110 protein-coding genes and 1 riboswitch (2 of these 111 only partly in view) are annotated in these 114,874 nt (G+C 46.3%); of the genes, 53 read left to right on the plus strand and 57 right to left on the minus strand.

Going from position 1 to position 114,874, the window contains the following annotated elements; genetic code table 11:
- The 6 genes from prpC to ACXAD4_RS26515 form a co-directional block, all read left to right on the plus strand.
- Nucleotides 1–382 carry the 3' end of a bifunctional 2-methylcitrate synthase/citrate synthase gene (prpC, locus tag ACXAD4_RS26490; protein ID WP_475244995.1) on the plus strand. The gene continues 794 nt to the left of window position 1, outside the view, so 382 of the gene's 1,176 nt are visible here — the last part of the coding sequence; its start codon lies off the left edge, out of view; its stop codon occupies nt 380–382.
- 24 nt (nt 383–406) lie between these two features.
- The gene (gene acnD, locus ACXAD4_RS26495) at nt 407–2,992 is read left to right on the plus strand and encodes a Fe/S-dependent 2-methylisocitrate dehydratase AcnD (protein WP_475244996.1); all 2,586 of its coding nucleotides are present in this window, start codon (nt 407–409) and stop codon (nt 2,990–2,992) included.
- 12 nt (nt 2,993–3,004) lie between these two features.
- On the plus strand, nt 3,005–4,213 hold the full coding sequence (gene prpF, locus ACXAD4_RS26500; protein WP_475244997.1) for a 2-methylaconitate cis-trans isomerase PrpF: 1,209 nt from the start codon (nt 3,005–3,007) through the stop codon (nt 4,211–4,213).
- Between the two features lie 85 nt (nt 4,214–4,298).
- On the plus strand, nt 4,299–6,173 hold the full coding sequence (locus ACXAD4_RS26505; RefSeq protein WP_475244998.1) for a propionyl-CoA synthetase: 1,875 nt from the start codon (nt 4,299–4,301) through the stop codon (nt 6,171–6,173).
- Between the two features lie 187 nt (nt 6,174–6,360).
- A complete protein-coding gene (locus ACXAD4_RS26510) occupies nt 6,361–6,675 on the plus strand; it encodes a hypothetical protein (protein ID WP_475244999.1) in 315 nt (104 codons plus the stop codon).
- A gap of 453 nt (nt 6,676–7,128) precedes the next feature.
- Nucleotides 7,129–7,971 (plus strand): IucA/IucC family C-terminal-domain containing protein, encoded by an 843-nt coding sequence (locus ACXAD4_RS26515; protein ID WP_475245000.1) that lies wholly within the window; start codon nt 7,129–7,131, stop codon nt 7,969–7,971.
- Between the two features lie 6 nt (nt 7,972–7,977).
- On the opposite strand, the gene ACXAD4_RS26520 is transcribed toward ACXAD4_RS26515, so the two are convergent.
- A complete protein-coding gene (locus ACXAD4_RS26520; RefSeq protein ID WP_475245001.1) occupies nt 7,978–8,799 on the minus strand; it encodes a bestrophin-like domain in 822 nt (273 codons plus the stop codon).
- A gap of 21 nt (nt 8,800–8,820) precedes the next feature.
- Nucleotides 8,821–8,958 carry a hypothetical protein gene (locus ACXAD4_RS26525; RefSeq protein ID WP_475245002.1) on the minus strand — a complete coding sequence of 46 codons (138 nt, stop codon included), beginning with the start codon at nt 8,956–8,958 and terminating at the stop codon, nt 8,821–8,823.
- 26 nt (nt 8,959–8,984) lie between these two features.
- Between ACXAD4_RS26525 and ACXAD4_RS26530 the strand changes: the two genes are divergently transcribed.
- Nucleotides 8,985–9,416, plus strand: a complete 432-nt coding sequence (locus ACXAD4_RS26530; RefSeq protein ID WP_475245003.1) for a universal stress protein — start codon at nt 8,985–8,987, stop codon at nt 9,414–9,416.
- Nucleotides 9,417–9,446: 30 nt separating this feature from the next.
- On the opposite strand, the gene ACXAD4_RS26535 is transcribed toward ACXAD4_RS26530, so the two are convergent.
- Together ACXAD4_RS26535 and ACXAD4_RS26540 are read right to left on the minus strand one after the other, a co-directional pair.
- Nucleotides 9,447–9,974: an N-acetyltransferase family protein gene (locus tag ACXAD4_RS26535; protein ID WP_475245004.1), complete on the minus strand. Its 528-nt coding sequence runs from the start codon at nt 9,972–9,974 to the stop codon at nt 9,447–9,449.
- Nucleotides 9,975–10,024: 50 nt separating this feature from the next.
- On the minus strand, nt 10,025–10,213 hold the full coding sequence (locus ACXAD4_RS26540; RefSeq protein WP_475245005.1) for a hypothetical protein: 189 nt from the start codon (nt 10,211–10,213) through the stop codon (nt 10,025–10,027).
- Nucleotides 10,214–10,248: 35 nt separating this feature from the next.
- Here ACXAD4_RS26540 and ACXAD4_RS26545 point away from each other — a divergent pair, with 35 nt between their 5' ends.
- The 4 genes from ACXAD4_RS26545 (at nt 10,249) to ACXAD4_RS26560 (ending at nt 14,650) form a co-directional block, all read left to right on the plus strand.
- Nucleotides 10,249–12,516, plus strand: coding sequence for a glycoside hydrolase family 3 protein (locus ACXAD4_RS26545; RefSeq protein WP_475245006.1), 2,268 nt, complete (start codon nt 10,249–10,251; stop codon nt 12,514–12,516).
- Nucleotides 12,517–12,779: 263 nt separating this feature from the next.
- Nucleotides 12,780–13,667 carry a LysR family transcriptional regulator gene (locus tag ACXAD4_RS26550; RefSeq protein ID WP_475245008.1) on the plus strand — a complete coding sequence of 296 codons (888 nt, stop codon included), beginning with the start codon at nt 12,780–12,782 and terminating at the stop codon, nt 13,665–13,667.
- A 108-nt stretch (nt 13,668–13,775) separates the two neighbouring features.
- Complete coding sequence (locus ACXAD4_RS26555; RefSeq protein WP_475245009.1) at nt 13,776–14,261, plus strand: NanQ anomerase/TabA/YiaL family protein; 486 nt, start codon at nt 13,776–13,778, stop codon at nt 14,259–14,261.
- Nucleotides 14,258–14,650 carry a hypothetical protein gene (locus tag ACXAD4_RS26560; protein ID WP_475245010.1) on the plus strand — a complete coding sequence of 131 codons (393 nt, stop codon included), beginning with the start codon at nt 14,258–14,260 and terminating at the stop codon, nt 14,648–14,650. The genes ACXAD4_RS26555 and ACXAD4_RS26560 overlap by 4 nt, the downstream gene beginning before the upstream one ends.
- Nucleotides 14,651–14,803: 153 nt before the next feature.
- Here the strand turns inward: ACXAD4_RS26560 and ACXAD4_RS26565 are convergent, their stop codons facing one another.
- The 8 genes from ACXAD4_RS26565 to ACXAD4_RS26600 form a co-directional block, all read right to left on the minus strand.
- A complete protein-coding gene (locus tag ACXAD4_RS26565) occupies nt 14,804–15,304 on the minus strand; it encodes a YgjV family protein (protein WP_475245011.1) in 501 nt (166 codons plus the stop codon).
- A gap of 28 nt (nt 15,305–15,332) precedes the next feature.
- Nucleotides 15,333–15,986, minus strand: a complete 654-nt coding sequence (locus tag ACXAD4_RS26570; protein WP_475245012.1) for a hypothetical protein — start codon at nt 15,984–15,986, stop codon at nt 15,333–15,335.
- A gap of 86 nt (nt 15,987–16,072) precedes the next feature.
- Nucleotides 16,073–16,699 carry a bifunctional 4-hydroxy-2-oxoglutarate aldolase/2-dehydro-3-deoxy-phosphogluconate aldolase gene (locus ACXAD4_RS26575; protein ID WP_475245013.1) on the minus strand — a complete coding sequence of 209 codons (627 nt, stop codon included), beginning with the start codon at nt 16,697–16,699 and terminating at the stop codon, nt 16,073–16,075.
- Nucleotides 16,700–16,727: 28 nt separating this feature from the next.
- Nucleotides 16,728–17,696, minus strand: a complete 969-nt coding sequence (locus ACXAD4_RS26580) for a sugar kinase (RefSeq protein WP_475245014.1) — start codon at nt 17,694–17,696, stop codon at nt 16,728–16,730.
- A complete protein-coding gene (uxaC, locus tag ACXAD4_RS26585) occupies nt 17,693–19,117 on the minus strand; it encodes a glucuronate isomerase (RefSeq protein ID WP_475245015.1) in 1,425 nt (474 codons plus the stop codon). Before uxaC ends, ACXAD4_RS26580 begins: the two co-directional genes overlap by 4 nt.
- A gap of 54 nt (nt 19,118–19,171) precedes the next feature.
- Nucleotides 19,172–20,635 carry a fructuronate reductase gene (locus tag ACXAD4_RS26590; protein WP_475245016.1) on the minus strand — a complete coding sequence of 488 codons (1,464 nt, stop codon included), beginning with the start codon at nt 20,633–20,635 and terminating at the stop codon, nt 19,172–19,174.
- A 93-nt stretch (nt 20,636–20,728) separates the two neighbouring features.
- Complete coding sequence (locus ACXAD4_RS26595) at nt 20,729–22,030, minus strand: TRAP transporter large permease (protein ID WP_475245017.1); 1,302 nt, start codon at nt 22,028–22,030, stop codon at nt 20,729–20,731.
- 70 nt (nt 22,031–22,100) lie between these two features.
- Nucleotides 22,101–22,613: a TRAP transporter small permease gene (locus ACXAD4_RS26600; protein WP_475245018.1), complete on the minus strand. Its 513-nt coding sequence runs from the start codon at nt 22,611–22,613 to the stop codon at nt 22,101–22,103.
- 306 nt (nt 22,614–22,919) lie between these two features.
- Here ACXAD4_RS26600 and ACXAD4_RS26605 point away from each other — a divergent pair, with 306 nt between their 5' ends.
- From ACXAD4_RS26605 to ACXAD4_RS26650, 10 genes are all read left to right on the plus strand, one after another.
- Nucleotides 22,920–23,903 carry a TRAP transporter substrate-binding protein gene (locus ACXAD4_RS26605; protein WP_222550763.1) on the plus strand — a complete coding sequence of 328 codons (984 nt, stop codon included), beginning with the start codon at nt 22,920–22,922 and terminating at the stop codon, nt 23,901–23,903.
- Nucleotides 23,904–24,009: 106 nt separating this feature from the next.
- Nucleotides 24,010–24,798, plus strand: a complete 789-nt coding sequence (locus ACXAD4_RS26610; RefSeq protein WP_317520429.1) for an FCD domain-containing protein — start codon at nt 24,010–24,012, stop codon at nt 24,796–24,798.
- A 146-nt stretch (nt 24,799–24,944) separates the two neighbouring features.
- Nucleotides 24,945–26,129, plus strand: a complete 1,185-nt coding sequence (uxuA, locus tag ACXAD4_RS26615) for a mannonate dehydratase (protein WP_475245020.1) — start codon at nt 24,945–24,947, stop codon at nt 26,127–26,129.
- A gap of 284 nt (nt 26,130–26,413) precedes the next feature.
- On the plus strand, nt 26,414–28,054 hold the full coding sequence (locus tag ACXAD4_RS26620) for a methyl-accepting chemotaxis protein (protein WP_475245021.1): 1,641 nt from the start codon (nt 26,414–26,416) through the stop codon (nt 28,052–28,054).
- Nucleotides 28,055–28,133: 79 nt separating this feature from the next.
- A complete protein-coding gene (locus ACXAD4_RS26625; RefSeq protein WP_475245023.1) occupies nt 28,134–28,946 on the plus strand; it encodes a siderophore-interacting protein in 813 nt (270 codons plus the stop codon).
- Nucleotides 28,947–29,486: 540 nt separating this feature from the next.
- Nucleotides 29,487–31,916, plus strand: a complete 2,430-nt coding sequence (locus tag ACXAD4_RS26630) for a DMSO/selenate family reductase complex A subunit (protein WP_475245024.1) — start codon at nt 29,487–29,489, stop codon at nt 31,914–31,916.
- Between the two features lie 12 nt (nt 31,917–31,928).
- On the plus strand, nt 31,929–32,555 hold the full coding sequence (locus tag ACXAD4_RS26635; protein WP_475245026.1) for a DMSO/selenate family reductase complex B subunit: 627 nt from the start codon (nt 31,929–31,931) through the stop codon (nt 32,553–32,555).
- Complete coding sequence (locus tag ACXAD4_RS26640; RefSeq protein WP_475245027.1) at nt 32,552–33,409, plus strand: dimethyl sulfoxide reductase anchor subunit family protein; 858 nt, start codon at nt 32,552–32,554, stop codon at nt 33,407–33,409. The genes ACXAD4_RS26635 and ACXAD4_RS26640 overlap by 4 nt, the downstream gene beginning before the upstream one ends.
- An 84-nt stretch (nt 33,410–33,493) precedes the next feature.
- Entirely contained in the window at nt 33,494–34,147 is a 654-nt protein-coding gene (locus tag ACXAD4_RS26645; protein WP_475245028.1) for a TorD/DmsD family molecular chaperone, read from the plus strand.
- Between the two features lie 24 nt (nt 34,148–34,171).
- Entirely contained in the window at nt 34,172–34,735 is a 564-nt protein-coding gene (locus tag ACXAD4_RS26650) for a 4Fe-4S binding protein (RefSeq protein WP_475245029.1), read from the plus strand.
- 127 nt (nt 34,736–34,862) lie between these two features.
- Here the strand turns inward: ACXAD4_RS26650 and ACXAD4_RS26655 are convergent, their stop codons facing one another.
- Genes ACXAD4_RS26655 through ACXAD4_RS26670 form a run of 4 tightly spaced genes read right to left on the minus strand, consistent with a single transcriptional unit; the run spans nt 34,863 to nt 38,491 of the window.
- Nucleotides 34,863–35,624 carry an iron ABC transporter ATP-binding protein gene (locus ACXAD4_RS26655; protein ID WP_475245031.1) on the minus strand — a complete coding sequence of 254 codons (762 nt, stop codon included), beginning with the start codon at nt 35,622–35,624 and terminating at the stop codon, nt 34,863–34,865.
- A gap of 6 nt (nt 35,625–35,630) precedes the next feature.
- Nucleotides 35,631–36,578 carry an iron chelate uptake ABC transporter family permease subunit gene (locus tag ACXAD4_RS26660; protein ID WP_475245032.1) on the minus strand — a complete coding sequence of 316 codons (948 nt, stop codon included), beginning with the start codon at nt 36,576–36,578 and terminating at the stop codon, nt 35,631–35,633.
- A complete protein-coding gene (locus tag ACXAD4_RS26665; protein WP_317520420.1) occupies nt 36,571–37,530 on the minus strand; it encodes an ABC transporter permease in 960 nt (319 codons plus the stop codon). The genes ACXAD4_RS26660 and ACXAD4_RS26665 overlap by 8 nt, the downstream gene beginning before the upstream one ends.
- A gap of 37 nt (nt 37,531–37,567) precedes the next feature.
- The gene (locus ACXAD4_RS26670) at nt 37,568–38,491 is read right to left on the minus strand and encodes a siderophore ABC transporter substrate-binding protein (RefSeq protein WP_475245033.1); all 924 of its coding nucleotides are present in this window, start codon (nt 38,489–38,491) and stop codon (nt 37,568–37,570) included.
- A 312-nt stretch (nt 38,492–38,803) separates the two neighbouring features.
- On the opposite strand from ACXAD4_RS26670, the gene ACXAD4_RS26675 reads away from it, so the two are divergent.
- Nucleotides 38,804–39,727 carry a LysR family transcriptional regulator gene (locus ACXAD4_RS26675; RefSeq protein WP_475245034.1) on the plus strand — a complete coding sequence of 308 codons (924 nt, stop codon included), beginning with the start codon at nt 38,804–38,806 and terminating at the stop codon, nt 39,725–39,727.
- 151 nt (nt 39,728–39,878) lie between these two features.
- Nucleotides 39,879–41,873: a TonB-dependent receptor domain-containing protein gene (locus ACXAD4_RS26680; protein ID WP_475245035.1), complete on the plus strand. Its 1,995-nt coding sequence runs from the start codon at nt 39,879–39,881 to the stop codon at nt 41,871–41,873.
- A 77-nt stretch (nt 41,874–41,950) separates the two neighbouring features.
- On the opposite strand, the gene ACXAD4_RS26685 is transcribed toward ACXAD4_RS26680, so the two are convergent.
- The 6 genes from ACXAD4_RS26685 to ACXAD4_RS26710 form a co-directional block, all read right to left on the minus strand.
- Nucleotides 41,951–42,796, minus strand: a complete 846-nt coding sequence (locus tag ACXAD4_RS26685; protein ID WP_475245036.1) for a DmsC/YnfH family molybdoenzyme membrane anchor subunit — start codon at nt 42,794–42,796, stop codon at nt 41,951–41,953.
- Between the two features lies 1 nt (nt 42,797).
- Nucleotides 42,798–43,415, minus strand: coding sequence for a DMSO/selenate family reductase complex B subunit (locus ACXAD4_RS26690; RefSeq protein ID WP_475245037.1), 618 nt, complete (start codon nt 43,413–43,415; stop codon nt 42,798–42,800).
- 10 nt (nt 43,416–43,425) lie between these two features.
- Nucleotides 43,426–45,858, minus strand: coding sequence for a DmsA/YnfE/YnfF family dimethyl sulfoxide reductase (locus tag ACXAD4_RS26695; RefSeq protein ID WP_475245038.1), 2,433 nt, complete (start codon nt 45,856–45,858; stop codon nt 43,426–43,428).
- 587 nt (nt 45,859–46,445) lie between these two features.
- Nucleotides 46,446–47,291: a DmsC/YnfH family molybdoenzyme membrane anchor subunit gene (locus ACXAD4_RS26700; protein ID WP_475245039.1), complete on the minus strand. Its 846-nt coding sequence runs from the start codon at nt 47,289–47,291 to the stop codon at nt 46,446–46,448.
- Between the two features lies 1 nt (nt 47,292).
- A complete protein-coding gene (locus tag ACXAD4_RS26705) occupies nt 47,293–47,910 on the minus strand; it encodes a DMSO/selenate family reductase complex B subunit (RefSeq protein ID WP_475245041.1) in 618 nt (205 codons plus the stop codon).
- A 10-nt stretch (nt 47,911–47,920) separates the two neighbouring features.
- Nucleotides 47,921–50,350: a DmsA/YnfE/YnfF family dimethyl sulfoxide reductase gene (locus ACXAD4_RS26710; protein WP_475245042.1), complete on the minus strand. Its 2,430-nt coding sequence runs from the start codon at nt 50,348–50,350 to the stop codon at nt 47,921–47,923.
- A gap of 387 nt (nt 50,351–50,737) precedes the next feature.
- Here ACXAD4_RS26710 and ACXAD4_RS26715 point away from each other — a divergent pair, with 387 nt between their 5' ends.
- The 3 genes from ACXAD4_RS26715 (at nt 50,738) to modF (ending at nt 53,473) form a co-directional block, all read left to right on the plus strand.
- Nucleotides 50,738–51,319 (plus strand): molecular chaperone TorD family protein, encoded by a 582-nt coding sequence (locus ACXAD4_RS26715; RefSeq protein WP_475245671.1) that lies wholly within the window; start codon nt 50,738–50,740, stop codon nt 51,317–51,319.
- Nucleotides 51,319–51,870 carry a ferredoxin-type protein NapF gene (locus ACXAD4_RS26720; RefSeq protein ID WP_475245043.1) on the plus strand — a complete coding sequence of 184 codons (552 nt, stop codon included), beginning with the start codon at nt 51,319–51,321 and terminating at the stop codon, nt 51,868–51,870. The genes ACXAD4_RS26715 and ACXAD4_RS26720 overlap by 1 nt, the downstream gene beginning before the upstream one ends.
- A gap of 94 nt (nt 51,871–51,964) precedes the next feature.
- On the plus strand, nt 51,965–53,473 hold the full coding sequence (gene modF, locus ACXAD4_RS26725) for a molybdate ABC transporter ATP-binding protein ModF (protein ID WP_475245044.1): 1,509 nt from the start codon (nt 51,965–51,967) through the stop codon (nt 53,471–53,473).
- Nucleotides 53,474–53,502: 29 nt separating this feature from the next.
- Here modF and ACXAD4_RS26730 read toward each other — a convergent pair whose 3' ends face one another.
- Nucleotides 53,503–54,399 carry an AraC family transcriptional regulator gene (locus ACXAD4_RS26730; RefSeq protein WP_475245045.1) on the minus strand — a complete coding sequence of 299 codons (897 nt, stop codon included), beginning with the start codon at nt 54,397–54,399 and terminating at the stop codon, nt 53,503–53,505.
- A gap of 171 nt (nt 54,400–54,570) precedes the next feature.
- Between ACXAD4_RS26730 and ACXAD4_RS26735 the strand changes: the two genes are divergently transcribed.
- Nucleotides 54,571–54,762 carry a hypothetical protein gene (locus ACXAD4_RS26735; protein ID WP_475245047.1) on the plus strand — a complete coding sequence of 64 codons (192 nt, stop codon included), beginning with the start codon at nt 54,571–54,573 and terminating at the stop codon, nt 54,760–54,762.
- On the opposite strand, the gene lhgO is transcribed toward ACXAD4_RS26735, so the two are convergent.
- The 4 genes from lhgO to ACXAD4_RS26755 form a co-directional block, all read right to left on the minus strand.
- On the minus strand, nt 54,757–55,965 hold the full coding sequence (gene lhgO, locus ACXAD4_RS26740) for an L-2-hydroxyglutarate oxidase (protein WP_475245048.1): 1,209 nt from the start codon (nt 55,963–55,965) through the stop codon (nt 54,757–54,759). The genes ACXAD4_RS26735 and lhgO overlap by 6 nt on opposite strands.
- A 602-nt stretch (nt 55,966–56,567) precedes the next feature.
- Entirely contained in the window at nt 56,568–57,509 is a 942-nt protein-coding gene (locus ACXAD4_RS26745; RefSeq protein ID WP_475245049.1) for a hypothetical protein, read from the minus strand.
- A 350-nt stretch (nt 57,510–57,859) separates the two neighbouring features.
- Nucleotides 57,860–58,282, minus strand: a complete 423-nt coding sequence (locus ACXAD4_RS26750) for a DUF3010 family protein (protein ID WP_475245051.1) — start codon at nt 58,280–58,282, stop codon at nt 57,860–57,862.
- A 79-nt stretch (nt 58,283–58,361) separates the two neighbouring features.
- Nucleotides 58,362–58,868: a M48 metallopeptidase family protein gene (locus ACXAD4_RS26755; protein ID WP_475245052.1), complete on the minus strand. Its 507-nt coding sequence runs from the start codon at nt 58,866–58,868 to the stop codon at nt 58,362–58,364.
- 129 nt (nt 58,869–58,997) lie between these two features.
- On the opposite strand from ACXAD4_RS26755, the gene ACXAD4_RS26760 reads away from it, so the two are divergent.
- Together ACXAD4_RS26760 and ACXAD4_RS26765 are read left to right on the plus strand one after the other, a co-directional pair.
- The gene (locus ACXAD4_RS26760) at nt 58,998–59,450 is read left to right on the plus strand and encodes a methyltransferase family protein (RefSeq protein WP_475245053.1); all 453 of its coding nucleotides are present in this window, start codon (nt 58,998–59,000) and stop codon (nt 59,448–59,450) included.
- A 91-nt stretch (nt 59,451–59,541) separates the two neighbouring features.
- Entirely contained in the window at nt 59,542–59,949 is a 408-nt protein-coding gene (locus ACXAD4_RS26765) for a hypothetical protein (protein WP_317520400.1), read from the plus strand.
- Here ACXAD4_RS26765 and ACXAD4_RS26770 read toward each other — a convergent pair.
- Nucleotides 59,943–60,722: an AraC family transcriptional regulator gene (locus ACXAD4_RS26770; RefSeq protein WP_475245055.1), complete on the minus strand. Its 780-nt coding sequence runs from the start codon at nt 60,720–60,722 to the stop codon at nt 59,943–59,945. The genes ACXAD4_RS26765 and ACXAD4_RS26770 overlap by 7 nt on opposite strands.
- 148 nt (nt 60,723–60,870) lie before the next feature.
- Here ACXAD4_RS26770 and ACXAD4_RS26775 point away from each other — a divergent pair, with 148 nt between their 5' ends.
- The 3 genes from ACXAD4_RS26775 (at nt 60,871) to ACXAD4_RS26785 (ending at nt 63,096) form a co-directional block, all read left to right on the plus strand.
- Nucleotides 60,871–61,251 (plus strand): SpoIIAA family protein, encoded by a 381-nt coding sequence (locus tag ACXAD4_RS26775; protein ID WP_475245057.1) that lies wholly within the window; start codon nt 60,871–60,873, stop codon nt 61,249–61,251.
- Between the two features lie 126 nt (nt 61,252–61,377).
- On the plus strand, nt 61,378–62,112 hold the full coding sequence (locus ACXAD4_RS26780) for an acyloxyacyl hydrolase (protein WP_475245058.1): 735 nt from the start codon (nt 61,378–61,380) through the stop codon (nt 62,110–62,112).
- Between the two features lie 87 nt (nt 62,113–62,199).
- Nucleotides 62,200–63,096 carry a 6-pyruvoyl trahydropterin synthase family protein gene (locus ACXAD4_RS26785; protein ID WP_475245059.1) on the plus strand — a complete coding sequence of 299 codons (897 nt, stop codon included), beginning with the start codon at nt 62,200–62,202 and terminating at the stop codon, nt 63,094–63,096.
- A gap of 77 nt (nt 63,097–63,173) precedes the next feature.
- Here the strand turns inward: ACXAD4_RS26785 and ACXAD4_RS26790 are convergent, their stop codons facing one another.
- Both ACXAD4_RS26790 and ACXAD4_RS26795 read right to left on the minus strand, forming a co-directional pair.
- Nucleotides 63,174–64,691: a phospholipase D family protein gene (locus ACXAD4_RS26790; RefSeq protein WP_475245060.1), complete on the minus strand. Its 1,518-nt coding sequence runs from the start codon at nt 64,689–64,691 to the stop codon at nt 63,174–63,176.
- A 624-nt stretch (nt 64,692–65,315) separates the two neighbouring features.
- Nucleotides 65,316–65,903, minus strand: a complete 588-nt coding sequence (locus ACXAD4_RS26795) for a LysE family translocator (RefSeq protein WP_475245062.1) — start codon at nt 65,901–65,903, stop codon at nt 65,316–65,318.
- Nucleotides 65,904–66,014: 111 nt separating this feature from the next.
- Here ACXAD4_RS26795 and ACXAD4_RS26800 point away from each other — a divergent pair, with 111 nt between their 5' ends.
- Nucleotides 66,015–66,458 (plus strand): Lrp/AsnC family transcriptional regulator, encoded by a 444-nt coding sequence (locus tag ACXAD4_RS26800; RefSeq protein ID WP_475245064.1) that lies wholly within the window; start codon nt 66,015–66,017, stop codon nt 66,456–66,458.
- 43 nt (nt 66,459–66,501) lie between these two features.
- Here ACXAD4_RS26800 and ACXAD4_RS26805 read toward each other — a convergent pair whose 3' ends face one another.
- From ACXAD4_RS26805 to ACXAD4_RS26825, 5 genes are all read right to left on the minus strand, one after another.
- Nucleotides 66,502–67,287: a DUF2076 domain-containing protein gene (locus ACXAD4_RS26805; protein WP_475245065.1), complete on the minus strand. Its 786-nt coding sequence runs from the start codon at nt 67,285–67,287 to the stop codon at nt 66,502–66,504.
- A 185-nt stretch (nt 67,288–67,472) separates the two neighbouring features.
- Complete coding sequence (locus ACXAD4_RS26810) at nt 67,473–68,042, minus strand: YceI family protein (protein WP_475245067.1); 570 nt, start codon at nt 68,040–68,042, stop codon at nt 67,473–67,475.
- Nucleotides 68,043–68,579: a cytochrome b gene (locus ACXAD4_RS26815; protein ID WP_475245068.1), complete on the minus strand. Its 537-nt coding sequence runs from the start codon at nt 68,577–68,579 to the stop codon at nt 68,043–68,045.
- 208 nt (nt 68,580–68,787) lie between these two features.
- Nucleotides 68,788–69,507, minus strand: a complete 720-nt coding sequence (locus ACXAD4_RS26820) for an HAD family hydrolase (protein WP_475245070.1) — start codon at nt 69,505–69,507, stop codon at nt 68,788–68,790.
- 160 nt (nt 69,508–69,667) lie between these two features.
- The gene (locus tag ACXAD4_RS26825) at nt 69,668–70,213 is read right to left on the minus strand and encodes a helix-turn-helix domain-containing protein (protein ID WP_475245071.1); all 546 of its coding nucleotides are present in this window, start codon (nt 70,211–70,213) and stop codon (nt 69,668–69,670) included.
- A 425-nt stretch (nt 70,214–70,638) separates the two neighbouring features.
- On the opposite strand from ACXAD4_RS26825, the gene ACXAD4_RS26830 reads away from it, so the two are divergent.
- The 3 genes from ACXAD4_RS26830 to ACXAD4_RS26840 are packed head-to-tail and all read left to right on the plus strand — an operon-like array spanning nt 70,639 to nt 74,529.
- Complete coding sequence (locus ACXAD4_RS26830; RefSeq protein WP_475245073.1) at nt 70,639–73,047, plus strand: DMSO/selenate family reductase complex A subunit; 2,409 nt, start codon at nt 70,639–70,641, stop codon at nt 73,045–73,047.
- A gap of 13 nt (nt 73,048–73,060) precedes the next feature.
- Entirely contained in the window at nt 73,061–73,687 is a 627-nt protein-coding gene (locus ACXAD4_RS26835; RefSeq protein WP_039469785.1) for a DMSO/selenate family reductase complex B subunit, read from the plus strand.
- A complete protein-coding gene (locus ACXAD4_RS26840; protein ID WP_039469787.1) occupies nt 73,684–74,529 on the plus strand; it encodes a dimethyl sulfoxide reductase anchor subunit family protein in 846 nt (281 codons plus the stop codon). Before ACXAD4_RS26835 ends, ACXAD4_RS26840 begins: the two co-directional genes overlap by 4 nt.
- Before the next feature lie 83 nt (nt 74,530–74,612).
- On the opposite strand, the gene ACXAD4_RS26845 is transcribed toward ACXAD4_RS26840, so the two are convergent.
- Together ACXAD4_RS26845 and ACXAD4_RS26850 are read right to left on the minus strand one after the other, a co-directional pair.
- Nucleotides 74,613–75,152 carry a redoxin domain-containing protein gene (locus tag ACXAD4_RS26845; RefSeq protein WP_475245074.1) on the minus strand — a complete coding sequence of 180 codons (540 nt, stop codon included), beginning with the start codon at nt 75,150–75,152 and terminating at the stop codon, nt 74,613–74,615.
- 165 nt (nt 75,153–75,317) lie between these two features.
- A complete protein-coding gene (locus ACXAD4_RS26850) occupies nt 75,318–75,608 on the minus strand; it encodes a putative quinol monooxygenase (protein WP_475245075.1) in 291 nt (96 codons plus the stop codon).
- Between the two features lie 311 nt (nt 75,609–75,919).
- Between ACXAD4_RS26850 and ACXAD4_RS26855 the strand changes: the two genes are divergently transcribed.
- Nucleotides 75,920–76,771 carry a GNAT family N-acetyltransferase gene (locus ACXAD4_RS26855; protein WP_475245077.1) on the plus strand — a complete coding sequence of 284 codons (852 nt, stop codon included), beginning with the start codon at nt 75,920–75,922 and terminating at the stop codon, nt 76,769–76,771.
- A gap of 108 nt (nt 76,772–76,879) precedes the next feature.
- Here ACXAD4_RS26855 and ACXAD4_RS26860 read toward each other — a convergent pair whose 3' ends face one another.
- A complete protein-coding gene (locus ACXAD4_RS26860; protein ID WP_475245079.1) occupies nt 76,880–77,884 on the minus strand; it encodes a GGGtGRT protein in 1,005 nt (334 codons plus the stop codon).
- A gap of 67 nt (nt 77,885–77,951) precedes the next feature.
- Nucleotides 77,952–78,644, minus strand: coding sequence for an iron-sulfur cluster assembly scaffold protein (locus ACXAD4_RS26865; RefSeq protein WP_475245080.1), 693 nt, complete (start codon nt 78,642–78,644; stop codon nt 77,952–77,954).
- A 128-nt stretch (nt 78,645–78,772) separates the two neighbouring features.
- Nucleotides 78,773–78,836: riboswitch (Fluoride riboswitch) on the minus strand.
- Nucleotides 78,837–79,107: 271 nt separating this feature from the next.
- Here ACXAD4_RS26865 and ACXAD4_RS26870 point away from each other — a divergent pair.
- Nucleotides 79,108–79,527, plus strand: coding sequence for a hypothetical protein (locus tag ACXAD4_RS26870; protein ID WP_475245082.1), 420 nt, complete (start codon nt 79,108–79,110; stop codon nt 79,525–79,527).
- A 265-nt stretch (nt 79,528–79,792) separates the two neighbouring features.
- The gene (locus tag ACXAD4_RS26875; protein ID WP_475245083.1) at nt 79,793–80,473 is read left to right on the plus strand and encodes a hypothetical protein; all 681 of its coding nucleotides are present in this window, start codon (nt 79,793–79,795) and stop codon (nt 80,471–80,473) included.
- Nucleotides 80,474–80,574: 101 nt separating this feature from the next.
- Here ACXAD4_RS26875 and ACXAD4_RS26880 read toward each other — a convergent pair whose 3' ends face one another.
- A complete protein-coding gene (locus ACXAD4_RS26880) occupies nt 80,575–80,997 on the minus strand; it encodes a hypothetical protein (RefSeq protein ID WP_475245085.1) in 423 nt (140 codons plus the stop codon).
- Nucleotides 80,998–81,161: 164 nt separating this feature from the next.
- Between ACXAD4_RS26880 and ACXAD4_RS26885 the strand changes: the two genes are divergently transcribed.
- Both ACXAD4_RS26885 and ACXAD4_RS26890 read left to right on the plus strand, forming a co-directional pair.
- Nucleotides 81,162–83,159 carry a metallophosphoesterase family protein gene (locus ACXAD4_RS26885; RefSeq protein ID WP_475245087.1) on the plus strand — a complete coding sequence of 666 codons (1,998 nt, stop codon included), beginning with the start codon at nt 81,162–81,164 and terminating at the stop codon, nt 83,157–83,159.
- A 298-nt stretch (nt 83,160–83,457) separates the two neighbouring features.
- Entirely contained in the window at nt 83,458–84,180 is a 723-nt protein-coding gene (locus tag ACXAD4_RS26890) for a hypothetical protein (protein ID WP_475245089.1), read from the plus strand.
- 7 nt (nt 84,181–84,187) lie between these two features.
- Here the strand turns inward: ACXAD4_RS26890 and ACXAD4_RS26895 are convergent, their stop codons facing one another.
- Nucleotides 84,188–84,697: an RNA methyltransferase gene (locus tag ACXAD4_RS26895; protein WP_475245091.1), complete on the minus strand. Its 510-nt coding sequence runs from the start codon at nt 84,695–84,697 to the stop codon at nt 84,188–84,190.
- Nucleotides 84,698–84,947: 250 nt separating this feature from the next.
- Between ACXAD4_RS26895 and ACXAD4_RS26900 the strand changes: the two genes are divergently transcribed.
- Entirely contained in the window at nt 84,948–87,317 is a 2,370-nt protein-coding gene (locus ACXAD4_RS26900; RefSeq protein ID WP_475245093.1) for a Lon protease family protein, read from the plus strand.
- Nucleotides 87,318–87,398: 81 nt separating this feature from the next.
- On the opposite strand, the gene ACXAD4_RS26905 is transcribed toward ACXAD4_RS26900, so the two are convergent.
- Complete coding sequence (locus ACXAD4_RS26905) at nt 87,399–88,319, minus strand: DMT family transporter (RefSeq protein WP_475245094.1); 921 nt, start codon at nt 88,317–88,319, stop codon at nt 87,399–87,401.
- 249 nt (nt 88,320–88,568) lie between these two features.
- Between ACXAD4_RS26905 and ACXAD4_RS26910 the strand changes: the two genes are divergently transcribed.
- Nucleotides 88,569–88,712, plus strand: a complete 144-nt coding sequence (locus ACXAD4_RS26910) for a DUF2256 domain-containing protein (protein ID WP_475245096.1) — start codon at nt 88,569–88,571, stop codon at nt 88,710–88,712.
- On the plus strand, nt 88,705–90,276 hold the full coding sequence (locus tag ACXAD4_RS26915; RefSeq protein WP_475245098.1) for a cryptochrome/photolyase family protein: 1,572 nt from the start codon (nt 88,705–88,707) through the stop codon (nt 90,274–90,276). The genes ACXAD4_RS26910 and ACXAD4_RS26915 overlap by 8 nt, the downstream gene beginning before the upstream one ends.
- A gap of 90 nt (nt 90,277–90,366) precedes the next feature.
- On the opposite strand, the gene ACXAD4_RS26920 is transcribed toward ACXAD4_RS26915, so the two are convergent.
- Nucleotides 90,367–91,626, minus strand: a complete 1,260-nt coding sequence (locus ACXAD4_RS26920; RefSeq protein WP_475245099.1) for a hydroxymethylglutaryl-CoA reductase — start codon at nt 91,624–91,626, stop codon at nt 90,367–90,369.
- A gap of 95 nt (nt 91,627–91,721) precedes the next feature.
- Nucleotides 91,722–92,129: an XRE family transcriptional regulator gene (locus ACXAD4_RS26925; RefSeq protein ID WP_475245101.1), complete on the minus strand. Its 408-nt coding sequence runs from the start codon at nt 92,127–92,129 to the stop codon at nt 91,722–91,724.
- Nucleotides 92,130–92,231: 102 nt separating this feature from the next.
- On the opposite strand from ACXAD4_RS26925, the gene ACXAD4_RS26930 reads away from it, so the two are divergent.
- Entirely contained in the window at nt 92,232–93,140 is a 909-nt protein-coding gene (locus ACXAD4_RS26930; RefSeq protein WP_475245103.1) for an aldo/keto reductase, read from the plus strand.
- 100 nt (nt 93,141–93,240) lie between these two features.
- Here the strand turns inward: ACXAD4_RS26930 and ACXAD4_RS26935 are convergent, their stop codons facing one another.
- The 7 genes from ACXAD4_RS26935 to ACXAD4_RS26965 form a co-directional block, all read right to left on the minus strand.
- On the minus strand, nt 93,241–94,692 hold the full coding sequence (locus ACXAD4_RS26935) for a hypothetical protein (RefSeq protein WP_475245105.1): 1,452 nt from the start codon (nt 94,690–94,692) through the stop codon (nt 93,241–93,243).
- Nucleotides 94,689–95,714, minus strand: coding sequence for a family 8 glycosyl hydrolase (locus ACXAD4_RS26940; RefSeq protein WP_475245107.1), 1,026 nt, complete (start codon nt 95,712–95,714; stop codon nt 94,689–94,691). The genes ACXAD4_RS26935 and ACXAD4_RS26940 overlap by 4 nt, the downstream gene beginning before the upstream one ends.
- Nucleotides 95,711–97,792: a cellulose biosynthesis cyclic di-GMP-binding regulatory protein BcsB gene (locus ACXAD4_RS26945; protein ID WP_475245109.1), complete on the minus strand. Its 2,082-nt coding sequence runs from the start codon at nt 97,790–97,792 to the stop codon at nt 95,711–95,713. Before ACXAD4_RS26945 ends, ACXAD4_RS26940 begins: the two co-directional genes overlap by 4 nt.
- On the minus strand, nt 97,789–100,023 hold the full coding sequence (gene bcsA / locus ACXAD4_RS26950) for a UDP-forming cellulose synthase catalytic subunit (protein WP_475245111.1): 2,235 nt from the start codon (nt 100,021–100,023) through the stop codon (nt 97,789–97,791). Before bcsA ends, ACXAD4_RS26945 begins: the two co-directional genes overlap by 4 nt.
- Nucleotides 100,024–100,025: 2 nt before the next feature.
- Nucleotides 100,026–100,547, minus strand: a complete 522-nt coding sequence (locus tag ACXAD4_RS26955; protein ID WP_475245113.1) for a hypothetical protein — start codon at nt 100,545–100,547, stop codon at nt 100,026–100,028.
- A gap of 349 nt (nt 100,548–100,896) precedes the next feature.
- On the minus strand, nt 100,897–101,337 hold the full coding sequence (locus ACXAD4_RS26960; protein ID WP_475245115.1) for a VOC family protein: 441 nt from the start codon (nt 101,335–101,337) through the stop codon (nt 100,897–100,899).
- Nucleotides 101,338–101,379: 42 nt separating this feature from the next.
- A complete protein-coding gene (locus ACXAD4_RS26965) occupies nt 101,380–102,057 on the minus strand; it encodes a type 1 glutamine amidotransferase domain-containing protein (RefSeq protein ID WP_475245116.1) in 678 nt (225 codons plus the stop codon).
- Nucleotides 102,058–102,236: 179 nt separating this feature from the next.
- Here ACXAD4_RS26965 and ACXAD4_RS26970 point away from each other — a divergent pair, with 179 nt between their 5' ends.
- Nucleotides 102,237–102,611 (plus strand): DCC1-like thiol-disulfide oxidoreductase family protein, encoded by a 375-nt coding sequence (locus ACXAD4_RS26970; RefSeq protein WP_475245118.1) that lies wholly within the window; start codon nt 102,237–102,239, stop codon nt 102,609–102,611.
- A 53-nt stretch (nt 102,612–102,664) separates the two neighbouring features.
- Here ACXAD4_RS26970 and ACXAD4_RS26975 read toward each other — a convergent pair whose 3' ends face one another.
- Entirely contained in the window at nt 102,665–103,093 is a 429-nt protein-coding gene (locus ACXAD4_RS26975; protein WP_475245119.1) for a MarR family winged helix-turn-helix transcriptional regulator, read from the minus strand.
- Between the two features lie 23 nt (nt 103,094–103,116).
- The gene (locus tag ACXAD4_RS26980) at nt 103,117–103,746 is read right to left on the minus strand and encodes a cytochrome b/b6 domain-containing protein (protein WP_475245121.1); all 630 of its coding nucleotides are present in this window, start codon (nt 103,744–103,746) and stop codon (nt 103,117–103,119) included.
- 141 nt (nt 103,747–103,887) lie between these two features.
- Between ACXAD4_RS26980 and ACXAD4_RS26985 the strand changes: the two genes are divergently transcribed.
- The 3 genes from ACXAD4_RS26985 to ACXAD4_RS26995 all read left to right on the plus strand — a co-directional run bounded on the left by ACXAD4_RS26985 (nt 103,888) and on the right by ACXAD4_RS26995 (nt 106,253).
- A complete protein-coding gene (locus ACXAD4_RS26985; RefSeq protein ID WP_475245122.1) occupies nt 103,888–104,388 on the plus strand; it encodes a c-type cytochrome in 501 nt (166 codons plus the stop codon).
- A gap of 81 nt (nt 104,389–104,469) precedes the next feature.
- On the plus strand, nt 104,470–105,657 hold the full coding sequence (locus ACXAD4_RS26990; protein ID WP_475245123.1) for an MFS transporter: 1,188 nt from the start codon (nt 104,470–104,472) through the stop codon (nt 105,655–105,657).
- A gap of 140 nt (nt 105,658–105,797) precedes the next feature.
- A complete protein-coding gene (locus tag ACXAD4_RS26995; protein WP_475245125.1) occupies nt 105,798–106,253 on the plus strand; it encodes a dCMP deaminase family protein in 456 nt (151 codons plus the stop codon).
- 75 nt (nt 106,254–106,328) lie between these two features.
- Here the strand turns inward: ACXAD4_RS26995 and ACXAD4_RS27000 are convergent, their stop codons facing one another.
- On the minus strand, nt 106,329–107,210 hold the full coding sequence (locus ACXAD4_RS27000; RefSeq protein WP_475245126.1) for a patatin-like phospholipase family protein: 882 nt from the start codon (nt 107,208–107,210) through the stop codon (nt 106,329–106,331).
- A gap of 114 nt (nt 107,211–107,324) precedes the next feature.
- Between ACXAD4_RS27000 and ACXAD4_RS27005 the strand changes: the two genes are divergently transcribed.
- Together ACXAD4_RS27005 and ACXAD4_RS27010 are read left to right on the plus strand one after the other, a co-directional pair.
- Complete coding sequence (locus ACXAD4_RS27005) at nt 107,325–107,840, plus strand: O-acetyl-ADP-ribose deacetylase (RefSeq protein WP_475245127.1); 516 nt, start codon at nt 107,325–107,327, stop codon at nt 107,838–107,840.
- Nucleotides 107,841–108,139: 299 nt separating this feature from the next.
- The gene (locus tag ACXAD4_RS27010) at nt 108,140–108,685 is read left to right on the plus strand and encodes a hypothetical protein (RefSeq protein WP_475245128.1); all 546 of its coding nucleotides are present in this window, start codon (nt 108,140–108,142) and stop codon (nt 108,683–108,685) included.
- Nucleotides 108,686–108,752: 67 nt separating this feature from the next.
- Here the strand turns inward: ACXAD4_RS27010 and ACXAD4_RS27015 are convergent, their stop codons facing one another.
- Nucleotides 108,753–110,432 carry an RluA family pseudouridine synthase gene (locus ACXAD4_RS27015; RefSeq protein ID WP_475245130.1) on the minus strand — a complete coding sequence of 560 codons (1,680 nt, stop codon included), beginning with the start codon at nt 110,430–110,432 and terminating at the stop codon, nt 108,753–108,755.
- A gap of 395 nt (nt 110,433–110,827) precedes the next feature.
- Here ACXAD4_RS27015 and ACXAD4_RS27020 point away from each other — a divergent pair, with 395 nt between their 5' ends.
- Complete coding sequence (locus ACXAD4_RS27020; protein ID WP_475245131.1) at nt 110,828–111,667, plus strand: EAL domain-containing protein; 840 nt, start codon at nt 110,828–110,830, stop codon at nt 111,665–111,667.
- Between the two features lie 42 nt (nt 111,668–111,709).
- Here the strand turns inward: ACXAD4_RS27020 and ACXAD4_RS27025 are convergent, their stop codons facing one another.
- On the minus strand, nt 111,710–113,101 hold the full coding sequence (locus ACXAD4_RS27025) for a class II fumarate hydratase (RefSeq protein ID WP_475245133.1): 1,392 nt from the start codon (nt 113,099–113,101) through the stop codon (nt 111,710–111,712).
- Between the two features lie 270 nt (nt 113,102–113,371).
- Between ACXAD4_RS27025 and ACXAD4_RS27030 the strand changes: the two genes are divergently transcribed.
- On the plus strand, nt 113,372–113,650 hold the full coding sequence (locus ACXAD4_RS27030; RefSeq protein ID WP_475245134.1) for a PepSY domain-containing protein: 279 nt from the start codon (nt 113,372–113,374) through the stop codon (nt 113,648–113,650).
- A 75-nt stretch (nt 113,651–113,725) separates the two neighbouring features.
- Here ACXAD4_RS27030 and ACXAD4_RS27035 read toward each other — a convergent pair whose 3' ends face one another.
- On the minus strand, nt 113,726–114,874 hold the 3' portion of the coding sequence (locus ACXAD4_RS27035; RefSeq protein WP_475245136.1) for an alpha-amylase family protein. 243 nt of this gene lie beyond the right edge of the window; the window shows 1,149 of its 1,392 coding nt (coding positions 244–1,392); its start codon lies off the right edge, out of view; its stop codon occupies nt 113,726–113,728.

Consider the following 114,874-nt stretch of genomic DNA (forward strand, 5'->3'; position numbering starts at 1 on the left):
GGCAAACAAAGACAAAATCATGGGCTTTGGCCATGCGATTTACCGTGAATCTGACCCGCGCAATGCTTTAATTAAAGCATGGTCGGAAAAACTGTCTGCCGACGTTGGCGATACTCACTTGTATGCGGTATCCGAGCGTGTGGAGCAGGTGATGAAGCGGGAGAAAGGACTGTTCTGTAACGCGGACTTTTTCCATGCCTCGGCCTATCACTTCATGGGGATCCCAACCAAACTGTTTACCCCAATCTTTGTGATGAGCCGTGTTACAGGTTGGGCGGCCCATGTGTTCGAGCAACGTGCCAACAACCGGATCATACGTCCGAGTGCTGATTATGAAGGACCTGAGCATCAGGACTGGCTGCCAATAGAAGAGCGCAGTTAATACCTCAAATCACGGATGTCTATTATGAATATGAATACTCAATACCGTAAGCCCCTTGCAGGTAGCGGCCTTGATTTCTTCGATACCCGAGCGGCCGTCAATGAGATATCACCGGGTGCTTACGAAACCCTGCCTTACACTTCTCGTGTATTGGCCGAACAATTGGTCAGGCGCTGCGATCCAGCGACACTTACCGACTGCCTGAAGCAGATCATCGAACGCAAACGCGATCTTGATTTCCCTTGGTACCCGGCCCGTGTGGTTTGTCACGATATCTTGGGTCAAACCGCCTTGGTTGACCTAGCTGGATTGCGCGATGCTATTGCAGATCAAGGCGGCGACCCGGCGAAAGTTAATCCGGTGGTGGAAACTCAGCTTATTGTCGACCACTCTCTCGCGGTTGAGCATGCTGGTTTCGATCCGGAAGCCTTCGATAAAAACCGCGCAATTGAAGAGCGCCGTAATGAAGATCGTTTTCATTTTATCGAGTGGTGTAAAACCGCGTTTGAAAATGTCAGTGTGATCCCGGCGGGTAACGGGATCATGCACCAGATTAACCTCGAGAAAATGTCGCCGGTGGTTCAGGCCAAGAATGGGGTCGCTTTCCCCGATACCTGTGTTGGTACCGACAGCCACACGCCACACGTTGATGCTCTGGGCGTAATTGCTATCGGGGTAGGGGGACTGGAAGCAGAAACCGTCATGCTTGGCCGTCCTTCTATGATGCGCCTGCCAGATATTGTTGGGGTTAACCTGACGGGCAAACGCCAGCCGGGTATAACCGCGACGGATATCGTTCTGGCGATTACCGAATTCTTACGCAACGAGCGGGTTGTCTCTTCGTATTTGGAGTTCTTCGGTGAAGGGGCACGGGATCTTACCATTGGTGATCGTGCCACCATCTCCAACATGACACCGGAATACGGTGCAACCGCTGGGATGTTCTATATCGATGAGCAGACCATTAACTACCTCAAGCTGACTGGGCGCGATGAGCAGCAAGTTGAACTGGTTGAGAACTATGCCAAGCAGACCGGCTTGTGGGCCGATGATTTAGTTTCAGCCCAATATGAACGTGTGCTTGAGTTCGACCTGTCGAGCGTATCACGCAACATGGCAGGACCTTCGAATCCTCATCGCCGGTTACCCACCTCAGAGCTGGCTTCTCGTGGGATATCTGGTGACTGGCAGGAAAAAGAAGGCGAGCTGCCTGATGGTGCTGTCATCATTGCCGCTATTACTTCATGCACTAATACCAGTAACCCGCGCAATGTGGTGGCAGCGGGCTTGCTTGCCAAGAAAGCCAATGAGTTAGGTTTAGTTCGCAAGCCTTGGGTGAAATCTTCATTTGCGCCGGGCTCGAAAGTGGCCAAGCTGTATTTGGAAGAGGCGGGACTGTTGCCTGAGATGGAAAAGCTCGGCTTCGGAATTGTCGCCTACGCTTGTACCACCTGTAACGGTATGAGTGGCGCGCTAGATCCAGATATTCAGCAGGAGATCATCGACCGAGATCTTTACTCTACCGCTGTGTTATCGGGCAACCGTAACTTCGACGGCCGTATTCACCCTTATGCCAAACAGGCATTTTTGGCCTCACCACCATTGGTAGTGGCTTATGCACTCGCCGGTTCAATTCGTTTTGATATTGAGCGAGATGCCCTGGGTACCGATAAACAAGGCAATCCGGTTTATCTCAATGATTTGTGGCCTTCAGACGAAGAGATTGATGCGGTTGTTGGCAAGCATGTTAAACCCGAACAGTTTAATCAGGTTTATATTCAGATGTTCAAGCTCGATGACGGCCAGCGTAATAGTAATCCGCTTTACGACTGGCGCCCGAAGAGTACCTATATCCGCAGACCGCCATATTGGGAAGGCGCGCTGGCCGGTGAAAGAACACTATCTGGAATGCGACCTCTAGCGGTTCTTGGGGATAACATCACCACCGATCACTTATCTCCATCCAATGCCATTCTTGCCTCCAGCGCGGCGGGTGAGTATTTGGCCAAAATGGGTGTACCGGAAGAAGACTTCAACTCGTATGCCACACACCGTGGTGATCACCTTACTGCCCAGCGGGCGACGTTTGCCAACCCGAAACTGTTTAATGAAATGGTGAAGGATAATGGCGAGGTGGTACAAGGTTCGCTGGCGCGAGTTGAGCCTGAAGGCCAGGTGGTACGTATGTGGGAAGCCATTGAAACCTATATGGCTCGTAAGCAGCCGCTTATTGTTGTTGCAGGTGCCGATTATGGCCAGGGTTCATCTCGGGACTGGGCAGCAAAAGGGGTTCGCCTTGCGGGTGTTGAAGCCATTGTCGCTGAAGGGTTTGAACGCATCCACCGTACCAATCTTGTCGGGATGGGGATATTGCCCTTGCAGTTTAAGCCAGGCACAGACCGCCACACATTAGAGCTAGATGGGACCGAAACGTACGACGTTGTTGGGGATATCCAAGCAGGTACGGATTTGGCGTTGGTGGTGACACACGCCAACGGTGAAAAAGTCGATGTTCCGGTGACTTGCCGTCTTGATACTGCTGATGAAGTTGCAGTGTACAAAGCGGGCGGTGTTCTGCAGCGCTTTGCTCAAGATTTCTTGGCGCAGTAAGAGGAGATGAACATGACAAACTTATCTTCTCAGCCTGCGCAAGAGGCCCAGTCACAAATGAAAGTGCCCGCTACTTATATGCGTGGCGGCACCAGTAAAGGGGTGTTTTTCAGCCTGTCTGATTTGCCACTGGAAGCACAAGTCGCCGGTGAGGCCCGCGATAAATTTCTGATGCGGGTTATTGGCAGTCCGGATCCTTACGCTAAGCAAATAGACGGCATGGGCGGGGCAACCTCCAGTACCAGCAAAACAGTCATTGTGTCCAAAAGCAGCAAAGATGATCACGATGTGGATTACTTGTTTGGCCAGGTCTCGATTGATAAGCCCTTTGTTGATTGGAGTGGTAATTGCGGAAACTTGTCGGCTGCAGTGGGGCCTTTTGCGATTCATGCAGGATTGATCCCAAATGAACGCGTTCCAGAAAACGGTATCGTGAAAGTACGTGTTTGGCAGGCCAATATTAAGAAAACGATAGAAATCCATGTGCCTATCGTGAATGGCTTTGTCCAGGAAACCGGTGAGTTTGAGCTCGACGGCGTCACTTTCCCCGCGGCTGAAATTCAAGTGGATTTTCTAGATCCTGCGGATGGCGAGGGATCGATGTTTCCAACTGGCAATCTTGTCGATGATCTGGAAGTCCCGGAAGTCGGCACGTTCAATGCCACCATGATCAATGCAGGGATCCCTACCATCTTTATCGATGCCGAAGCACTGGGTTATATCGGTACTGAACTTCAGGACGACATCAACAACGATGAGCATGCATTGGCTAGGTTCGAGCGGATTCGAGCTTACGGAGCACTGAAAATGGGCTTGATTACCCGTTTGGAGGAAGCCGAAACTCGCCAGCATACTCCTAAAGTCGCCTTTGTTTCGAAACCCAAAGCGTACCTGACATCGAGCGGGAAAACCGTCGCAGAGAGCGATGTAGATGTATTGGTTAGGGCATTGTCTATGGGCAAATTGCACCATGCCATGATGGGAACCGCAGCAGTTGCCATTGCTTCAGCGGCTTGTGTCCACGGCACCTTGGTTAACCTCGCCGCGGGTGGTGGAAATAAAGAGTCGGTGACTTTCGGGCACCCTTCAGGAACGTTGAAGGTAGGTGCAAAGGCAACAGAAGCTGAGCAGGGCTGGGTGGTTGAGAAAGTCATGATGAGCCGTAGTGCGCGGATTTTGATGGAAGGCTTTGTTCGTGTTCCATCTGATGTTTTTGAATGACGGTATTCAGCTAGACGCCTTTTAGAAACTATTTAAATGATTGCTCTTTGATGTAGCAATGTCAGGACATACTGGAGGAAGCATTATGTCTGCCTATCAGAAAGAATATCAACTTGCGCAAACTGCGCCGCAAGATTTTTGGCAACAGCAAGCACAAAAACTCCCGTGGTATCAGTTTCCACAAAACATATTAAGCAAGGACGAAAATGGCATAGAGCGTTGGTTTGCTGATGGCGAATTGAATACATGCTATTTGGCATTGGATCAGCATGTCGAGGCAGGAAGAGGGAACCAGACTGCCCTAATCTATGATTCACCGGTAACAGGTACCAAAGTGCAATACAGCTACCAGGTATTAAGGGATCAGGTCGCAAAGACAGCGGGTATGTTAGCTGAGCTTGGGGTGTCAAAAGGTGATCGTGTGGTGATCTATATGCCGATGATCCCTGAAGCGGCAATGGCGATGCTGGCATGTGCACGTATCGGTGCGATTCACTCTGTGGTGTTTGGAGGGTTCGCCCCTAATGAACTGGCTGTCCGAATTGAGGACGCCGAGCCAAAGCTAGTGCTGACAGCCAGTTGTGGTATCGAGGTCAACAAGGTGATTCCGTATAAGCCTTTGGTTGATCAAGCCATCATGGATAGTCGTTGGAAGCCTGAGCATGTGGTTGTTTTTCAACGTAATGCCTGCCGAGCTGAGTTAACAGAAGAAAGGGATCGTGACTGGCAGGCTTTGAAGCAAAAAGCCGAGATGCATCCTTGTGTACCAGTGAAAGCCACTGACCCTCTCTACATCTTATATACCTCCGGCACAACGGGTAAGCCTAAAGGCGTGGTTAGGGATAACGGCGGCCATGCTGTAGCAATGAAATACAGTATGGAGACCATCTATAACATCAAACCGGGTGAGGTGTTCTGGGCTGCTTCTGATGTAGGTTGGGTGGTTGGTCATTCATATATTGTTTATGGTCCGCTTATTCATGGCTGTACAACCATAATGTTCGAAGGCAAACCGGTTAAAACACCTGATCCTGCGGCTTTTTGGCGAGTCTGTAATGAATATGGCGTAAAGGTGCTGTTTTCGGCGCCAACGGCATTCCGAGCTATTAAGAAGGAAGATCCCAACGGGATATTACTGGCTGATTATCCAATGAGTGATCTCAAAGCGATATATATGGCTGGAGAAAGGTTAGATCCCCCAACGCTGGATTGGGTGCAGGAAAAAACCGGACGTCCTGTGATTGACCATTGGTGGCAGACCGAAACAGGGTGGGCGATTGCTGGAAATCCCGTAGGGCTTGAGAGCTTCGAGATCAAGCCTGGCTCAGCCACTATGCCGATACCGGGGTATGGAGTTGTGGTACTGGATGAAACCGGTGAAGAAAAAGCAGCCAACCAGCAAGGTTATATAGCCATCAAGCGCCCATTGCCGCCTGGTTGTTTGCCGACCGTATGGCGTAATCACGACAGATTCCAATCCGGTTACCTCAGTCAGTTCCCCGGCTATTACGTTTCAGGTGACGGCGGATATATTGATGAAGATGGTTATCTATTTATCATGGGACGAATAGATGATGTCATCAATGTCGCTGGTCACCGTCTATCAACGGGCGAGATGGAAGAAGTCGTCGGCGGGCACGAAGCTATCGCTGAGTGCGCGATTATTGGTGTCCATGATGATTTGAAAGGCCAGTTACCCTTGGGCTTAGTGGTCTTGAAAGATGGTTACTATTCGGTTGATGGTTCTATAGAAAAAGAACTGCTTCAGAAAGTGAGAAGTGAGATAGGTGCGGTGGCTTGTTTTAACCGTGCGCTGGTGGTTGATAGGCTGCCGAAAACACGTTCTGGCAAGATTCTTCGCCGTGTTATTAGACAAATCGCAGACGGTGAGCAGTATGTGGTGCCCTCGACCATTGATGACCCTTCTAGCTTAAGTGAAATAGAAAAAGCGCTGGGATAGTGTGTTCGAAAGACGGATGAAGACATAAATCGCGATTATCTAGAGTCATCATAGATAAAGCCCCTTTATATTGTTGAGGGGCTTTTTTATGCGCATGGATTAATACATCAAGTTCACACTGTGATCTTGATCATATTTGTATTGTGGACTATCAATAGAAACAGTGCATTGCGAAAAGGAGAATGCTATGCCTTTCAATTACATCATTATCGGGTTCGCGCTTGCTGCCCTTGCGCTCGACAAACTGTCTATCTTCGACGACGACACTGCTGACTACGTCAATGTACCTACCTATCAGCCTGAACCAGAGTTTGGCAAATTGTCAGCGCCAAACTCTCCGGCAGAAGCGAAAAGAACCGTTTCATATCCGGTTGATCCTCTTTCACCTCGTCAAAGCATCGATGAATACGATGCCATGATGACGCCGAGTGCGACGCCACATGCATCACTCAACGCCAAACAGGTTGTACTGGGTGGTATGGTGGTACCTGCCGATTACTAAAAAAGCCACTTACGTGGCTTTTTGGTAGTCCTTTAGAAACGCAGTCCTTGCTTTACTGAGAGCTGATTGTGTTTCTGACTTTAGTTTTTGCCTAACCAGTTTGGCATCCTTACTCATAAATATTAATCCTATGCAATCCATGCACGTTTTACCAACGTTGCTAATCTTTGATTTTTTGGCTAAAGAGTGTGACTTTAGTCCCAACTCCATGCATCTTTTGCAGGGAAATATATACAATAGTGTTGGTTAATTAAAGCTTTATAGTATTGCAATACGGTTAAAATCCATTATTCCGTGATCTTCATCAACTTTATGCGCCGATGTTCGTATGCGTGTGTGGAGTATTTGCTCTATTGAGAGGTTGTTTTTGCTTCATGCAAGCAGGTGTTGAACAAACACTTCGTTCAGATAAAATCAACGCTTAAACGCGTATCACTCTAAGTAGACTACAAGATGACTTTATCAGCGGCATTGGCTCCTATTTGGCTCGGGGAGCCAGCTCAGCACACACTTGAATCTCAATTGGATTGGCTCTATCAGCGAGAACCCTTTTTCCGCCTGCAATATGGTCAAGTTGGAGTTCGACTAACAGAGTGGGCAGAGGATGGCATTGAGACAACAATCAATGCTTTTGCTCAAGATGTTGATACTCGACAAGCCGTTGGCGCATCTTTGTGGCTGAAAAGTTTCACCGCTCATTTATTTTCGGGTTTGGCAGCGTTGAGGCTGAAGTTTAACCGTGTACTCATGCCGACGCTTGAGCAAATTAGTCTTGATGTGGCTGGTAATGGAAAGCTTAAGCGAGTAGGTATCGCTGAGAATTGCTCATTTTATTGCCTGGCTGGTGATCCTTTGGCACACCTGCCCCAGGCGCATGTTGTTGGATCAGAGCAAGCGCTGGATCAAGCGTTATCTGATTTTGCGACTGAGGCCGGACAATATCTTGCCCCTAAGTTTAAACAGCAAAAAGTGAATACGCCTCAGTACTGGGGTGCCATTGGCTATGCGCTAGGCTTGGTGTTCCAGAAACTTACCCAGCATGGTTGTGATAAAGCATTAATTGAGCGCTTAGAATCCCAAGTAGACGCTTGGCTAGCAAATTTATTACCTGAATTTGCAGAGCTGAACAGTGTTAAGGTTGCGACCCATGGGAACATGAGTATCTATTATATTCGCCGGGAAACTTGCTGTTTGAAATACAAGCTAGATGGCAAGAAACACTGTGCGACTTGTCAGCAACGAGATCCACAGGATCAACTTGCTCTGTATCAATCCAAAGTGCCAGGCTCAAATTAAAGAGAACTATTCAGTCAGTTTCAACTTTCCTGCATCATCGGGGTACAGCACTTTGTCCAAGCTGTCGCGTAGGTCTACTAGGGGCTGCTGGCTGATTTCGATGATACTTCTTGCTGGTCTGTCGAGCTCGACAATCAAGGTCAGCACCAAAGAAAAAGCCAGTGCGAAGGGCAGAGCAGCAACTAGCGCTCTGCCTTTATTTTGTGCGCCAACCTGTAACCCATTTAATCCAACGGTGAGGAATGTCAGCAACCCTAAGGTGAACCATATACTAACGGGAATACGCCCTCTAATTCCCTTGTTGAGGCGTTTTGTGTGAATATCGATGACTTCATTTAGGGAGTCAATATATAGCAACAGTAGTTCTGGTGATGTTGTTCCATGAGAGTCAACCGCTTGACTCCAGAGTTGAAGCTGGAGGATTTCACTTTCCTTGATAACAGTATTCACCTTTTGTTCTTGTTCATTTTTCTTTTCAATTACCCTAAGGGTGACATAGTCACGTAGTAATTCACGGCTGCGAGAACGGTACGGCTCAGCTAACAACCCTGTACGTAGTATTGTTGTACCAACCGCATTGGCTTCGGCTAGTACCAACTCTTTTCTGTCAGCAGATTTCGCAGCTGCCATGCTAAAAGTGATGGCGAGAATGAAGGCTAGCAGGCTTGCAAGCCCTGTTGCCATCGGGCTGATAGATTGACTGTATTCGTTGGATGGAAAGCGAAGCGCCAAGCGATATCCGAACTCGAACATCAGAGCGATAGCCCCGAAAATCAGTCCTAGCATGACAAAAATTGAGAGAGAATCGATGAAGGATTCTTGATACATACATCGCCCTTGAAAAGAAACTCAACCATACAAACTCATCCAGCGCTCAGCCTGGAGGGATGAAACCAATGACACTTCAGGCATCTGGCTAACAGTATAGCGGGTAGTTGCTGTCACGATTCTTAGACGCGCACGGTAAGCTACACTGAAAGTGTTCAAAAATCATGCCCCTTGAGGAATAAGAGATGAAATACAAACATGTCTTGTTGGCTGTGAACTTCGATGCGAATGCTGAGTACTTGGTGATGAAAGCAGCTCAGCAAGCGAGATCTCATGATGCACTACTTAGTGTGATTCACATCGATCCAGATTTTACGGAACTCTATGAAGGGGTGAGGGAGTTTAACCCGTCAGCATTTGATGATTCAGTACACAGTGAGTCAGTAAGGGAAATGACTGTCTTGTTGAAAGGGGCTGATTACCCCATTTTCAAACACATTTTTTATGCGGGTTATGTAGAAGATCAAATCATCAAAGCCATTGATGAATATGATGTTGATCTTCTTGTATTTGGTCATCATGAATCAAGTTGGTTCCATCAGCTGACCATGTCCAGCAGCGAACCTTTGCTGCGAAAAATGCCTTGTGACTTGCTGTTTATTAGAGTCGAGAATTAGATTTCTCGCTCTCTGACCTAGGTTTCTGATTTAGCTCTTTAATATAGGCGTTACAGAATCCCAAGCATATACCAGCTCATCTACCAAGCTGCCTTCTGGCGCTTGCCATTGCTGTTGGATAACTGGCTGACCACCTAGATAGTCATAAAACTTCTGGGCACTGAGGTTTTGGCACAGTACTTCCAGGTAAGCGCCATTGTGTGAAGCTTCTTCTTGGATCAGGCTCGCTGCGTGTTGCAGAAGAGCTTTTCCGATCCCTTTGCCTGTCGTACTAGCGTCAACGTGAAGGTTTTCGATCAAGGTGCCATATTCTTGGTTTTGATCGAGATAGATGCAGATAAAACCGAGTAGCTTTTCGTTTTCTGTAGCGATAAAGATTCGCTGATTAGCAACAGGCTGGCTAAAACGCTTTTGCCAAACAGCACCTCGCTCGCTGAAGACATCTTCTGAAAGGTATTTTTTAGTAAGCAAACCGGCATAAACAATTTGCCAGCTTCTCGCGTGCAATTGGCTGATAGCGTTTCGGTCTTCCAAAATTGCTGGCTTGATTGTAATCACAAAACCTCCTTTCTTTGATTACATAATTTCCTTATACCTTTGATGTTACTTCAAATATTTTCTTCTGCAATACCAGCTTTATATTTCAAAAACTGTGAGCGCGTAGCAAAGAAATCGAATATTTCCTTTTGGATGTGTTGTAGCGTGATCAAGGTAAACCAAATTTCAAAACTGGTTGATCCTGATCGCCATATCAAAACAAATTGGTTAACCAAATGTTTGTGGCGAGTAATATTCATCGTGTTTCCAATGATGAATAATTAAAAGGCGAACCATGAGCAAAAAACTCTTTACCCTAGCGCCTATAGCGGTGGCGCTCATTCTTGCAGGTTGTAACTCATCATCAAGTGACTCAGATGATAAAGATAAAATTGTACAACCAGTTGTTCAATCTCGTGTGCATGACATTCTAGAAGTCGATGGTTACCAGTTCCGAGATGCCAATGGCGATGGCGAACTTACGCCATATGAAGATTGGCGTTTATCTTCAGAGGAGCGTGCAGCTGACTTGGTTAGCCGAATGACCCTTGAAGAGAAAGTCGGCATGATGCTAATTGACACGCTAAATGCAGAGGCCTATGGCTATATTGGCATGAAGCACCAGGACTTTGTCAGTCGCCAGAAAATGAATCGTTTTATCTTCCGAAATAATATCCTGACGCAGGAAGAAATCGATGCGATGACAGACGAAGAGCGTCAAGATGGTGGTTCTGCGGGAGGTCCAGGTGGTCCTAGCTATGTAATTAGTCCAAAGGAAGCTGCTCAGTATATGAATACGGTGCAGGAACTTACAGAACGCACGCGACTTGGTATTCCAGCACTGTTCAAATCGAACGCGCGTAACCACATCGATCCGAATGCCAAGGCGGGTATCAATGTCGACTCCGGAGCCTTTACTGGTTGGCCTAAAGAAGGCGGCCTGGCTGCAACGGGCGATATGGAGCTGATAGCAGAGTTTGGTGAAGTCATGCGCGCTGAATGGAATGCGATTGGTTTACGCGGTATGTATGGCTATATGGCAGACTTGGCGACAGAGCCACGCTGGTACCGTGTCCACGAGACCTTTAGCTCGGATGCCGACCTTACTTCAGACATTATTCAAACCCTTGTGACAAAATTGCAGGGGGAGGAAGTTAATGCCGATAGTATCGTCCTTACCATGAAGCACTTCCCTGGTGGTGGCCCTCAGTTCCTAGGGGCAGATCCCCATTACATGGCCGGTCAACATCAAAGCTATCCTGCCGGTAAGTTTGACTATCACCTCAAGCCTTTCATTACTGCTATTGAGGCTGGGGTGGCTGCTATCATGCCATATTATGGTGTTGTTGGTGGCGGCGATTGGTCAATGCTAGAACCTGATGAAACGGATCATTATGTAGGGGGAGGCAAGGAATTATTTGATTTATTGCATGTAAGAGATCACGAAACGGTACGAGTTGCTAACAATGATTACTCGACAGAGGTAGGCGAACCGGCTGGTAACGTGGGCGTAGCTTTCTCTAAAGGTATATTGGATGACTTACTTCGCCAGAAATTAGGTTACACAGGGGTCATTAACTCAGATACTGGCATCATTAACGATCAAAATAACGATCACACTGATTATCAGATGATGCACAACAACCGTGCTTGGGGCTTGCAGGATAAGACGAAAACAGAACAGTTCGTCATTGCAATCGATGCAGGTACTGATGTGTTCTCTGGCTTTAACCGCAACGATGAGATCCGGGCTGTTGTTGAGCAAGGCCTAGTCTCAGAGGCGCGTATTGATGAGTCGGTGAAACGCTTGCTGAAAGTACAATTCGATTTGGGGCTATTTGAAAATGCCTATGTCGATGCTAGCAAAGCCAATGACATCGTAGGTAACGCTGAATTCCAAGAGAAAGCCCAGCTAGCTCAACGTAAAGCGGTTGTGTTGCTTGATAACCAAGATCAAACCTTGCCACTTCGTACAAACTCGAGCTTGTTCACTATGGGGATGGACGGAGAGATTGCTGAAGAGTACGGTTTTGAAGTCACTGTGGGTGATGATGAAGATGGTAATAAGGTCGCTGATGCAAAAGGTCATGATCACGCCTTGATCCGTGTCCGAGTCGACAATATCCCAGCGGTCATGGGAAGCGACCCATCAACTAACCGTGCCTTAGTCTTCGGCGGTGCAGATTTTGACGAGTTATCAGTACTTGATTTCACTGGAATGGCAGATTCGAACTCCTGGGTTATTACACCATCGCTTGAAGATATCCAGGCTGTAATGAGCGAGGTTGGTGCAGATAATACAGTACTATCTGTTTACTTCCGTCAGCCATATGTACTTGATGAAGCAAGTCGCCTGAATGATGCGGGTGCTATTCTTGCCACATTCGGCTCTGATGACCGTGCAGTCATGGACGTAGTCAGCGGTGAATTCAACCCGCAAGGCAAGCTTCCATTTGCACTTGCAAACAGTGCTGAGGCGATCATAAGGCAAGACTCTGATGACCCGTCATATAAAGCCGGGGATACGCTTTACCCAGTCGGACATGGTTTAAGCTACAAGTAAACAATAATGCTATGTAATTAGAGAGTCTGGTAGTCGCTACCAGGCTCTTTTGCGTTAGTTCGACCGTAATCTGCTTACCAGCTAATACAATCCATGTTTTCCAATGGAATATCAGTGCTGTTAAGTAGCGGCATAATTTCATTGAACTTCCTTTTTTAAAATAGAGGCTTAGGTCATTATTTCCTGTTAAGAACACTATAAGCCAACCGCAATTGAATGATAATATAGTTTTATTGATTTTCACTGTTCGGATTATTTGAATAATGTTGGATGAATTACGCCAAATTGCTATTTTTGCCAAAGCCGTTGACCACGGCTCATTTCGTGCGGCAGCGAAGGCATTGCGCCTGTCTCCCTCAGTAGTAAGCCACCATATTGGTCAACTCGAGGAGCGGCTTGGAACCGCGCTGCTTTACCGTTCCACCCGTAAGTTGTCTCTTACATCAGATGGTAAGCGGCTCTTGGCGGCTGCTCACGTCATGCTGGAAGCGGCTGAAGCGGGCATACAAGATATCTCAAACCAGAGTAACCAGCCTTCTGGAGCATTGAAGCTGACAATTCCAGCCGTTTTGGCACAATCAGATCTGACAAGCCAAGTTGCAGAATACGCCTTGGCCTACCCGCAAGTACAACTTGAGATTAATTACTCGGATAGCAAGCAAGATTTGATTAACGATGGCATTGATGTGGCGATCAGAATGACAACCTCACTCGAAGATAGCTCTTTTAAAGCGAAAAAGCTCTATGAGATTAATCGGTGCTTAGTCGCGTCCCCGAAGTATCTGGAATCTTGCCAAGCCGTTTCTTCACCGGATGAATTGGGTAACTTAGATTGGCTTGAGTTGGCGCCGGTATGGCACAAGAAATTAGAATTCCGTTCAGTCGGGCAATGTGTGCAGATACAGAAGCCAAAATCACAAATTAGTGTTAACAATGCCCATGCATTAGCTCGTTTAGCTTGCTCTGGAGCAGGGGTGGCTATTATTCCTGAGTTTCTTATCGAAGCAGATATTGATGCAGGTAGGCTTTGTCAATTACTTCCAGATTGGAAGATCTCCCCTGTAAGTGTCTTTGCTGTTTGGCCATCCAATGCGCCTAAAGATGGCCTAGTTAAACATTTCTTGGATTTCTTGAAACCATCAGTTAATTGAGGGAGATATAATTTGATCTCGGTCTACTAATTAAATCAAATTGGTCAACCACTTTGAGTGGTTGGTATATAATGTAATCAAATTCTAATTTAGCCGCTCGAGGTATACGTGTACAGAGGTAATTTATGCTCTCTGGAAAGCTATCGTCATATTCCATATCCGTTGATTGAACTCATCCAAGTGGTAAAGCGAAAAATTCAATCTAATAGCAAAATTGGTACCTTCCCATTGATTGGAGATGATGTTTTTTATTTTATTGTCGACGACAAGACAAAGCTTTTTTCAGAGACAAAGTCAGAAATCCATGAGAGTTATATTGATGTCCAAATTGTATTAGAAGGAAAAGAAAGATATGGCTATAGCCTAAGCCCTTTTAATTCAATCTCTGAGGATTTGATTAAAGAGAAAGATATTGCTTTTAGTCAAGACATCAAAGATGAGCAGTTTGTGACCTTATATAAAGATGATTTTATTATCTTCGATACAAACCAACCTCATCGTCCTTTGGTTGCAACGTCCGAACCTGAAAATGTGAAAAAAGCAGTAATTAAAATCAATAAGCAATACTTAATTGAAAAGTCGAGGTTTGAATGAATACGTACATGAATGTTCTGGAATGGGAAGATACAGCTATTCCTCATCGATTATGGATTGAGAAACTCGATAGCAATATGACCCGCCTTTGTATGAAAGTGGTGAAAGATGTTGAGCCTGAAATGCTCTATCTCGAACTTCCGGTATCGCAAGAAAAGGTACTGGGGGCATGGCAGGGAAGGGCTGCAGCAGTATCCGATGCCTACGATGATGGTTGTTTGTACTCTCAAGTACGTAGTTTATTTAACTTGGAGAATGGTTGTGTTGTTTGGACAGTAAACCATATACAACTCGCGGATAGTAAAAAAATGTCGGCGGACAAATTAGCCTTTATTCCGGGCATGACTCATGATCAAGGTTTGTTGAAGGCCATTTTAGAAACGGCTTAGCTGAAATCTTTCTACTTTTTAGGGTTTTATCTTTGTGTTTTACTCAAGGCAAAACTGTTTAAATGGATAAAATTAAAAGCACATCATAATTGTAATGATGTGCTTTTTTATATGAGGTGTGGTTTATATCTTATTATGGTGGAAATTAAATGACTACATAGCACGTCTTGATATGAACATTTTAGATATCGTATACAAGTTGACAATAATAAATGTCGTCTCCATCAATGTCCCGCCAATAGAACCTAACAGCAAATTATTTGTCAGCCAACAGAATGAATTAAACAAGACAAGTAGACGCAATTTTATTCCATCAACCTGAAATAATCCCCAGGTTACTACTGATGCACCAAAAATGGTTAGCAATTCATAGCTATGTTGCAAACTGGGTAAACCCATTAGCCATAATAACGAAATAAAGAACCACATGACTTTATTTGACTTTGTTCTGGTTGAAGCATAACTTCTTGCCGCACTTATTCCACAGCCAAATGCAGCCGTGAATGCACCCATCAATATAAAGTGAATACATAACAGGATTTGAAATACGGTCAGGTGTAGTCGAAAACGTTGGCCGTTTTGATGAAGGAATGCACTGGCTCCGACAACAAAGGCAAACAGCCCGACACCCTGTGCAATATTGATTTCTAACATGGCAAGTCTCTACGGTGATTTCTTAGGGCTAATCGTGTGACGGAACCAACTTGGATAGATACTGACAGCACAATGTTGGACTTGATAAAACTGGTGTTGGCCAATGTTGGATATATTCAACTGCCGTGGCCATTGAGGCTTGAGCAAGGACGATGGTATCGTCGGAAATCTCATTGCGCTCGATGTATTTTGCAATGGCTTTGGCATAGGAAACCGTATCACTGTCAGCATAGTACTGCCAGGCGCCGGGAATCACTGTGTAGGTAATCTCAGGGGACTGCTTAAGCTGCTTCGCACATTGCTGTAGTAGTTCGAGGGTAGGTTCTATTGTGCTCTCAAGGGCTGCAAGGACATAAACCTTGCTGTCCAGTACCGCTTGCTCTGCCATCGGCCGATCAACACGAATTACCCGGGCAGTTATATTCGCTGTCTGTTCTGCCGCATCACCAATGGTTGAGCAGGTGCAGATAATGATATCAGCACCGGTCTTGGCAATGCTCTGTATTTCCTGCTGGACTTGATTGATAACGCTTGGTGTCAGGCCATCAGCCATGGCTCGCTTGAGAAGCTGCTCATTCACACGGTGGCTAATCGTCACGTTCTTTTCGGCTAGGTATTGGTCGATATAGGGACTAAACAGTTCTTTGTTGGCTTCTAGCGTGTAGAGAAATGCAATTTTCATTGGTGCAATCCTTAGCCGAGATAAAAATTGATTGGAAAATAAAGGCTTCCCATGGGAAGCCTTGAAATTAAGCGTGGTATTTAAGATCAGCTTACCAAGTCAGCGGCTTCACGGGCAAGTCGACCAATTTCGTCCCAACGGCCTTCGTTGATCAGCTTCTTATCAACCATCCAGGTGCCACCGCAGGCAAATACACGGTCAACGGCGAGGTAGTCATTAACGTTCTTGGCATTAATACCGCCAGTCGGCATAAATTGGATCTGGGTGTAAGGTGCCAACAGGGATTTCACCATGTTGATACCGCCAGATGCTTCAGCAGGGAAGAACTTAAGCGTTGTCACGCCCATCTCGATAGCCGCTTCTACCGCACTTGGGTTGTTTACTCCTGGAACAATTTCAATTCCCAGTTCTTGGCACGCTTTTACGGTATTAGGGTTAAAGCCAGGCGAGACCACGAAGGTTGCTCCAGCTTCCTTGGCAGCAATGGCTTGCTCACGGTTTAGTACCGTACCTGCACCAATCAGCATGTCTGGTTGTGCTTCGCGAAGTAGTCGAATAGCTTCAGCAGCTGCATCTGAGCGGAAGGTGATTTCTGCGGCTGGCAGGCCGTTTTCAGCCAGTGCTTTGCCTAGCGGGATAATATCTTCAGCGCGATCAATCGCGATCACTGGAATGACTTTAATTTGTGCAAGTTGCTGTGCTGTAGTGCTCATTGTTGAGTCTTCCTTAGTTAAGTATCTGCTAGAATAAGTGCTCAGATAGAGCAGGTTCTTGTTCGTTAAATTTGATGTGTGCCATTGCTTGGTTAGGGATAATCGCACCTTTGTGTTGGATCACCGTTCCAGCTAGCTGATGCCCTTGCTCCGAGCATTTCACCGGAGATTTCCCATATATCAGGCCTGCCATAAAACCAGCATTGAATGAGTCGCCCGCCGAGGTGGTGTCGACCACCTGTTTAACCGGTTTGGTAGCCACAAAGGTGCGGGTTTGGGTAGTGAAGTCCTCGAAGTAGTTACCCTTCGCTCCCATTTTGACAACCGCTTGGCGTACGCCTGCGGCCTTTAGTCTTTCCAAGGTCGCTTCTTCGCTGCTATCGCCCCACAGATTGGCTTCGTCATCATTGGTAACAAGTGCCAAAGCCGTGAATGCGAAGACCTGCTGGTAACACTCTTGCGCCTTTTCGGCTGATTCCCACAGGGCAGGGCGGTAATTGGTATCAAATAAAATATCGACACCGGATTCAGCTAGCTGCCCAAGTAGATCAACAAGTTTTTGGCGGTCTTGCTGCGGCAAGATAGCCAGGCTGATCCCACTGAGGTAGATCATATTCATCTGTCCCAGCTCTGTTGCAACATGCTCAAAATCAGCATGCTGCAGCATGTAACGGGCTGCAGATTGGTTACGCCAGTACAGGAATGTCCGCTCGCCTTTGTCATCCAATTGAATCAAGTACAGGCCAGGCTGACGGGAGCTATCACGAAGCACCAAGTCGGTGCTGACACCCTCCTCCTGCCAGCGGCTGATCATGCCTTCGCTGATAGCATCTTGGCCGAGTGCCGACACGTAATTGATCTCGGCAGACTTGCCGGCTGTACGTGCTAGGTAGATGGCAGTATTGAGTGAATCACCGCCGTACGTCTGGTGCATGTCACCGAACGGTGCGCCATTTAGCTCAATCATGCACTCGCCGATGAGGGCAATGCGTTTCATGCTTGCTCTCCCGGTAGGGTGAAGTAGCGTTTAGCGTTGCTGAAACATATGTCCTGTACCATCTTACCTAGCATGTTGATATCGTTAGGTACTTCACCGTTTTCTACCCACTGACCAATCATGTTGCACAGAATGCGGCGGAAATACTCGTGGCGGGTATAGGACAAGAAACTGCGAGAATCGGTCAGCATGCCGACAAACTGGCTAAGTAAGCCAAGCTGCGATAACTGCTCCATCTGGCGCTGCATGCCGTCTTTCTGGTCGTTGAACCACCAACCGGAGCCAAACTGCACTTTGCCCGCGATGCCGCCACCTTGGAAGTTGCCAATCATGGTGGCCATCATCTCGTTGTCACGAGGGTTTAGACAATACAGGATGGTTTTTGGAAGCTCGTTGGTCAGATCCATGTCATCCAGCAGCGAAGCAAGCTGGAAGGCAAACGGGCGATCGCCAATAGAGTCAAATCCGGCGTCTGCACCGAGCAGCTTGAACATACGGGTGCTGTTGTTGCGCTGGGCGCCAATATGTAGCTGCATTACCCAGCCGCGTTTGGCGTATTGCTTGCCAAGCCATACCTGTACTGCGGTGCTGAATTGGTCAACTTCTTCTTCAGTCAGCACTTCACCCGCTAGACGACGAGTAAGCATGCTATTGAGAGTTTGCTCTGACGGTACTTTGCCGTAGCGTACAATTTCGATACCGTGGTCGGCCGCTCGGCAGCCGTGCGCGGCGAAATGATCAAGGCGGCGGTCTAATGCGGTAAGTAGATCGTCGAACGAAGCAATCTCGATATCTGCAACCTCACCCAATAACTGCATGTACTCAGCAAAGCCATCTAGTTCAATTTTGAAGGCTCGGTCAGGACGCCAGCTTGGGGCTACCTCGACATCGAAACTGTCGTCTTCGGCAATCGCTTTGTGGTATTCCAATGAATGGATAGGATCATCGGTCGTGCCTGCCATCACCACATTCATCTGCTTCATAATGCCACGGGCAGAGAACTCAGGGCTTGCAAGCATCTCGTTGCACTCGTGCCAGATCCCTTCAGCGGTCTCCGGGCCAAACAGTTTGCCGGTAATGCCGAATGGACGGCGAAGCTCTAGGTGAGTCCAGTGGTAAAGCGGGTTACCCAGAGTTTGTGGAACCGTTTTGGCCCACGCCATGTATTTGTCGTAGTCGCTGGTCTCTTTGCCAGTGATCAATGACTCTGGAACACCTGCCGAGCGCATGCCGCGCCATTTGTAGTGGTCACCTTCCAGCCACATTTGACCGATGTTATCGAAACGGCGGTTTTCAGCGACTTCCTGCGGGTTCAAATGGCAGTGGTAATCATAGATTGGCATGTCTTTGGCGTAATCATGGTAAAGCACACGCGCAATTTCATTGGATAGTAGGAAGTCGTCACAAAGAAAGTCTTTCATCATAAGCTCCAAAATGACACCGGGCGATAGCCATCGCCCGGTGTCTAATATCGGTTAAAGAGAGGCAACGGCTGCGCGTGCGCCTTTGCTGATAATAAGCTGGTAAGCTTTAGTCACTGCTTCTACGAAGCCTTCGTTTTGGATCAGATCGGTACCGAAAATGGCTTCAATACCCAAGATAGCTTTAACAACCGCAGGCTCTTTTCCGTATTGCTGGTAGATTTCACGGAATTGCTCAACCATTGGATCACGGACGTCAATTTCTTGATTTTCTTCGTCAACACCACTGATATAAGTCATCCAGCCAGCAATACCCATGGCAAGCCACTTGTATTCAGTACCTGCCGCCAAGTGATGGCGAAGTGAGCCGCCCATGCGTTGAGGGATCTTCTGGCTGCCATCCATCGCAATCTGCCAGGTTTGGTGTTTTAGGCTAGGGTTGGTAAAGCGCTCGATAAGCAACTTTGCGTAAGCTTCAAGATCCGTACCTTCCGGCATGGTCAGGGTCGTGGCCTGCGCCTGCATCATCATGTCAAACGCGGCTTTGCGGTAGCTGTCGTTGGTCATGGTGTCTGAGATGTGCTTGTAGCCACCAAGGTAACCAAGGTAAGCCAGGAACGAATGGCTGCCGTTAAGCATGCGCAGCTTCATTTCTTCGAACGGTACAACATCGGTAACGAATTCAGCACCGGCAACATCCCATTCAGGGCGGCCGTTAACGAAGTTATCTTCAATCACCCACTGGCGGAAAGGTTCACAGGCAATACCACATGGGTCTGCGACACCAACCAGCTCGGTGATTTCTGCCAGCGTCTCAGGGGTTGCCGCAGGGACAATACGGTCAACCATAGTACATGGGAAGGTCACATTGGCTTCGATCCAGCCAGCGAGTTCTTGGTCAACCAAATTGGCAAAATCCAGTACCGCAGCACGGGCGACATGGCCATTTTCCTGCACGTTATCACAAGACATCACGGTAAATGGCTTTAGGCCAAGCTCACGGCGGATACGCAGGGCTTCAACGATGTAACCGATAGCAGAGCTAGGCTCACGAGGGTTGTCCAGATCAGCTTTAACTAAGGCGTTGTTTTTGTCCAAGCGGCCTGTCGCCGGGTCAGCGCAGTAGCCTTTTTCAGTAATCGTCATGGAGACAATAGCGACTTGCTCTTCAGACATTTTCTCTAGGACTGCACGCTTGCCTTCAAAGCTAGGGTGTAGCGACTCAGTAACAGAAGCAATGAGTTTAACGTCAGTTGCCTTGGCACCTTTTTCAGCCACGGTGTACATATGATCCTGGGCGCGAAGCTGGGTGATAAGATCTTCACCGCCAAATAAATTGATTTCGCAAATCCCCCAGTCGCTGCCTGTTTTTTCTAGCATCTCGTTGGTAAACAAGGCTTGGTGCGCACGGTGGAAAGCGCCAAAACCTAAGTGCACGATGCGGCTTTTTAGTACGGAACGATCAAAGGTTGGGCGGATAACGTTTGTGTTGAGTGGCGTATTTGAAATTGTGTCCATTTTCTTTTTCCTTTGGCCCACCAACATCTGCTGGTGGGCGGGTTCTCAGGGAAGTCTTCAGCGTGTTATTGATTGAGGGACAAGTCCCTAGAATTAGTAGCCCAGTACCAAGTTAGGTAGGAACAGGCTTAGCTGAGGAATAAAAGTGACGGCCAGTAGCGCAGCTATCAGTGCGGCATAGAATGGCAGCAGTGGCTTGATGATTTTATCGATGGAGACTTTAGCCACGGAACAACCGATAAACAGAGCACTACCTACAGGTGGTGTACAGATACCAATCGCTAAGTTGAAGGTCATCATGATACCGAAGTGAACCGGGTCGATACCTAGGTCTAGAGCAATAGGTAAGAAGATTGGTGTAAAGATCAGTACCGCTGGTGTCATATCCATGAAGATACCGACAATCAACAGGATAAGGTTGATGATCAACAAGATTACCAGTGGGTTTTCAGATACAGCCAATAGGGCATCGGCAATCATGTATGGGATGTCTGCGTTAGCCATCGCCCATGACATACCCATTGAAGCACCAACCAGCAGCAGTACGATAGAAGTCGTCACCGCTGACTCAAGGATGATTTTAGGTAAGTCACGTATTTTCACTTCACGGTAGAAAATAACCGCCAATACGAAGGTGTAGACAACCGCAATCGCCGAGGCTTCTGTCGCTGTGAAGATACCACCGATGATGCCGCCCATGATGATCACAATCAGCAGCAGCGAAGGCATGGCTTTGATGAAAGTATCCCATACCACAGCCAGTGATGGTTTTTCGGCAACTGGGTAGCCACGGCGCTTAGCAATGATACCAGCTACAACCATCAGGCTTAGACCCATTAGGATGCCCGGGATGTAGCCACCTAGGAACAGGGCCGCAATAGAAGTACCGCCAGATACCAGTGAGAACACGATGAGGGTGTTACTTGGCGGGATCAACAAACCAGTAGGGCACGAAGTAATGTTAACCGCAGCCGAGAAGTGCTCGTCGTAACCGTCCTTTTTTTGTAGAGGAGACATTGTGCCACCGACAGCTGCCGCAGACGCTACCGCAGAGCCAGAGATAGAACCGAACATCATGTTTGCCATCACGTTTACGTGAGCAAGCGAGCCTGGTAGGCGACCACCTAATACTTTGGCGAAGTTGATCAAGCGGATGGCGATACCGCCCTGGTTCATGATGTTACCCGCAAGGATGAAGAACGGGATAGCCAGTAGGGCAAAGTTATCAAGGCCTGCCGCCATACGTTGGGCGACAACGGCTATAGCCGGTTCTAGCGGCAGACTCATCATAATTGTTGCTAGCGATGAAAGGCCGATGGCGAATGATACAGGGATCCCCAGCGCGAGTAATACGCCGAAGCTACCGAACAGAGTGAGAATGACTTGCCATTCCATTGTGGAATCCTTCTTATAAAGTCTTGTTCAATGGTGAAGAGTTTTTCTATTCACCGTTGGATATGTTTAATTAGCTTTCTTGGGGATCAGCAATGCAAATATTGCCGGAAATCAGCTGCTTAACTTTTTCCCAGGCGAATAGTGCCGAGTAGAAAATCATTAGAGCGCCACTTATCGGTAGGCAGAAGTAGATGTAGCCCATCTCCCAGCCGAGTGCTGGTGTTACCTGACCGGTTGCTAGCGTCTTCATTGCTAAATTAGAGCCGCCGTATACAAGGACAATAAAGGCAAAGACAGCGATGGCTAACTGGATAAAGATTTCATTGAACAGCTTTCTTTTGCCGCTGAGCTTCATGGTTAGGAGGTCAATTGCAAGGTGGCGCTTGAGGCCTGTGGTGTAAGCCGCGCCAATCAGGGCTACCCACATAAATAGATATCTCGCTAGCTCATCAGTAATAGTGCTTGGTTTACCAATGATATAGCGGGAGATCACCTGCCAGATCACACAGAACACCAGGAAGGTAGAGAGAGACACGGTAAACATCGCCAACCCTCTATTTATGTAACCAACCAATTTATTCATCTTTAGTTCCTTTCAAATAAATAAGCATGCTCAGATTTGTCTATTGGTGAACCAATGTAAGCAGATATGTTATCTAGCTATGTTTAAGCACGCGCTTTTTCTGTGGGGATTATAAGATGGTGTGATTTTTAGTCACGTGAGCCAAGTCACAATTGAATTGGTTGACCAATTTTAGGGTTTTTATTGTGATATTGGTCAATCAATTTGCTTTTTTGTTTTGACGGTTTTCTGATTTAGACGCAATATTGGCCCCGTACTTAAGAAACACCCTACACAATGGACAACCAATTCCACGGAGATATAACAATGATGACGCGTAAAAGTGTACTTACTGCAGTGATCGGTGCTGCCCTTACTTTTGGTGCTACAGCTTCTGCTTACGCAGCAACGACCTTCAAGCTAAGTCATAACCACCCGCGTGACCATGCTGTACACAAAGCGATGGACCACATGGCTAAAGAAGTTCGCGCTCTTACTGATGGCGAAGTTCGCATTCGTATCTATCCTGATGCGCAGCTAGGTACCCAACGTGAATCAATGGAGCTAATGCAGAACGGCGCATTGGAAATGGTAAAAACCAACGCTGCTGAGCTTGAAGCCTTTGCTCCAGCTTACTCGGCATTCAACCTGCCATACCTATTCCGTGATAAGACTCACTACTACAACGTGAAAGAAGGAGAAGTGGGTGAGGAAATCCTAGCGTCTTCTCGCGACAGTGGTTTCATCGGTGTGACTTACTATGATGCTGGTGCTCGTAGCTTCTATACATCTAAGCCAATTGAAACACCTGAAGATCTGAAAGGTATGAAGATCCGTGTTCAGCCTAGCCCGTCAGCGATTGCGATGGTAAATGCACTGGGTGGTAGCCCAACGCCGCTAGCATACGGTGAGCTTTACACAGCACTGCAGCAAGGTGTTGTTGATGCTGCAGAAAACAATATTCCATCATTCAGCCTGAGCCGTCACAGTGAAGTATCTAAGTACTTCAGCCTAGATGAGCACACCATGGTTCCTGATGTACTGGTTATCTCGACCAAAGCCTACGATGGTCTATCAGAAGAACACCAGGAAGCATTGAAAAAGGCAGCGATGAGCTCAATGGAAGTGATGAAAGAGCTATGGGCTGAGTCTGAAGCGAAAGAGCGTGCTAAAGCAGAGAAAATGGGCGTAACTTTTGTTAAGCCAAATAAAACTGCATTCGTTGAAGCAGTACAGCCGATGTACGACGAGCTTGAGAAGTCTAACCCTGAGCTGAACGAAATCGTAGAGCGCATTAAAGCGGTTCAATAAGCGGTAAAAACAGACTGTTGTAATCATTAAAATCAAAGTGTTGCCACACTTTTACATTAAGAGGTTGACCAATTTATATTGGTCATTATGATGGCGAATAAGTGCAATGGAAAAAAGTGACAATATCATCATGATGCCCTTCGAACCGAAACGCCCATACCAAGAGCTTGGTTTGGTGTTGAGACAAGAACTTATCGATGGCCGCTATAAAGTGGGCGATCGGCTACCGCCAGAGCGGGATATCGCCGAGCGACTGGATGTCAGTCGAACGGTGGTCCGTGAAGCGATAATTATGCTGGAACTTGAAAATCTTGTTGAGGTGAAGAAGGGGTCTGGGGTTTATGTCCTCAATATTCCAAGCCACTCCAATAGCCGGGAGAATGTGATCAGTGATGATGCTGGTCCATTCGAAATGCTGCAGGCAAGGCAGTTGCTCGAAAGTAATATTGCCGAGTTTGCAGCTATCCAGGTGACACCGAGTGATATTGTGAAGATGCGTGCGGCGCTGGATCTTGAGCGCAGTGAAATTGCCTCTGGGGCAGATGAGTGTTTTGGTGATGAGCAGTTCCATATGTGTATTGCCGAAGCGACGCAGAACTCAGTGTTGGTCGATATGCTAAAACAATCGTGGGAGCGGCGTGAGCAAAGCCCGATGTGGAAGAAGCTACACTCGCACATTATTGACATGGCATATCGTGAGGAATGGTTGGAAGATCACGCGCGTATATTGGCAGCGATGCAGCGCAAGGATCCGATTGCAGCTAAAAATGCCATGTGGCAACACCTTGAGAATGTGAAACAACGCCTGTTAGAACTTTCTGATATTGATGATCCGAATTTTGATGGCTACTTATTTAGCTCGAATCCGGTAGTTCTCCTTGGCGGTGAGAAATAAACCGCCGAATAAATTCAATTAGGCCAATTACTCTTTATTGGCCTCTTTAAAAGCAGTTATTTTAACGTAATTGTGCATTCTAAATTGTAAAGTACTTAACTCAGAATTATTGAGCGGGTTAAGTGTGTCTATAAAAGGTGATTGTCATGGAACAAACCTGGCGCTGGTATGGCCCTAATGACCCAGTATCGCTTGATGATATTCGTCAAGCAGGTGCAACGGGAATTGTAAACGCACTACACCATATTCCAAACGGTGAAGTTTGGACGGTAGAAGAAATCCAAAAGCGCAAAGCAATTATTGAAGACAAAGGATTAACTTGGTCTGTTGTTGAAAGTGTGCCTGTTCATGAAGAAATAAAAACACAAACAGGTAATTACCAACAGTGGATTGATAATTATAAGCAGACCCTTCGTAATCTGGCCGAATGTGGTATTGATACGGTTTGTTATAACTTTATGCCGGTATTAGATTGGACACGTACCGATCTGGAATTTGAAATGCCTGATGGCTCAAAAGCACTTCGTTTTGATCAAATTGCTTTTGCTGCATTCGAGTTATTTATTCTTAAACGCCCGGGCGCTGAAGATGAATACTCAGCACAAGAACAAGCCGAAGCGCTGGAATATTTTAATGCGATGTCTGAAGAGGCGGTTGCTCAGCTAACAAGCAACATTATTGCTGGGCTTCCTGGGGCTGAGGAAGGTTACACCCTTGAAGAGTTTCAGGCGCAACTTGATCGCTACGCAGGCATTGATAAAGATAAACTGCGTCAGCATATGAAGCACTTCTTGAGTGAGTTGATGCCAGTGTGTGATGCGACTGGACTGAAAATGGCAGTTCACCCAGATGATCCACCGCGTCCAATCCTTGGCCTGCCACGTATTGTCTCGACGATTGAAGATATTGATTGGTTGACGACAGAAGTACCAAGTAAGAACAATGGTATTACCATGTGTACTGGCTCTTACGGTGTCCGTGGTGACAATGACTTGGTCAACATGATTAAACAACATGGTGATCGTGTTTACTTTACGCACCTGCGCTCAACACAGCGCGAAGAGAACCAGTTGAGCTTCCATGAAGCCGCACACTTAGATGGCGATGTTGATATGTACAATGTCGTCATGGCTATCTTGGAAGAAGAGCAGCGCCGTGAAGAGTCAGGAGAAACCCGCCTGATCCCAATGCGACCTGATCACGGCCACCAAATGCTGGATGACCTGAAGAAGAAAACCAATCCAGGCTACTCGGCTATTGGCCGATTGAAAGGGCTTGCGGAAGTACGTGGTTTGGAAATGGCTCTTAAGCGCGCTTTCTTTAAAAAATAAAAAGTCCTTATACACGTAAAATAAATGTGTATATACCTACCAACGTTTGGCCCGATTATCGGGCCTTTTTTTTATTTCTCGATCAAACCGACATTTATTTTGTGGCACTACATGTAAGGTGTTTCTTTCCCATTCTTCTATGGGCTATTTCTCGTATCCGACACTTGCCACAACAGGGATAACATATGGCAAATAAACTATCATTCAAAGTTAAAATAATTACCACTTTGATAGCTATATTAATAGCTACCGTAATTACGTCATTCTTTAGCGTCAATTATTATTTGAGTCGTTATATTTTTGACAGTGATGCTGAAAGTATCAATGCACAAATTAGCTTAGTGAAAGATAAGCTGTATGATGATATACGTAATAAGGTATTGATTTCTGAAAATATTAGCTTAGATATTACTAGCATTCAGGAAGTTACCGAACGTGCTGGTTTTCATGCTGCAGCAAAAGTGATTGCTGATTTTGTCATTACCGATAAAGGGCGAATTGATGATAAATCCGTAGCGAATCATTACATTGAGCTGGTCAATAGTGCCAACGGAACAACAGTAAGTGATATTTTCTATCAAAATGATATCCCATTAATATCAATTACTGTGCCTAGTGGAAATGGTGGTGATATCTTTTATCTCGATATGAGAAATACGCAGCAATTGCTTTCTCAGTCTTCTGTAGAAGGGAGTTACTTCGATCTGAAAGACAGCAAAGGAGCACTCCTTTTTAGCAATCGCATAGAGGGTGATCTAATCCCTTATACCAACCAGTTTGCCGTAGGTGATAGCCAATGGACGCTGACAGGTTACATTGACCGCGGTTACATTCAGCAAAATACCAATGCCTTGAGTGGCAGTATCACCATGGCGTTGGTGCTGGTGGCATTGATTTCTATTCCTTTGAGCATTCTTTTTATCAATACCATCTTCAAACACCTCAGTACGCTCAGGAACATCATTGTTGGCCTTTCAAGGGGGGATGCGGATCTCACCCGTCGCTTAGATGTCTACAGCAACGATGACTTGGGCAAAATCGCCAATGGTATTAACCACTTTATTGAAAACCTACAAAGGATGATGTTGGAGGTCTCGCAGTCTAGCCAGGCGATTCAACATGAGGTGGTGGCGCTGAAAGACAAAGCGGATTCCAATAAGTCTTTGCTCATTCGCCATACTCAAGAAACGGAAAAAGTAGTTACTGCGATAAATGAAATGAGCGCAACGGCGGAATCTGTGGCGCACAGCGGCAAGAGTGCTGCAGACTTTACTCAAGCCACAAATGTCGAGGCAGAGAAGTCGAAAGATGTGGTCAAGGTCGCTTCAGGTAGTGTGAACCAGCTATCGACGGAAGTGGAAAGCATGTCGGCTTCAATCCAAACCATGAGCAAGGACTTCGAGAAGATCGATGCGGTATTGCATGTGATTGGCGAAATCGCTGAACAGACGAACCTGCTGGCTTTGAATGCGGCTATTGAAGCTGCCCGTGCTGGCGAGCAGGGCAGGGGCTTCGCTGTAGTTGCTGATGAGGTGAGGGCGCTGGCTGCGAGGACGCAGCAGAGCACGTCTGAAATCGATACCATGCTGTCTGATCTTCGCAAGGCGACGTCGGTCGTGGTGCAGTCGATGGACACGACAAAGGGAAGTTGCGCCCAGACGGTCGAGCATACAGCCAACGTCATGGCTTCTTTGGAATCGATGACTAACTCGATTAGCCAGATCAACGATCTCACGACCCAGATTGCCACTTCAGCCAATGAACAGAGTGTGGTTACGGAAGAAGTGAACAAAAATATGATTGCGATTCACGACATGATCAACGAGCTGAATCGCAACGCTGATGATTCTGTCGCCAGTACCGAGCAACTTGCTGTTACCAATAGCCAATTAAATGCCATGGTAGCGAATTTTAAGTTGAAGTAAGCTGATTTTATCAGTGATAATCAATCTTATTATCACTTTTATTGTGGAGTATTACATGGCCCAGGCGATGAGTCCAAAGATGAGCCCCAAACAGCTTTCAGTAGTGGGAAATGAGCTGATCACCCCAAACATGATCCGTTTGACGCTTGGCGGTGAAGGGAGCCACCACTTTTCTCACGAGAGTGTCGGGCAGTATGTGAAGTTCCTATTTGCTGCTGATGGCAGTACGGATATCAGTGCGCTGCCTGAGGGGCAAAGACCTATGATGCGTACCTTTACAGTTTCAGGTTATCAAGCTGGATCTGAGGGTGGAGATGGCACGATAACCATAGATATTGCTAAGCATGAGCTAGCAGAAGTAGATGGTGAAATGACGCCAGATATCGGTGGCTATGCCTCTCGCTGGGCGCTTAAAGCGCAAGTCGGTGATCCTATTTCTTTGGTTGGCCCTCGTCCGATTCAGGCGATGCCTGTTGAAGCAGAGCGTTTCTTGTTGGTGGCAGATATGACAGCGCAAACTGCATTGCAGGGTAAATTGGCGTTATTGCCCGAGAGCGCGAAAGGTTATGTTGTGCTTGATGTACCGACTGAAGCTGATGTACAGCCACTTACATTGCCAGAAGGCGTGGAGTTGGTTGTCAACATCAGCGCTGAAAGCGCGCTGTCTGATTGCGTCAAAGTACTTGATATCGATACTGACAGTTTATCTGTGTGGTGTGCCTGTGAGTTCAGTGAAATGCGTGCTATCCGCAGCTATATTACCTCGGATAAAGCGGTCGATCGTAAAATGTGTTACTTCAGCAGTTACTGGAAGCAAGGCGTAACCGAAGATGGCCACAAAGTGTTGAAGCGTGAAGATAGTATGGCGTTAGAAGCACAAGTTTCTAAATAATACATATTAAATACAAGAATAAAGTAAAAAGCCCTGCAAAGATGTTTTGCAGGGCTTTTTTATTAATTTCATATGTTGGAAGTTATTTTATTTGATTATCAAAAATGAATTTAAGCATGCGTGCAAGTTTATTTTTACTTTTAATTTTGGTTATTTAAAAGTGGCTTTATTAAGAAAAAAGACAGTTTATGAAAATTAATTAATAGCATATATATCGCGAGTTCATTTCTCATTTGCGGATGGTTATCAATTGCTAAAGTCTTGCTGCATGGGGTGTTAGGGCAGGTTTTACTGCGAGATTGCATTTCAAAAAATAAAGAAGCTGTACATATTTACGGTTTGTTGCTCAAAAAATACGTGCTTGCGTTAATTTATTATCACATAGTGTCTTAAATTGATGAGGATCATTAATTTGTGACTACTACTACTTTAGTATCAGCATCATAATAAATAAGTAAAACAACCTGTGATATTTGTATTGTTTTTATATGACAAATTACCTTTGGTTATGTTTTTCTCCTCATTCATAATGGTCGCAATATGAAAAACTGGATAAACGAAGCAATTCTTTCGCCAATGAAGCGCCGTAGCTTTATTAAGTGGAGTGCCGCTGTTGGGGGCGCTGCCGCTTCTGTCGGTACTGGCCTTCCGTTAAAAGCGGTTGCAAAAACAGAAGAAGAGGTTGCTGGCGAGACAAATACTGTCTGGTCTGCATGTATGGTTAACTGTGGTAGCCGTTGTGCACTTCGTGTACACACTAAAGATGGCGTAATCACTCAGATCGAAACGGATAACCGTGGTGACGATAGCGAGTTTGGTAAACACCAAATCCGCGCTTGTCTGCGTGGCCGTTCTATCAAGCACCGTGTGTACAACCCAGACCGATTGAAATACCCAATGAAGCGCGTTGGTGAGCGTGGAGAAGGGCGTTTCGAGCGTATCAGCTGGGACGAAGCCTTGGATCTGATGGCAGACAAACTGAAGTACACCATCAAAGAGTACGGTAATGACTCGATTTTCATTACTTACGGCTCGGGTACTCAGGGTTATCGTACTGACGGTAAGGATTGCTTCAAGCGACTATTCAACATGATGGGTGGTTTCCTGGATTACTATGGAAACTACAGCTGGGGTCAGATCATGTTCGCACTGCCGTTCACCTACGGTGACAAGAAGGCAGCGGCTTACGGCTCTTACACCACAGAAATCGAAAACGCAGAGCTGCTAGTCATGTTTGGCTACAACCCTGCAGAAACGCGCATGAGTGGCGGCGGTGAAATCCACGAGCATATCGCAGCCCAGCGCAAGAAAAATGTCCGCACTATCATCATCGACCCACGCTACACAGATACCATGCTGGGTAAAGAAGATGAGTGGTTGGCGATTCGCCCAGGTACTGATGCGGCTTTGGTTGAGGCTATCGCTCACGTGCTGATCACTGAGAACCTAGTGGATCAAGCATTCCTCGACAAATACTGCCAGGGCTACGACGAGAAGACGTTGCCAGCTAGTGCACCTGCCAACGGACACTACAAGGCTCATATCTTGGGCCAAGGCCCTGATGGCATTGAAAAGACGCCAAAATGGGCGGCAGGCATCACGGGTATTCCAGAGAAGAAGATCATCCAGCTAGCTCGTGAAATCGGTACAGCTAAGCCGTGCTTCATTACACAAGGTACCGGTATCCAGCGTCAGGCGAACGGCGAGCAGACTTCTCGCTCTATCGTTATGCTGCCAATCCTAACCGGTAACATTGGTCTACCAGGTACCAATACCGGTGATATGCCTGCGAACTACGGTTACCCAGCACCGCGTATCCCTGTGGGTACTAACCCTGTGAAAGTCAAAGTCCCGTTCTTCAAGTGGAGCGATGCGATTTGGCGTCACGAGGAAATGACCGACAAGACCGACGGTATCCAAGGTGACGAGCGTATGCGTGCGCCAATCAAGTTTATCCTTGCGTACTCAGGTAACGTATTGATGAACCAGCATGCGGATCTAAACCGTAACGCAGAAATCATCAAAGATGAGTCTCTAGCTGAGTTTATCGTGGTATGTGATAACCACATGACGGCATCAGCCCGCCATGCTGATCTATTGCTGCCAGATGTAACGACTATCGAGAATAACGAAGTGAGCTCTGACGGTTACTCGTCAGGTTCGATGGCGGGCCTATGGCCGCTAGTACGTGCCATTGAGCCACTTTACGAAACACGCAGTGCGTACCAGATGTGTGCGGAGCTGTCTAAACGCTTTGGCCTATACGACCAGTTCACTGAAGGCCGTAGTCGTGATGAGTGGTTGGAGCACCTGTACGCCGAGCGTATGAAGCAAGATCCAAACATTCCTTCTCTTGAGCAGCTGCGAAAAGATGGCCCTTACACAGTGGTTGCGCCGAAAGAAGGCCGTATCGCCCTGGAAGACTTCCGTAAGGATCCAGAAGCGAACCCAGTTGGCACCCCATCTGGCCGTATCGAGATCTACTCGACCAAGCTAGAGACGATTGCCAAAGAGTGGGAGCTAAAAGAAGGCGATGTGATCACGCCACTTCCGCAATACGTGACAACGTGGGAAAGCCACTTGGATCCTAAGACCAAGGAATTCCCGCTGCAGCTATTTGGCTACCATACCAAAGGCCGTACCCACTCGACGTACCACAATATTCCGTGGCTGCGCGAAGCGGTATTTGACGGTATTTGGATGAACCCTGTCGATGCTGCTAAACGCAACCTGAAGAGCGGTGACTTCGTGAAGGTATGGAACGACCGTGGTGAAATCCGCGTTGCGATCAAAGTGACTCCTCGTATCATGCCGGGCGTGACAGCCCTAGGCCAAGGTGCTTGGTATAGCCCTGACAAGAAAGGTGTCGACCAAGGCGGTTGTATCAACTCGCTAACGTCACAGCGTGCAACCCCGTTGTCGAAAGGTAACCCACAGCACACCATTCTAGTTGAAGTAGCCAAGGCCTAAGGAGAAGCGTAAATGACTCAATATGGTTTCCACGTAGACACCAGCAAGTGTACTGGCTGCAAAACGTGTCAAGTATCTTGTAAAGACAGAAGTGACCTACCAGTAGGTGTTAACTGGCGTCGTGTATATGAATACGCGGGTGGTGACTGGGTACAGCACGAAGATGGTACGTTTACCAACGATGTGTTTGCATACTACATGTCTATCAGTTGTAACCACTGTAGCAATCCGGCTTGTACTAAAGCATGTCCAACCGGCGCAATGCACAAGCGTGAAGAAGATGGCTTGGTTGTGGTTGATGGCGATGTGTGTGTAGGTTGTCGTTACTGTGAAATGGCTTGTCCTTACGGCGCGCCTCAGTACGACCATGAGAAGAAGCACATGACCAAGTGCGACGGCTGTTACGAGCGTATCGGTACAGGCCAGAAGCCGGTTTGTGTTGAATCTTGCCCGTTACGTGCGATCGACTTCGGTCCTATCCATGAGCTACGCCAGAAGTACGGTGCTCGCGCGGATATCGCGCCACTGCCAGATCCGCGTTTGACTAGCCCGAACCTTATTGTCAGCACTTGTTCAAACAGCAAGCTGAGCGGCGATACCAAGGGTAGTATCCAGAACCCAACGGAGGTGGGCGCATGAGCCAGTTATCTCTAGTTTTCTTTACTGTATTGGCACAAAGTGCGGTTGGTATGTTCATTGCGCTTGGCTTGGTTGAAATGCTGTTCAAGCCAAACGAAAAAAACATGTCCCAAAGCATGACCCGTAGCTTTATCGCGGTATTTGTTTTGCTAGGCATCGGTGCAGTGGCTTCTGTGACTCACCTGGGCCAACCGCTGCGTATGTTCAACGTGATGTTTGGTTTGGCACACGGAAGTGCGCTAAGCCTGGAAATTGTCGGCTTGAGCCTATTCGGTGGTGCAGGTGCGGCTTACACAGGTATGCGTTTGTTTAACCTTATGCCTGCAATCCGCAAACTGCTGCTGCCGGTTGCCATGGTTTTGGGTGTGGTATTCATCCTGGCAATTGCTAATGTCTATACGTTGGCGACAGTACCGACGTGGAATACACCATTTACGTCGTTCCAGTTCCTGATGACCGCTGCTGTACTGGGGCCAATTGCTGCTGCAGTCATGTTGCGCGCTCAGTCAGCAAGTATGGGTGAACTTGGTGCAAAGGCAGACCGTACTTTGGCAGTTTCAGCTGCTGGCTTTGGCCTTATTGCCCTGATGGGTTACGCCGCTTACCTTGTATGGCTAGGCCAGCTTAACGTTCATGTTAACCCGTTTGAAGTGGTGGATTATTCTTTCCGCTTGGCGCTAGTGCGTGTTGGTTTACTGCTTGCTGGTGTATTATTCTGGCTGGTAAGTGCTGTGAAGGGTAACTGCAATGCTAGGCATGTTGCGATTTCCAGCTTTGTGCTTGTATTGGTATCAGAGTTTATGGGCCGCGCCTTCTTCTATGATGTTTACATCAGCGCAAGTGCAGGCATGTAATTGTTCGCATTAGAGCGACGAAGCTACTTACTCATTGATTAAGCAAGGAAGGCTGATTATTCAGCCTTCTTTTTTGGAAAAAATATGACCGAACAACAATTTCAAACTGTCGCAGGCTTATCGCTAGTTAGCCGCTTCTTCTACCAAGCTTTTCACCAGGCTCCTACTGCTGAGTTTGTTGATGCCATCTATCAAAATGACCTGATTGGTCAATGGCCGTTGGATGCTGATAATGACTCTGTTGAGCAGGGGCTTGAATTACTGAAAAACAAACCTGAAATCAAATCACTGGCAGATGATTACCAAGCCTTGTTCATCGGGCCTGATGCTTTGAAAGCCGCTCCTTGGGCCTCGGTTTACTTGACGGAAGATCAAACCCTGTTTGGTCCGCCTACCTTGGCGATTAAAGCCTTTTACGCCCAGTTCGGCATCGAGATTGATACCGGAGAGCGCGAGCCAGAAGACCACATCGGTTTGATCTTTACCTTCCTTGCCCATTTGACTGAAATTGCTTTGCAGCACGAAGTTGATGAAGACAAGCCATCACCTGTTTTATGTGCCTTGGAAAAGTTCCTGAGTGAGCATGTACTGACTTGGGCACCTCGCATGCTACATATCATGCGCGAGCAGGCCGAGACAGATTTTTACCGCGGCATCAGCTTCGCTGCCGAGGGCACGCTGCGCCAGTTTGCCCAGTTGGTGAAAGCTGACTACCGAATTGTGCGCTTATACCGCTAATTGAATGAAACGGTAGGCTAGGTGATGGAAGAGAAAAGCGAGAAGTATTACAAAGCGGTGCTGGAGCATAAGCAAGTCAGCCGTAGAGGGCTGTTTCGTGGTTTGCTGGGCGGGGTGAAGAAAACCCACCAGGCCGCAGTGCTGGAACCTTTCACACGTAAAGCCGCCCGCCCGCCGCAAGCTGTTGATGAAACGCTGCTGGATAAGCTATGTGATGGTTGCGGAGAGTGTGAGAAAGCCTGCCCTCAGCAAGTGATTGCGATGATAGATGGCAAGCCAGAACTGCACCTAGACTGCAACTACTGTACGGATTGCGGTGAGTGTCAGAAAGCTTGCCCAACTAAAGCTTTATCTAACAACGTGGCTTCAACGGGGATGATCCCTGTGTTTAGCGGTGCCTGCCGCCGTGTTTTGCACGGCTATTGCGATATGTGTGCCGAGGAGTGCCCTAAGCAAGCCATTGACCTTAGTGACAAGCGTCCTGCTGTGATAAAAGAAAGTTGTACCGGCTGTGGCCAATGCCGGTCTTCTTGCCCGATGGGGGCTATCAGCTTTGAATTAACGGCAATTCAGCCTGTCTCTGTTTAGGAATCGTTCACGATAGCTCAGGGATAGTGCGGTTAACTTGAAAACAGAAAAAGCGGCGAGTACCTATGCTTTCATAGTTATGTAAGCATGTACTCGCCGCATTTTTATCTGTTAGAAACCGCCGGAATTAGCTGCCGTAATACATACAGATACGGCTGCCATCGACTTCTTGGATCTTGAATGGGATATTGTAGATATCTTCCATGATTGACTGTTGGATGACCTCATCAACCTTGCCGCTTTTGATCACTTCGCCTTTGCGCATCGCAACGATGTTGTCTGAATAACAAGAAGCAAAATTGATATCGTGGATTACGATAACAACGGCCTTGTTCATTTTGTGGGCAAGACGGCGGATAGTCTGCATGATTTCCACCGAGTGCTTGATATCCAGGTTATTCAGCGGCTCATCGAGGAAGATGTAGTCGGTATCTTGTGCAACCACCATGGCAATGAATGCCATTTGGCGCTGGCCACCACTGAGTTGATCAAGAAACTTATCTTGAATATCGGTGATATCCAGGTGCTCAAGAGCCTCATCGATAATACGGTTATCTTCGTCGGTTAGGCGGCCTTTGCTATGCGGGAAACGGCCAAAGGCAACCAATTCACGAATGGTAAAACGCATATTGATATTGTTCGACTGGCGCAATACCGCCAGGCGAGTAGACAGCTCTTGGGTATCCCACTGTGATAGCGGCTTGCCAGCAATCAGCACCTCACCGGCATCACTTTCTGTTAGGCGGCTAGCCATTGAAAGTAGGGTACTTTTACCGGCACCATTAGGGCCAATAATCGAAGTCACTTCTCCTAATGGGAACAGGGCACTCGCCTCGCTAACCACCAAGTTGCCGTTATATTTTTTTGAGAGTCCAGTTAACTTAATCATGATAAATCAAAACTTGTTACGCATTAGAAGGAAGAGGAAGTAGCTACCACCGACAAAGTTGATGATGACGCTGATAGTGGTATCGAAGGCGAAGACGGTCTCGATGAGCCATTGGCCGCCAACAAGCAGCACAATCGACATGGTACTGGCAGCCAGCATCAAGAAGCGGTGGTGGTAACTGCGAAATAGCTGGCGGGTTAAGCTCACCACGATCAAGCCAAAGAATAGTACTGGGCCAACCAGAGCCGTTGAGATAGCGACCATGACAGTGAGCACCATCATGACCTGCATGGTCACCTTATGGGTATCAACCCCAAGGCTTTTAGCGTTGTCAGTCCCCAACCAGAACACATCAAGCTTATTGGAAAGGGAGAACAGCAACGCAAGGCAAATGCCAAGAGGGATAATTGACCAGTAAACCAATTGCCCGTTGACGTTGTTGAAACTGGCGAACATGGTGTTTTGTAAGTTGGCGAACTCATTCGGATCCAGAATCATAGTAAAGAAGCTGGTAATACTGCTGAACAAGCTGCCACAGATGATACCGATCAGCAGCAAAGTGAAGACATTGCTGTTGGCTCGGCGGAAATACAGGCTGAACAGCAGCATAGAGAAGCCGCTCATGGTGAGTGTTGTCAGCAGGAAATTCACCTTGGCATCAGCAAACCATACGCTCATGCTGCCGAACATCACCACGATAATCACCTGGATCATCACATAGAGTGAATCGAACCCTAGGATCGAAGGCGTCAGGATACGGTTATTGGTAATGGTCTGGAATACCAGCGACGAGGTTGAAATGGCAATCGCGGCCAGCACAATAGCCATTACCTTCGGCAGGCGAAGCGACAAGAAGAACTGATAGTTCTGGGCGTTGAGGCCTTGGCCAATGAAGTAGGCAGTAATGAGTAACCCAAATACCGCAAGCAGGGAAACTTTAACACCATCACGCATTGGATTTATCCTTCAGAACGAGAGCAATGAAGATAGCCCCACCGAAAATACTGATGATCATCGAGATAGGCATTTCATAAGGGAAAATAATCAAGCGACCCAGGATGTCACAGGCCAATACCATCACCACACCCCAGTAGGCCGTCCAAGGCAGGTTGCGGCGCATGTTATCGCCCATAAAGATAGCGACCAGGTTAGGGACAATGAGGCCAAGAAACGGAATGACACCGACGATCATCACCACCGTTGAAGCCAGGATGGCGACAATCAAGACACCGATAAAGACAATTTTCTGGTAATCCAGGCCGATATTTTTGGCAAAGCTCTCACCCACACTGGCAGCGCTGAATTGGCTGGCGAAGTAGTAGGCAACCAAACAGGCGGGTAGGGCAAGGTATAGGAATTCGTAATTGCCTTGCAGTACTGACGCAAAGTTAGCGACAGTCCAAGCCGACATGGTTTGAACCAAGTCATAGCGATAGGCAATAAAGGTGGTCATTGCCGAGATCACGTTGCCATACATGATTCCGATAAGCGGAACCAATACGGCATTCTTGAACTGCAAGCGCTGTAAGAACTGAACAAAGACCAACGTACCAACCAGCGCAAAAGTCAGAATAACGCCAAGACTGATCCAGCGGTTGGCACCAGCGAAAAAGACAATACCCAGAACATAGCCCAACATTGCACAATCAATCGTACCGGTTGTCGATGGGGCGGCGAATCTGTTTTGGCAGACCTGCTGCATGATCAAACCCGCAACACTTAAACCTGCGCCAGCAAGGCAAATAGCCAGTAAACGCGGTAAGCGACTGCCGAAAAGAATGGAAAGGGTATGTTCATCGCCAGCGAGAAAACTCTCTAGGCTGATATTGGCGACACCAATAAAGAGCGAAAAGGCCGCGAGTGGGAAGAGGGCAATAACAGCCCAAAATAATTTTTTATTATGCATGGTAATAATGCCCGGCAAGCGCCGGGCTAATAGGTAGTTATTGAGTAGACATTACCGCTTTTCGTGCATCATCAATCATGACTTCAGTGGCGTTAACACCAGCGATTGTCAGGTACCATGCACTTGGGTTTAGGAACACAATGCGGTTGTTCTTGTACGCTGGGGTACTTTTGACTAGTGGGTTGTCAAATAGCTGCTGGGCTTTGCCAGAGCTTTGGCCAATTGCGCTTTCGCGATCTAGCACGAATAGCACATCAGGCGCTGCATCGGCGATGAACTCGAAGGAAATCAGGTTGCCGTGAGGGTTTTGCGTATCAGAAGTGCGTGCTGGCTCGAAGCCGAACTCATCAAATAGCACCGAGAAGCGGCTTACTTCACCGAACATGGATACGTTATTACCGTTGTTCATTACTGCTAGGGTTTTCAGCCCTTGCTCTTGAACTTGCTCACGCACTTCAGCCATTTGGGCTTCAGTTTCTTTAATCAATTGCTCGGCTTCAGCTTCTTTGTCGAAGATTTTGCCCAGCATACGCCAGTTGTTCTTGGTATCTTCCCAGTAGTTACCGTTCTCAACGACGTGCATAACCGTCGGCGCAATTTGCGACAGGGTCGGGTAGGCATCTGCCATGCGGCTCTCTGCAATGATTACGTCAGGCTGAAGGGTGAAGATTTGCTCAAAATTGGCTTCTTTCATGCTGCCGATATGAGTAGCTTTCTCACTGTAATCTGAAAGGTATTCCGGCAGCATGGTTGTTACAGCGCCTACAGGCTCAATGCCCAAACGGTTTAGAGTATCAAGGCTGCCATGACCACCAACGACCACAACACGCTGCGGGGTCTGCTCTATGGTGATTGTGCCTAATGAGTGCTCAACGGTCACTGATTCTGCAAGAGCCGGGAAATTGATAGCCATTGCACCCACAAGAAGTGCTGATTTTAACGCAGTGGAAAAGCGAGTCATAACGAACCTTGTAAACTTGAAGCTGATTAAAAGCTGATAAGTGCAATCTAATCACAAATGAGAATTGTTTTTATTGATATTACTCATGAAAGTGGCATAAATCATAGTAATATTAATTATTATTTACACTCTAGAGCGTCGAAAGCTATTTGTAGCACAGTTCATTTGACCTACGGTATTTTGACTTTGAATAGTGGTTATTCAATATTTGAATATGCAATCTATGTGTATTTCGATTTTGAGTTGTGCGATTTCGTTGGATAGCGTGCCAGGTTAACTGTGTTGAGATAAGCGGAAAGTTGTTATTGAATTATGAAGTTATGCCAAATAGATATCAGCCATTTAATCGTACTAAAGCACTTATTAGAGCGAAAACATGTTTCGAATACTGCGCAAGCGTTGAATATCAGCCAGCCGTCGGTGAGCCGCTCGTTGCAAAAGTGCCGGGTGCTGTTCAATGATGACTTGTTGGTTCGATCTAGCTACGGTTATGAATTGACGCCGAAGGCTGAATCGGTAAAAACCGAGATCAGCTCTATGCTTGCCTCATTGGATCGTTTGGTGCATGACCAAGAGTTTGATCCTAAGAGCTGTCAGAAATCATTGAAGATGTTTGGGTTGGTTCCTCAGATCAACTGGCTAATGCCCAAGGTGTTCCAATACCTCAGGGAACATGCCCCCTTGTTGACCCTTGAGATTGATACCGTGCCTAAGCGGCATTTTGATGCGCTTATCGCAGGTGATGTGCATTTCGTCTTATCGACACAGCAACCCCCGTCTTCTGAGCAGAATATTTATCGTAGCTTCATAGCGTCTCGTGATTACAGGTTGCTAATGAACGCTGACCACCCAATGGCACAGCAGGAGCTCACCCCTGAAAAACTGGCAGCATGCCAGTTTGGCCAAATTTCATTACATGGTGATCGTAACCTATCGATAGAACAGCGCTTTAGGGATCTTGGTTTGTCAGACAGGAACAAACCGGTTTCTACGCCGTTAATGCTGACCAATTTCAACGTTGCCCCGGCAATGGCGGAGCACTCAGATGTGATCTTCCACCTGCCAACGCCATTTGCCGAAGAAGCCTGCATCAACCGCAATCTAGTGGCTCGCCCTGTGCCGGAAGGGTTGAGATCGCCTTATCAAGATGTCTATTTGTATTGGCATAAGCGATACCACAATGATGAGCTTTGTATGTGGGTAAGGGATATCATCAAACAGCTGCATACTAGCTAAAAAGTGAATTTAGTGTGCGGCAATTATCTAAATATTGAATAATCATAATTCAAAACCCGAATGGAACTTGTATTGCCATTTTTATGAATAATGTGTCTAATGCGAATCATTATCATTATGTTTGGCTTTATAGTTCTATATAGGGACGTTTATGTATACCAGCACCTCTTTCATTCGTAAGCCTTTGGCACTTGCTGTTGCTTCTGTGTTTTTCTCTGTTCCTGTTTACGCAGACTTCGACCTTCATGAAGATCAAACAGATGAGCAGATGGTTGTTACGGCAACACGTACTGAGACCACATTGGCAAAAGCTCCGGCGTCAATTGCAGTGGTGACAGAAGAAGATATTTTGTCAGAGCCGAGCCTTGCGCTGAATGACTTGGTCAAAGATATTGCTGGTGTCGAAAGCCAAATGGATGGCGGCCGAGCAGGCCGTGAGATGATTTCCATCCGTGGTCTAAACCCGAAATTCACCATGATTTTGGTAGATGGCCGTAAACTAAGTTCTTCTAATGCGATTTTCCGCGGTAATGACTTTGATTTATCAGCAATTCCGAAAGAAAGCATTGAACGGATTGAAGTGATCCGTGGCCCAATGTCTGCTCTATATGGCTCGGAAGCATTAGGCGGTGTGATCAACGTGATCACCAAAAAGCCAACTAATGAATGGAATTCGCAAATCAGTGGCGATTACAGATACCGTGATGATGACAACGGTGGTCAATACTCTGCTGGGTTTAACACTTCCGGTGCGCTGATTGATGATGAACTGTATATGACGTTTTCTGTTAGCCAAACACAGCGTGATGCTTATAGCGCTTTCTCTGGCCAGGCAGAAGGCTCTAATGGTGAATATGACCGTTCACAAGCGACTACGCTTGAAGAGCGCGAAACCCTTGCGGTAAGCGGTAATCTTCTCTGGTATATCAATGATATGCATGACATTGCTTTTGACTTTTCTTATACCGATGATGAACGTGACGGTATGATTGAGTCGACCGTCGGCCTTACTGACTCCGACTCACGTGTTAAGCGTGATATGCAGGCACTAACTTACAACGGTATGTTTGACTGGGGTGAGGCACAACTGCGCTATAACCGTGATGCGGTATCAAGCGTCGATGCAGCGGAAATTGACACCGGCGTTTCAGACATTGATGAGACCAACCAACAAGTCTATGGCCACGGTACGACTTACGTTGGCAATCATACATTGACCTTTGGTGGTGAATGGAGTTATTCGGAGCTTAAGAACCCAGAGAGCCTGACTGAAACGGGTAAGGCTGATGTTCATGAGCAGGCGCTGTTTGTTCAAGATCAGTGGGACATTAACGACGCGTATACGCTGACTTATGGTACCCGCCTTGATTTCCATGAATCATACGGTAGCCACTGGAGCCCACGTGCTTACTTGGTGAACACCGTAACGGATAAACTGACACTGAAAGGTGGTGTAGGCTCAGCATTTAATGCACCGACGCTGCTGCAAACGTCAGAAGAAAACATCATCAATAGCTGTAAGGGTGACTGCCAGGTTGTTGGTAACCCGGATCTTGACCCAGAAACCAGTGTTAGCTACGAAGTCTCTGCCATCTACAACGAGACACTGTGGAGTATCGAAGCAGGACTGTTCCGTAACGACATCAAAAACCTGATTGATCAAGACCGTGACAATGCAATTGGTATCTCACCTGATGGCCGCGATATTTACACCTACAAGAATATCAATAAAGCCATGACACAGGGCCTAGAGCTTACTGCGCACTATGATGTGACTGAGTCGATTAAGCTAAATGGTGCTTATACGTATCTCGATACTGAAGATAAAACGACCGGTAAAGCTCTTGAAGATCGTCCAGACCATCAAGCGAATGTACGTGCTACTTGGTACGCGACTGATTACGTTGATACTTTCCTACGTGTGAACTACACAGGCGAAGCCCTGATTGATTCTGGTAGTGATTTATACCGTCCAAGCTTCACGACTGCTGACCTAGGTATGAACTACCTAATCAACAGTGACTGGCGTCTGCGCGCGGGCGTGCGCAACATTACTGATGAGCAGTTTGATGATTTTGAAGTGACCCGTCGTAGCTATTCGATTGAGCCACGCAGCTGGTACTTGGGTATGACAGCTAATTTCTAATCATTGATTAGACCCAAAAAGAAACGGGAGCCTTATAAAGGCTCCCGTTTTGTTATGTTGAAACTTGTTATTGAGTGTTAAATACCCACAGTCATGTGTAGGCCGTAGAAGATACCGCGACCTACTAACTCTGATAGCAGCACCAAAGCAAAGCTCAACACCATAACTGGTACACCTGGGCGGCTGTTCATCAGGTTAGGGATAAACCATACAGCTAAAGCGCCAAGCAATAGGCCGACTCGGATCACCTGCAATTGAGCCATGTTAGGAATAAGCTCAGATGCGGTGGTCACCGAAGTTTGAATATCACCCAGGCCGATAAGCTGGCTGACCAAGGCCGTCAGGCTAATTGCCACCGCCAAAGAGCCAACAAATGGCAAGATGCGATCTAGGGTTGCCATTTTGTGCTGTGAGCCTGTAAGTAACAGATGGCCAAAGATAAGGCCAGATGTCAGCATGGTCATCACAAACGCAATCGGGGTATAAACAGTATTCCAAGTCGGTACCGTATCAAGCAGGTACAGTTTGATCATGGAGTACATAAAGGCGATACCCACTAGCATACCGGCAGCAAGCAGCAGTTTACGCAGCGCTTCGTTGCCTTTATCCAGCACCTCAAGCAACCAGTAACCACCACCAAGGGCAAAGAATACGCTGCCGGTGAAGATTTCATTGGATAGCCAAGAGCTACCCACCTGATTGAGGGCGTTAAAAGCACGCATCGGGCTACCTAGGTGCATAGTAGAAGCCGCGAAACCCAGTCCCATTAATACCCACAGGAAGAACATCGCCTTATGCAGGCGGTCGTTAACGCCCACACATAGATTGCCTTTCAAGATCACGCCACCGAGCAACAAGTAGGCGCCTACGGCAGTTTGTGCCAGCACGGTAAATAGGATCAGGGGCCATTCATGCCAAGCCATCTTATACCTCCTTAGGGTTTGCTAGGAAACCGCTGCGATCGCCGGTTGGGCGGGCATGACGATTTGGTTTAATGACAATGTTTGGTTTTGTTTTTAGCGATGAAGGCAGTGGGGCGACATCAGCATTGGTACCGTATTTCTTGCGTAGCTCATCGATAGGACCAAATTCCAAAGCACGCAGTGGGCAAGAGCCGACACAGATTGGCTCCAAGCCTTGGCCTACGCGTTCATAGCAACCATCACACTTGGTCATATGGCCTTTGTCTGCATCGTATTGTGGGGCACCGTAAGGACAAGCCATTGAACAGTATTGGCAGCCAATACATGTATCGGTATCAACGATAACCAGACCATCTTCTTTGCGTTTGTGCATCGCGCCTGATGGACATACCTTGGCACAGGCTGGCTCATCACAGTGGTTACAGGCGATAGATAGGTAGTAGGAGAACACATCCTGACGGAAGGTTTCGCCTTCTTTGACCCAGTTGCCGCCGGTGTACTCGTAGACGCGGCGGTAATTAACGCCGATATCTGAATCTTTGTTGTCCTTGCACGATAGCTGACAGGTTTTACAGCCGGTGCATTTGCTTGAATCAATATAAAAACCGTATTGTTTCATGGTTTAAACCTTATGCTTTTTTCAGCAGTTGCACGTCGATGAGGTTAGTATGCTGTGGGTTCCCTTTGGCCAATGGGCTTGGTCTTAGGGTTGTCAGCACGTTCATGCTACCGCCATGATCGACGCCATTTTTGTCAGGCGCATACCATGCACCCTCGCCAAGGGCTGTGACGCCAGGCATCATCCTTGGGGTGACTTTAGCGGTGAGGTGTATCTCACCTCGTTCGTTGAAGATACGAACCGGGTCATCGTGTTTAATACCGCGTTGCTGGGCATCCATAGGGTTAAGCCAAATCTGCTGCGGTGCGGCTTCCATTATTTGTTTCACATTGCCGTAGGTAGAGTGGGTACGTGATTTGTAGTGGAAGCCTGTTAGCTGTAGTGGATATTGACTGCGTTTAGGATCATCCCAGCCGTCATGGGTGGAGGCATAGACGGGTAATGGGTGGATAACATCATCTTCAGGCAGATCCCACTCGGCAGCGATATTGGCTAAGCGCTCTGAATAGATTTCAATTTTGCCCGATGGGGTTGCCAGAGGGTTACTGTCAGGATCCTTTCGGAAACTTTCGTGGGCAACGAAATGTTCTGTCTTACGCTTGTAGATTCCCTTTTCACGCATAGCCTCAAAGTCAGGTAGGCTTGGGTCAGCCTTACGCGTTTCCGCATATAGGTGGCGTAACCAGCCTTCTTGATCCCGACCTTCCGTAAATTCTTTCTCAATACCAAGTCGCTTGGCGACTTCAGTACAAATGTCGTAGATGCTGCGTGCTTCAAAAACAGGGTCTATGGCTTGGCTAGCAAAGATGAAGTACGGCATATTTGCCGCAGCCCCGTCCATACAGAAATCTGACTGCTCGGAAGTGGTGAGATCCGGAAGCACGATATCTGCATATTTGGCTGATGAGGTCATGTGGTTGTCGATAACGACAATCATCTCACAGGCTTTATCATCCTGCAGGATTTCATGGGTGCGGTTGATGTCAGAATGCTGGTTCACCATGCTATTGCCCGCATAGTTCCAGATAAACTTGATTGGCACATCGAGTTTGTCTTTACCGCGAACACCATCTGCTTTTGCGGTCATCTCCGTGCCTCTGAAGATGGCATCGGTCCATAAGAAGAATGATATTGACGTTTTGACTGGATTCTCTGGAATAGGGAAGCGAACGAAAGGAATAGACGTGTTGCCCTCACGCGCCCCTGTACCGCCGCCAGCAATACCGACGTTACCCGTTAAAATTGAGAGCATCGAAATAGCGCGTGCCGTGAGCTCACCGTTAGCATGACGCTGTGGCCCCCAGCCTTGAAAAATTGCGCATGGCTTAGTCGAGGCAATTTCACGGGATAGTTTTATGATGACATCTGCTGGTATACCGGTAATGTCAGCAGCCCAGGCTGGTGTTTTTTCAATACCATCAACATCACGCCCTAAGATGTAGGACTTGTAGTCAGAGTTGGCTGGTGCCGAGGTCGGCAATGTTTTTTCATCGTAGCCAACACAATACTTATCGAGAAATGGCTGGTCGACCAGATCTTCTTTGATCATGACGTGGGCCATACCGGCGACAAGCGCAGCATCAGTACCCGGACGGATTGGGATCCACTGATCTTCACGACCGCCAGCAGTGTCGGTATAGCGAGGATCGATGACAATCATCTTGGCGTTTGAGCGGTTTTTAGACTCTGTTAGGTGGTGTATTTGGCCACCACCCGACATGCGGGTTTCCGCTGGGTTGTTACCAAACTGAACTATGAGTTTAGTGTTTTCGATATCTGAAAAAGAGTTATTCGCTCCGCTTCCATAGGTGTAAGGTAACCCTGCAGAGATTTGTGCAGTAGAGTAGGTGCCATAGTGGTTCAAGTAGCCGCCACTCAGGTTCATTAGGCGAGCGAGAAGGCTCGAGCCAGGAGGCCAAGACTTGGTGACTGTGCCACCCAAGGTACCCGTACCGTACTGAAGGTAGATAGCCTCGTTGCCATAATCTTTACGGATCCGCATTAAATTATTGGCAATTTCGTCAAAGGCCTCATCCCAACTGATACGCTTGAATTTGCCTTCACCACGTTTGCCAACCCGTTTCATTGGGTATTTTAGGCGATCAGGATTGTATACCCGACGGCGCATAGAGCGACCACGTAAACAGGCTCGAACCTGGTGGTTACCGTATTCATCATCACCGGTATTGTCAGTTTCAACCCATTTGATCTCACCGTCGGTAACGTGCATCCGCAGCGGACATCGGCTGCCGCAGTTTACAGTACAGGCGCTCCAGACAACTTTTTCTTCGGAAGGAGTTGTTGCCGCAGCAACAGGGGATGACTTAAAGGGTAGGGATATACTACCGGCAACGGCTGCTAACCCGCCTACCGCAGACGTGGATTTCATGAAATCACGACGACTGAAGTTAGGGGAGAAGAGCTGCTTAATTGTATTTTTCATAGCACGACATTCTCTTGATTTTCGTTATTCACACTACTTTAGAGGTAGAGTTCTTTTGAGATAATCGACTGGGCGTATTTGGCTAGCTTTGTTTTCTATCAATAAACGGCGCATATAAATGCGATAACGGCATAAAATGTAACGGGTTGTGATATTCATCATACAAAAATGTAGAGTGTGAATTACGTCTTACATATCAGTGCTTTATGTAATGATATTTATTCTTATTTTGGTTGTGTTTGTCATAATTATGGTTTGGCGGTTAGTTATATCTAAAAAAAATATAAAAACAGACGGTTCACCATTGCTACATGAGCATGATCATTGAGAGACTTCGCCTTGTTTGTTCAAGAGGCTGGTGGTTTTAAGATGACGATGGCTAACTTTGATTCTGTGAAGACGAAGATAGGGATGTTTCTTCTATGCCTGAAGTTTGGACTCGGCGTATTTTTTGCGACTTGGTTTCTGGCAGGGAATTGGGATGATCTGCTTGAGTTGCTCGTCTACATTCCGTAATCGCTAGATTTAAAAAGGGAGAAACGGCACTGGCCATTTCTCCTTTTTGTCTATTTGACGTCACCTAAATATTACAGACCGACTGTCATGTGTAGGCCATAGAACACGCCACGGCCAACTAGCTCTGAAAGCAGTACCAGCGCAAAGCTCACGCCCATAACTGGTATTGCAGGACGGCTGTTCATCAGGTTAGGGATGAACCACACCGCTAGGGCTGCTAGCAGAAGGCCAATACGGATGATCTGCAGTTGCGCCATGTTCGGAATCAGCTCTGCTGCTGTGATCACTGATGTTTGGATATCAGCCAGGCCAATTAGCTGGCTAACAAGAGCAACCAAACTTACGACAACAGCGACTGCGCCAACGTATGGCAATACACGATCCAGACCTGCCATCTTATGCTGGGCACCTGTTAGCAGTAGGTGACCAAAGATAAGGCCGGAGATAACCATAGTGCTCAGGAAAGCGATAGGTGTGTAAATCGTGTTCCATGTTGGTACTGTGTCTAGTAGGTACAGCTTGGTCATTGAGAACATAAAGCTCAGGCCAACAACCATACCGGCAACAAGCAGGGCTTTACGGATTTTCTCGCTGCCCTTGTCCAGCATTTCAAGTAACCAGTAAACACCACCTAGGCCAAAGAAGGCACTACCGGTGAAGATCTCGTTAGAAAGCCAAGAGCTCCCCACATTGTTCAGCGCATTGAATGCACGCAGTGGGCTACCTAGGTGCATGGTTGAAGCCATAAAGCCTAGACCCATGATTACCCAGATAAAGAACATTGCCTTGTGAACACGATCGTTCACGCCAATACACAACTTGCCGCTTAGGATCACTGCACCAAGCAGGATGAAAGCACCAACAGCAGTTTGCGCCAATACTGTAAATAGGATCAGAGGCCACTCATGCCAAGCCATCTTATACCTCCTTAGGGTTTGCTAGGAAACCGGTGCGATCGCCTGTTGGGCGGGCATGGCGGTTTGCTTTGATGACTAGATTTGGTTTGGTCTTCAGCGACGAAGGTAGCGGTGCAACATCGGCGTTGGTACCGTATTTCGCACGTAGCTCATCGATTGGACCAAACTCAAGTGCACGCAGTGGGCAAGAGCCGACACAGATTGGCTCAAGGCCCTGGCCAACACGCTCGTAACAGCCATCACACTTGGTCATGTGACCTTTCTCTGAGTTGTACTGTGGCGCGCCGTAAGGACAAGCCATTGAACAGTACTGACAGCCGATACAGGTATCGGTATCAACAATAACCAAGCCGTCTTCTTTACGCTTGTGCATGGCACCTGACGGACAAACCTTGGCACAGGCTGGCTCATCACAGTGGTTACAGGCAATAGATAGGTAGTAGGAGAATACGTCCTGACGGAAAGTCTCGCCTTCTTTTACCCAGTTACCACCGGTGTACTCATAAACGCGGCGGTAGTTAACGCCGATGTCTGAGTCCTTGTTATCTTTGCACGACAGCTGACAGGTCTTACAGCCGGTGCATTTGCTTGAATCGATATAAAAACCGTATTGTTTCATGGTTTAAACCTTATGCTTTTTTCAGCAGTTGCACGTCGACTAGGTTGGTGTGTTGCGGGTTACCTTTTGCCAGCGGGCTAGGGCGCTGGGTAGTCAGTACGTTAATGCTACCGCCGTGGTCAACACCTTTCTTGTCCGGTGCGTACCATGCACCTTCACCCAGCGCTACAACACCTGGCATCATGCGAGGGGTTACTTTGGCTGTAAGGTGAATTTCACCGTGCTCGTTGAAGATACGGATTTGGTCATCATTCTTGATGCCACGCTGATCTGCATCCATCGGGCTCATCCACATCTGCTGTGGTGCAGCTTCTTTTAGCTGCTCAACGTTACCGTAAGTCGAGTGGGTACGAGACTTGTAGTGGAAACCAGTAAGCTGTAGTGGGTAGTCCTTACGCTTAGGATCGTCCCAACCATTGAAGGTTGACGCGTATACCGGAAGCGGGTGGATCACATCGCCTTCAGGTAGTTCCCATTCAGCCGCAATATCGGCAAGACGCTCAGAGTAGATCTCGATTTTGCCCGATGGTGTAGCCAGTGGGTTGTTTTCAGGATCTTTGCGGAAGTCTTCGTGGGCAATAAAGTGCTCAGCTTTACGCTTGTAGATACCTTGCTCACGCATTGCATCGAAACTTGGCAGTGTTGGGTCAAGCTCACGGGTTTGCGCGTATAGGTGGCGAAGCCAACCTTCTTGATCACGGCCTTCAGTGAACTCTTTTTCAATACCAAGGCGCTTGGCAAGTTCGGTACAGATATCGTAAATGCTGCGTGCTTCAAATACCGGCTCAATCGCTTGGCTGGCAAAGATGAAGTAAGGCATGTTGGCTGCTGCACCATCCATACAGAAATCTGATTGCTCAGAAGTTGTAAGGTCTGGCAGAACAATATCGGCGTACTTAGCAGATGAAGTCATGTGGTTATCAACCACAACAATCATTTCACACGCTTTGTCATCTTGTAGGATGTCGTGAGTGCGGTTGATGTCTGAGTGCTGGTTGATCAGACAGTTGCCTGCGTAGTTCCAGATGAACTTGATTGGCACGTCAAGCTTGTCTTTACCGCGAACACCGTCAGCTTTTGCTGTCATTTCTGTTGCACGGGTAATGGCATCTGTCCACAGGAACATAGAGATTGCGGTTTTCACCGGGTTCTCTGGGATAGGGAAGCGAACAAACGGGATTGCCTGGTTACCTTCACGAGAACCAGTACCACCACCGCTTACACCGACGTTACCAGTTAGGATTGCCAGCATCGCAATTGAACGTGCCGCCAACTCACCGTTAGCGTGACGCTGAGGGCCCCAGCCCTGGAAGATAGCACATGGCTTGGTTGAACCAATTTCACGTGCAAGCTTGATGATGATGTCTGCTGGGATACCGGTAATGTCTGCTGCCCAAGCTGGTGACTTCTCGGTTTGGTCTTCGCCACGGCCAAGAATGTAAGACTTGTAGTCAGAGTTGGCAGGTGCTGAAGCAGGTAGCGTCTTCTCGTCGTAACCGACACAGTATTTGTCTAGGAATGGCTGATCAACCAAGTTCTCGGTGATCATTACATGTGCCATACCCGCAACAAGCGCTGCATCCGTACCCGGGCGGATTGGGATCCACTGGTCTTCACGGCCACCGGCGGTATCCGTGTAGCGAGGATCGATAACGATCATCTTGGCGTTAGAGCGGGCTTTACCTTCCATCAAGTGGTGGATCTGGCCGCCGCCTGACATGCGGGTTTCGGCAGGGTTGTTACCGAACTGAACGATCAGCTTGGTGTTTTCAACATCTGAGAATGAGTTATTGGCACCGTTACCGTAGGTATAAGGCATACCAGCAGCAATCTGTGCAGTTGAGTAGTCACCGTAGTGGTTTAGGTAACCGCCGCTCAGGTTCATAAGGCGCGCAATTAGCGTAGCACCTGGTGGCCATGATTTGGTGACTGTACCTCCAAGGGTACCTGTACCGTAGTTCAGGTATACCGCTTCGCTACCGTAGTCCTTGCGGATACGGTTAAGGTTATTGGTGATCTCGTCAAAGGCTTCATCCCAGCTGATACGCTTGAACTTACCTTCACCACGCTTGCCGACACGCTTCATTGGGTACTTCAAGCGGTCAGGGTTGTATACGCGGCGGCGCATAGAGCGGCCACGCAAACAGGCACGGATTTGGTGGTTGCCGTATTGGTCGTCACCGGTGTTATCGGTCTCAACCCATTTGATTTCACCGTCAGAAACATGCATGCGTAGCGGGCAACGGCTACCACAGTTAACGGTACACGCACTCCAAACAACTTTTTCGTCGGTTGTAGTAGCGGCTTCGACTTTACTTGATTTAAACGGCAGGGAAACACTGCCTGCAACTGCAGCTAATCCACCTAACGCTGAGCTTGACTTAACAAAGTCTCGGCGGGTGAATTTAGGTGCCAATAGCTTTTTGAGTTGTGATTTCATGACACGACATTCTCGGTATTGACTAACAGTCCTACACTTAATTGGTAGGTTTCTGACACGCATTTTCCGTCAGCTTGAGCGTTTAACTTTGCCGTCGATCAATAAAAGGCGGGGAATTATTTTGAATATTTATGTATCTGTAACAATGTGAATGTAGGGATTAATGCGTGTAACAAGATATTACTAAACTGAGGGTGTTGATAGTGGTTATCATTTACTATCAACAATTTAAAGCGGTAAATATTGTCCTAAAGCATGTTTTCCGTGTTAGTTATCGGCTATCGTGCTTAGGAAAATGTTAATGAATAACCTAATTTAGCTGTTATTCCACTGGCATCATGAAAACTTATTGCATGATATTACATATTTTTGGAGGCGGATGTGACCATGGAGCACATTTCAACAATCGCTCGTATTCTGGGTAGCTTTTTTTATTATCCACTGACCCACGAAACGAACCGACAGGTCTGTCAGATGATTGCTGATAGTGAAGATCAAGAGGACTCTCCGTTTGCAGAATTGCTTAAAGCTGTGGAAGCGGATGGGGCTGATGATCTTGCAATGGACTTCCAGCAACTGTTTGAAGGCTGCGAAGTGATGCCTGCGCCGCCATGGGGTTCGGTATACCTTGATAAAGAACAAGTGATCTTCGGGGAAACCACCGTTGCCTACCGCCGCTTCCTCGCCGATAGAGAAATGTCGCTAGATACGGGCATGCGCGAGCCGGAAGATCAGTTCGGTTTGATGCTAATGGCCATGTCAAAACTGGCAGAGGCCGAAGATAGCGAAGCGATTAAGGCTCTGTTATCCGTTCACTTACTACCATGGGCGCCAAGATATTTAGAGCTTATGCAGAAAAACGCCAACACTCAGTCTTATCAGTTACTTGGTGCGATGGCAGAGCAATGGCTGGCCTTTATTGCTGAAGAACTTGCGGTAACGGCCGTGGAGAAAAAGGTTTATTTCTAATGATTGAACGTGACGAACGATATTACAAAGCTTGCATGGAGCATTACACGGTAAGCCGACGCGGTTTGCTGCGAGGCTTATTCTCCGGGGCAAACCGCGTAAAAAAAGAGGCGCAAGCCCCGACTATCGTTCGCACGGTGCCTCGTCCTCCGGGGGCGATTGAAGAGGCGCTGTTTCTTCAAGTCTGCCAGTCATGTGATGCCTGTGAAACGGCATGCCCTCAACAGGTGATTGAGCGCCCGGAAGGGTTACCGCAGTTAAACCTTGAATATAATGATTGCAGCCAGTGCGGTGAGTGCCAGAAAGCGTGCCCAACACAGGCGCTTTCATCTGAGGTAACCGATATTGGTGTCAGGCCTGACTTCTCCACCCGTTGTAGCAACCGCTTGTCAGGCTATTGCGAAATGTGTGCAGAACAGTGCCCACACGATGCTATCAGTATTGAGCAGGGACAGGTTCCTGTTGTTAATGCTGAATCTTGTGATGGGTGTGGTCAGTGCCGCACAGCATGTTATACCGGCGCTATCACTATGGCTTTCCCTAAAGCCTAAAGCTTTTTTTTCACAGTAACATTATTTGATTGGCTTCGCGTATTCCATGTAAGGTATCTGATATTACCCAGCGGCCTTACAGGGAATGGAGCCAATGTCTATCCAGCTACACCAAATCAAACTTTACAGCAATCAACCGAGTACTCCGAAGCCGGTTGTCCGCTTATCCATTCCCAAGTTGGATATTCATCCAGAACAACACTGGGCTTTTTTCTGCGCCAAAGGTGAAGCGGGCTCTGTTTTCGCCCAGCTTTTAACTAATGACACACAACTAATTAATAAGCCCAATGAGCTGTTGGAATTCGACGGCGAGTTATCTGGTCTGCCTGATAAAATCAGCCTGGTATCCCTTGCTGAGCAACAAGCATTATTAGAGGAAGAGCTAGCGAAGGATGATACTGATTTTCTCGATAGGTTGGACAAAGGGACAAGTGTTGAGGAGTTAGTTGCCGCTCGATGTAAAAGTCTGGACTATGTTGAAGAGCTTATCACGCTGTTTGATCTTCAGAGCCTGAGAAACAGCGGATTCAGAAACCTGTCCACGGGTGAAACTCGCCGTGTCATGTTGGCCAGAGCGCTGGCCGAACAACCAGATCTGTTGATCTTAGATGATCCGCTTGCTGGCTTAGATATTACCCATCAAGCCCAGCTCATTACTCTGATCGATCAGCTGCAAAATGATGTCCAAGTTATTCTGATTACATCGCGTGAACAGGCGTTGCCAGACAGTATTACACATGTCGGTGTTTTCGATGAGGAGAAGCTGACAGGGAGTTATACACGCAAAGAGTGGGAATCCTTGCCACTGCTTGCCCACCTCCGAGCACAATCGGCAGAACGTAGTGAAGCCATGCTAGTGTTGATCCAACAGTACCAGCATCAAACCGACATACCCGATCCCTTAGTGGCTATACGCAATGGCAAAGTTGAGTATACCGATAAGCTGATCTTTGACGGTGTCAATTGGCAAATCAATAATCGTCAGCATTGGCAGATCAGAGGGCCGAATGGGTGTGGCAAGAGTACACTGCTCGGCTTGATCTTTGGCGATCACCCACAGTGCTACAGCAATGATATTGATATTTTTGGTATTAAGCGGGGTAGTGGCGAGACTATTTGGGAGATTAAGCAACATATCGGCATGGTGTCTTCGGCACTTCACTTGCAATACCGTGTGTCGTGTTCGGCATTGGATACCATTCTATCTGGCTTCTATGATTCTATCGGTTTATACCAGCAGCCAAGCATTGATGAAATCAAGCAGGCCAGAGACTGGCTGAAGCTACTGCATATGGAACATCTTGCTTCGACATCTTTCAAACAGTTGGAATATGGTCAGCAACGCTTGTTGCTAGTGGCCCGCGCACTTATCAAGCGGCCGAAGATCCTCATTCTTGATGAGCCATATCAAGGGCTAGACTTCCTCAACCGCCAGTTAGTTAAAAATGCGTTGGAGATGATTGCCAACAACAACCTCAGCCAGTTGTTATATGTCTCTCATCACCCGGAAGATGCCCTCGACAGTATCCATAACTTTGTTGATTTTGTTGGTTGTGCCGAAACGGGGTACAAAACCGTGATTAGCCACAGTAACCCGTCATAATCAATTGAACCCGTGGATATCTACGTCAGTCAGACCGCCGCATTGATTTTATAATTGTTGCGGTATTGGCGTGGCGTCATCTGTTTGTAGTCTTTGAATTGGCGGTTGAAGTTGACCTGATTGCGATAGCCTACGCTTTCGGCGATTAAGCCGATAGGTTGGCTGGTAGTCTGTAGTAACTCAGCCGCATGGTTCAAGCGCAGCTTTTTCAAATACTGGCTAAAGCTTTCTTTGAAGTGGACGGAAAACAACCTGTGAATACTGCTCTCGCTGGTATTCATGTGCGCGGCGAGATCGGCGAGGGTCACCATTTGGCTGAAGTGCTCTTCGAGGTACTGGCATACCTTCTCGATTTTTTCTTGATTAGCCTTCTCGGCTACGTTTTCTTTATGTGAGCCATCAGGCTGTTTCTGTGGGGCATAAGAGAGCAGGGTACGGCTCTCTTTATCCGCTATCAAACTGCTGAGTACCTGAAGCAGAATACCGAGCTGGGCCATTGGGGTATGGCTTGTCACACCTTCCAATAACTTAAGTACATCTTGGCAAGCGCTGTCAGAGAACTCGATACCTTTTTCGGCTCGCTTGAGCAAAGAATCGATCTTCCTCATCTCCACGCAGCTAAACATCATATTGGCAACCCACTCTTTCTTGAACCAAATGATATGGGTCTCACAAAGCTGGTTGTCATGCGTTTCAGTTGAGGTAAAGCGGTGGGGCAGACCTGGGCCAATCAGCACCATGTTGCTATCACCAAACTCGCCTTCGTAGTGGCCAATACTGGCCTTACCGCGAAAGTGGCGATGAATCACTAACTCATACTCTTGATGGAAGTGCCACTCATAGTGTTTGTGTGGTTCTTCTATCTTGCGATAACGCCATGAGTAGCCCTGACGTTGCATGACTCTTTCGATAGTTGCTTGTTGCATTGAAAGCCAATCCGGGTATTAAGGAAAAGTACCAATCTTTATCAATATAGTACTGAATTTATACCTAAAGTGAATGCTTTGAAGGGATAGTACTGATAGTTGATAACTTTGGATAAGTCAGTCTTTCCCCAAAGCGTATTGTTGAGGCAAGCCATACGAGGAGCCAAAACAATGAACAAGCTTAAAAAAATGATTAATAAACTGATAATTGAAACCCGTCGTGACTGCTTGGCAAGGGTTGTCTGTGGCTATCAAGCAGGATACTCATGGCAGGTTCTGGGTTACAAAACCAAGCGAGATTATGAAAAAGACTTGGCATTGAGCCTTTACCGCCAGCGGGCTAAACGCCACCACACGCTATAGGCTCAATACCTTGTCGCAAATGTATTGACCAATTGGCATCGCTGAAGTAGCTGCTGGTGAAGGTGCATTACACACATGCAGGCTGCGCGAGCTTTCTGCAAACAGGAAGTCATGAACTAAGGTGCCATCATTAAGCACCGCTTGGGCACGGATCCCTGCAGGGTAGGGCTGCAAATCAGCGGTTGTTAATTGTGGGCAGTATTTGTTGACCAGTTTCAGGTAACCCGGTTTCCACCATGAGTTTTTGGTTTCAGCTAACCCCGCTTTGAGGTTATTAGCCGTTACCTTCCAAAAACCTTTGAAAGAGAGCATCTCGGCAGTGTCTTTGGCGCTGAAGTTGATCCTATTGTACCCCTCTCGTTTCCAGCCCTGGACAGCATTTGGGCCAACGGTCACAGTGCCATCAATCATCCGGGTTAGATGAACACCCAGGAAAGGCAGTTCAGGGTCAGGAATTGGGTAAATCAAATGGTTTACGATCTGGTTGTGCTGGGGCGCTAAACGGTAATATTCTCCGCGGTAAGGAATGATCTGAAAATCAGTATCGATTTTCATCATGCGGGTAAGCCTGTCAGCCATCAAGCCAGCGCAGCTAATTAAGAACTTACCTTTTAATTGAAATGGCTGGCCATCACTCTTGCAATCAACCACAACGCTATCTGGTTTTTCTTCAACCGCGATGACTTCAGTGCGCTTGGAAATTTCGCCACCGAGTGTGACGAATAACTCGGCCATTTTATTAGTGATCATTTTGTAATCGACTATGCCTGTAGCAGTCACCAAAATTGCCCCAAGGCCGGTAATATTTGGCTCTTGTTGGCGCAATTGTTCTTGGCTTAGGAGCTTTACTTCAATGCTATTTTCCAAGCAGCGTTCATATAGAGCCTGCATTCTCTCTAATTCGATATTATTGGTTGCGACTAGCAGCTTGCCACATTGCTCGAAAGGGATTTGATGCTCATTACAAAAGGCTTTGGTCGCTTTTTCTCCCGCTTTGCAGAGTGTTGCCTTCAAACTTCCCGGTGCATAATAAACCCCTGCATGGATAACACCGCTGTTGTGCCCGGTTTGATGCATAGCCAATGAGGCTTCTTTTTCTATGACTATGACCGATGCATCTGGACGGCGCTGCTTCAGTTGCCAAGCCGTTGATATACCGACGATACCACCACCGACAATGATGTAATCGTAGACCTTATCCATTTTAAATCCTTTTGTATGAATCTGTTATAGCCTGAACCGATATCTTATTGATGAGTATAGGTAAACTCAGAGGTGAAAGCTGCGAGCCTGACCACATAGCATGAAATGTAAAAGCATCCATTTAACACTATGTATATTGGTGAGTATTTGTTCGATTTTGTATCTGACGGGCACCTGTCACTGCAAACTTAACTAATTAAATATAAAGTATTTATTCAAGGTAGAGGCAAAACCGGCAGGACGCACCATACTTGTAACGTATTCCAAATAACGCTGTTTCATAAGGTTGCTTGGATATAGCAATAGGAGCGATCAGTGATGCTTAGGAAAGTCAGTGAGGTCGATTTTTACAAGTTGTTCACCGTGATCGGTGGCTATTTTCTTTTCTTCTTTGGGGCCGTTCATTTATTACGATGGATGAAGAGTACCAATCTATTGATCTATGGGTTTGTTGTTCTTTCTGTTGTCGTCAGCGCGTTGCTAATTTTGACGCTCTATAAGTTAAGGAAGAGGCGGCATTACCGAAGTTGAAGTTAAAATAGAAAACAAACGAAGATACCCAAGCTTTTTGCAAAGCTTGGGTAGGTGTCGGATTTTCTGGCTTATTGGTTAAAAGAGAAATCAACAAGCTCGACTAAATATGCCTCTTTTTTATAGTCATTTTTCTCAATACCTTTAACGATACCTAGGGATGGGTTTACCCAGACTTCAAGGCCGGTTGGATCGCCGTTTCTAATCTCTGACAGATAATTCGTTTGCCCATTTTCTTCAGTACACATACCTGTGATTCGGTCGCGAATATACATTCGCATTGCCTCGACTTTCTTTTCTTTAATAGTAAAGACTTTTGTTTCTTGGCGTGTTAAATCGAGTGTTCTTGTTACTGTAAAATCATCACAGCTATAGATGTTCTCATTGCCGTCCGCTACACCGTAGTCTTCAAGGATGTATTGAATGGCATCTTTAGATAAACCAGCCAGCTCTGCCTCAAAGGTTGCTTGATACTTGCCTTGCTTAGCAAGCATAAAGTCACCATTGCCAATAAAGTCAGGAAGTTTCCACAGTGGTTGTTCTTTAGTGGTATCTTTATCAATATAGGTGACAAAATGCTTATCAGTGTTTTGTACTTTATCTTCAATACGCCCAGCAAAAGAACTGTCTTGGTCTTTTTGTAGGGTCAGACCAGCATCACTATATTCAGTGGTGGTAACTTCAAAGAAGTGTTCAACACCTTCGTTATTAGCAAGAATGTTAAGAATATCGTATTTGGCTATATCGCTATTTTCAATCGCTTGATATGTGCTCTTTTCAAAATTGGTATCGACCAAAGCTTCATCTTCCATGAAAGATGAGTTGTATTCTTTGATAGACAATGTTGTGCTTTTAAGATTTGCAGCATCAAAAGTTGCTCCTTTCAGTGGGAAATCAACTTTTGGTGCTGGTGGAGCTGGTTTCTTGTCATCTGGCGTTGAGCTACCGCCACCGCCGCCACCACAACCGGCTAGAAGAGAAATGATAGAAAGGCTGATAATCGTTTTTTTCATTATGAGACCGTGTAAAGTGAGTTCAATAAAAGATATATAACTGTCCATGTAATGATTCGGTGGGATTATAGATTTATGCTGTATAGGTATGTGTCCTGAATTGTATTGGCTTTGTATGAAATCAGTTTTATTTTGCGGGGATAGTGACTTTGCAGGAAAGTGGGGCAATGAAAAGCAGACTAGATATAACTAAAGAGGTTATATTTTTGTGATAAATAGCGTGGAGAAACAATTTTTACAATTGTAATGGATTGTCAGGTCGGATCAGTGTCAAAAGTTTGACTTTGAATGGATTTTAATCAATAAAAAAGCCAGCAATGCTGGCTTTTTTAGAACGCTATACGTTGACGTTATTTGCCAAGGTATGCATAACCGGTCATGAAAGCAGCTTCCTGGAACTGACGAAGGCCCGTTGCGCGGAATTCGATAGCCAGTGGGTTGCGCTTCATCTTTTGCTTGATCTCTTGGCTTGTGATGAAGTCCACTTCAACACCATCAATTAGCTGGATCGCTGCTTCTAGTTTGAAGCCAATTGCGCTGCCTGCAAATTTACCACGGGTTTCACGAGTACGGATCACAACGCGGTCAATTTGGTAGTCATCCAGAAGCTTTTTGAAAGTCTGCTGGAAGTTACGCATTTGCTCATTGTCCATTGAGTCTTGCATGATGAACTTTTGAGCACGGCATTCTGGAAGATCGAACAGACCGTTACTCTTGGTAAGAAGGCAAATGACGGCCTCGTTGCTACGAAGCTCAACAGCACAAATTTTCATGTAAACACCTAATAATGTAGTTAGCAGGGTATTTTAGGCAAAAGCGCAATAAATACCAGTAATTAAATAATGCTTACCGTTAGTTGTACAGTGGACCGTCAATTTCTAGCTGGGTTAACAGTAAGCGGGCATCAAGTTCAAGCTGGTGGTAGTCAGGCTCCATATGGCTGCACAACTGGTAGAACGCTTTGTTGTGCTCTTTTTCTTTGATATGGGCAAGCTCATGCACCACTATCATTCGTAGCAAGGGAAGTGGAGCCTGCTTAAAGATAGTCGATACCCGTATCTCGTTTTTGGCCTTGAGTTTGTTGCCATGTACGCGAGAGACAAAGCTGTGCATCCCCAAAGCGTGGTTGACCATATGGATTTTGCCATCATAAGCTACTTTGCTGACAGGTGACGATTTTCTCAGATATTGGTTTTTTATCTCAATCACATAGTCGTAGAGCGCTTTCTCTGACTGGATGGTATGTTGCTCTGGGTATTTTCGTAGCAGATAGCGTTTTAGGTTACCTTGTTCAACCAGTTGGCTGACTTGGCCAACAAGTTGGTCGGGGTAGCCCTGTAGGTATTTAAGTTTTTGCATTTTCGCAGCCAGATGTCGATCAACGAGAGAAATGTTGCGCGATTTTAAACATTTTGAATGATACGGGCAATCTAAGACTAGGATTGCGGCAAGAAGTGACACTAGAATAAAAGAAAAAGGAGAAACGAAATGGAATTGCGCCTGCCTCCACCGTTAGTTTTATTCATCACTTTTGGCTGCATGTATGCACTTGCTAGATATTGGCCTCTCTATACTTTCTCATTTTCGGCTCAGACACTGATTGTTTTAGTGTTTTGCTTGTTGGGGGCATTTCTTGGGATGGCTGCTGTTTGGTCATTTTCGAAGGCAAGAACTACGATTGACCCTCGCTTCCCCAATAAAACATCCAAGTTGGTGACATCCGGTATCTACCGCTTTTCGCGTAACCCTATGTACCTTGGCTTGCTGTGCTTTTTATGCGCGGCGTTTGTTTATCTTTCTGCTCTTAGCCCTTTACTCATGGTTGGGCTGTTCATTTTCTATATGAACCATTTCCAGATAGCGCCAGAAGAAGCAGTATTGCAAGCAATGTTTGGCGAGCAATTTGACCAATATTGTCAACGAGTTAGGCGTTGGTGTTAATTTTGTCACTTATAACTTTTTTGGAGACCATATCACTTTTTTATACTACTCTTTATGAGTGATGCGTAAGGATGAGTGGTTTGGGGGCGTTATGGAAATTCTCAAGGCAATCGATAAAAATTTTCTACCTTTCATTAAGTTACCTTTAGCTTGTTTGTTTGCCAAAAGTGGTGAGGTGAACTTTTTTAGTTCAAGCTTTCAGTCTCATACATCAGATTTTTCGAAAGACTATAAGTGTTTAATAAGACAAACCAAAAGAGAAATCTCCAGTATTAAGAGAAACTTAACTCAAGCAGGCTATCAAATGACCCAAATTGTCAGGGTGGAAGTAACACTTGCTTTGAGCATGGCTGATCATCCATTAGATGAATTATATGATTTGCTCAGGCCTTTTTCTGGAGAAATAGAAATTCGTTATGATGAAACTGGGCTCTTTTCATCGGAGCCGCATCTTTCATCGTCTCAGTTAATATCAATTGATGTGATGGCACTTCATTGATTTGGGCGCTTGATATAAGCGCTCGGGGTACTTCCTGTTTGTTTGCGGAAAAAGCTGACAAAGGCGCTGTCACTGGAGAAGTCCAATTCGAAAGCGACGGTTGAGACAGATTTGTTCTCAGAGAGAAGCTCTATTGCCTTCATTAGGCGCCATTGCTGGCGCCAAGCCTGATAGGGCATGCCTGTTTCACGGCTAAAAATACGAGAAATGGTTTTTTCACTTGCGCCAATAGACTGCGCGGCCTCATTGAGCGGTGACGGGGTATAACCTTCCTCTCTGAGCTGTTTTATCCAAGTCGTCAACCTGCTATCTGATGGCAAAGGTAGCAACAAGGTTTCATCTGGTGCTGCTGCGAGTTCTTGCCAGAATAAATTCACTAGCGCTTCTTGCTCTTCGTAGGGCATTTGCCAAGGCCAAAAAGCCATTCTTTCAATCAGCTCTCGAAGCAATGGATTGACCGACAAAATCCTAATTTGATCTTCTTGTCGATTCGCATCTGAAATGTCGAAATACACCGAACGATAAGCAACTACATTTGTCATCACGGCACAGTGACGGACGCCTGCAGGAATCCATGCTGCGCGTGTAGGCGGCAATATACACTGCTGGTTTTCAAGCGTAATACTCATAGAGCCAGACGGTGCGTATAGCAATTGGGCCTTCTGATGGCTGTGCATACCTGAATCATGGCGACCAATATTTGCGGCAATGCCGACAACTTGATTGTTGATTGCGTCTGGGTTGAATCTGTCTTGTTCGGTGATAAGTGCCATATTGAAGAGAATGCAGCTGAGGTTTTTGTTAAATAATAGCGAGAACATTGAGTTAAGTACATGTAGATATACAAAGGCGACTTCAATCTGCTACTCAGGCAACTTGGGTATAAACTATGGAGATAGCCGGATGCAAAGAGGAGTAAACATGAGTTATGTCCATGGTATCCACCTTGAGGTTGAACGGTTAGATGATTTGGTCTTTATGGAGCTGAAGGCTGTAGGCACCTTGACCCACGCTGATTATGAAAAGATCACCCCGCTGATAGAAGAAGCATTAGAGGGGATAGAGAGCCCAATCGTGAATGTGTATTTTGATGGTACTGATTTCGAGGGGTGGGATCTCCACGCGGCATGGGATGATCTAAAGCTCGGTCTTAGGTTTGGTAAGAAATTTAATAAAGTGGCCATCTATGGGAATCAACATTGGCAAGAAGTGATGAGCAAGGTCGGGGGGTGGTTTGTCAGTGGAGAAGTCCTCTATTTTGAAGATTCACTGGAAGCAATCAGTTGGCTGCGAGAAGAGTAAGGTAGCAGGGAAAAAAATAACGCTACCTAGTATTGCCTCTATGTTTACATTAAGATGCTGATAGTTTTGGGGAAAGGTAAGCAGACCCTATTTAAAATGATAAATTTCGCTACAGGTATGGTGAAAATGAAAAGGAATGTAATTGCGTCTGGGGTTTTGCTGTCGCTAGTTTCTATGCAGGCATGGTGTGATGAGACTGCTTCAGGGCAAGTGAATGCGGCTCAAACTGAATATGAGCCAATTGTTTCGCAGTCAGTGGCTACTGAGCCTATGCCCTCTGAGTCAATAGCAAGTGAGCAAGGCTTTCAATACTTCGCAGGTCTACGTGGTGGTGTTAACTTAATCGGCAGTGATGATAGCGCGTCTATTTCTACTGGTAACATAGATTCTGATGACAACGATTTTGGCTCGTTCGGTGCGCTAGATTTAGGTGTGTATATGCCGAATGACCGAGGTAGAGTTTACTATAGCTTTGAATATCATACATCTACAGTCAAATTTGATGGTCAGGATGCTTATGATACTAATGTTGGCTTACACCTTTTAAGTGCTGATCATATTTTCCGTCCTCAGGGTTCTGTAAGGCCTTTTGTTGGTCTGCATATCGGTTATGCTTTCGCTGAAACAGACTCTGATTTCTCTGACAATTATGATGAAAGTGGTATTGTTTTCGGTTTCCAGGCTGGCTTGGGCTGGGAGGTGATGGATGATCTGGGTCTAGAGCTTGGTTTACGCCATACTGTTCTCCCTTCAGAACGTCGTTCTTGGCAGGCGGAAAATAGTGCAGGTGAGTCTGTGACCGTTGAAACACAGCTCAAAGGGGTGACATCTGCTTATCTTGGCGCCACCTACCGTTTTTAATGGCTTCTAGGATAGCTTGAGCGGTTTACTCAGGAATTTAGCTGCGTATAATGCCTTGCCGCAACCAGAATCAGTAAGGACTTCAGTTTGAAGCTATTTGTTAGAGATCTTACCGTCATCGATGCCTCTTACCTTTGCCAACAGCGAGGTATGGTAGGGGAGAGTTGGATCCTCGATGTGGTGATGTCGGGCGAATTGAATGAAATGAGCATGGTGCTTGATTTCAGTCGGGTAAAAAAACAAATCAAACAGATTGTTGATGAGTTTGTTGATCATCGTTTGATTGTTCCGAGCCAAAGCGATGCAATTCGTACTGCAGCAACCAAGCCGGGCTATGCTACCGTCGATTTGCTGCGTGGAGACAAAAGCCTTCATCTGCATTGTCCTGAGCAAGGGTACTGTTTTATCGATGACAGTGAAGTCACTATCGAATCTGTTACCCGACATATCTATAAAGTACTAGAAGGTAAGCTACCAGAGAATGTTCAGGGTTTGGAGTTAACTCTACGCCACGAGCCTATCCCTGGGCCGTTTTATCACTACAGCCACGGCTTGAAAAAGCACGATGGTAATTGTCAGCGTATTGCGCATGGTCACCGCTCACCGGTTGAGCTACTGATTAACGGCCAGAGAGATTTGGCATTGGAGCAACAGTGGGCTGAACGTTGGCAAGATATTTACCTTGGCAGTACAGAAGATGAATGCACTTTGGCTGAGCTAACCCTAAGCCAGTCAGCTGAAAGTGCTACAGAGCAGAGCCACTATGCATTTCGCTACACAGCGCCGCAGGGTGAGTTTGAGTTGGCTATCGCCAGAACTGACGTCGAGATGCTTGAAACTGATACGACAGTAGAGCTATTGGCGCAATATATTGCTGACCAAGTCAGTGTGAATGTCGAAGTCGGTTCAACACTTGATGTCGTCGCCTATGAAGGTGTAGGTAAAGGGGCTATGGCATCGGCTCATGGTCAAATGAAGCGTTAATTTGTCCGAAGACGTTCGTTAAAGCCGTTTTCATCAAAAGCCCCATCAACATGATTGTTGATGGGGCTTTTTGCTAATTAGAGTTGGTCTTCTATAGGGAGTAGTCCAGAAAGCCATGCAGAAAAGCGAAGGAATAGCCCAGAGTCAGGTTCTTTCCGCTTTATTATCCCGCTTAAGTCATTGTGCCACTCAAGGTTGCCGGATTCATCCAAGGCTAAACGATAGGTGTTTTTCTTTAAGTTTTTGTCCACTTGTTGATATAACAGCTCACCGAACTCGCTTGATTCAATCAAAACCCCCATTTCCGTATTCAGGTAAGCGGAGCGGGGATCGAAGTTAAAGGAACCGACGAACAGTTTCTTGCGATCGATAATAAAGGTTTTTGCATGCAAACTGGTTCGGGAGCTACCCAGCCATGAGCGTTTTTTCTTAAGGCTAGGATCGACCTTAACTTCATACAATTTGACTCCACCGGTGAGCAAGGGCTCTCGGTACTTGGCGTACCAACCATGAACCGCAAAAACATCATTGGAGGCGAGAGAATTAGTAATTATCGTGACATCGATACCCTCATCTACCGCTTGGACAAGGGCATCTGCGCCTTGTGTTGTTGGCACAAAGTAGGGTGATACAAGTAAGAGTTCGCTGTCTGCCTGCTCTAGGATCGCACTCAGCTGGTGGAGCATGAGATCTGTGTCTTCCGGCGAGTACACTTTTGAGGGCAGGTCGTAGTGTACTTCAGCTTCTCCCCAGTAAAATTCTAGTGTTTTATTTTTTATATGATCGGTGAGTGGGAGTTTCGCCATCGAGTCCATATACTCTGAGTGCTTAAAATCACGCTTGAGCTCAGTTTCCCATTCGAATACTTCTTCTGGTGTGGGCTTGGATTGCTGTTGTACTAAAGACTCAATAGGGGTCGAAGGTTTGCTGTTCCAGTAGAGGTCAAATTGAACTGAAATATCAGTGATAGCATCACCGACCATAAGAATATCAAAGTCACCAAAATCAATAGCGGCATTTGCAGCGAAGTATTCATCGCCGATATTGCGCCCACCAGTGATGGAAAAAGCATTATCGGCAATCAAGGCTTTATTATGCATTCGGCGATTGAGCCTGTCGAAGTCACTGATGAAACCAAAAATACGTGACTTTCTGTTAACGAATGGATTGAACAGGCGAATTTTGATATTAGGATGACTGGACAATCTAGCGAGTGAGGTATCGTTTCGTGACTGCATGTCATCCAGTAAAATCCTCACCCGCACACCTCGCTCGGCGGCTTGGTAGAGAGCATAGGTCATCAATGAGCTGGTGCTGTCGCTGCGGTAAATATAATACTGAAGATCAAGGCTGTGCTCGGCACTGTAAATGAGGGCTAGACGGGCGAGAAAGGCTTCTTGACCGTCACCAAGAGGATAGAAACCCGTTAGGTTTTGATAATCATCAAGATAAGGCTTAACCTGGCGTCCCAGCTCGGTTTGCGCATCAAATGGAATAGTATATGTCGGCGTTTTTTCTGCTTCAGGCAACGATGAGCAACCGAAAAATGAAAAAAATCCGATAATGAGAACAACGTATTGAAAAAAGCGCAGCAAGTTAATTCAAACCTTATAGTTATAATTTTCTATAAATATAGGTTTTAATTGTAGTAATTACCATGTTTGTTGCCTAGTTACAGACTTGAAAACTGTGCTAGAACTTTTGATAAATCGTAACAAGAAGCCAGATTTTTACAAATGACTAGTATAAAAAATGAATATGGGACTATGGTGATTCACTCGCTTTCTCTATTGCGGATGATGCTTTGAGTTAGATTTTGAGTCCGATCTCACAAAATCCCACATGCATAAAGGTTTTGCGCTTTTCTTAAAATTTATTGAAATCTTGATGAAAATCTAAATTTTCTGAATGTTTATTTCTTGTTTTTTCTTAAATTAAGTGATTAATTCTAACTCGCTCCCCACGAGCTAGATGTCTGATTTTTAAGTAGGTATTCCAATGTGCAACAACTTACGTATATTAAATGTTAAGTCCATAAGCGTGTTTCAGCACTATAGGATGAAGTTTTAGACCGTGCTACGTAATTTTAAAAGGAGTTATTGTTATGGCTAAACGTGTATCAAATAAGCGTATTAAAGAAATTCTAGATAATGCAAAAGCGAAGAAATAAACCTTGAAAGCCTCCACTCTGGAGGCTTTCTTTTTATAGCAGTATTCTGCTATAAAACCTGGCTCAAAGAAGCAACTAGCAATCCGGCCATAGCAAAGTTGAAGTATCTCATTTTAGCTGGCTGCTGAAGCAGTGACTGCAACTGTCTTCCTGCAAAGGCCCATATACTTACTGATGGGATATTCACAATAGCAAAGACCAATGAAATGAGTGCAATCCCGCGCCAATCTGACGTTGTGTTGTAAATGCTGACAGTGGTGATAGCCATTGTCCATCCTTTGGGATTCAGCCATTGGAAGCCTGCTGCAGAAAAGAAGGTCATTGGCTTATATTGGGTACTATCAGAAAGAGCAGGTCGACTTTTTGCAATCTTAAAAGCCAGGTAGAGTAGGTATGCGGCGCTGACAGTTTGTAATACCTGATGCAGTACTGGGTAATTGTGAAAGACACCGACTAATCCAATCCCTACCAGAATAACCATGAAGCTAAACCCAAAGATGATTCCCATCATATGAGGAATGGTGCGAAAAAAGCCGACATTTGCACCTGAAGTCATTAGCATAATATTGTTAGGCCCAGGGGTAACGGTTGAAACGAAAGCAAAGGTCACAAGTGCGAAGAGGTGTTGGTATTCCATAGTGTTGCCTAGTTGGTCTGTTCATCTTTAATCTGTATATTAATGAAAGAGTCAGGCAATTTTGTGTCTAACTTTGCTTGATAGTTATCTCAAACACAATAAAGTTGCGTAATGGATAGGTTCGACGAAAAAATATTGCAAGAGCTGAAGCGGGATGGTCGATTAACCAATGTAGAGTTGTCGCAGAGGGTAGGGTTATCTCCGTCAGCGACGCTAAGGCGTGTACAGGAGCTTGAGAAGCAAAAGGTCATCACCGGTTATAAAGCGATCTTAAACCAGACCAAAATGGGGGTTGGGTTTGTTGCTTATGTGAGTGTTGGCTTAGCTAACCATAGCAAAAAGTCACAGTTGGACTTCGAGTCGCATATTTGTTTAGCAAAGCAGGTCGTGGAGTGCCATAACATTACTGGTGCGAGTGAATACTTGCTGCGGGTTGAAACATCTGACTTGAATAGTTATAAGCGTTTTCATGCTGATGTGTTGGGTGAAATCCCGCAAGTAAACTCAATTACCACCATGGTCGTGATGGACACGCCCAAAGATGATAGAGGGTAAAAAGGGCACCATGTGTGCCCTTGAATCTGGATCGGGTAGTTGGTTATTCGTCGCCGCCGAAATCAAAGCCGCCGTCATCTCCACCGCCACCGAAGAAGTCATCATCACTGCTGAAACCATTGTTGGCTAGTGTGTCGTCGAAGCCAGTATTTTCAAAGCCATCAGTACCGAAGCCAGCGTCACCGAAACCCGCATCGCCAAAGCCTTCACTATCGCCACCGAGCCCATCAGTACCAAAGCCTCCTGTATTGTCAGTATATTCGGATGCAAAGCTAGAGGAGTTATCTAAGAAACCACCAGAGCTTTCCTCAGTGCCAGAAATATCCTCTGCACCAGAGTTTGCTAATGCGTCATCAGCCGGAGCTTCTTCGGCTGGAGTGTCTGCAGCTTGTGCATCCGTTGAGGCCATGGCATCAGCTGCCGGGTCATCATTATTGAACAGCATATTGCTGATCATGTTACCAGCTACCATACCCACAGCGACGCTGGCTGCTGTTTGCATGAAGCTACCAAAGGCACTTGGCTGGTGGGTCGGCTGTGGCGGTTGAGGGGCAGGGCGGTTGCCTCCCATCATCTTACTCAGTGCACCACGGTTGGCTTCAGATTTGTGGTGCTCAACGCACTTCTCAAGGTATTCATTCTTTTGCTTGAGTTCTTTCAGCGCCATTTCTTGCACAAGAACAGCTTGGGTAAGCTTGTAGACTGCATCATCCTGTGCGCCGATTTCATTGTTGATCAAGCTTTCTGCTTCTGCATCCTTGGCTTTGTTTGGGCTCTGCTTCAGCTTGTTGGCGACATTCTGAATCAGCTCTTTTTCTTGTGGTGTCATGATTTACCTTCTCATTGAGTAGCACGTCATTATGCTTTGTTTTTATGACCTTCATCCTAGCTCATGGTTCCTGTTTCAATCTGTAACCATGCGTAAAAAACATTGCTGATTGATTGAATTGCATACAAAAAATCCGGCAAATAGCCGGATTTTGCAATTAATTTACTTTCGCTACACTCAAATGTTTATTGGCGAATGCCTTCAACATGCAGTTCGATATCGGCATAGCTTGAAGAGCCCATCACCTGAATGCCAAAATCTTTAAATTCGATACGGGTGGTGCCAGTGAAGCCGGCGCGGTAGCCACCCCATGGGTCTTCGCCCTCACCAATGAACTTGGCATCAATGGCAATAGGTTTGGTTTGACCATGTAGGCTCAGTTCACCAAAAATGGTCATTTCGCCATTGCCTTTGGGCTCTACTTTTGTTGAGGTAAATGTTGCAGTTGAGAACTTACCCGCATCAATAAAATCGGCACTGCGTAAGTGCTTATCACGCTCAGCATGGTTACTGTCAAGGCTGGTGGTATCAACATTCACTTCCACTTTTGAAGCTGACAAGTTTTGCGGATCGTAGCTAAACGTACCGTCAAAAGTATTAAAACGACCTTTGATGAAGCTATAGCCTAGGTGATCTACTTTGAAGTTGATAGAGGCATGAGCACCTTTTGTATCAATGGCGTAATCAGCTGCCTGAGCAATACCTGAAACAGATGCCGCTGCCATTAGTCCCATGGCGATGATGTGCTTTTTCATTTACTTTACTCCCAACATTTTTTTTAGAGTGTTGTCTTTATTTATGAAGTGGTGCTTGAGTGCCGCTAAGGCATGCAAGCTAGCGAGTCCGATAAGAGCGAAGGCGAGGTAATAGTGCACCTCTCCTGCAATATCTGCTTGGTTAGGGAAAAGCTCCCCCATAGCCGGCACCGCGAACCAATCGAAGACTTCGATTGCACGACCATCTGCTGTTGAAATGAGATAGCCAGAAATGAAGATACCGAGAAGCAATACGTAGATAAGGCCATGTGCCATTTTTGCTGCAGCGATTTCCCATGCCGCCCCTTCAATAGCAGGTTGCTTTTTGACGTGCTTCCAAATCAATCTGAAAATGGTTACCAGAGCAAGGCAGATACCGACTGATTTATGCCAGTGAGGAACAGGCTTATACCATTGCGAATAGTAATTGAGGTCAACCATCCACAGGCCTACTGCAAATAGCCCTATAACAGTGAGAGCTGTAAGCCAGTGAATGAAGATGGATAATCCATCATATGTCTTTCTGTCCTTGTTCATTTTGTTCTACCGTATGCCACTTATAGGGTTATTGTAGACATCACTGTCAAGAACATAAGTACTAACAATTGAACAACAACATCAAATTATCTGAATAACATTGGACACAGGGCGATATGAATGAAGAAAAAGATAAGAATGAAGCAGCGGGCGAATGGGTGTTAAACCGTCACCTCGTTTGATGACGGTTTATATAAAAACGAAGGGGCTAGCGCAGGATGTTGTTATCGTGGCGCCAATCCATGATGGTCCATTCGTTCATTTGGGCGTGAAGCGCCAGAGCTGGGTCCGGATTGACAGCAAAAGGGCGATCGACTGCATCTAATAGCGGGAGATCGTTGATTGAATCGCTGTATCCGTAACTACCTTTGAACGCGGTATCTTGTTGGTCGAGCCAAGCTTTCATCCTGATCACCTTTCCATATTGGTAACTAAGTGTACCCGTTGTCTTCCCTGTGAATTTACCATTGATCTGTTCAAGATTTATGGCAATGGCATCGTCAGCACCAAGCAGATGAGCAATAGGCTTAACGAGATGCTCACCAGTAGCAGATATCACCAAAATGGTATCGCCACGGCGCTTGTGCCACTCAATTCGTTCAATCGCATCTTGGTATAGCGCAGGTTTGATGTGTTGAACAATGAACTCATCCACTAAACCTGTGATGGCTGTATGATCCATACCAATCATTGGCTTGAGTGTTGCCTGCATATAGTCGTCCATATCCATCTGGCCTTTGGCGTAGGCTTCCATCATCTGTTTTTCTTCTTGCAGAAGTGTTGCTGGAGCCACACCCTTCTCGACCAAGTAGGCACTCCATAGGCTAGCAGAGTCAGCCGCAATCAAAGTTTCATCTAAATCGAAAATCGCGAGGTAAGGCGTCACATTTTTTGCTGGCTGCTTCTTTGTCGAGTTATTGGTTGTCAAACTGTGTTCCTATCATCTTTATTGTATAAGTCGCTTTTGCTACAAGTCTTTTGGTAGATTGCTTTCTACTGGCATTCGCTCAGTTTCGATAGAGACTATGCAAGGGGGATGACAGTTAGTTTGCAAGACTATGACCTTTTTGCGTCACAAATCCATTTTGTTAATAGTTTACGATGATCACCACTTTGGCATCTTCATCACCAGGGTTGATATATCTGTGCTCTTGCATTGAATCGAAAGTTATTGAGCTGCCGGCTTTAAGTACATAAGACTTGCCGCTAACCACCAATTCAAGCACACCTTGATTAACAAAGATTTGTTCAGTGGTGCTGTTTGTATGATTCGATTTTGAATAATTGCAGCCGGGCTTGAAGGTGCCATGGAATACTTCATAACCGCTGGTCGGAGAGAACGGAAAAATACTATGGATGATCATCTTACCGTCATCATCCATCACCGGGATCATATCTTCGATATTCTGTACATCAACCTCAGAGCTTGAATTTTCCAGCAAGGTCTCCAGTTTGATTTTGAGTCCGTTTGCAATTTTCCACACTGTTGCAATGGTAGGCATCGACTCCGATCTTTCTATCTGACTCAGCATGGTTTTGCTGACACCCGTCATAGCAGACACTTTGTCGAGACTTAGGCCCATTTTCTTACGGGTGCTTTTTAAGTTGTCCCCCAACACGGAAAAGTCGTCCATTTTTACCTCTTTTGAAACTTGTTGCTTAGATGACAAACATCACCACTGGCTTTACTGCTGACAGACAGCACCTAAAGAGGGTGAATCATAGTAGCTGTAAACGAGCTTCGCAACTCGAATATAAAGGTTTTAATTACAGAGTGTTAGGTCTGAAGAATGCAGAAATCAACCTATTGATGCGTTGAATGGCAACAAGCGCTACCTCTATTAACAACAATCTCAAATTGACAATGCAAAAAATCCGTTGGACACTATAACGGATTTTTGTTCACTATAAAGAATATTTAGCGATGGGTGAGTTGATAGCAATACCTTTACGACATCTCGGTACCCGTACATCAACTCATCTTTTTTGTTTTTCCCATGATAAGTGCAATGGGACATGGGCAACTTAATTTATATCAATACTGATTACGGAGTAGAGGATGAGCGATACGGATTTCTCTAAAATGAGACGCCGGACATTTATGAAGTGGGGAGCAGCTGTCGGTGGCGCGGCAATGGCTCCTTTGCCGTTCAAAACAGTGGCAGCTGAAGAACCTGAACCAGTCGGTGATACAAATACAGCTTGGTCAGCTTGTATGGTGAACTGCGGCAGCCGTTGTGCCCTTCGGGTTCATACCAAAGATGGGGTGATCACCCAGATTGAAACGGATAACCGTGGTGATGACAGTGAATTCGGCCAGCACCAGATACGAGCTTGCCTGCGAGGCCGCTCGATCAAGCACCGGGTATACAGTCCAGATCGCCTGAAGTATCCAATGAAGCGTATTGGTAAGCGGGGCGAAGGCCGTTTCCAGCGTATTAGCTGGGATGAAGCGTTTGATTTAATGGCGGACAAACTCAAGTATACCCTCAAAGAGTATGGCAACGATGCAGTACATATTACCTATGGGTCAGGTACTCAGGGGTTACGTACAGACGGCAAAGATTGTTTTAAACGCCTAATGAATCTGATGGGTGGTTTCCTCGACTACTATGGCAACTACAGTTGGGGCCAAATCCAGTTTGCACTCCCTTTTACCTATGGCAATACTAAGCCATCGGCTTACGGCTCTTATACCACGGAAATTGAAAATGCTGAGCTGCTGGTGATGTTCGGTTACAACCCAGCTGAAACACGAATGAGCGGCGGCGGTGAGATCCACGAACATATTAATGCCCAGCGTAAGCGCAATGTGCGTACTATTATTATCGACCCACGCTATACCGATACCATGCTGGGTAAAGAAGATGAGTGGATCCCAATCCGTCCGGGTACCGATGCCGCCTTGGTTGAAGGTATCGCCCATGTGCTGATCACCGAGCACTTGGTTGATCAGGATTTCCTCGATAAGTACTGCCAAGGCTTTGATGAGAAAACCCTACCTGACAGCGCACCTGATAATGGTCACTATAAAGCGCATATTCTTGGCCACGGGCCTGATGGCATTGAGAAAACGCCGCAATGGGCATCTAAAATCACCGGTATTTCAGCCAAGAAAATTATTCAACTAGCGCGTGAAATTGGTACAGCTAAACCTTGCTTTATTACTCAGGGGACGGGTATCCAGCGCCAGTCCAATGGTGAGCAAACATCCCGTGCAATCGTAATGCTGCCAATTCTTACTGGTAACATTGGCCTTGCGGGCACCAATACCGGCGATATGCCAGCTAACTATGGCTATCCTGCGCCTCGCTTACCTGTTGGCTCAAATCCCATTTCAACCCGAGTTACCTTCTTTAAGTGGGTGGATGCTATCTGGCGTCACCATGAAATGACGGATAAATCTGATGGCCTGCAAGGCGGCGATAAGCTAGATAATCCAATCAAGTTTATTATTTCCTGCGCCAGTAACGTGTTGATGAACCAGCATGCGGGCTTGAACCGTCAGGCAGAAATCTTGGGAGATGAGTCACTTTGTGAGTTTATCGTGGTGTGTGATAACCACATGACAGCTTCTGCTCGCTGGGCTGACTTGTTGCTGCCAGATGTGACTACGCTTGAAAATACCGAAGTTAGCTCCGACGGTTACTCTTCGGGGTCTATGGCAGCTCTGTTCCCACTTGAAAGGGTTATTGAGCCATTGTTTGAAACCAAGAGCGTATATGAAATGTGTGCCGAGCTTTCAAAGCGTTTTGGTTTACACGAACAGTTTACTGAAGGTCGCACTCATGATGAGTGGTTGGAATTCCTTTATAGCGAACGAATGAAGCAAGACCCGGCGATCCCGAGTTTGGCCGATTTGCGTAAGCAGGGCCCGTACCGGGTTGTCGCCCCGAAAGAAGGGCGTATCGCATTGGAAGATTTCCGCAAAGACCCTGTTGCCAACCCGGTAGGAACCCCATCAGGCCGAATTGAAATCTATTCCACGAAGCTTGAGGCCATTGCCAAAGAATGGGATTTGGTCGAAGGCGACATCGTAACACCATTGCCTCAGTATGTGGTTAGTTGGGACAGTCATTTAGACCCAAGGGCTAAGGACTTCCCGCTACAAATTGCAGGCTACCACACCAAGGGGCGCACTCACTCGACGTACCACAATATCCCGTGGCTGCGTGAAGCCGTCTTCGATGGATTGTGGATCAACCCAATTGATGCCAACAAACGTGGCTTGCAAAGTGGAGACCACGTCAAAATTTGGAATGACCGCGGTGAGATCCGTATGGCAGTGAAGGTCACGCCTCGAATCATGCCGGGTGTTGTCGGCTTAGGTCAGGGCGCTTGGTACTCGCCGGATAAAAACGGCGTCGATTTAGGGGGATGTGTCAATACACTTACCAATCAGCGTGCAACACCATTGTCCAAGGGCAACGGCCAGCACTCCATCCTCGTTGAAGTCGCAAAAGTCTAAGGAGCGGGTATAAATGACTCAGTATGGTTTTCACGTTGATACTAGTAAGTGCACAGGCTGCAAAACGTGCCAAGTATCTTGCAAAGATAGAAGTGACCTGCCAGTTGGTGTGAATTGGCGTCGGGTATATGAATACGCGGGTGGTGACTGGGTAATGGGTACTGATGGTACCTATACCAATGATGTTTTCGCCTACTACATGTCGGTTAGTTGCAATCATTGTAGCAACCCTGCCTGCACCAAGGCGTGTCCAACCGGTGCAATGCACAAGAGAAAAGAAGATGGCCTCGTAGTTGTTGATGGCGATGTGTGTGTAGGGTGTCGCTATTGCGAAATGGCTTGTCCTTATGGCGCCCCGCAGTACAACCCAGAAAAGAAACACATGACCAAATGTGATGGTTGTTATGAGCGTATCGGTACTGGGCAAAAGCCAGTATGTGTGGAGTCTTGCCCGCTGCGTGCATTGGACTTTGGGCCGATTCATGAGTTACGCGAGAAATACGGAGCAAGGGCTGATATTGCACCTTTGCCTGATCCTCGACTGACAAGCCCGAACCTGATTGTTAGCACTTGCTCCAACAGCAAATTAAGTGGTGATACCAAAGGGAAAATCCAGAATCCAACGGAGGTGGGAGCATGAGCCAGCTATCACTTGTTATCTTTACAGTCTTAGCACAGGCTGCTGTCGGTATGTTCATTGCCTTAGGCCTGGTTGAAATGCTGCTAAAACCCAATGAGAAGGTGATGACCCGAAGCTTTATTGCGGTCTTTGTCCTGCTGGGTATCGGTGCTATGGCGTCTGTCACCCACCTAGGCCAACCATTTCGTATGTTTAACGTTATGTTTGGTCTTGCCCACGGTAGCGCACTTAGCCTTGAGATTGTAGGCCTCAGCCTGTTTGGCGGTGCGGGCGCTGCTTACACCGGTATGCGCCTTTTTGATATCAGGCCAGATGTTCGGAAATTCCTGCTGCCAATCGCAATGGTGATGGGGGTGGTTTTCATCTTAGCGATTGCAAATGTTTATACGTTGGCCACCGTACCGACATGGAACACGCCGTTTACCTCGTTCCAGTTCTTAATGACGGCTGCGGTTCTTGGGCCTATTGCTGCAGCGGTAATGCTTCGCTTGCAAACTAAGGGAATGGGAGAGCTAGCGGCGAAAGCAGATAAAACCCTTGCCGTTTCGGCTGCGGCATTTGGCATTATTGCTCTGATGGGGTACGCGGCATATTTGGTATGGCTTGGTCAGTTAAATGTCCACGTAAACCCATTTGAGGTGGTGGATTATTCGTTCCGAGTGGCACTGATTCGTGTCGGCTTGTTGATGGCAGGTATTATTTTCTGGCTGGTCAGCGCAACTAAAGGAAGCCATGGTGCCAAGCCTGTGGTATTTGCCAGTTTCGCTATCGTTTTAGCTTCAGAGTTGATGGGACGTGCATTCTTCTATGACGTATTTATCAGTGCAGGCAGCGGTATGTAATTAGCTCAGCAACATTATCAGTTGAATAGGTGTGATAAAAAGATGAAGGCTGGAGTTCCGCCTTCATCTTTTTTTTCAGTTCATCAATAATCCAACGTACCGCGGATTGGGTAGTGGTTGTCAGGATTTCTTATCCATGCAAGGCCGCGGGTTAAAGCGCCAAGTTCAGGACGGACAAATGGGTTGTTGGATATGTCGACCACGTGCAACTTTCCGTGTTCGTTAACCACAAACAAGCCCGGCTCGGCAAAATTATGATCTGTCTCTTGCTCGGAGCGTGGCAGGGAAATGTAGACACCCAAGGTTTTCATTTGCTCTTCGGTTAGCCCGTAAGCAATAGGGAATGAGATTTCGAGCTTTTCAAGGTGTGTTTCAAGCTGCGCTTTAGAATCAGCAGAAACAGCAAGGATATCGACACCAGTATCAGCAAAGGCTTGTTTGTAATTTTCTAGGTCGTTGAGGTACTGGGTGCAAAGGGGGCAATGCTTGCCTCGGTATACAAAGACAGCTTGCCAGGTCGCTTCGCCTTGCGGAACGCCCAGTTTCACTTCAGAGCCATCTAATTTCGTTGCAGTAAGGGCAGGGAAATCGTTACCCGCTTTGAGCTTCACCGAATAATCCATGTTTCACTCCATTGGTATAGATTGTTTGAATCACAGTGCTCATTGTGGACACGGATACCGATATCTACAAGTAGTTAACTTTTAGTAACCTACTAAGCTGAAATGCAAAACCCCATCACCTGCATTTCGCTGGCAATGGGGTAACAGAAAAGGGAGGGAGTTAAATTATGCGATTTGGGTCATCTCATTGACGGTAAACTGCTCCACACAGCCTTCAGTAGCGGCCATGTAATCAGCAAGGTGTTGGTTACCCATATGCTGCTGCCATAACTCACGTGAGGTCCAGTTTTCAAAAAACAGGAAGTGTGCAGGGTTTTCGTTGTCTTGGTGAAGGTCATAGTTGATGCAACCTTCTTCCGCACGTGTTACATCAATAAGCTTCAATAGCTCTGCTTTTACAAGGTCAACTTTGTCTTCTTTAGCGATGATGTTGGCAACGATGGTTAGCTTAGTCATGGGGCTTCCTCTCATAATTTGTTTATGGACATTTTGGTTGCGGTGTTGAATACCGCGTTGATGTATTGAATATTAGATGGCTATAGCTTTTCTGAAAACAGGTGTGCTTTTGATTTATTATCAAATTTAAATTGATAATAAATGCTTGGCATTATGCTACTTCCGTATTTCCTCTTCCTGATTGTGAAGGACAATCGGTGAGTCATTTTGCGAGTAAGATGGCATTACAGCATTTCAATGGACCAGGTAAACTAATTAATCATCTACCCTTAGCATACCGTATGAAAGTAGAGTTATGTTGGAGGGCGGCGATGGCAGAACAAGACTATCGTATCGAGGTTATGTCGAAACAGGACTTATTACAGGCCATTGATTGGGCCGCCGCAGAAGGATGGAATCCGGGGCTTTATGATATTGAGTCATTTTATGCCGCTGACCCGAATGGTTTTTTGGTTGGTTATTTAGGGGATGAAGCGATTTCTTCGATTTCGGTGGTGAAGTACGACGATAGTTACGGCTTTTTGGGCTTTTATATTGTTAAGCCTGAATATCGTGGTAAGGGTTATGGCTTTAAGCTCTGGCAAGCAGGGTTGCATTACTTGGAAGGCTGTAATGTGGGATTAGATGGTGTTGTTGAGCAGCAGGGTAACTATAAGCAATCAGGGTTTAAGCTCGCTTATGGCAACATTCGCTTTGAAGGCGTTGGTGGCGGTGATGAGCCTGAAGGTATAGGGTTGATCGATCTCAGTGAATTGCCATTAAGTGAAGTACTGGATTATGACGCTGCTTTTTTCCCAACCGAAAGAGCGCTTTTTTTACAGAAATGGATAAATCAAACTGGCTCTAGTGCATTGGGTATCAATCAAGCAGGTAAACTGGTTGGTTATGGAGTGATCCGCCCGTGTAGAAACGGATTTAAGATAGGGCCGCTTTTTGCCGATGATGCTTTGTTAGCAGAGGAGCTTTTTCTTGCTCTTCGAGCTAAAGCAACCGCAACAGATAATATTTATTTGGACGTGCCGGAAGTGAATCTCCCCGGCGTAGCACTAGCAGAAAAATACAATATGGAGCCAGTGTTTACCACTGCACGCATGTACACAGGTGATACGCCTGAGATTTCGGTTGACCGTACATTTGGCGTCACCACCTTCGAGTTGGGCTAGTGAGAATCACAGCTTATTTGCCCAGCCTACTTTCGAGTAAAAGAGAAAGTAAATGCTGGGCAATGGCTGTGCGGCAAGCCAATTGTTAAAATAGGCTGCTTAGTGAATTTATGACTTTATTGATTGTTCAATAGCAACCGCCACGGCGACCGTTGCGCCAACCATAGGGTTGTTACCCATACCCACCAAACCCATCATTTCAACATGAGCTGGCACGGAAGAAGAGCCAGCGAACTGGGCGTCACAGTGCATTCTGCCCATGGTATCAGTCATGCCGTAAGAAGCAGGGCCTGCAGCCACGTTGTCAGGGTGAAGGGTACGTCCGGTACCGCCACCTGAGGCGACAGAAAAGTATGCCTTGCCCTGTTCCAGGCGTTCTTTCTTGTAGGTCCCTGCCACAGGGTGCTGAAAGCGGGTAGGGTTAGTCGAATTACCCGTAATTGATATGTCGACGTTTTCACGATGCATAATAGCCACACCTTCCTGTACATCGTCGGCACCGTAACAATTTATCTCACCTCGTGGGCCTTTTGAGAATCGGCGTTCTGAAACAACATTTAGTTTGCCACTGTCATAATCATATTGTGTTTGGACATAGTTAAAGCCATTGATGCGAGAGATCAAGTAGGCCGCATCTTTGCCTAGGCCATTGAGGATCACCCGAAGCGGTTGTTGGCGTACTTTGTTGGCATTGAGGGCAATTTTAATTGCTCCTTCAGCTGCCGCATAAGACTCGTGTCCAGCTAGAAAGCAAAAGCACTGGGTTTCTTCACTTAGCAGGCGAGCGGCCAATTTTCCGTGTCCGATACCCACCTGGCGTTGATCGGCTACTGAGCCAGGGATACAGAAGGCCTGCAAGCCTTGTCCTATATCCTCTGCCGCTTCAGCTGCGCTTTGGCTTTCCTCTTTCAATGCGATAGCGGCACCCAGTACATAAGCCCATGCTGCATTTTCAAAGGCAATAGGTTGGGTCTCTTTGACAATTTCATAAGGGTTAACGTTGCGCTCTTTGCAATACGCTAGAGCGTCATTGATCGAACTGAAACCATATTGTTCAAGGAGTGGCTGAATTTGGTTGATGCGGCGGTCGTAATTTTCGAATAATGCGGCCATGATGCTGTCCTCGGAAAAAGAAAGTAATGTCTATAGATTGGTGACGTTGTCACTTATTGTGTGCCAGTTACTGATGGCGAGGATCAATAGTCTTGACCGCTTCATCACAACGCCCATATTGTCCCGTTGCTTGTTGCATTGCTTCTTCGGCAGGGACTCCTTTGCGGATTGATTCCATCATTTTTCCAAGATTGACAAAGCGATAGCCGATGATTTCATCATTTTCATCTAGCGCCAGTTCGGTAACATACCCTTCGGCCATTTCCATATATCGTGGCCCCTTGGCACGAGTACCGTAATGAGTACCTACTTGGCTACGAAGCCCTTTTCCCAAATCCTCGAGTCCAGCCCCTATTGGAAGGCCATCTAGCGAGAAAGCGGTTTGAGTCCGGCCATACACATACTGCAAGAAGATTTCGCGCATCGCGACATTGATGGCATCGCACACTAAATCAGTATTCAATGCTTCCAGAATGGTTTTGCCCGTGATGAGCTCGGACGCCATTGCCGCAGAATGGGTCATGCCCGAGCAGCCAATGGTCTCGATGAGGGCCTCTTCGATAATGCCGTCTTTAACGTTTAGAGTGAGTTTTGCCGCACCTTGCTGAGGTGCACAGGTGCCAACACCATGGCTGACTCCGGAAATAGCGATAACATCTTTGGGGTGGACCCAACGACCTTCGACAGGGATAGGTGATGACTCATGTTGAGGCCCTCTCTGGATAGGGCACATGTTTTGGATTTCAGTTGAATATTGCATTACTTTTGCTCATTTCTAATAGGTGTACGCTTGAGCAAAGAATGGAGGAGGAGTCATAATGCTAACAACATACCCAAGTGCACGGTGAAAAACACAGTGTCAATATGGATCCTCGGCCATTCTTGCCGTTGTTGTTAGACGTCATCATCCCAGTAGGGCGGTTAAAGGAGGAACATCATCTCCCACCGACGAGGTCACTCGTCGATGGCATTTACTATACGCCAGCGGTGAAGAAATGAACTATCTGAATGGAAAATCCTAGATTGCAAAACTGGAATGGTCTTTTTGCTCTAGTTGAAATGTAAGGGGATCTTTCGAGCCTTACCAATAATTCAATCACTTAATTAGTACCATTAATATTTCTATGGTTTTTGACTGTCCGCTTGACGAAATTTTACAGAAATCGAACATTGTTTTTCACTAGAGGACGTAATCTAGCGCCATAAAAGAATGGAGCTATACCATGAAATTACAACTTAGAGCGGAATCAAAGCAACTGCCAAAGGCCAAGCAATCATTGACCAAAGTCCTGATGACAAGCGCAATAGCGGTGATCATTGCAACTGCGGGGATCACTGTACCTAATGTGGCTGAGGCAAAAGGGCATAAGCATCACCACCATCATCACCATAAGCATAAACATCACAAGCATAAGCACCACAAACATAAACACCATGTAGTTGTAGTGAAGAAGAAGCCGAAAAAAAAGCATAAGAAAGTAGTGGTTGTACACAAGTACCCTAAGCACCGCCACTATCATCGTAGTCGTCTACCAGAAATCGCTACATTTGCTGTAATTGCAGGCGCAACCTACGCCATTATCGATAATCATTACTACAAACGCCGTGGTGATAATTATGAATATGTGGCTAAGCCTCGATAATTTTTACGGATGCCCTGATTGTCAGGGCATCATACCGTATAAATTTCAAACGATGTTTATAATTTTTTGGGTTAGGTTACAACTTTTTGCTTCTCGTCTGTTATAGTCACTTCATTAAGCATTGATTTGCTATCTAGTCCCTAATATCAAACCAGTAAGATTGTTGATTTAGAGGAAAATAAAAATAAATAGAATTTAGTTTGCTTAAGAATTGAACGGTGTTTTATATTCAGTGGCGAGTTAAACTCAACCAGTTGGTGTCAGGATGAAAAATTTAACGTTAATGGCTGTTATATCGATGTTTCTTTTTGGGTGTGCAAGCCCAAGTGAAGATGAAGCTTCTAAAGTGATTCCGGTGGATCTACAAAAGAGTGAGCTGATTGAAGTGCTGAGCGAAAAAGCGACAGCAGATGCTCTAGATGTTCAGTATCTACTTAAAGATGCTGAGATGACCAATAAAGATATGGTTGAGTTTAGAGAGCAGTTGATCTTAGCGTTAGGACAGGAGCAAATAAACTACAGCTTCATTCCTCATTCGGAGTTCGAGAACTTATCTGCTATTGCGAAAGCCAAGCCTAATGGCTGCTATGTGAAAGAGGTATATGAGTACTACAGCCCTCAACTACAGGAAGACGTTATTTTTGTCGTAGAAAGCATGCGTGTGTGTACTAAAGATGATAATTATGTAGCACTTGATACCAGCATTGGTGATTTTCAGATAGATGTGAAATATGGCGATACCGTGATGAAAACATCTCGAAAAGCTTCATACTTTCACAATTATGTGAAGATTAGTGAAAATGCATATTCATCTCTGTCTGTAGGCAAGCTGACGTTGAATGAAAACCTGCTGTCGTTCGAAACTAAATCCGGCCTTACCTTTGAGGTTGATGAGAAAGGAATAGTCACTCGGAGTGATATTGGGTTGATTGGGGTCGTTCATTAATTTCAGCCAACGTTGAAGAGATGCCCATTAATTAATGGGCATCACTATTTTAATCACATTAAGTTGCATCAGTGCTATTCACAGTTAAGGAAACCTATTCCTTAACTTTTATTGCTTTCAATAAAAGGCCTTTGAGCCTCAAATCCATTCATGAATAGGCAGCGGTGGGTATAGGCGGAAGTAAGCAGCATATGATGGTCAACTTCTGTGTAGCGATTCTTCGCTCGTTCGGCAAAGTATAAATATTCACTATTAGTACGGCTCACAATAGACTCTGCGGCTTTCTCTGGGACATTGAATTCGGCAATCAAAGATTGGTAGCTGGAAAGGTGAATATCATATCGCTCATTTTCAAGGTACTTGGCAGCCGCTAGACAGGTTGCTTCTTCATTTAGCTCAAACATCATTTCTTCAGGTGCAAGCTGGCGAGGCTGGATAGTATGTGCTTGGTTTTCATTTGCAATAGCGGCTGTGCTTACAAGTACACTGAGCATGGTAATAAATAGGGCTGTTATTGGCTTCATGTTCAAAGGCGTATAAGAAAATTTGCTTGAGAATACCGCTAATCAATGACAGTTTGATTGAATTAGCTCTGCAACAATTGCAGAGAGAAAACATAAATAGTGTCATCTTTCATTCGTAGATTACTCGCAATTTATTCTCTTAAATAATAATAGCAGTGGTAATCATGCAAAATACTATATGGAAACGTTCACTTGTAGCGATGTCTATTATTGCAACACTAGCGGGTTGTAATAGTTCTTCATCTGATGATTCAGGTAAAACATCACCAAAACCAGATTCAGCATTAAAAGTCGGCCTTCTCCCTGATACTCAAGGTGGCGGTTGGAATGTTGCTATCCATCCTATGGAAGCGGTTTTGGCTAAACACCAAGAAGAAGGCGTTAATGTCGTTATTCCTGTTGGTGACTTAACTGATAACGGTTCTACTAAAGAGTGGGAACAGTGGCGCTCAGTTGCAGATAAGTATCGTGAAGCGGGCATGGAGTTCTTGCCGGTAATGGGCAACCATGAAACGAGTTGGGCTTATACGGTCGAGTGGATAGATAATATGCGTCACTTTATCCCAGAAGATGCCGTGCATATGCCTTCGGCTGAGTGGCTGAATTACTACATTATCCGCGACAATGTTTTGATGATTGGATTGGCTTATTACAACTTGCCGATCGCCTTTGGCTGGATTGAGGAAGTTATTGCTGAAAACGAAGGTAAGTTTGACCATGTGGTCATCGCAAGTCATGACGGGCTTGTCGGTGCTAAATATGGTCAAACCCGTGAGCAAATTGTCCAAGGTGTGAAAGACGACAATCGCCTGTTTGATATTCATAAAGACATTCGTGAGTTATTTGCGAAGTATGATGTGATCTGGGTACAAGGACATGAACATATGTACCAGCGCTCGCAAATCCATGCACGCGTATATGGTTCGAATGATCCAGGTGGCCGCAGTAATGTTGATACGCTTGCTTCTACACCTAGTGGTGGCAACTACCGCATGCCTTCATACACCCAGATTGTTAGTGGCAATGCCTCGTACAAAGGCTACGAATACCGTTATGGAGAACGTGAGCTTATCCAGGACGTTATCCAGCACAAAATGGCGACGTTAAAGCCTGAGTATGACTCAAACCATTACGATGCCAATGCAGCGATTTTGAGTTTTGATGGCAGTCGTGTTGATTACCATGCTTATTACGCCCCGCATACCATTACGCGTAATGAAGATGGCATGAAGGAACTTGAAGATCCGGATTGGACATTGATGGATACCTTCAGCCGCACATTGGATCGTTGTGAAGCGCTTATTTACCCGAATTCTATTCCTGAGGGCCAGCGTCCAGTCCTTAATCATATTGTTGAATACAAAACTAACGATTGTCTGGGCTATGATGGTTCTTCGGCACGCTTGGTCGGTGGCGTCAATGAGACATTCAACCGGGTTGATACGACCGAACGTACAATGGGTTACAACGCCGGCCTAACCCGTGCCGAGACCATGAATGACATGATGCGCCTGACTTATCAGTTCTTGTTCACACAAAACAAAGCATGGGATCCGAACCTAAATAGTGCCGAGCGTGTTTACCCTGGTGCTCAGGATACTGATGACACAGGTGCAGAGGTGGGGAATGTTGTAGTACCAGCAACCACTATCGATATGAAAAAACATGTCACATTGAGCTGGATGCCAAAAACAAATGAAACGCGCTCTGATATCTTGATCGTGAGTGGTATGCAGAACCACGGTGGTGTTTACCAAAATGCCTTTGGTGGTGAAAAGAACATTCGCGGTGAGTCAGGTTTGCCGGGGTCCCAGCCTGATGGTACGTCAAAAATGCCACACACTCGATTACCGTTAACAGCTACCCAAGACTGGAATGTCGAGGAAATTGTCGCTGATAAATATGGCGTACAATTTACAGCCGATGCTAACTTGAATGCTAATAACTTAACGCTGGGCGAACAAGTGAACGGTGCCTGGAAACCATTAGTCACTGAAAACTGTGTGGTTGATGCGCCTTGGGACGAGTACTATTTGGTCAATGCCCCTGTTCGCGATGCAGACTGTGCCGGTCAACCTGTTGTGGGCTACGATAGCCAATATGGTAATCGCTGGTGGATGATTGCTGATCGTGACTTAGAAATCGCGCTAGTAAAGCAATAACTCCCTAGTTACTACGAACGACACCAATGTGTCTAAGCCGCTGGGTAATCCTGGCGGCTTTTGTGTTTCAGCCCTGTAGGCATTTGCTCTTGGGATTGTTAGGCAAGGATCATAAATCGAACTTAAGTCACTAACTTAGATGGTTTCTTTTCTATACTCTTAGTAAGTGACGTCTTGTCATTTTCTACCTGTACCTTTTCTAGTAACCGTTTTTCTCACCCTTCCCAATAACTGATTAACCGTTTTTAACCTTATCGATGCTTATCAGGCATCAGTCTTCGATTATTAGGGGGTTATTATGCTTAATGTAGCCAATAGCAGTGTGTTGAAAAGCAAGCAGGCGAAAGCCACCACAGCATCCAATATCATCAAAGAGGTGATTTTGGTTGATTTGAATGAGCTATATTCGCCATCAGAAATTGAACTGCTACAGCAAGCGCAGCAACTTATTGATGACGGAAAGGCTCGAATTCAATGCTTGAAAGAAAAGCGTAAACGCGAAGAAAAGCATAGAGAGAGTGTTGAATCGACGCTTCATGAACAAGCTTATAGCAAAGCACTCGCTAGCCTAGAAGAGATGTCTTTGTCGGAGCTGTATTTCATGAGTGTTTGCTTCTCGTACTCGTCATCTTCGATAGTGGGACTGATTCAGGATTATGATCATCAGCACTATTTAGCATCAGTACAGCGATGGTTAGATATTGGTACTGAGGAAGCATTGCATTTCGAACAATCACCTGAAGAAGTACGTGAAGAGTGGCTGTGTGGTATAGCCGAGGCGGCAGTTGAAATGATCAGTTGGCCTTGTTTAAAGTACCATCGAGATTATCAAGAATCACAAGTGATTTATGTTGAGCCGCAGGGGCCTAGGGAAGACTTCCCTGAATCTGTTTATGCCACTGTTATTGACAATAACCAGTCAAAGTTGACTGAAGAATGCTTAACCGTGATTAAGACGCTCGCTGCGTACGAAAACAATGCAGCGAACGTCAGGAAGATATTAGCTAAATTAGGCCAGTAGCCTGGCCTTATTTTTTCACAACAAGTCTGTTCCGGTTATCGCGGCTCTCTCGGATAAGCTCATCACCCATAATCACATTTTCCGCTTTTGCCAAGCGGTCATAAAGCAGCACATTTACCGTTGCGGCCAGGTTCATACAGCCGACGGTAGGTACGTAGACAACAGCATCGGCTTGGTCGACAACCTCCTGGGCAATTGTGCCGTCTTCCGGGCCAAAGACATACAAAGCATTTTCAGGGTGTTCAAAAGCCGGTAGAGCTGTTGCTCCTTCTGCAAGTTCGACACACACAATTTTGGTGTCGGCAGGTAAATCATCAAGTAGCGATTCGACGTTGGTCAGTGGGATCTTGTCTGTAATGTCTTTAGTGTCGGTATGGAATTTAGCCGCATAACCATAGCGGTTGCCCGTATACTTTACAGAATCGACACGGTAGCAGCCCGCTGCACGCATGACTGCCCCAACATTGGTAGGGCTTTTAGGGTTACTTAGTCCAATACTGACTCGGTTGTTTTTCATTGATGACGTCCGCTAAGCTTGTTTCAAGCGCGGCATAGTAACAGAGAGACAGATTAAGGGGTAGGCGCACATACTATGAGCTGACACTGAAATTGTATAAAAACCTCATTTCGTTGTGGTTTTTGTACATAAATACAGCAAACGATACCTTTTGGGCTGGTTCAGCAGCAGTAAACGTAGTCTAAGTCACTAAATCATAATAATTTACTGACTACACTGGATGTAACTGATTGTTTATGGAGGGAGCCATATGACTATTCAACCGCTAAGCAGTGACAAACTGTATCGCGCCTCAGAACTAAATGGCTTGCCTGAAGATTGTAAGTCGACCAAAAACCTGACCCCACTTGATGAAATCGTCGGTCAAGAACGTGCCCAGAAGGCCGTTGAGTTCGCCATGTCTATCAAGGAGAAGGGGTACAATATTTATGCTATCGGCCGTAATGGCCTTGGTAAGCGCACTATGGTGTTGCGCTATCTCAATCGTCACGATCCTAACGGAAATGCCAATCCCCTTTACGACTGGTGTTACGTTGCCAATTTTGAAGAAACTCGTAGCCCCAAGGTGCTAAAACTACCTGCTGGTAGCGGTCACGCTTTCAAAAAAGATATTGAAAAGCTGATGACCCGCTTGGTTAAAGCGCTGCCTTTGGCTTTTGACAACGAGATGTATTACAGCCGCTCAGAAAAGCTGAAAAACCAACTGACCCAGAAGCAAGAGAGTGCATTGCTGACGTTGACCCAAGAGGCCAAAGAACACAGTGTTAGCTTGTCGGTCACGACAACAGGTGAGTATCAGTTAATAGCTCTAAACGGTGAAGAGCCCCATACCGAAGAAACTTTTGCTCAGCTATCAGAAGAAGACCAACAGGCGTTTGAAGATACTATCAACGAGCTTGAGCGCCAACTGCGTGGTATTGTCCGTCAGCTTACTGAATTAGAGGAAGAGTTTTCCGACAAGATCCAGAAGCTCAATGAAGAAGTGGCGCTGGATGTCGTTTCGCATTTTATCAAAGCATTGAAAGATGAATATAAGCCCCTTCCTGAAGTAACGGCTTATCTGAAAGCAATGCAAGCAGACATCCTCGAGAACTTAGACATTTTCTTAGAAGAGAGTGAAGAACAAGTTGCACTGGCTTATGCTGCGCTTGATAAAAAGATGCCACGTCGTTATCAAGTCAATGTGCTGGTGAACCAAGATGACTCTAAGTTTCCAATTGTGGTCGAAGAGAGCCCAAATTATCACTCTATTTTTGGTTATGTGGAAAACGCCACTTACAAAGGTACGGTGTTTACAGACTTTTCATTGATCCGTCCGGGTAGCTTGCACAAGGCCAATGGCGGTGTGCTGCTGATGGATGCGGTGAAGGTACTGGAGCGTCCTTATGTCTGGGATGGGTTGAAACGTGCACTGCGTTCTCGCAAATTGAGTGTGAGCTCGCTGGAGAAAGAAGTGACGCTGTCGGGCACGATCTCGCTAGATCCTGAGCCGATCCCGCTAAATGTGAAGATCATCTTGTTTGGTGATTACCAAACCTATCAGCTACTTCAGCACTATGATCCTGAGTTTAGTGAGCTATTCCGAGTGACGGCGGACTTTGAGGATGAAATGAACCGTACCGATGAGTCGGAGGCGCAATATGCCAAGTTCATTTCCAGTATCGTCAATGATAACAAGATGTTGCATTGTGATCGCAAAGCAATTGGCCGGATCATTGAATACAGCTCTCGTCAGGCTGATGATCAAAACAAGTTGTCTTTGCACTCGGCAGATATTGCGAACTTGCTGCGTGAGTCCAATTATGTTGCAAAGTCATCAAATGCCACGATGATCAGGGCGAACCATGTTGAGCTTGCATTGAGCAATCAGGAAATGCGGGTCAGCAGGCTAAAGGACCATGTGATGCAGACTTTCACCAACGGTACGACGCTGATTGATACCGATGGTGAAGCAGTCGGGCAGGTGAATGCCTTGTCGGTGATTTCTACCTCGGATTACCAGTTTGGCTCGCCAAACCGGATCACTGCGACAACCTCCTACGGCGAAGGGGGCGTATTCGATATTGAGCGCAGCGTTGATCTTGGTGGCCGTATTCACTCGAAGGGTGTGATGATTTTGTCAGCCTACCTGGCATCTGTGTTTGGCCGCAATAAGCGTATTCCACTGACCACACACCTGACGTTTGAACAGTCTTATGGCGGTGTCGATGGTGACAGTGCCTCGATGGCAGAGTTGTGTGCCATTGTCTCGGCGTTTTCTCAAATGCCAATCAGGCAGGATGTCGCCATTACTGGTTCGATGAACCAGTTTGGTGCCACCCAGCCAATTGGTGGGGTGAATGAGAAAATTGAAGGCTTCTTTGATGTCTGTGCGATCAAGGGGCGGAAACCTGGCCAAGGTGTGATTATTCCCCAGTGTAATGTTCATAACCTAATGCTGCGAAAAGATATCGTAGAAGCGGTTGAGAAAGGTGATTTCAATATCTGGGCAATCCGTCATGTGACTGAGGCGATTGAAATCCTAATTGGACAAGCTGCAGGGCAAGCCGGGTTGGATGGGATCTTCCCTGTAGATAGTGTGCTGGGTCAGGCGCAGCTAAAATTGAATGCCCTTAGATAATTATCTTCGTTCGTGAATAATCAAAAAGACCGCCAATGGCGGTCTTTTTATTGGTGTGTATTTTAACGGGTTTAGCCGTTTTTACTTACTCGGCGCTGCACGTTGGCTGCCGAAGATGTTGATAAGGGTACCGATAATGATCAAGCTACCGCCCAGCAGTGTCCAAACTGAAGGCAGTTCGTTAAACAGGAATGCACCGAGCAAGATTGAAAAGACTACCTGAATATAAGAGTAGGCAGTGGCTTTGCTTGCTGCTTCTGTTTGCATCGCTTTGGTTAAACAGACTTGGCCGATTTGGGTAAAGATACCCACTAATAGCAACAAGCCAGCTTCAAACAATGTTGGCATTTGGATATCGCTCCCCAATAGGAAAAGGGATAGAGGCAGGGCGATGAACGGGAAATAGAACACGATAACCGAGCTGTCTTCACTCTTGCTCAAACGTTTGACGATGGTATAAGCAACCGCACTGAAAAACGCGCCTAGCATTGCCATTCCGACAGCGAAAGTTGGCAGTTCTACAGCATTACTTGCTAGCATATTTGGCTTAACGGTAATGATTAGACCAAGAATGCTCAACACAATACAGGCGACTGTAGACAACTGGATACGCTCTTTTAAGAAAAAAAGTGCCAAGACAGCTGTAAATACTGGGTGTAGGTACTGAAGAATAGTTGCTTCTGCCAATGGCAGATGCGCAATGGCGTAGTAAACGCAAATCAGTCCTAATGTTCCGACGGTTCCCCGCGCAATGAGAAGCGGTTTGTTATTGCCCCATACCGGGATCTTTTTGCGTTTGATATCAAGGTAGCTGATCACCAGAGAGATAAACGCCCTGGCAGCAACAATCTGGAATATTGGCATGCCTGTGGCACTGACTAGTTTCACACAGGCAGCCATAAGCGCAAAACCAAGCGCAGATAACAACATGAACCTAAGCCCAACAGGAAGTTGGCCTAGTAGGGAGTTTTTCAGGAAAGAGGGAACAAGGGCTTTGTGCATTGGTGAAATTGAAACCTCAGCTGTGATGCAACAAAAAAATGCTGCTCCAAATGATAATGGGAATCGCTGCCGCAAGTTTGCCTGAAAATGATGCACAACGCATTAGATATGTGTGATGAATTCAGATAAAAATTAGGCACAAAGAAACACTGTGATTTGTTCTTTTTAAGTAATTAACATCTATGATCGATATACCAGTTAGAGACGTTTCAGTTCAGTAACTTGAACAAAAAGAACTGGCAACAGGTCATGAAGAAACCTCACTTACCGAGCAAACAGTGTGTGGTTTGCGGCCTCCCTTTTTCTTGGCGCAAGAAGTGGCAGAAAGTCTGGCACGAGGTGAAGTACTGCTCGAAGCGCTGCCGAATGCATAAGAGGGCAAATAATGGCTAAACATTATGCGCGACTCCGGCTCATTCTCGGTGACCAACTTAACATGGGACACTCATGGTTCAGCCATCTTGATGACAATACGTTATACGTGATTGCCGAGCTTCATCAGGAAATGGATTACGCTTCGCATCATATCCAGAAGGTCCAAGCTTTCTTTCTCGCTATGGAACATTTGGCAGCCTGCCTCGAGCAAGCTGGCCATGATGTCCTGCATCTTACTCTGGATGAGACCCAGCAGTATGCCGATTTGCCTGATTTGTTAACTCAACTCATTGCCCGTTTTCAGTGCCAGCAGTTTGAATACCAACAGCCAGATGAGTTTCGTCTGCATCAGCAGATGTCCGCATTCTGCCAGCAACTCAACATCAATTCTGAGTGCGCCGATAGTGAGCATTTCATTGTCCCCTATAACGAAATCAGCCAATATTTCACAATAGAGAAAGCGGGTAGGCTTGAGACCTTTTATCGTAAATTGAGGAAAAAGCACCAAATCTTGATGCAGGATGCAGAGAAGCCTGAAGGCGGGAAGTGGAATTTCGATAAAGCGAACCGGGAAAAGCTCAAACCCAAAGATATAGCCGATCTTCCTGAGCCTCTTATTTTTGGTAATGATATCTCTGTGATAAATCAGAGGCTTTTAAGGCATAAGGTAAAGACTATCGGAAATAGCCGGGATACGCTGCTCTGGCCGGTAGACCGGACTCAATCTCTGCAATTGTTAGATTTTTTCTGTACTCACTGTTTACCCAAGTTTGGTCGTTTCCAAGATGCCATGACTTGCCAAGCCGATGACTTGGTCGATGACAAACAATGGAGCCTGTACCACTCACGTCTCTCTTTTGCCTTGAACAGTAAAATACTGAGCCCGATAGAAGTTATCGAGTGTGCTATTCGCCATTATCAGGCCAGTGATCAAATAGATATCGCCCAGGTAGAGGGCTTTGTTAGGCAAATTCTAGGCTGGCGCGAGTTTGTTCGTGGGATCTACTGGACACATATGCCCGACTATGCCGAGCGTAACCACCTCGGGGCCAAGCGATCGTTGCCACAATGGTTCTGGGACGGACAGACAAAAATGAACTGCCTTCACCATGCTATTTCCCAGTCCCTTGATTATGGCTACGCTCACCATATCCAGCGTCTGATGGTGACAGGAAACTTTTGTATGATTGCCGGTGTTGACCCTGATGAGGTTGATGCGTGGTATTTAGGGGTTTATGTCGACGCGATTGAGTGGGTAGAAATGCCCAATACCCGAGGAATGAGCCAGTATGCCGATGGCGGAATCGTTGGTAGTAAAGCGTATGCAGCGAGCGGAAACTATATCAATAAAATGAGTGACTATTGCCAGCATTGCCATTATCAAGTGAAGGAAAAAACCACAGAAAATGCTTGCCCGCTAAACAGTTTATATTGGCACTTTATGACGCAGCATCGTGAGCAATTTGAACGAAACCCGAGGGTAGGGATGGTTTATCGTAATTGGGATAATCAACCTGATGAAAACCAGCAAGCGGTGCTGGATAAAGCGAGCCAGCTGTTGATTGATATTGAGCTGCTTTAATTCAGCCTAGGGCCTAATGAAAACCGTCTCGGACACTTTAATTTAGGGATTAGGTCGAGACGGTTATCAAGATATGATCGCAGAGCGATTTTAGCGTGCTAGCTTATGATGCGCACGGGAGAAATGCCCGGCACAAAAGGCACCGACAATCGACAGCTCGCCTGCAAGGCAGAGCGCAGCGCACACTTCAGACAGGGCCTGTGAATTGCCCGAGCCATGAAGGCCAAGTAAGTCGAGGCAAGCTTTTTGGCTTGGCAGCGAAGTACCGCCACCTACTGTACCTACCATCAAGTTAGGCAGGGTCACCGAGGCATATAGCCCGCCGTGCTGGTTGACTTCAATACGTGTGATCCCAACGGCAGACTCAGCCACACAAGCCGCATCCTGTCCGCAGGCGATATAGAAAGCTGCAAGAGCATTGGCATAGTGAGCATTGATACCGATACTGCCACTCAGTGTTCCGCCGATGGTATTCATACGGGCAAACTCTGCCATTTTTTCAGGCGTAGTGTGCAGCATCTTCTCGACTAGAGCTTTTTCAATGTTGATCTCGGCGGTGACTTTCTTACCTCGAACACCACGCAAGGTTTGTGCAGTCGCTTTCTTATCGCCCGACAAGTTGCCATCAAGAAAGGCTTCTAGTGGCTTAATTGGTGAGTGGTGCAGGATATGCTCGAACACAGCATTGGTCGAAATGGTGACCATATTCTGACCTGATGCATCACCTGTGAGGTATTCAAACACCAGGTAGACGTGGTTGCCTTCGATATTGACACTGATGTCAGCCAATTTGCCGTGGCGGGTGGTGGATTCAGCGATACGGCGGAATTCATCATATTGGGTAACTACCCAAGCCACAAATTGTCCAGCCTGCGCCAAATCATAAAAGGCAAAGCACGGCGTACGGGTTACCCCTTCGTTAAGCAGCATGGCGCTTGCCCCGCCGGCTTGCGTAATAAGTTGCGAGCCACGGTTATAGGAGGCAACAAGGGCAGCTTCGGTCGTCGCAAGGGGCACATGGAAATCATTTTTGGCAAACAGGCCGTTTACACGCAAAGGCCCCGCGATGCCGATAGGCATTTTGACTGTGCCGATGAAGTTTTCGATGTTTTTGTTGTAGCAGAGCATCTGCTCTTGCGTGTGTCCATCGAGTAATTGCGCTTTGGCTTCCTCGTTGTCGAGCATTTGCCAGCGTCGCTCTACTGCCTTAGGGGTCAGGTAGGGAGTGCGTGGCTGTTTTTTTTCCGGCTTGGCAAAGTTAGAGCCAAGTCGTTGCTGCAGCTCGTCAGCAGTGAAGTCATTGACCACGGTTTTCATGTGATCACGTCGATGGAGATTTAGTTTTGGCATAGCAGTACTTCTTAGCTAATGACTGCGGCGGATTGTAACCCCCTAATATCAAAACACTACTCCTGCCAGTTGGGAAATTAGTGTGCTGACAGAAATCATTCAGGTTTTTCTTGCTTAGCGATGCTGAGAAATTTGCTCATCCCGCTGATATCTAAGTAACCATCAGATTTTTTATGGGTTCGGAGGTACTGATAGCCAGTCACAATTTTTAACAGATTATCTGCTTCAGTATCGCTGATTTTTTTATCGTTCACATGCTCAAAAGCGGCATTCAGTGCCGATTTGTCGACAACTTCGGCTTGACGGTAGAGATAACCGCAACCTGTGGCGAGCCATTCCAACGAGCAATTCGCCCGCATCGCGATTTGATTGGCTTTGGCTAAGCTGGGTTCGCTCCCTTTGAGGTATTTGCGGATCAAGGCTTCGCTGATATCAACCCGTCGGGCAAAGCCGCTGATGCTTTCTTCACCGATGAGGGATTTAAGGCGGGAGGAAAAAGACATAGTTCGTACTCCAGTTCGAAGGTATGGATTTATAGCATTGCCTCATTGGCAGAACAAGCCTAGGATGGTTAGCGATTTTTGAGTAAACGGAGTTAAGTCCAGATGGTGGCAAAAGTTGAACTCACCCCGCAAGGGCAGCAGTTTTCAGAGTTAGTTCAAGGCTATTGGCGTCTAGCTGATTGGCATATGAGCCCACAGGAGCGGTTGAGTTTCCTCAAACAGCATATTGAATTGGGTATTACGACTGTTGACCATGCTGATATCTATGGTAACTACATTTGTGAGCAGTTGTTCGGTGAAGCACTGGCCATAGATCCAAGTGTTCGCGAGCAAATCGAAATCGTGACCAAGTGCGATATCAACCTGTGTAGTGACTTAGTGCCAGAGCGTAAGATCAATCACTACGATACCAGCAAACAACATATCGTTAACTCGGTGAACAATTCGCTGTCGCGCCTGAATGTCGAGAATATCGATGTGTTGCTGATCCACCGTCCGGATGTATTGATGGATGCCGACGAAGTCGCCGGTGCTTTTGCTGAGCTGAAGCAGCAAGGCAAAGTGAATCATTTTGGTGTATCTAACTTTACGCCTTCACAGTTCGAGTTGCTGCAGTCTCGCCTGGATGCGCCTTTGGTGACAAACCAGGTTGAAATCAATCCGCTGAACTTTGAAGTAGCCCATGACGGTACGCTTGATCAATTGCAGATGAAGCGTGTTAAACCAATGGCTTGGTCTTGTCTGGGCGGGGGGGCAATTTTCTCCGGCCAAACAGAACAACAAGTTCGGGTACGCAATGAGCTAGAAGCGCTCCGCGAAGAAGTGGGTGCCGACAGTATTGATCAGGTGATCTACGCATGGGTACGCCGTCTTCCATCTAGCCCGCTTCCAATCATAGGTTCAGGTAAAATTGAACGAGTACAAACGGCGGTTGATGCTTTGAATATTACTCTAACGCGTGAACAGTGGTACCGCGTATGGGTAGCCTCAAAAGGCCATGGTGTGCCATAGGCCCGGGCATCAAAACCCCAGACATCAAGATAATGATGGTAAATGATTAAATGAAAGCCTCTGCCTTGAATAAGGCAGAGGCTTTTTTATAGATTTTTATTTAGTAGCAAAGCTTATAGCTTTTCTTCTGCGCACACTCGGCAGTTTTCAGCGCATCCTGTAAGTTTTCATCATGCGGGTAGGCATCAACCAGTTCTCGAAAAGTCTCAACTGCTTTGTTGTTCTGTTTCTGGTTGTAATACGCCCAGCCTTTGATCTCCTCAAGTCCGACTTCTTTGCCATAGGTTTGCTCAAACGCTTCGCTGCGATCGATGACATATTGGTAGTTCTGCTTCTCATAGGCATTAAGAATCGCTTTGGTTTCTTTCTGCTTGGCGTAAAGCATCTTTTGGCTAGGATCGGCGAGGTTATTTGCTAAGAACTCGGCATGTTGCTCAAACCCAGCTTTGTTCAGTGCCAAAGTATAACCATATTGGGTTGACTGATACTGCTTGTCGCTGCTGTCCATACCTTCCAGCGCTTTTTCGAAAGAGCGTTTGGCGGTAAGTGGCCTATCGATTTTGTACCACTGCCAACCAGCTAGTGCATGCTGTTCCGCACTGAGTGTTTTGTTTTGGTACAACAGCTCAAGGCAGGCCTGTGGATCGGATTGACAGGCTTTTGCTAACTGCGGTGAGGCGCTGCTCGTTCCCATCTTTTTTAATCCAGGGTAACGTGAAGACCAAAGCTGTTGGTAACGCTTTGCTTCGTCGGCTTTGCCCATCATGTTTAGGCTTAGGATTTTGCCTTCAATTTGTTTCTGGCTGGGAGTTTCTGTCCAACTGATTGATTTATCAAACCAGTTTAACGCGTTGTTGTATTGTTTTTTCTTGAGGTGCTGCCAGCCTAACAGTTCGGCTCCCTTGGCATCTTTCTTTTTGGTAACAACCTGGCTGGCGGAGCGGGTTTGGCTAGCGGTGAGCTTTTGCTGTCCCAGGCTGGCCAGATTAACTTGATAGGCGAGTTTTTCATACTCAGTAGCATCGTAGCTGCTGCTATTTTGGTAACGGGTCAAGATATCTGGGCCGGCATATGCATTCGTCCAACCTAAAGCCTTTTGGGTGGTGGATAAACCGTGCTCAGGGCAGTTTGATAATAGTTGCGTGAGCTTTTGCTTGGCATTGGGGCCATAGCCAGACTGGGTTTCCTGTTTAAGATCCAACCATGCCCATTGAATTCGAGAACAGTTCGCCCACTGTGGGTTTGCGGAGAGAAGTTGAACGGCGGCGGTAGTCTGCTTTTGGGCAATAGCTTGATCTAGTTGCTCCAACGCAGCGCGGTACCGTAACTCTTCGCTGAGTGACTCTGAAATCGGTTGGTTTGCCGCCACTTGTTGGGCGGCTTGCCAGCCTTCTTGTTCCAGAGTGGCCCAAATCGGCCCTTCATCAAAGAGGTTGTATTGACCTTGCGGGTTGACCTCTACAGAGACGTCGCTTTCTAGCAGTTTGATATAGGCTTGCTCGGAGGCCACTGCTGGGAGGGCGACGAAAAGAGCGAGAGTAAATGTTTTCATTGGCAGTACCTCTCGTGGAACGCGATATGGGAGAAAATGATCAGGCTTGATGAGTAGTAATCATCATTGCTATCAGGGTGAGGAAGCGCGCTTCGGTGTTTATAGGTTTCTTGGCTGAGCTGAACCAGAGTCGCAATGGCATTGGCACCGTTTGGCGCTTCATAAGGTGCCATTTGTCCATTTTCAATATCCACCCATGCCTTGTTGTGTTGGAAAAGCCAACGGCGGTAGTTGTCATTTACCGCATTGTCGTACCCCCCCCAGATAAGGTAAAGCGGGATACGGTAACTGGAATAGCTAAATCGGCTAGGAAACTGACTAGAGGGTTGCCATTGATTGTTTCGGTATTCCAGCCAGTCGCTAGGTAGGTGGTATTGACCATATTGGTTACTGTTAAGAATGGATAGCCCTCCTTGATTCAGTAACGCCCAAGCGCTATTCATTTTGGCAAAGTCATTAAACGCTGGGTAAACCCAATAGGATGGGTTCACGATAGTCGAGGTAGCTTTATCGAACCCATAATGAGCAGGAAGCAGGGCCTGCTGCTCGCCGAGTTTGACAAAGTGAGTGCTGGCAAGCTCTTCTATGATGGCTTTGGCTTGATGCTGGTAATGATTCTCGGGCCAAAGACCATGGGCTTTGAGTAGCGCCCAGGCAATGAAGATATCACCATCACTGGCATTATTGTTATCGGGAATATGGGGTTGGGTGGGTTGCCACTTCCAAGCAAAAAGCGGGTCGTCTTTGTGTTGTAAATGGCTTTGTGTCCATTGCCAGAGTTGCTTGAAGGTTTGATGATCATTGAAAAAGGCGGCCATCAACATTCCATAACCCTGACTTTCGCTGTGGCTGATACTGCTATTACCATTATCAACCACCCGTCCATCGGCAGTAATAAATTTAGTTTTATAGTCGCTCCATAGCTGCTGATCAGCCCTGATGTTGCAGCCGTGTACCTTGGCTGCAACTTGAGAGCTGGTGAGCAGGGGAATGGTCGCTATTATCAGCGGGATCCACTTCATAGAGGCTTCTCCAACTGGCGGTGGATCAGCAATGTTAGAGGCAAGAGCAATAGAATCAGCAAAGTGGGTAGCGAGTACGGATAGGCAATGAACCCAGAACGGGCCAGCTGCTTATCAGCCTCCAGATCATTGATGGCTAATTCAATTTCACCATATCCTGCGGATGTATGCTGACTAAGGTAAATCTGCATTTCCTGATTCAATGTTGCTTCATTGCTGGCATTGAAAATGATGTTGCGCCAGCCATTGCTCGCTGTTGTTAGCTTGGCCAATTGGTCAAGCTGACTATCACTCTGCCAGTATGCTTGATTGGCTCCATATTGGTAGAAGTTGCTCGACTCGCTTTCAGTACCAAATTCACTGCTTCCCAGTGGATTTGGCAAGCCGTTCAATCCATCTTGTTGCTTGGCCATGGTGTTGAGTAAGGAATGGCGAAGTGCAGCGAACAAGCCCGAGTTGTGTTCTATGGTGGCTGTCGTGATACTGCCAGTATTACCTACCTCAAACGTCAGATTAATGGGACGTAATTGGCTCGTACTGTCTGTGACCAGCAGCTCAGTCATAGGATGGCGAGCTTGTAAGGTCATATGGCTAAGTAACTGCCATACAGCGGATAGGGTGCTTGGTTCGTTGAAGTTGACAGAGATCTGGCTATCTCGGCCATTGTTATCAGAGATAAAAAGTAGTTGGTCTGCTGGGAGTTGGCGATCAAACCTTGTCAGGTAGTTCACCCATGCACCTAAGCGGACCGCAGAGCTGTCTTCAATATTTGCAATGAACGGCATGGCTGTTGCGCTATAGCTGTCTATTTGCTCGGGACCATATAGTTCGACACTGACTTTGTTCAATCCTGGACGAAGCTGGTTCATTGGGAAGGCCAAGCGATAATGTTGGGTATCACGCCAGCGGCTCGCTCGTAACGGCATGCTGTTCGCGTAATCGCCATTGACTCGGATCACCATCGCGGCTTCGCCCGGCTGAACGGTTGGGTGAGCAAGAACGAGGTTAATATGGGCTTTTTCGTCAGGGCTGAACAACGAATTAGCTGGCATCATTAGAGGCAGTACTAAGGGCTCTTCCCCGAATGACTTTTGGGGAGTAAATTGCGAAATGGAGTATTCCCCTTTGCTTTGCAGCTGGTTTTTGTCTGGCTGCTGATAACGGTTAACCACCGCATATTTATGGGCTGGAAGCGGGTAGTCTGGGTTGGCGAAATAGGCCGTTGCTTCAAGCAATTCTTGTTCATTCCTGCCTGAGACTACAAGCAGCCAATGATCAGTGTGAGACAGCTGTATTACCCCTAAAAATGGACCATTGATCCCTGCTAAATAGTCACTCGGCATTACATTGGTTTCTGCCAGTTGCTCAGGTAAGCCATACATTAATTTGATACGGTTTGTATTCGTGACGTCAGTGGGAGCGATAAATTGGTATTCATAGGACGCATTACCACTGCGTAGAGTCCACCCCTGAACGAGCTGACTGGCAATAGAGAGTGCCGACTGGGAATGACCGGCAGTGTGGCTGATAAGCTGTACAGGTTGATCATGCAGTTGACCACTCATGATCAGGGCTGAAAAATCGGCGAGGGTGGCCTCGGTATTTTTCGCCACATAGTCGAGCTCAAAATACGATTGCTGGGCCAGAATTTCAGTCACGGCCTCAGAAGCCTCTATCCGTTGCTCGGTTAGGCTCAATGATGCGGGTAGCTGATGACGCACCGCAATGGTCATGATGTTGCCGTACCGCTTCAACAAGGCTTGGGACAAGTTCACAACAATATTTTGTGACTCGCCATTAGGCTGTAACTGAATATTGGCGATGGGTTTGTCACCCAGATTGACCCATAAGTGGGCGACATCGATATTGCCTGAGTGGGTCAGTGACAATGACACCTTGATATCATTGACTTGTTGGTTAGGCAAAATAGTGAGTGGAAAACTGATTTTATCCCACTGACCGCGCAATGTTGAATCTCGTCCCTCAGGCAGGACAAAATTGAGCGGTACGTTTACGGTTTTAGCAATACTCATGGCAGAGAAAAGTAAGCCACAAATAAGGATTAGATAACGTTTCATTGGCGTACATCCTGTGTTTTGCTTTCGTTTCGCTCTGATTGCATTTGTTGGGATGAGGTCTGGCGTGAGACCGAAAAGGTATAAGCCAAGCTCTTGAAACCCAGAGTGAAAAAGTGACCAATTGCGTGCGGTACGCTTCGGCGTTGTTGTTCTTCAAAAGCCCTGCGCTGCAACCATTTTTCACTGTCTCCGAAAGTCATGGTGGTGAATGCTTGCCACGTTTTGGTGCTCGTTTCCAACACTTCGCAGTTCGCTGCTTGGCCATTTGCGAGATATTTCACGTGGTGAACCCGCATGGCTAATCGCTGAGGCTTGAGCTTTTTCTTACCTTGTGCTGTTTGCCCTGCTTGTTCGACAAAACAGGTCAGTTCAACAACATCGGAAGGTTGCAAGTTGTGTTCAAGCGATTTTATGGTCAGATGCGCGCCGTTGAGCGATGTATCTTCGATAACCGCTTCTGAGGTTTTCTCTCCCATGGAGACAAAAGCCTGACTGCGACAACGGGTACGTGGCTCAGCTCGACGCTGCCTTCTTTCAACCATGGCACCGAGGCAAACGAGGCACATCATCAAGTTGAAGGTATTGAAGACCAATACAACCGCCAGCTGACCTTGTTCCGCGGGATATTGGAAATATCGGTATAAGCCGAGCCCTTCGGCAAAGCCGATAATGGTTGTGATTGCGATGATCACTGGCATTAACGGTGAGAAGTGCGTCTTATCGGTTGTCTCCCCCTTAGGGGTAACAGCAAAGCTGGGTTTGCGCGGGTTGATGATGGCGGACAGCACGGGTATTGCAAGGAAAATCGATAAAATTGTTTCGTAGAACTCGGAGAAAAGGGTGTTACGGTTTTTCCCGAATAGGTGCTGGGTGATTGCAATACTGATAATCAGATGGGGGATAGCGTAAGCGATAAAGTCGTTGGCATTCCCGACAAAAATTTGTAGGTCAAACAGTAGGTAGCACAACGGTGCAAACAGATAAACGACCCGGAAAATTGGAAAGAACCAAAACAGAGTTGAGTTGAGATAACAGAGTTTCTGGGGAAGGGTGAGTCCGCGTTTTAAAACGGGGTTATTTAGCAGCAAGATTTGCAGCATACCCTGTGCCCAACGCGTACGCTGGGTGACGTAATTACCGAAAGTATCGGGTGACAATCCAGCGATCATTGCCTTGTTGATATAAGCGCTATCCCAGCCCTTGGCATGAATATCGAGTGCTGTATCGGCATCTTCTGTGATGGTTCGTGTAGAAATACCACCAACGTCATCCAACGCCTGACGGCGAATCACGGCTGCTGAGCCACAGAAAAAGCTCGCATTCCAGAAGTCCAACCCTTTTAGAATGCCGTTGTAGAACATTTCATTTTCTGCCGGCACTTTGTCTTCAATACCCAAATTACGCTCGATGGGATTCGGAGTAACAAAGAAGTGGGGTGTTTGCACAAAGCCCAAATTTGAATTGTGCTGGAACTGGCCAATAGTGTTGATCAAGAAGTCTTTAGACGGAACATGGTCGGCATCGAGGATCAGTACCAGTTCTCCATCGCTATGGGTTAGCGCGTGATTGATATTGCCCGCTTTCGCATGCTCATTGGCAGGGCGTGTGAGGTAATTTACTTCAAGGTCATGACACAACTGTTTAAGAGATTTCGAACGTTTGCGAGCCGAACTCGCCTGCTCTATGTCTTTATCATTAAGTTTTTGTGCCGTACCGCCATCATCAAGTATCCAAACAGTTACTTTTCCTGGGTATTTCAGCTGCGTTGCTGCGGCGATAGTGGGGCCGACAACACGAAGTGATTCGTTGTAGGTCGGAATGAACACATCGATACTGGGTAGAGGTTTATCGCTATCAATTGGAATAATGTCGCGATCGCGGTGTTTTGCGTTAACAAAAATGCCAAGCAAGTAAATGGCGATACCGTAGATCTCAGTCACCAAGAGTGCTAAGGCAAACGGAATATCCAAGCTGCTTTCCCAGGGTAAGGTTTGATCGTAGCGCCACCAGATATAGCGGATGGAGATAAACGCCCCGGTTAACAACATAAGTAAGTGCAAATAAGGTTTGTTATTTGCAGTCATCCCCATTAAGACAATGAAGAAAGCACTGGCACTCAGCCAAAGGTGGGTTTCCATCGACACTTGTACTGTTGCCAAACTCAATATAGCGACGATAAGGATGCTGGCTGCTAACCACTTCATCCATGACACAGCATTAAAAAAGCGCATCACTAAAACTCCTGCAGGTAAAAACTCGGTTTAAGTTCATCCAGCCATTTGAGGCCATCTCGATTCTCTGGGGTGCAGTAATGGATAAAGACAGATAACCACTGCTCCATACGGCGGGTATGCTGTTGGGCATAGGTGCACCTGTCGCCATTGGGCATCACATTTACCCAGCGTTGGTAGGGGCCGACGGCATTGTATTTTCGCTCTGGCTTCTGGCTTGGCAATGAAAAGGCAAAATGGGCCGGAGGAACCTCAAGAGGAGCCTTGGATACGATTTGAACAATTAAGTTTTCACCGCTCTGGTATGTGTTATTTTCTAATTCAGACCAATACCAAATATCATGGTTACGCCGTTGGCGATAATTTGATATCAGTTTCATGCCATCAGGGTAGATGGGGAGTTGGTAATCATGAACGGTCACAGGATCATCAAAGCTATGGCTAACAAACTCCTCACTAGTGAGTTGGCAGCCACTTAATCCTATTGTGCTTGCCGCAAAGCATAAGATATTGAGCACCTTCATTGGAGTCTCCTTGAGTAAAGGTTCTCCTAGTAGTGCAAATGACTAGCCAGTTTTTTTTGTGTTACCTATTTTGAGGTAGGGCAAATAAGTGCATGAAAGATAAAAAAGTACACTTTCTTATTGTTAAGCGGATATCTTAAACATGCAAAATGCAACTGATGGGTAAGCCATCTATTGCGTATTGGTTACCACTTTACAAAGTGTATTACTGATTGGTTGCAAATCTGATGGCGCAGGTTGAGAGTGAGAAAGCAATGGGGGAAGTGGCGGAAAAAAGCAAAACTGGACGTTGCAAATGAAGCGCTTTACTAAACCGGAATAGTAAAGCGCTAATAAACTGACTAAAGAGTTACCACTGTCCAGTATTTTCCATGGAAAGCCAAGGTTCTGCAGGGGCAAGCGCTTCACCTTTTTGCAGTAGCTCAATAGAAATACCATCAGGGGAGCGGACAAATGCCATGTGGCCATCACGAGGTGGGCGGTTGATGGTTACACCACTTGACTGTAGGTGCGCACACAGGTCGTAGATATTATCGACACGGAAAGCCAAGTGACCGAAGTTACGACCACCCGTGTACTCTTCTGAATCCCAGTTGTAGGTCAGTTCAACCAAAGGGGCGCTGGTGGTTTTTGCGTTCTCTGCGTCACCCGGCGCAGCAAGGAATACCAGTGTAAATCGGCCTTTCTCACTTTCTTTGCGGTTGGTTTCTACCAGACCTAGCTTGTTACAGTAGAAATCAAGCGATGCATCGAGATCGCTCACTCGTACCATAGTGTGTAAATATTCCATTGTACATCCTGTTATTGTTAGCTATTGCTCAACGCCAAGTTACTATTCTAACAGCAATTCTGCAACGGCTTCGCCAACCCCAGCGGCCGATTGGGGGTTCTGGCCAGTGATGAGGTGTCCGTCGATGACGACATTATTGGCCCATGCCTCTGCGCCAATAAAAGTCGCATGGGCTTGTTTAAGTTTGTCTTCAAGCGAGAATGGAACAACGCCAGTTAGTCCAACAGCTTCTTCTTCCTCGTTGGTAAAACCGGTCACTTTCATATTGGCAATAAGGTGGTCGCCATTACCGTAAGTCATGTTAACCAAAGCGGCAGGGCCATGGCAGATAGCGGCTAAGATACCATTTTGTTGATATATGGCGATGGCGACACGTTTGACGTGCTCATCATCAGGGAAATCCCACATGGTGCCGTGGCCGCCGGCAAAAACGATAGCCTGATAGTCAGAAGGCATGATGTTATTGAGGGAATGGCTGTTTTTTAATAGACCAACTAGGTCCGGATTAGCCAGAAAGCGGGCGTTAGCTTCATCTTCTTCATCCCAACTTTTCGGGTCAATGGGTGTTTCACCGCCAGCAATTGACACAATGTCTACCTCGATCCCTTTGTCTGCTAAGGCAAAATAGGGGTGGGTTAACTCCGATAGCCAGAATCCAGTGGTTGTCCCTGTATTGCCCAATGCCGCATGGCTGGTAACCACAATTAATGCTTTTGCCATAATCATACTCCCTCAAGTAAGAGATAAAACTCACAGCGAAAGCATAGTATACCTGTATGACTTTATGGGGCGTCCGTAGGTGGAAGCTGTGCGTGTTGCTGTTATGTCTTCTCTCTACTTTTAACCTCGCTACAATTTAAATAGACATGAAATGTACTGCTGAATACTGGGAGAGGGAAATGTCAAAGCGGAAATTGACCATTTTCTATGACGGTGCTTGCCCGAGCTGTGTTGATGACCGCAATTGGTTTGAGCGGCGCCTCAGGCAGCCTGAAAATGTTGATTGGTATGATATTACGGGCAAAGAAGAAGACTTGAGGGCGTTGGGAATAGACCCTTATCTTGCTGTTAGGGAACTCCATGTCATGAATGTGGAGGGGGAAATCCTCAAGGAGTTAGATGCCTACATCCTGTTGTTTAATCAGATATGGTATTTACGACCAATAGCATGGGTGATGGCTTTGCCTTTTGTGAAAATACGGCTTTCTCGCTGGTACAGAAAAATGGTAGATCGACGTTTGGCTAGGGAGGGACGGTTAGAAAGCGATAATTGAAGGTAAGCTTTTGTTCCAAACTTACCTTCACAGAAAGCGACAGGTCTTCCAAGCTAGAGGGCTTTCACCATTTTTTGCAATAGCGAGATCAGTTGCTGTTGTTCAGTGTCATCCAAACTGCTTAAAACCTGTTTGTTGATAGCGACGGGAATCGGTAATAACTCTGTTTTTAACTCACGCCCTTTTTCGGTCAGAAAAATACGGAACGAGCGGCGGCTGTTGGGATCATTTTGCCTTTCTACCAGCCCCAGTTTCTCGAGTTTATCGATAGTACGTGTCGTCGTAGAGTTCTCAACCTTGGACTTTTGTGAAATTTCCGTTTGGGTGACCCCTTCCTCTTCCCATAAGCACATAAGCGTTGGCCAGAGTGCGATGGTAAGGCCATGTTTTTTCAACTCGGTGTCGAAAGTCCTTGCCGCATTGTTGGCGACGACATTGATCAGCCAGCCGAAGCTGGACTGTCGGTCAAATTCTTGTGTCATAAGGGGGCTTAAACCTTCATGGGTTATAAACTAGCAACTATTGCTATTGTAACTGATAGGGCGGCAACTAACAGTACCAATGCTTTTAAGTTACTGGCAAATTCAAGTGTATCCGACTGTGTGGGGATTTGATTACGTTGCTTGCCTGTAATCATTGCGAGTACTAATGGCTTCTTGCGCAACTTATAAATCAAAATTGCAGCAAGATGGATCGCGACAAGCAGAACCAACGATTTTGCGACAAAGAGGTGTACACCTTCAACCATATAATAGAACTGCTCATCCAACACACCTTGAAGGAAGGAGAAGCTATCGAACCAACCAGCAAGGGCTAAACCACTTAGGCATTGGATTATCAACATGGTGATAAGAGCAAAAACCATCAGGCCGCCAACTGGATTATGCCCAGGTTTTGCTGAGTAATTTCCTTTTAGGTAGCTTAAAACCACGCGAGGAGAGTGGATAAATTGCGAAAAACGACTCGTCTCACTGCCTAATATGCCCCATGCTAACCGCCACAGTAATAACGAAAATAGTGCCAGTCCGAAAGTGATATGTGACCCACCTCCGTTGAAACCGCTTAATGCGACAAGGGTGAAGAGTAGTGCTTGCATCCAGTGATAGAGCCGAGTTGGTAAATCCCAAATTTTCATAGTCGTTAACCTTTTCTGTGATAGCCATGAGTTGGTAATTATATTTACATAGCAATAGTTGCAATTGCAACTGTTGCTGTGTAAGTTAGTGTCATGTAAACACAGTCGGCCTCAAAAACTCACTAAAAGAGGAGTATCAAAATGAATATGAAACAATTGAATACTGTAATGATGAGTATCGGTCTCGGGCTTGGCCTGACTTTCTCTGTCACTGCAATGGCGACAGATAGTCATGACGTTTTGCAAAATCAGGAAGCCAAAGGAATCAGTACTGAGCAAGCAATCCAGCTACGACAACATGCTTTTGTCCAGATTGAAAATGATGCCAAGCAGGCAGGAAAGGCACTCAACAATAAGCAGGTTGACTGGGAGGGCTTAGAGCAAATATCACGAGGGTTACATGAATCTTCGGTGAGTTTATTGTCACTGTTCCCCGAGGGAAGCCAAGAGGGCAGTAAAGCCAAGCAGAAGGTTTGGAGTGACAAAGTAAAATTCGAACGGTTATTAAAGGAGATGGATAAAGGGTTTGAGCAGCTCTATCAAGCAACCATAAATGAAGACAAACCATCAGCTCAGCAAGGGCTCAAGCAAGCGCAGTCGACTTGTAAAGCGTGCCACCGACAGTATCGCTCACGTTGGTAATGATAATGATTTTACATAGCCTTTTTTTACTGGGCTGATAAGCTAGTTGAATATTATTTTATCAGTAACAGTAGGGAAGCTATGCTCGCTACACGTCAGGATCAGGGGTGGAAAACCCCGCAAAACTTTTTGATCTTAATTTCAATTATTGTTCCGGTTGCTTTTTCAAGCTGGCAGGCACTACTTAATAACTTTGTTATCGAAGAAGCAGCCTTTACCGGGGCAGACATCGGATTATTACAAAGTGTGCGTGAAATACCGGGTTTTCTGGCCTTCACCGCCGTATTTGTTCTGCTGTTTATTCGTGAGCAGCGGTTTATGATCCTATCGCTTGCGATGCTAACGCTGGGAGTGGCATTAACCGGCTTTTTCCCTTCCGTTGCGGGGTTATTAATGACAACTCTGTTGATGTCGACAGGGTTCCATTATTTCGAAACGCTCAAACAGTCCCTTTCGCTACAATGGCTGAGCAAAGATGAGGCGCCAGAAGTACTGGGCAAGCTGATCTCTGTTGGCGCATTGGCTTCGCTTTGTACCTATGGGGCTTTATGGCTGATGCTGGAACAGTTTGATTTATCGTTCAAGTGGGTTTATCTCATTACCGGAACGGCGGCTTTCGCCGTGTTGGTGTTTGTCGCCTTGGCATTTCCGGAGTTTAGGAGTGAAACCGTACAGACCAAGAAACTGGTTTTTCGTAAGCGCTATTGGCTTTATTACGCGCTTACATTTATGAGTGGTGCTCGCCGGCAGATCTTCATTGTGTTCGCTGGCTTTCTAATGGTTGAAAAGTTTGGCTACTCAGCTGCAGATATTACCCTGCTGTTCTTGATCAATTATTTGTTCAATTGGCTATTTGCGAAAAAAATCGGCCGTTTCATTGGCAAAGTTGGTGAGCGTAAGGCCTTGGTATTCGAATATGTTGGTCTCATAGCAGTCTTTGCCGGTTATGCGGTTGTCGAGCAGGCCGAGGTCGCGGCAGTATTGTATGTGGTCGACCATCTGTTTTTTGCTTTGGCATTGGCGATGAAAACCTATTTCCAGAAAATTGCCGACCCTGCTGATATGGCGTCAACGGCTGGGGTGGCATTTACCATCAATCATATTGCAGCTGTTGTTATACCGGTTAGTTTCGGGTTGCTTTGGCTTACGTCCCCATCAGCAGTATTTTTTGCAGGTGCAGCCATGGCCGGAGTGTCGCTGCTGTTATCGCTGAATATTCCTGCTAAACCAGAAGAAGGCAATGAAGTGAGGGTATTAGCCTGGCGCTAAATACACATTCATTGACAAGGTCGGACTTGAGTGGCGAGCATAAGTTTTGCATCATATATCCCATTGATTTCAAGACTGGCTGTTTAGAGTAGCTTGAACTGACGGATAATACCGATAACGAGTAAAGAAAGGTAAAGATCATGATTTCGAAATGGGCAGTGCGCTTTTTTCAAATGGCGGAGCTAGTAGGCTCATGGAGTAAAGATCCTTCGACCCAAGTTGGTGCGGTGATTACCAAAGGTAATCGAATTGTGTCGGTAGGCTTTAATGGTTATCCTCATGGCGTGTCAGACAGTGCTGATACTGATGATCGCGAAATGAAGCTACTAAAAACACTTCACGCAGAGGAAAATGCCATTTTGTTTGCAAAGCGTGATTTGGCAGACTGCGATATCTGGGTAACGCATTTCCCTTGTCCAAACTGTGCTGCGAAAATTATTCAAACAGGCATTTCTACCGTACATTGCCCTGAGCAGACCGAAGACTTCTTGTCTCGTTGGGGGGATAAAATCCAAGTGAGCCAGGAGATGTTCGAGCAGGCGGGTGTAGCCGTGAACTGGCTACCACTTAATGAACTTGACCGCAGAGCTAACTAAGTATTGGCATCAAAATGTTCTACTTTGGAAGAGGCTGCGTAGTGCAGCCTCTTTTGTATTCTGTGCTTTATATGCTCAGAGGCAGAAGTGGCAGTTTTCTTCAGTTAGTCCATGGCGACCCTTTAGATTACTGATATGGGAATGACCGGCCTCTATGCCCATCAAATAGCCTTCTTCTAATACTTCTTGTTTCATCGTCAACCGTTTTACTACAAAGTCTTCCGGTGGAGCGATGACCTTCACTACCGTACCTGCTGGTGGATTGCGGATGAAGTCCAATGATGCATTGTAATTTTCCGCTCGGTGTAGCATGGCTTCTGCAACACCGGGATAGCGTGACAACAGCTTTTTCATTAGCCAAGGATGCTTGGCAGGATTCATTTGGTAACTCAATGGGTGAGATAGGATAACGGTAATATCTCTTGCTCCGCGTCGGTAAGCCTCCTTCACCGGAATAGAGTCAGCAACGCCACCATCTGTATAACACCCGCCTGAAAAACAGGGAGGAGTTTTTACCGCAATAGGCAACGCTGCGGTAGCGATTAGCGTTTCTTTGATGTTCGATTCGTTAATGCGGTAATAATCGGCATGACCGTTTGACACATTGGTAACGGTTGCCCAAAAAGGAATACCATTAAATAGGTTTTGCTTATCAATCGGAAATAGGCGGTTCGACTCTTGCCATAGCCAATCGACATCAACCAGATCTCCGCCTTTTAAAAAGCGTTTAGGGTTGAAAAATGTTTTGGTTGTTGCCAGCTCGGTGATGACGTTATAGCTTCGCTTTGGCTGCTTTGAAAGGTACCCGAGTAAGTTAGAAGCGCCTGCCGAAACACCAATTGCAAAGTCATAAGGATTAAAATCAGAAGCCATAAAGGCATCCAATACACCACTGGCAAAAATGCCGCGCATTGCGCCACCTTCTACAATTATTGCGCGACTGTTTTCAAAAACCATATAAACCTCAATATCTCTGTTACTCGCCAAGGTTACGCTGGGTGGGTTAGAAACGATATTTGGTTTTGTTTATCGTTGTAATCAGTATTTCCTAACAATGAACTTGAGAGGCGCATGATGGCTATTCAAATAGTGCAAGGCGATATCACGAAGGCTTCAGTCGATGCGATTGTCAATGCGGCGAATCCTACCATGTTGGGTGGTGGCGGGGTTGACGGTGCTATTCATCGTGCCGCGGGACCTGAATTGCTGGCAGCCTGTCGGGAAGTACCAGTTATTAACGGGGTGAGGTGTCCATTTGGTGAAGCCAGGATCACATCGGCAGGGAATCTGCCTGCGAAGTTTGTTATACACACTGCAGGCCCTATTTATTCACAATCAGCTGAGCCTGCATTGGTATTGGCTTCTTCATACCGTAATTCTATGCGGCTTGCATTAGAAAATGGCTGTCAAAGTATTGCTTTTCCAGCAATATCTTGTGGAGTGTATGGTTATCCACTGCGTGAGGCCGCAGAGATAGCAATAGATGTCTGCTCGGAAAGTGATTTCGAGCAACTAGAAAAGTCATTCTATCTATTTAGTGACGATATTGTGAGTGTCTGGCGGCAGGTGATGAGCCAAAAAGGCTAACTCAATGTGAAATGAGCCAACTTGGGTATATAAACAGGATTAGTAACAAACTATCCCCAGAAACTGTGGATAACTTACCTAATTGATAAGGTTAGATCATAGTTACGGCTTGATTTATATAGTAAATATTATGCGGTATAAGTTTATTATATTTTGTTGATGGTTTTTGTGTCTATGTTAATAGCTGGTTTGTGGTTTTCATATAGTGTTTAATTCTGTTTCAGCCGGCGAAAACGCTTGTTTCATCAGGTCTACACCATTAGTATCTACGCCGAATTTTACCTTGTGGAGATACTTTAATGGACTTTATCGTCGAGGTGCTGGGCTGGACCAGTGTCGCCTTTTACATTTCACTGACTATTTTCAATAGCATGAAAGCAACCCGCTTTGCCGCGTTTGGCTCTGCTGCGAACGATACAGTTTGGGCTTTGTTGATGGGGTGGTACCCAAAGGTAATTCTTAACCTTGCGGTAGCAAGTGTTAACTCTTACCGTTATGCGAAAGACTTCATGAAAGTCTCCAAGGTACTTTTGATCGTGTTGGGTAGCGTTATGGCGGCCGGCATTGGCTACATTCTTTATGTGGCGGTATCTTCTTTTGTCGCCGAGCCTACGTTGGCTGTCGGCTTCCAGTTCATGGATCTGGGCATTATCCTCACTGCAATTTACATGACTAGCCTGCGTAAGTACCGTGTACTTATGCTGATGTCTGGTTTCGTTGGTATGGTAGGTTACTACGGTAACCCTCAGATGATGATTATCAAAGCTTTGGTGATCGGCATTATGTCTTACAAGCTTTACAAGAACCAAGACGAAAGCACCCAAGCGGCAGCTGTTCAGTCTTAATCAGATTTGAAAAAGAAAGCCCCGGTTCCTTCTGGTTCCGGGGCTTTTTTTATGAATAGGATGCGACTTAAAACGCTGCATCCACTTGGAAGACCATCGGCTCGCCCGTAATTGGGTGTACTAGCTCCAAACGTTCAGCATGCAGGTGAAGACGGTTGGCTTTTACACCATACAAATCATCACCAAGGATAGGCATGTTCAGCCCTGAAGCGTGGGCGCAGTGAACACGCAACTGGTGGGTACGTCCTGTTTTCGGGTAAAGATGAACTTTGGTGTACTTATCGTTCCGGCTGATGACTTCCCACTTGGTTTCAGCTGGCTTACCGTGTTCGTAGCAGACCAACTGACGAGGACGGTCATTGAGATCGCCACGCATCGGCAGGTTGATGTAACCCGTATCTTGCTCCAGTACACCGTCAATTAACGCTGCGTAGCGTTTCTGAACCGTACGCTGGATAAACTGTTTCTGCAGACTCTTGTTCGCGCGCTTGGATATGGCGATAACCATTAGGCCTGAAGTCGACATATCGAGGCGGTGAACTATCAATGGCCCCGTTGCTTTAGGGAACTGATGCTTCATTCTTAGGTAAACCGAATCTTCGATGGTTTTACCCGGAACAGACAAGAACTCAGCCGGTTTATTGACCACGGCCATATCTTCGTCTTGGTAGATAATCTCAACGCTTTTCCCTTCTGCAGGGTTAGTCAGCAGCGGGTTATCATCAAGCTCCATCCCCTCTAGCATATGGGTCAGGATTGGTTGGCACTTACCTTGGCAAGAAGGGTAGTAGTGCTTGTGGCGTCGAATTTCAGACTTGGGTGAGCTGCCCCACCAAAACTCAGCCATCGCGATAGGCGTCATATTGTGCTTAAACGCGTACTGAAGTAGCTTTGGTGCAGCACATTCACCGGCCCCTGCTGGTGGGACGCCTTGTGCGGTGTCGACAAAAAGCTCACCGAGGCATTTTTCTTCACCTTTGCTATTGAGAAAGCGGTACTGTTCGAACAGCTGTTGCTGCAGGGAAGAAGAGAAATTACGGCGTTGTTCAATCAAAGGCGTGATTTCATTTTGCCAGTGATCGAGCTGTTCTTGTTTTTTTGCAATTTCAGCTTCCCAGTGAATTTTGAGATCGCGAAGCTGTAGCTTTTCAATCACGCTTTCTTGGCTAAGTTGTTTTTTCAGCTCGTTTCGCACGTCTGGGTCAAGATCAGCGCTTGCAGCCCGCTTTGCCTTACGGACTTTTCTTGCTTCGACCATATTGCTGCGATGGGCCGCTAATGCCTCACTGGCGTTAGTGTGTGCTTCCTTTAGCGCTTGTTTCGCTTCAGCAAGTGCAGGGTTGGCTTCTAAGCGTCTGATCTGCTTGCTAAGTTCATTGAGTGTATCTTGGCCGCTAAGAAAAAAGCTGCCTTCTGCAAGCATATCGAACACAGGCGGGACGAAATGGGGTAATAAGTTTTGATCGGCAATTTTTCCTGAAAATGCAGATAGGAAGCCGATTTCACCCTGCTGGTTTTTCACCAGAAGGACACCAAACATTTTACCGATAGCGGATTCAGCATCGCCATCTAAGCCAAAGTTATGCTGCCAGCCATTTTGCGTCTCCAGGTGCTGCTGAAGTTGTTCTGCTGCAACAATACACAGAGGGTGAGGTTCATAGTAGAACGGGTATGTAAAACGCTCGGGCAATTCATATTGCTCGATAGATGAGGTAAAGGGCGTAAAACAGTGTTCCGGGGCGTGCATAAGCTGATCTTTGGTGAAGTTATCCAGTCCTACCAATCCTTAAAGAAGCCGATAGGGATTAAGGTCGGCAATTCTACCTGTAAGACGATGTGAGATCACCTTTCGCTACCATTTTCATGGAAAGTGATTGTAAAGTCGCAGAAATCTATGTGCAGTGTTGCATCTGGAGGGGGATAGAACACACTATTCGTGTTTGTTCATATTTTTGACAGTTTTTTGCTAACAATAAGATATTTTTAAGTAATAAAATGTTTATTATCATTAGCGTGAATTGTCAAGATATTGTAAATTAACTAAATGACGTTAGGATATGGTCTAACCTATTTTACATAGTTGATATTTTAATCACTAGTATCATGTTATTTGGCAATAGTCTTTATTAGGGCATATTCTTTGTGGATGAAATTTTAAGAACAAGAGATGAAATTGAAAGGCATCTCCTTTTGCAAAAAGAGGGGCAGTATATTGCTTTGTATCAAGATCTTGTTATTAAGAGCGTTTTTCAGCCAATTGTAAAGACGAGTGGCCGTATCTTTGCTTACGAAGCTCTAATGAGGATATATAACTCCGAAGGGGTGCTACTTAATAATGGTGATTTGATCAATCATTACCGAGGCCATCCAGTTCATTTAATTAATATTGATCGCCTTGCACGAGTAATTCATCTCAGAAACTTCTCTCTGCCGCAAACCTCAACGAAATTATTTATTAACATGATGCCGGCCACCATACTTTTTTGTGAAAATGAAGGACTGGTTGATTCTATTTTATTGCCTCGAATTTATGAGCTTGGCTTAAAACCCGAGCAAATTTACGTTGAGATTGTAGAGCACCACACTGACGATGATAGAGCTTTGACACGGGCGATACGCCACTTAAAGCAAGCAGGGCTTAATATTGTTATCGATGACTTTGGCGTAGAGGGATCGTCAGAGCAGCGTGCAAGGGCCGTGACTCCGAACATAATAAAAGCCGATGCTTCACTGTTAGTACAGTACGTACAGGGAAACACGCAACCGCTCTTGGCCGTATGCGAATTGTGTAGAGAGCTGGGTTCAAAATTAATTATCGAAGGCGTCGAAGACTTGAAAGGTTATCATGCTGCAATTTCGTTAGGGGCAGATTACCTCCAGGGTTTTTATGTTGGTTTTCCACAGCTCATAAATGTAGAAAATCAAACTACCTCAAACGTTAATCGAATGAATAATACGGGAAATGCTGACCAGCCCAGTTAATGTGGGTAGGCTGGCCAATGTATTAGCCAATGAATGGCATCGCTAATCTTTATCTGCGACACCACCTTGAGTCAAATGGTGGGGCTCAAGAAGTTTCTCAAGTTCACTCCTGCTGATTTCCGTTTCCTCTTCAGCGACATCAATGATGTTTCGTTGCTCCTTGTAAGCTTTTTTCGCAATCTCAGCAGCTTTTAGGTAACCAATAATTGGGTTCAGAGCTGTAACCAGAATAGGGTTGCGGGCTAGGGCGCTTTCCAGCGTATCCTGTTTCACTTGGAAGGTATCAATGGCTTTGTTGGCAAGGAGTTCCAGTGACCTCGCTAGCAACTCGATACTTTGCAAAATATTATAAGCAATAACGGGTAACATCACATTGAGCTGAAAGTTACCCGACTGGCCGGCAATCGATATGGTGGTATCGTTGCCCATCACTTGCGCAGCCACCATGGCCGATGATTCGGGAATGACGGGATTCACTTTACCCGGCATTATTGACGATCCTGGCTGCAAAGACTCCAATTCGATTTCACCTAGCCCAGCCAGCGGGCCTGAGTTCATCCATCTTAGATCGTTACTGATTTTCATTAGAGCAACCGCAGTCGTTTTGAGCTGACCTGACAGACTGACAATGGCATCTTGGCTACTGAGGTTATAAAAGAAATTATCACTGACCGTAAAATCAACCTCGGTCGAAACTGAAATGTTATTGGCAAATATTGCCGGAAATTCTGGTGCGGAATTAATGCCTGTACCTACGGCTGTGCCGCCTTGCCCTAGGGCAATGACATTTTCAAGAGCCATTACAATACCATGGCGGGCTTTGCAGAGCTGGGTTTGCCATCCTTCTAGCTCTTGGCCAAGAGTGACTGGCATGGCATCCATCAAATGGGTGCGTCCCGTTTTGACGAGGTGACCTACGCTGAGTGTTTTTTTCTCGAGTGTGGCAATGATGAGGTCAAAAGCGGGTAGCAACAACCGATGACAAGCGAGTGCTGAACTGACTTGAATCGCTGTTGGAATCACATCATTGCTGCTTTGTCCCATATTGACGTCATCATTGGCACTGACTTCATCACCTAACTTCTGGGTAGCTAAAGTTGCGATAACTTCATTGGCATTCATATTTGAACTGGTGCCAGAGCCGGTCTGAAATATATCGACAGGGAAATGCTCTAAATGCTGACCGTCAATAATTTCCTGACAGCTGTCGATAATGGCGTGAGCTTTATCGAAGTCCAGCAACTCAAGTTCAAGGTTGCTTCTTGCCGCGGCCTGTTTGATGAATGCAAGGGCTTGGATGAATAGGGTCGGCATAGGAATGCCGCTGACGGGGAAATTATCAATAGCGCGCTGAGTCTGTGCGCGGTAAAGCGCCTTGGTAGGGACTTTCACTTCCCCCATGCTGTCAACTTCTGTCCGGTATCGTGATGTCATTGTGTCCCCCTTCGGAAACAGAAATGAAGGTGCTACGAAAAGCTTAGATGTAATTCATGCTTCCGAGAGAATTAACTAAGAATTGACTTGCATAGCCAAAACAATAGATAGAATCCTAGAAATGAAGCGAAGGGTATGCAACCTAGGGTTCATACTGAGAGTTAAAGGGATAAATGCGTGATGGGTTTCACACCTTGCATGCTGTGTAAGCAAGCTATTGCCTGCACATTTGTTATTATGCGCTGAGTAGTAATGGTTACAGGTGGATGTATGAAAGTTATGTTGAAATCTCTGTTAGCGGTGCTCACAGTGAGTTGTTTTTCTCTGCCTGTTTATGCCGACCCGGTTGAGCGGACAGCCACTCCAGAGCTAACAGTGCCCAAGGCAATGAGAATGTTGCAAAGTCACGGCTACCATGATTTTCGAAAGATAAAAGTTGAACGTGACGAGCATGAGATTGAAGTAGAGGCTCGAAATGCCGATGGCCACAGGGTTGAGATTGAAATGGATCTCTTTAGTGGCAAAATTCTGGCTGTTGAGAGAGATTAAGTTTCTACCTCTTTGAATTTAAGGAAGCCGCGCAGTTCACTAACATTGACTACGCGGCTTTTGTTATTATCGTACTCAGCCTAGCAAGTCGCTAAGGACCAGCATGGCACAGCTTTTCCCTGCAATAGTGAATTGACAGGATCCGACTTCATTCGAGATTGAGTGCTTTTCATCGGAATTCATCAAGACACTAAACTCACCTGGAGGCAGCTCAACAGCCAGTGGTTTACTTCCCCTATTAATCGCCACGATCCCCTTATCTTCCCTGCTAAAGATTAAATGATCTTTCCCTTTATCCAGCACTGTCATTGGTAGACACTGCATCAGGTTGTGGAATGTGATCATTTGTACGAGAAGCGGATCGTTCCACGTATCTTTCCATCGAGGTAGTCCTTTGTTATTTGCAATTTGGCTGGTATCCAAATCGCTATAGATCAAAGGAACACCCCCATCACGTCCCAAAATATAGCAGTATGCGAAGAGCTCGTTTTGCTCTTTCATTACTTGATCCAAAAACACGTCGTTATTGGGGATATCGTGGGTGATCGCGAAGGTAATGGCTCTGTCGTAAGCTAATGCTTGTCCAACAGAGTAGGGGTTATCAAGCTCAGCAAGCGGCTGGCCTTTTTCAAACACGTTGTACATGGCATGGAACAGAGGAAAATCATATGCTCCAAGGCTGGTCCCTTTTAGGTATGGAGCCAAGAATAGCTCATATTCTTCTTTTGTTGCGCCTCCGTCAGTGATGATCTCACCGAAAATATGGACGTCAGCGCTAATATCTTTGTCCCACACCAATTGTATATGCTCGAGTGTTAGATGCTTGGCAGCATCTATTCGGAACCCTTTTATACCTAAATGCTTTAAACTGGCAATATAGCTTTTTTGTTGTTTTACTACATTTTGGTTACATTTCAGTGTCGGTAGACCAGGATCTTCACTGCCGCCGCTGATCCTGCCGTGTTGAACTTCCCAGGGATCAGTCCAATTTTTGATGGGAAACGCCTTGATAAAATCCCGCTCAGTAAATAAGGGCTTAGTTAGATCACCAAATAATTTCAGCTTTTCATAATTTTCTGCTGATTGCTGATATTCATCCAGTACCTGATCCGATGGGAATTTTAAATCGTCTCTGAGGTATGACTCATTGGCCATATGGTTGAAGACAACATCGACATAAACATGCACGTCATGTTCTTTTAATACTGCTGTCATCGTACGGAA

It is taken from the genome of Photobacterium sp. AWH4_225 (assembly GCF_056158405.1).

Bases quoted from the DNA above. Each gene is read 5' to 3' on its own strand.
- ACXAD4_RS26635 (WP_475245026.1), top strand. From the start codon at position 31,929: ATGACTCAATATGGTTTCCACGTAGACACCAGCAAGTGTACTGGCTGC.
- ACXAD4_RS26855 (WP_475245077.1), top strand. From the start codon at position 75,920: ATGGCAGAACAAGACTATCGTATCGAGGTTATGTCGAAACAGGACTTA.
- ACXAD4_RS27015 (WP_475245130.1), bottom strand. From the start codon at position 110,432: ATGCACGCCCCGGAACACTGTTTTACGCCCTTTACCTCATCTATCGAG.
- ACXAD4_RS26520 (WP_475245001.1), bottom strand. From the start codon at position 8,799: ATGTATCAAGAATCCTTCATCGATTCTCTCTCAATTTTTGTCATGCTA.
- ACXAD4_RS26775 (WP_475245057.1), top strand. From the start codon at position 60,871: ATGAGTTATGTCCATGGTATCCACCTTGAGGTTGAACGGTTAGATGAT.
- ACXAD4_RS26720 (WP_475245043.1), top strand. From the start codon at position 51,319: ATGATTGAACGTGACGAACGATATTACAAAGCTTGCATGGAGCATTAC.
- ACXAD4_RS26745 (WP_475245049.1), bottom strand. From the start codon at position 57,509: ATGAAAAAAACGATTATCAGCCTTTCTATCATTTCTCTTCTAGCCGGT.
- ACXAD4_RS26810 (WP_475245067.1), bottom strand. From the start codon at position 68,042: ATGAAAAAGCACATCATCGCCATGGGACTAATGGCAGCGGCATCTGTT.
- ACXAD4_RS26955 (WP_475245113.1), bottom strand. From the start codon at position 100,547: ATGAAGGTGCTCAATATCTTATGCTTTGCGGCAAGCACAATAGGATTA.
- ACXAD4_RS26735 (WP_475245047.1), top strand. From the start codon at position 54,571: ATGAACAAGCTTAAAAAAATGATTAATAAACTGATAATTGAAACCCGT.
- ACXAD4_RS26880 (WP_475245085.1), bottom strand. From the start codon at position 80,997: ATGAAGCCAATAACAGCCCTATTTATTACCATGCTCAGTGTACTTGTA.
- ACXAD4_RS26895 (WP_475245091.1), bottom strand. From the start codon at position 84,697: ATGAAAAACAACCGAGTCAGTATTGGACTAAGTAACCCTAAAAGCCCT.
- ACXAD4_RS27010 (WP_475245128.1), top strand. From the start codon at position 108,140: ATGGACTTTATCGTCGAGGTGCTGGGCTGGACCAGTGTCGCCTTTTAC.
- ACXAD4_RS26625 (WP_475245023.1), top strand. From the start codon at position 28,134: ATGAGCCCCAAACAGCTTTCAGTAGTGGGAAATGAGCTGATCACCCCA.
- ACXAD4_RS26905 (WP_475245094.1), bottom strand. From the start codon at position 88,319: ATGCACAAAGCCCTTGTTCCCTCTTTCCTGAAAAACTCCCTACTAGGC.
- ACXAD4_RS26660 (WP_475245032.1), bottom strand. From the start codon at position 36,578: ATGCGTGATGGTGTTAAAGTTTCCCTGCTTGCGGTATTTGGGTTACTC.
- uxuA (WP_475245020.1), top strand. From the start codon at position 24,945: ATGGAACAAACCTGGCGCTGGTATGGCCCTAATGACCCAGTATCGCTT.
- ACXAD4_RS26910 (WP_475245096.1), top strand. From the start codon at position 88,569: ATGAAGAAACCTCACTTACCGAGCAAACAGTGTGTGGTTTGCGGCCTC.
- ACXAD4_RS26705 (WP_475245041.1), bottom strand. From the start codon at position 47,910: ATGAAACAATACGGTTTTTATATCGATTCAAGCAAATGCACCGGCTGT.
- ACXAD4_RS26885 (WP_475245087.1), top strand. From the start codon at position 81,162: ATGCAAAATACTATATGGAAACGTTCACTTGTAGCGATGTCTATTATT.
- ACXAD4_RS26925 (WP_475245101.1), bottom strand. From the start codon at position 92,129: ATGTCTTTTTCCTCCCGCCTTAAATCCCTCATCGGTGAAGAAAGCATC.
- ACXAD4_RS26530 (WP_475245003.1), top strand. From the start codon at position 8,985: ATGAAATACAAACATGTCTTGTTGGCTGTGAACTTCGATGCGAATGCT.
- ACXAD4_RS26710 (WP_475245042.1), bottom strand. From the start codon at position 50,350: ATGAAATCACAACTCAAAAAGCTATTGGCACCTAAATTCACCCGCCGA.
- ACXAD4_RS26865 (WP_475245080.1), bottom strand. From the start codon at position 78,644: ATGCAATATTCAACTGAAATCCAAAACATGTGCCCTATCCAGAGAGGG.
- ACXAD4_RS27000 (WP_475245126.1), bottom strand. From the start codon at position 107,210: ATGGTTTTTGAAAACAGTCGCGCAATAATTGTAGAAGGTGGCGCAATG.
- ACXAD4_RS27025 (WP_475245133.1), bottom strand. From the start codon at position 113,101: ATGACATCACGATACCGGACAGAAGTTGACAGCATGGGGGAAGTGAAA.
- ACXAD4_RS27005 (WP_475245127.1), top strand. From the start codon at position 107,325: ATGATGGCTATTCAAATAGTGCAAGGCGATATCACGAAGGCTTCAGTC.
- ACXAD4_RS26650 (WP_475245029.1), top strand. From the start codon at position 34,172: ATGGAAGAGAAAAGCGAGAAGTATTACAAAGCGGTGCTGGAGCATAAG.
- ACXAD4_RS26875 (WP_475245083.1), top strand. From the start codon at position 79,793: ATGAAAAATTTAACGTTAATGGCTGTTATATCGATGTTTCTTTTTGGG.
- ACXAD4_RS26575 (WP_475245013.1), bottom strand. From the start codon at position 16,699: ATGAGCACTACAGCACAGCAACTTGCACAAATTAAAGTCATTCCAGTG.
- bcsA (WP_475245111.1), bottom strand. From the start codon at position 100,023: ATGCGCTTTTTTAATGCTGTGTCATGGATGAAGTGGTTAGCAGCCAGC.
- ACXAD4_RS26760 (WP_475245053.1), top strand. From the start codon at position 58,998: ATGGAATTGCGCCTGCCTCCACCGTTAGTTTTATTCATCACTTTTGGC.
- ACXAD4_RS26560 (WP_475245010.1), top strand. From the start codon at position 14,258: ATGAATACGTACATGAATGTTCTGGAATGGGAAGATACAGCTATTCCT.
- ACXAD4_RS26780 (WP_475245058.1), top strand. From the start codon at position 61,378: ATGAAAAGGAATGTAATTGCGTCTGGGGTTTTGCTGTCGCTAGTTTCT.
- ACXAD4_RS26830 (WP_475245073.1), top strand. From the start codon at position 70,639: ATGAGCGATACGGATTTCTCTAAAATGAGACGCCGGACATTTATGAAG.
- ACXAD4_RS26765 (WP_317520400.1), top strand. From the start codon at position 59,542: ATGGAAATTCTCAAGGCAATCGATAAAAATTTTCTACCTTTCATTAAG.
- ACXAD4_RS26630 (WP_475245024.1), top strand. From the start codon at position 29,487: ATGAAAAACTGGATAAACGAAGCAATTCTTTCGCCAATGAAGCGCCGT.
- ACXAD4_RS26655 (WP_475245031.1), bottom strand. From the start codon at position 35,624: ATGATTAAGTTAACTGGACTCTCAAAAAAATATAACGGCAACTTGGTG.
- ACXAD4_RS26645 (WP_475245028.1), top strand. From the start codon at position 33,494: ATGACCGAACAACAATTTCAAACTGTCGCAGGCTTATCGCTAGTTAGC.
- ACXAD4_RS26945 (WP_475245109.1), bottom strand. From the start codon at position 97,792: ATGAAACGTTATCTAATCCTTATTTGTGGCTTACTTTTCTCTGCCATG.
- ACXAD4_RS26805 (WP_475245065.1), bottom strand. From the start codon at position 67,287: ATGACACCACAAGAAAAAGAGCTGATTCAGAATGTCGCCAACAAGCTG.
- ACXAD4_RS26840 (WP_039469787.1), top strand. From the start codon at position 73,684: ATGAGCCAGCTATCACTTGTTATCTTTACAGTCTTAGCACAGGCTGCT.
- ACXAD4_RS26920 (WP_475245099.1), bottom strand. From the start codon at position 91,626: ATGCCAAAACTAAATCTCCATCGACGTGATCACATGAAAACCGTGGTC.
- ACXAD4_RS26815 (WP_475245068.1), bottom strand. From the start codon at position 68,579: ATGAACAAGGACAGAAAGACATATGATGGATTATCCATCTTCATTCAC.
- ACXAD4_RS26640 (WP_475245027.1), top strand. From the start codon at position 32,552: ATGAGCCAGTTATCTCTAGTTTTCTTTACTGTATTGGCACAAAGTGCG.
- ACXAD4_RS26995 (WP_475245125.1), top strand. From the start codon at position 105,798: ATGATTTCGAAATGGGCAGTGCGCTTTTTTCAAATGGCGGAGCTAGTA.
- prpF (WP_475244997.1), top strand. From the start codon at position 3,005: ATGACAAACTTATCTTCTCAGCCTGCGCAAGAGGCCCAGTCACAAATG.
- ACXAD4_RS26715 (WP_475245671.1), top strand. From the start codon at position 50,738: ATGGAGCACATTTCAACAATCGCTCGTATTCTGGGTAGCTTTTTTTAT.
- ACXAD4_RS26590 (WP_475245016.1), bottom strand. From the start codon at position 20,635: ATGGACACAATTTCAAATACGCCACTCAACACAAACGTTATCCGCCCA.
- ACXAD4_RS26685 (WP_475245036.1), bottom strand. From the start codon at position 42,796: ATGGCTTGGCATGAATGGCCCCTGATCCTATTTACCGTGCTGGCACAA.
- ACXAD4_RS26890 (WP_475245089.1), top strand. From the start codon at position 83,458: ATGCTTAATGTAGCCAATAGCAGTGTGTTGAAAAGCAAGCAGGCGAAA.
- ACXAD4_RS26695 (WP_475245038.1), bottom strand. From the start codon at position 45,858: ATGAAAAATACAATTAAGCAGCTCTTCTCCCCTAACTTCAGTCGTCGT.
- ACXAD4_RS26860 (WP_475245079.1), bottom strand. From the start codon at position 77,884: ATGGCCGCATTATTCGAAAATTACGACCGCCGCATCAACCAAATTCAG.
- ACXAD4_RS26750 (WP_475245051.1), bottom strand. From the start codon at position 58,282: ATGAAAATTTGTGCTGTTGAGCTTCGTAGCAACGAGGCCGTCATTTGC.
- ACXAD4_RS26835 (WP_039469785.1), top strand. From the start codon at position 73,061: ATGACTCAGTATGGTTTTCACGTTGATACTAGTAAGTGCACAGGCTGC.
- ACXAD4_RS26670 (WP_475245033.1), bottom strand. From the start codon at position 38,491: ATGACTCGCTTTTCCACTGCGTTAAAATCAGCACTTCTTGTGGGTGCA.
- ACXAD4_RS26980 (WP_475245121.1), bottom strand. From the start codon at position 103,746: ATGAAAATTTGGGATTTACCAACTCGGCTCTATCACTGGATGCAAGCA.
- ACXAD4_RS26825 (WP_475245071.1), bottom strand. From the start codon at position 70,213: ATGGACGACTTTTCCGTGTTGGGGGACAACTTAAAAAGCACCCGTAAG.
- ACXAD4_RS26870 (WP_475245082.1), top strand. From the start codon at position 79,108: ATGAAATTACAACTTAGAGCGGAATCAAAGCAACTGCCAAAGGCCAAG.
- ACXAD4_RS26795 (WP_475245062.1), bottom strand. From the start codon at position 65,903: ATGGAATACCAACACCTCTTCGCACTTGTGACCTTTGCTTTCGTTTCA.
- ACXAD4_RS26975 (WP_475245119.1), bottom strand. From the start codon at position 103,093: ATGACACAAGAATTTGACCGACAGTCCAGCTTCGGCTGGCTGATCAAT.
- uxaC (WP_475245015.1), bottom strand. From the start codon at position 19,117: ATGAAAGACTTTCTTTGTGACGACTTCCTACTATCCAATGAAATTGCG.
- ACXAD4_RS26550 (WP_475245008.1), top strand. From the start codon at position 12,780: ATGTTGGATGAATTACGCCAAATTGCTATTTTTGCCAAAGCCGTTGAC.
- ACXAD4_RS26605 (WP_222550763.1), top strand. From the start codon at position 22,920: ATGATGACGCGTAAAAGTGTACTTACTGCAGTGATCGGTGCTGCCCTT.
- ACXAD4_RS26930 (WP_475245103.1), top strand. From the start codon at position 92,232: ATGGTGGCAAAAGTTGAACTCACCCCGCAAGGGCAGCAGTTTTCAGAG.
- ACXAD4_RS26755 (WP_475245052.1), bottom strand. From the start codon at position 58,868: ATGCAAAAACTTAAATACCTACAGGGCTACCCCGACCAACTTGTTGGC.
- ACXAD4_RS26965 (WP_475245116.1), bottom strand. From the start codon at position 102,057: ATGGCAAAAGCATTAATTGTGGTTACCAGCCATGCGGCATTGGGCAAT.
- ACXAD4_RS26565 (WP_475245011.1), bottom strand. From the start codon at position 15,304: ATGTTAGAAATCAATATTGCACAGGGTGTCGGGCTGTTTGCCTTTGTT.
- ACXAD4_RS26900 (WP_475245093.1), top strand. From the start codon at position 84,948: ATGACTATTCAACCGCTAAGCAGTGACAAACTGTATCGCGCCTCAGAA.
- ACXAD4_RS26935 (WP_475245105.1), bottom strand. From the start codon at position 94,692: ATGAAAACATTTACTCTCGCTCTTTTCGTCGCCCTCCCAGCAGTGGCC.
- ACXAD4_RS26800 (WP_475245064.1), top strand. From the start codon at position 66,015: ATGGATAGGTTCGACGAAAAAATATTGCAAGAGCTGAAGCGGGATGGT.
- ACXAD4_RS26505 (WP_475244998.1), top strand. From the start codon at position 4,299: ATGTCTGCCTATCAGAAAGAATATCAACTTGCGCAAACTGCGCCGCAA.
- ACXAD4_RS26915 (WP_475245098.1), top strand. From the start codon at position 88,705: ATGGCTAAACATTATGCGCGACTCCGGCTCATTCTCGGTGACCAACTT.
- ACXAD4_RS26770 (WP_475245055.1), bottom strand. From the start codon at position 60,722: ATGGCACTTATCACCGAACAAGACAGATTCAACCCAGACGCAATCAAC.
- ACXAD4_RS26510 (WP_475244999.1), top strand. From the start codon at position 6,361: ATGCCTTTCAATTACATCATTATCGGGTTCGCGCTTGCTGCCCTTGCG.
- modF (WP_475245044.1), top strand. From the start codon at position 51,965: ATGTCTATCCAGCTACACCAAATCAAACTTTACAGCAATCAACCGAGT.
- ACXAD4_RS26680 (WP_475245035.1), top strand. From the start codon at position 39,879: ATGTATACCAGCACCTCTTTCATTCGTAAGCCTTTGGCACTTGCTGTT.
- ACXAD4_RS26515 (WP_475245000.1), top strand. From the start codon at position 7,129: ATGACTTTATCAGCGGCATTGGCTCCTATTTGGCTCGGGGAGCCAGCT.
- ACXAD4_RS26970 (WP_475245118.1), top strand. From the start codon at position 102,237: ATGTCAAAGCGGAAATTGACCATTTTCTATGACGGTGCTTGCCCGAGC.
- lhgO (WP_475245048.1), bottom strand. From the start codon at position 55,965: ATGGATAAGGTCTACGATTACATCATTGTCGGTGGTGGTATCGTCGGT.
- ACXAD4_RS26545 (WP_475245006.1), top strand. From the start codon at position 10,249: ATGAGCAAAAAACTCTTTACCCTAGCGCCTATAGCGGTGGCGCTCATT.
- ACXAD4_RS26690 (WP_475245037.1), bottom strand. From the start codon at position 43,415: ATGAAACAATACGGTTTTTATATTGATTCAAGCAAATGCACCGGCTGT.
- ACXAD4_RS26990 (WP_475245123.1), top strand. From the start codon at position 104,470: ATGCTCGCTACACGTCAGGATCAGGGGTGGAAAACCCCGCAAAACTTT.
- ACXAD4_RS26850 (WP_475245075.1), bottom strand. From the start codon at position 75,608: ATGACTAAGCTAACCATCGTTGCCAACATCATCGCTAAAGAAGACAAA.
- ACXAD4_RS26665 (WP_317520420.1), bottom strand. From the start codon at position 37,530: ATGCATAATAAAAAATTATTTTGGGCTGTTATTGCCCTCTTCCCACTC.
- ACXAD4_RS26985 (WP_475245122.1), top strand. From the start codon at position 103,888: ATGAATATGAAACAATTGAATACTGTAATGATGAGTATCGGTCTCGGG.
- ACXAD4_RS26960 (WP_475245115.1), bottom strand. From the start codon at position 101,337: ATGGAATATTTACACACTATGGTACGAGTGAGCGATCTCGATGCATCG.
- acnD (WP_475244996.1), top strand. From the start codon at position 407: ATGAATATGAATACTCAATACCGTAAGCCCCTTGCAGGTAGCGGCCTT.
- ACXAD4_RS26675 (WP_475245034.1), top strand. From the start codon at position 38,804: ATGAAGTTATGCCAAATAGATATCAGCCATTTAATCGTACTAAAGCAC.
- ACXAD4_RS26580 (WP_475245014.1), bottom strand. From the start codon at position 17,696: ATGAAACGCATTGCCCTCATCGGCGAGTGCATGATTGAGCTAAATGGC.
- ACXAD4_RS26940 (WP_475245107.1), bottom strand. From the start codon at position 95,714: ATGAAGTGGATCCCGCTGATAATAGCGACCATTCCCCTGCTCACCAGC.
- ACXAD4_RS26595 (WP_475245017.1), bottom strand. From the start codon at position 22,030: ATGGAATGGCAAGTCATTCTCACTCTGTTCGGTAGCTTCGGCGTATTA.
- ACXAD4_RS27030 (WP_475245134.1), top strand. From the start codon at position 113,372: ATGAAAGTTATGTTGAAATCTCTGTTAGCGGTGCTCACAGTGAGTTGT.
- ACXAD4_RS26540 (WP_475245005.1), bottom strand. From the start codon at position 10,213: ATGAATATTACTCGCCACAAACATTTGGTTAACCAATTTGTTTTGATA.
- ACXAD4_RS26845 (WP_475245074.1), bottom strand. From the start codon at position 75,152: ATGGATTATTCGGTGAAGCTCAAAGCGGGTAACGATTTCCCTGCCCTT.
- ACXAD4_RS26700 (WP_475245039.1), bottom strand. From the start codon at position 47,291: ATGGCTTGGCATGAGTGGCCTCTGATCCTATTTACAGTATTGGCGCAA.
- ACXAD4_RS26730 (WP_475245045.1), bottom strand. From the start codon at position 54,399: ATGCAACAAGCAACTATCGAAAGAGTCATGCAACGTCAGGGCTACTCA.
- ACXAD4_RS26570 (WP_475245012.1), bottom strand. From the start codon at position 15,986: ATGAAAATTGCATTTCTCTACACGCTAGAAGCCAACAAAGAACTGTTT.
- ACXAD4_RS26600 (WP_475245018.1), bottom strand. From the start codon at position 22,613: ATGAATAAATTGGTTGGTTACATAAATAGAGGGTTGGCGATGTTTACC.
- ACXAD4_RS26610 (WP_317520429.1), top strand. From the start codon at position 24,010: ATGGAAAAAAGTGACAATATCATCATGATGCCCTTCGAACCGAAACGC.